General features: G+C 72.1%; 89 protein-coding genes and 1 pseudogene (2 of these 90 cut by a window edge). 46 read left to right on the top strand and 44 right to left on the bottom strand.

The genetic code is table 11. From position 1 onward, the window contains the following. Nucleotides 1-569, bottom strand: the 5' portion of a protein-coding gene (gene mmuM / locus BJ965_RS07695; RefSeq protein ID WP_184907988.1) for a homocysteine S-methyltransferase. Its footprint begins 343 nt before the window's first position; the window shows 569 of its 912 coding nt (coding positions 1-569); it begins with the start codon at nucleotides 567-569; its stop codon lies beyond the left edge, outside the window. A 129-nt stretch (nucleotides 570-698) separates the two neighbouring features. Here mmuM and BJ965_RS07690 point away from each other — a divergent pair, with 129 nt between their 5' ends. From BJ965_RS07690 to BJ965_RS07680, 3 genes are read left to right on the top strand one after another with little or no spacing between them, the layout of a single operon-like run. Continuing rightward, on the top strand, nucleotides 699-2,081 hold the full coding sequence (locus tag BJ965_RS07690; protein WP_184907987.1) for an amino acid permease: 1,383 nt from the start codon (nucleotides 699-701) through the stop codon (nucleotides 2,079-2,081). A 9-nt stretch (nucleotides 2,082-2,090) separates the two neighbouring features. Beyond that, the gene (locus BJ965_RS07685; RefSeq protein WP_184907986.1) at nucleotides 2,091-3,209 is read left to right on the top strand and encodes an aminoglycoside phosphotransferase; all 1,119 of its coding nucleotides are present in this window, start codon (nucleotides 2,091-2,093) and stop codon (nucleotides 3,207-3,209) included. A 31-nt stretch (nucleotides 3,210-3,240) separates the two neighbouring features. Next, complete coding sequence (locus tag BJ965_RS07680) at nucleotides 3,241-4,068, top strand: MOSC domain-containing protein (RefSeq protein WP_184907985.1); 828 nt, start codon at nucleotides 3,241-3,243, stop codon at nucleotides 4,066-4,068. Between the two features lie 12 nt (nucleotides 4,069-4,080). Here the strand turns inward: BJ965_RS07680 and BJ965_RS07675 are convergent, their stop codons facing one another. Continuing rightward, the gene (locus BJ965_RS07675; protein ID WP_184907984.1) at nucleotides 4,081-6,165 is read right to left on the bottom strand and encodes an autotransporter; all 2,085 of its coding nucleotides are present in this window, start codon (nucleotides 6,163-6,165) and stop codon (nucleotides 4,081-4,083) included. A gap of 260 nt (nucleotides 6,166-6,425) precedes the next feature. On the opposite strand from BJ965_RS07675, the gene BJ965_RS07670 reads away from it, so the two are divergent. Both BJ965_RS07670 and BJ965_RS07665 read left to right on the top strand, forming a co-directional pair. Next, entirely contained in the window at nucleotides 6,426-7,547 is a 1,122-nt protein-coding gene (locus tag BJ965_RS07670) for a glycoside hydrolase family 43 protein (RefSeq protein ID WP_184907983.1), read from the top strand. Nucleotide 7,548: 1 nt separating this feature from the next. After that, nucleotides 7,549-8,961, top strand: a complete 1,413-nt coding sequence (locus tag BJ965_RS07665) for an RICIN domain-containing protein (protein ID WP_184907982.1) — start codon at nucleotides 7,549-7,551, stop codon at nucleotides 8,959-8,961. A gap of 24 nt (nucleotides 8,962-8,985) precedes the next feature. Here the strand turns inward: BJ965_RS07665 and BJ965_RS07660 are convergent, their stop codons facing one another. Beyond that, nucleotides 8,986-10,650 carry a rhamnogalacturonan lyase B N-terminal domain-containing protein gene (locus BJ965_RS07660; protein WP_184907981.1) on the bottom strand — a complete coding sequence of 555 codons (1,665 nt, stop codon included), beginning with the start codon at nucleotides 10,648-10,650 and terminating at the stop codon, nucleotides 8,986-8,988. Nucleotides 10,651-10,841: 191 nt separating this feature from the next. Here BJ965_RS07660 and BJ965_RS07655 point away from each other — a divergent pair, with 191 nt between their 5' ends. The 3 genes from BJ965_RS07655 (at nucleotide 10,842) to BJ965_RS07645 (ending at nucleotide 14,594) form a co-directional block, all read left to right on the top strand. After that, nucleotides 10,842-11,885, top strand: a complete 1,044-nt coding sequence (locus BJ965_RS07655) for a rhamnogalacturonan acetylesterase (RefSeq protein ID WP_184907980.1) — start codon at nucleotides 10,842-10,844, stop codon at nucleotides 11,883-11,885. A gap of 79 nt (nucleotides 11,886-11,964) precedes the next feature. After that, nucleotides 11,965-13,647: a DUF2264 domain-containing protein gene (locus tag BJ965_RS07650; protein WP_184907979.1), complete on the top strand. Its 1,683-nt coding sequence runs from the start codon at nucleotides 11,965-11,967 to the stop codon at nucleotides 13,645-13,647. 98 nt (nucleotides 13,648-13,745) lie between these two features. Continuing rightward, nucleotides 13,746-14,594 (top strand): isocitrate lyase/PEP mutase family protein, encoded by an 849-nt coding sequence (locus BJ965_RS07645; RefSeq protein WP_184907978.1) that lies wholly within the window; start codon nucleotides 13,746-13,748, stop codon nucleotides 14,592-14,594. On the opposite strand, the gene BJ965_RS07640 is transcribed toward BJ965_RS07645, so the two are convergent. The 5 genes from BJ965_RS07640 to BJ965_RS07620 all read right to left on the bottom strand — a co-directional run bounded on the left by BJ965_RS07640 (nucleotide 14,591) and on the right by BJ965_RS07620 (nucleotide 22,564). Next, complete coding sequence (locus tag BJ965_RS07640) at nucleotides 14,591-15,586, bottom strand: phosphotransferase enzyme family protein (RefSeq protein WP_184907977.1); 996 nt, start codon at nucleotides 15,584-15,586, stop codon at nucleotides 14,591-14,593. The genes BJ965_RS07645 and BJ965_RS07640 overlap by 4 nt on opposite strands. Further along, nucleotides 15,561-16,169 carry a TetR-like C-terminal domain-containing protein gene (locus BJ965_RS07635; RefSeq protein ID WP_184907976.1) on the bottom strand — a complete coding sequence of 203 codons (609 nt, stop codon included), beginning with the start codon at nucleotides 16,167-16,169 and terminating at the stop codon, nucleotides 15,561-15,563. Before BJ965_RS07635 ends, BJ965_RS07640 begins: the two co-directional genes overlap by 26 nt. A gap of 12 nt (nucleotides 16,170-16,181) precedes the next feature. Beyond that, nucleotides 16,182-20,276: a caspase family protein gene (locus tag BJ965_RS07630; protein ID WP_184907975.1), complete on the bottom strand. Its 4,095-nt coding sequence runs from the start codon at nucleotides 20,274-20,276 to the stop codon at nucleotides 16,182-16,184. Next, nucleotides 20,273-21,133: an alpha/beta hydrolase gene (locus BJ965_RS07625; RefSeq protein ID WP_184907974.1), complete on the bottom strand. Its 861-nt coding sequence runs from the start codon at nucleotides 21,131-21,133 to the stop codon at nucleotides 20,273-20,275. The genes BJ965_RS07630 and BJ965_RS07625 overlap by 4 nt, the downstream gene beginning before the upstream one ends. A 111-nt stretch (nucleotides 21,134-21,244) precedes the next feature. After that, nucleotides 21,245-22,564 carry a jacalin-like lectin gene (locus BJ965_RS07620; protein WP_184907973.1) on the bottom strand — a complete coding sequence of 440 codons (1,320 nt, stop codon included), beginning with the start codon at nucleotides 22,562-22,564 and terminating at the stop codon, nucleotides 21,245-21,247. Nucleotides 22,565-22,734: 170 nt separating this feature from the next. Here BJ965_RS07620 and BJ965_RS39195 point away from each other — a divergent pair, with 170 nt between their 5' ends. Together BJ965_RS39195 and BJ965_RS07610 are read left to right on the top strand one after the other, a co-directional pair. After that, the gene (locus tag BJ965_RS39195; RefSeq protein ID WP_246548639.1) at nucleotides 22,735-23,130 is read left to right on the top strand and encodes a hypothetical protein; all 396 of its coding nucleotides are present in this window, start codon (nucleotides 22,735-22,737) and stop codon (nucleotides 23,128-23,130) included. A 393-nt stretch (nucleotides 23,131-23,523) separates the two neighbouring features. Then, nucleotides 23,524-24,840: an MFS transporter gene (locus BJ965_RS07610; protein ID WP_184907972.1), complete on the top strand. Its 1,317-nt coding sequence runs from the start codon at nucleotides 23,524-23,526 to the stop codon at nucleotides 24,838-24,840. A 12-nt stretch (nucleotides 24,841-24,852) separates the two neighbouring features. On the opposite strand, the gene BJ965_RS07605 is transcribed toward BJ965_RS07610, so the two are convergent. The 10 genes from BJ965_RS07605 to BJ965_RS07560 form a co-directional block, all read right to left on the bottom strand. Further along, nucleotides 24,853-25,416 (bottom strand): hypothetical protein, encoded by a 564-nt coding sequence (locus BJ965_RS07605; RefSeq protein WP_184907971.1) that lies wholly within the window; start codon nucleotides 25,414-25,416, stop codon nucleotides 24,853-24,855. Then, nucleotides 25,413-26,219 carry an ABC transporter permease gene (locus tag BJ965_RS07600; protein WP_184907970.1) on the bottom strand — a complete coding sequence of 269 codons (807 nt, stop codon included), beginning with the start codon at nucleotides 26,217-26,219 and terminating at the stop codon, nucleotides 25,413-25,415. Before BJ965_RS07600 ends, BJ965_RS07605 begins: the two co-directional genes overlap by 4 nt. 1 nt (nucleotide 26,220) lies before the next feature. Continuing rightward, a complete protein-coding gene (locus BJ965_RS07595; RefSeq protein WP_184907969.1) occupies nucleotides 26,221-27,024 on the bottom strand; it encodes an ABC-2 family transporter protein in 804 nt (267 codons plus the stop codon). Nucleotide 27,025: 1 nt separating this feature from the next. Next, a complete protein-coding gene (locus BJ965_RS07590) occupies nucleotides 27,026-28,021 on the bottom strand; it encodes an ABC transporter ATP-binding protein (protein ID WP_184907968.1) in 996 nt (331 codons plus the stop codon). 125 nt (nucleotides 28,022-28,146) lie between these two features. Then, nucleotides 28,147-31,020, bottom strand: coding sequence for a glycoside hydrolase family 2 TIM barrel-domain containing protein (locus BJ965_RS07585; RefSeq protein WP_184907967.1), 2,874 nt, complete (start codon nucleotides 31,018-31,020; stop codon nucleotides 28,147-28,149). A gap of 12 nt (nucleotides 31,021-31,032) precedes the next feature. Continuing rightward, nucleotides 31,033-31,917: a carbohydrate ABC transporter permease gene (locus tag BJ965_RS07580; RefSeq protein ID WP_184907966.1), complete on the bottom strand. Its 885-nt coding sequence runs from the start codon at nucleotides 31,915-31,917 to the stop codon at nucleotides 31,033-31,035. Beyond that, nucleotides 31,914-32,879 carry a carbohydrate ABC transporter permease gene (locus BJ965_RS07575; RefSeq protein ID WP_030839162.1) on the bottom strand — a complete coding sequence of 322 codons (966 nt, stop codon included), beginning with the start codon at nucleotides 32,877-32,879 and terminating at the stop codon, nucleotides 31,914-31,916. The genes BJ965_RS07580 and BJ965_RS07575 overlap by 4 nt, the downstream gene beginning before the upstream one ends. Before the next feature lie 20 nt (nucleotides 32,880-32,899). Then, nucleotides 32,900-34,162: an ABC transporter substrate-binding protein gene (locus BJ965_RS07570; RefSeq protein WP_184907965.1), complete on the bottom strand. Its 1,263-nt coding sequence runs from the start codon at nucleotides 34,160-34,162 to the stop codon at nucleotides 32,900-32,902. Between the two features lie 220 nt (nucleotides 34,163-34,382). Beyond that, nucleotides 34,383-35,627: an ROK family transcriptional regulator gene (locus BJ965_RS07565; RefSeq protein WP_184907964.1), complete on the bottom strand. Its 1,245-nt coding sequence runs from the start codon at nucleotides 35,625-35,627 to the stop codon at nucleotides 34,383-34,385. Nucleotides 35,628-35,811: 184 nt separating this feature from the next. After that, nucleotides 35,812-36,501: an ANTAR domain-containing protein gene (locus tag BJ965_RS07560; protein ID WP_246545859.1), complete on the bottom strand. Its 690-nt coding sequence runs from the start codon at nucleotides 36,499-36,501 to the stop codon at nucleotides 35,812-35,814. 228 nt (nucleotides 36,502-36,729) lie between these two features. On the opposite strand from BJ965_RS07560, the gene BJ965_RS07555 reads away from it, so the two are divergent. Continuing rightward, the gene (locus BJ965_RS07555) at nucleotides 36,730-37,080 is read left to right on the top strand and encodes a helix-turn-helix transcriptional regulator (protein WP_184907962.1); all 351 of its coding nucleotides are present in this window, start codon (nucleotides 36,730-36,732) and stop codon (nucleotides 37,078-37,080) included. Nucleotides 37,081-37,167: 87 nt separating this feature from the next. Here BJ965_RS07555 and BJ965_RS07550 read toward each other — a convergent pair whose 3' ends face one another. Next, a complete protein-coding gene (locus BJ965_RS07550; RefSeq protein WP_184907961.1) occupies nucleotides 37,168-38,430 on the bottom strand; it encodes a D-arabinono-1,4-lactone oxidase in 1,263 nt (420 codons plus the stop codon). 170 nt (nucleotides 38,431-38,600) lie between these two features. On the opposite strand from BJ965_RS07550, the gene BJ965_RS07545 reads away from it, so the two are divergent. The 3 genes from BJ965_RS07545 (at nucleotide 38,601) to BJ965_RS07535 (ending at nucleotide 42,780) form a co-directional block, all read left to right on the top strand. Continuing rightward, nucleotides 38,601-39,608 (top strand): hydroxyacid dehydrogenase, encoded by a 1,008-nt coding sequence (locus BJ965_RS07545; protein ID WP_184907960.1) that lies wholly within the window; start codon nucleotides 38,601-38,603, stop codon nucleotides 39,606-39,608. Between the two features lie 123 nt (nucleotides 39,609-39,731). Then, nucleotides 39,732-41,051: a radical SAM protein gene (locus BJ965_RS07540; RefSeq protein WP_030839182.1), complete on the top strand. Its 1,320-nt coding sequence runs from the start codon at nucleotides 39,732-39,734 to the stop codon at nucleotides 41,049-41,051. A gap of 235 nt (nucleotides 41,052-41,286) precedes the next feature. Further along, on the top strand, nucleotides 41,287-42,780 hold the full coding sequence (locus tag BJ965_RS07535) for a cellulose-binding domain-containing protein (protein ID WP_184907959.1): 1,494 nt from the start codon (nucleotides 41,287-41,289) through the stop codon (nucleotides 42,778-42,780). A 12-nt stretch (nucleotides 42,781-42,792) separates the two neighbouring features. Here BJ965_RS07535 and BJ965_RS07530 read toward each other — a convergent pair whose 3' ends face one another. Next, entirely contained in the window at nucleotides 42,793-43,194 is a 402-nt protein-coding gene (locus BJ965_RS07530; RefSeq protein WP_184907958.1) for a DUF4234 domain-containing protein, read from the bottom strand. A 341-nt stretch (nucleotides 43,195-43,535) separates the two neighbouring features. On the opposite strand from BJ965_RS07530, the gene rsgA reads away from it, so the two are divergent. From rsgA to BJ965_RS07515, 3 genes are all read left to right on the top strand, one after another. Then, nucleotides 43,536-44,654 (top strand): ribosome small subunit-dependent GTPase A, encoded by a 1,119-nt coding sequence (gene rsgA / locus BJ965_RS07525; RefSeq protein WP_184907957.1) that lies wholly within the window; start codon nucleotides 43,536-43,538, stop codon nucleotides 44,652-44,654. 286 nt (nucleotides 44,655-44,940) lie between these two features. Continuing rightward, on the top strand, nucleotides 44,941-46,356 hold the full coding sequence (locus BJ965_RS07520) for a DNA-3-methyladenine glycosylase 2 family protein (protein WP_184907956.1): 1,416 nt from the start codon (nucleotides 44,941-44,943) through the stop codon (nucleotides 46,354-46,356). Further along, nucleotides 46,353-46,847 (top strand): methylated-DNA--[protein]-cysteine S-methyltransferase, encoded by a 495-nt coding sequence (locus tag BJ965_RS07515; protein ID WP_184907955.1) that lies wholly within the window; start codon nucleotides 46,353-46,355, stop codon nucleotides 46,845-46,847. Before BJ965_RS07520 ends, BJ965_RS07515 begins: the two co-directional genes overlap by 4 nt. A gap of 47 nt (nucleotides 46,848-46,894) precedes the next feature. On the opposite strand, the gene BJ965_RS07510 is transcribed toward BJ965_RS07515, so the two are convergent. Next, nucleotides 46,895-47,377: a DUF456 domain-containing protein gene (locus BJ965_RS07510; RefSeq protein WP_184907954.1), complete on the bottom strand. Its 483-nt coding sequence runs from the start codon at nucleotides 47,375-47,377 to the stop codon at nucleotides 46,895-46,897. Between the two features lie 211 nt (nucleotides 47,378-47,588). Here BJ965_RS07510 and BJ965_RS39190 point away from each other — a divergent pair, with 211 nt between their 5' ends. Both BJ965_RS39190 and BJ965_RS07495 read left to right on the top strand, forming a co-directional pair. Further along, on the top strand, nucleotides 47,589-49,712 hold the full coding sequence (locus tag BJ965_RS39190) for a protein phosphatase 2C domain-containing protein (protein WP_246545858.1): 2,124 nt from the start codon (nucleotides 47,589-47,591) through the stop codon (nucleotides 49,710-49,712). A 66-nt stretch (nucleotides 49,713-49,778) separates the two neighbouring features. After that, a complete protein-coding gene (locus BJ965_RS07495) occupies nucleotides 49,779-51,521 on the top strand; it encodes a pyruvate dehydrogenase (RefSeq protein WP_184907952.1) in 1,743 nt (580 codons plus the stop codon). Here the strand turns inward: BJ965_RS07495 and BJ965_RS07490 are convergent. Next, nucleotides 51,518-52,870 (bottom strand): helix-turn-helix domain-containing protein, encoded by a 1,353-nt coding sequence (locus tag BJ965_RS07490; RefSeq protein WP_184907951.1) that lies wholly within the window; start codon nucleotides 52,868-52,870, stop codon nucleotides 51,518-51,520. The genes BJ965_RS07495 and BJ965_RS07490 overlap by 4 nt on opposite strands. 231 nt (nucleotides 52,871-53,101) lie before the next feature. Here BJ965_RS07490 and BJ965_RS07485 point away from each other — a divergent pair, with 231 nt between their 5' ends. Continuing rightward, complete coding sequence (locus tag BJ965_RS07485; protein WP_184907950.1) at nucleotides 53,102-53,722, top strand: hypothetical protein; 621 nt, start codon at nucleotides 53,102-53,104, stop codon at nucleotides 53,720-53,722. A gap of 425 nt (nucleotides 53,723-54,147) precedes the next feature. Continuing rightward, complete coding sequence (locus BJ965_RS07480) at nucleotides 54,148-54,630, top strand: ATP-binding protein (RefSeq protein WP_221513065.1); 483 nt, start codon at nucleotides 54,148-54,150, stop codon at nucleotides 54,628-54,630. A 57-nt stretch (nucleotides 54,631-54,687) separates the two neighbouring features. On the opposite strand, the gene BJ965_RS07475 is transcribed toward BJ965_RS07480, so the two are convergent. Further along, entirely contained in the window at nucleotides 54,688-55,731 is a 1,044-nt protein-coding gene (locus BJ965_RS07475) for a DUF2637 domain-containing protein (protein ID WP_184907949.1), read from the bottom strand. Between the two features lie 305 nt (nucleotides 55,732-56,036). Continuing rightward, nucleotides 56,037-56,888 (bottom strand): (2Fe-2S)-binding protein, encoded by an 852-nt coding sequence (locus BJ965_RS07470; protein ID WP_184907948.1) that lies wholly within the window; start codon nucleotides 56,886-56,888, stop codon nucleotides 56,037-56,039. A gap of 176 nt (nucleotides 56,889-57,064) precedes the next feature. Between BJ965_RS07470 and BJ965_RS07465 the strand changes: the two genes are divergently transcribed. Beyond that, on the top strand, nucleotides 57,065-57,901 hold the full coding sequence (locus BJ965_RS07465) for a GntR family transcriptional regulator (protein ID WP_313666749.1): 837 nt from the start codon (nucleotides 57,065-57,067) through the stop codon (nucleotides 57,899-57,901). Nucleotides 57,902-58,256: 355 nt separating this feature from the next. Here the strand turns inward: BJ965_RS07465 and BJ965_RS07460 are convergent, their stop codons facing one another. Together BJ965_RS07460 and BJ965_RS07455 are read right to left on the bottom strand one after the other, a co-directional pair. Next, nucleotides 58,257-59,024 carry a hypothetical protein gene (locus BJ965_RS07460; protein ID WP_221513064.1) on the bottom strand — a complete coding sequence of 256 codons (768 nt, stop codon included), beginning with the start codon at nucleotides 59,022-59,024 and terminating at the stop codon, nucleotides 58,257-58,259. 165 nt (nucleotides 59,025-59,189) lie between these two features. Next, on the bottom strand, nucleotides 59,190-60,863 hold the full coding sequence (locus BJ965_RS07455; protein WP_184907946.1) for a PucR family transcriptional regulator: 1,674 nt from the start codon (nucleotides 60,861-60,863) through the stop codon (nucleotides 59,190-59,192). Between the two features lie 306 nt (nucleotides 60,864-61,169). Here BJ965_RS07455 and BJ965_RS07450 point away from each other — a divergent pair, with 306 nt between their 5' ends. The 5 genes from BJ965_RS07450 (at nucleotide 61,170) to BJ965_RS07430 (ending at nucleotide 67,800) form a co-directional block, all read left to right on the top strand. Then, complete coding sequence (locus BJ965_RS07450) at nucleotides 61,170-62,060, top strand: FAD binding domain-containing protein (protein ID WP_184907945.1); 891 nt, start codon at nucleotides 61,170-61,172, stop codon at nucleotides 62,058-62,060. Next, nucleotides 62,060-62,641 carry a (2Fe-2S)-binding protein gene (locus BJ965_RS07445; RefSeq protein ID WP_184907944.1) on the top strand — a complete coding sequence of 194 codons (582 nt, stop codon included), beginning with the start codon at nucleotides 62,060-62,062 and terminating at the stop codon, nucleotides 62,639-62,641. Before BJ965_RS07450 ends, BJ965_RS07445 begins: the two co-directional genes overlap by 1 nt. A 2-nt stretch (nucleotides 62,642-62,643) precedes the next feature. Then, nucleotides 62,644-65,043, top strand: coding sequence for a xanthine dehydrogenase family protein molybdopterin-binding subunit (locus BJ965_RS07440; RefSeq protein WP_184907943.1), 2,400 nt, complete (start codon nucleotides 62,644-62,646; stop codon nucleotides 65,041-65,043). A 110-nt stretch (nucleotides 65,044-65,153) separates the two neighbouring features. Then, a complete protein-coding gene (locus tag BJ965_RS07435) occupies nucleotides 65,154-66,611 on the top strand; it encodes an NCS2 family permease (RefSeq protein ID WP_184907942.1) in 1,458 nt (485 codons plus the stop codon). A gap of 37 nt (nucleotides 66,612-66,648) precedes the next feature. Further along, complete coding sequence (locus tag BJ965_RS07430; RefSeq protein WP_184907941.1) at nucleotides 66,649-67,800, top strand: XdhC family protein; 1,152 nt, start codon at nucleotides 66,649-66,651, stop codon at nucleotides 67,798-67,800. A gap of 35 nt (nucleotides 67,801-67,835) precedes the next feature. Here the strand turns inward: BJ965_RS07430 and BJ965_RS07425 are convergent, their stop codons facing one another. Continuing rightward, on the bottom strand, nucleotides 67,836-68,276 hold the full coding sequence (locus BJ965_RS07425; protein WP_184907940.1) for an SRPBCC family protein: 441 nt from the start codon (nucleotides 68,274-68,276) through the stop codon (nucleotides 67,836-67,838). A gap of 28 nt (nucleotides 68,277-68,304) precedes the next feature. Next, nucleotides 68,305-69,093, bottom strand: a complete 789-nt coding sequence (locus BJ965_RS07420) for a polysaccharide deacetylase family protein (RefSeq protein WP_246545857.1) — start codon at nucleotides 69,091-69,093, stop codon at nucleotides 68,305-68,307. A gap of 145 nt (nucleotides 69,094-69,238) precedes the next feature. On the opposite strand from BJ965_RS07420, the gene BJ965_RS07415 reads away from it, so the two are divergent. Together BJ965_RS07415 and BJ965_RS07410 are read left to right on the top strand one after the other, a co-directional pair. Next, nucleotides 69,239-70,240 (top strand): glycosyltransferase family 2 protein, encoded by a 1,002-nt coding sequence (locus BJ965_RS07415; RefSeq protein ID WP_184907939.1) that lies wholly within the window; start codon nucleotides 69,239-69,241, stop codon nucleotides 70,238-70,240. Further along, nucleotides 70,237-70,821 carry an HAD-IIIA family hydrolase gene (locus BJ965_RS07410; RefSeq protein WP_184907938.1) on the top strand — a complete coding sequence of 195 codons (585 nt, stop codon included), beginning with the start codon at nucleotides 70,237-70,239 and terminating at the stop codon, nucleotides 70,819-70,821. Before BJ965_RS07415 ends, BJ965_RS07410 begins: the two co-directional genes overlap by 4 nt. 8 nt (nucleotides 70,822-70,829) lie before the next feature. Here BJ965_RS07410 and BJ965_RS07405 read toward each other — a convergent pair whose 3' ends face one another. The 3 genes from BJ965_RS07405 to BJ965_RS07395 all read right to left on the bottom strand — a co-directional run bounded on the left by BJ965_RS07405 (nucleotide 70,830) and on the right by BJ965_RS07395 (nucleotide 73,676). Further along, nucleotides 70,830-71,150 carry a DUF3040 domain-containing protein gene (locus tag BJ965_RS07405; RefSeq protein ID WP_184907937.1) on the bottom strand — a complete coding sequence of 107 codons (321 nt, stop codon included), beginning with the start codon at nucleotides 71,148-71,150 and terminating at the stop codon, nucleotides 70,830-70,832. A 104-nt stretch (nucleotides 71,151-71,254) separates the two neighbouring features. Continuing rightward, the gene (locus tag BJ965_RS07400) at nucleotides 71,255-72,181 is read right to left on the bottom strand and encodes a polysaccharide pyruvyl transferase family protein (RefSeq protein WP_184907936.1); all 927 of its coding nucleotides are present in this window, start codon (nucleotides 72,179-72,181) and stop codon (nucleotides 71,255-71,257) included. 61 nt (nucleotides 72,182-72,242) lie between these two features. Continuing rightward, nucleotides 72,243-73,676: a family 43 glycosylhydrolase gene (locus tag BJ965_RS07395; protein ID WP_184907935.1), complete on the bottom strand. Its 1,434-nt coding sequence runs from the start codon at nucleotides 73,674-73,676 to the stop codon at nucleotides 72,243-72,245. A gap of 206 nt (nucleotides 73,677-73,882) precedes the next feature. On the opposite strand from BJ965_RS07395, the gene BJ965_RS07390 reads away from it, so the two are divergent. Then, nucleotides 73,883-74,785, top strand: a complete 903-nt coding sequence (locus tag BJ965_RS07390; RefSeq protein WP_184907934.1) for a helix-turn-helix domain-containing protein — start codon at nucleotides 73,883-73,885, stop codon at nucleotides 74,783-74,785. 4 nt (nucleotides 74,786-74,789) lie between these two features. After that, entirely contained in the window at nucleotides 74,790-75,272 is a 483-nt protein-coding gene (locus BJ965_RS07385; RefSeq protein ID WP_184907933.1) for a VOC family protein, read from the top strand. A 9-nt stretch (nucleotides 75,273-75,281) separates the two neighbouring features. Here the strand turns inward: BJ965_RS07385 and BJ965_RS07380 are convergent, their stop codons facing one another. Continuing rightward, on the bottom strand, nucleotides 75,282-76,811 hold the full coding sequence (locus BJ965_RS07380) for an MFS transporter (RefSeq protein ID WP_184916902.1): 1,530 nt from the start codon (nucleotides 76,809-76,811) through the stop codon (nucleotides 75,282-75,284). Nucleotides 76,812-77,111: 300 nt separating this feature from the next. On the opposite strand from BJ965_RS07380, the gene BJ965_RS07375 reads away from it, so the two are divergent. From BJ965_RS07375 to BJ965_RS07365, 3 genes are all read left to right on the top strand, one after another. After that, nucleotides 77,112-78,668 carry a Re/Si-specific NAD(P)(+) transhydrogenase subunit alpha gene (locus BJ965_RS07375; protein ID WP_184907932.1) on the top strand — a complete coding sequence of 519 codons (1,557 nt, stop codon included), beginning with the start codon at nucleotides 77,112-77,114 and terminating at the stop codon, nucleotides 78,666-78,668. A 6-nt stretch (nucleotides 78,669-78,674) separates the two neighbouring features. Continuing rightward, nucleotides 78,675-80,108 (top strand): Re/Si-specific NAD(P)(+) transhydrogenase subunit beta, encoded by a 1,434-nt coding sequence (gene pntB, locus BJ965_RS07370; protein ID WP_184907931.1) that lies wholly within the window; start codon nucleotides 78,675-78,677, stop codon nucleotides 80,106-80,108. A 160-nt stretch (nucleotides 80,109-80,268) separates the two neighbouring features. Then, entirely contained in the window at nucleotides 80,269-80,958 is a 690-nt protein-coding gene (locus tag BJ965_RS07365) for a hypothetical protein (protein ID WP_184907930.1), read from the top strand. A gap of 57 nt (nucleotides 80,959-81,015) precedes the next feature. Here BJ965_RS07365 and argG read toward each other — a convergent pair whose 3' ends face one another. The 4 genes from argG to BJ965_RS07345 all read right to left on the bottom strand — a co-directional run bounded on the left by argG (nucleotide 81,016) and on the right by BJ965_RS07345 (nucleotide 87,582). After that, entirely contained in the window at nucleotides 81,016-82,470 is a 1,455-nt protein-coding gene (gene argG / locus BJ965_RS07360; RefSeq protein WP_030839282.1) for an argininosuccinate synthase, read from the bottom strand. A gap of 137 nt (nucleotides 82,471-82,607) precedes the next feature. Then, nucleotides 82,608-83,600 carry a methylmalonyl Co-A mutase-associated GTPase MeaB gene (gene meaB, locus BJ965_RS07355; protein ID WP_184907929.1) on the bottom strand — a complete coding sequence of 331 codons (993 nt, stop codon included), beginning with the start codon at nucleotides 83,598-83,600 and terminating at the stop codon, nucleotides 82,608-82,610. Further along, on the bottom strand, nucleotides 83,597-85,771 hold the full coding sequence (gene scpA / locus BJ965_RS07350; protein ID WP_184907928.1) for a methylmalonyl-CoA mutase: 2,175 nt from the start codon (nucleotides 85,769-85,771) through the stop codon (nucleotides 83,597-83,599). The genes meaB and scpA overlap by 4 nt, the downstream gene beginning before the upstream one ends. Beyond that, a complete protein-coding gene (locus tag BJ965_RS07345; RefSeq protein ID WP_184907927.1) occupies nucleotides 85,771-87,582 on the bottom strand; it encodes a methylmalonyl-CoA mutase subunit beta in 1,812 nt (603 codons plus the stop codon). The genes scpA and BJ965_RS07345 overlap by 1 nt, the downstream gene beginning before the upstream one ends. A gap of 614 nt (nucleotides 87,583-88,196) precedes the next feature. Between BJ965_RS07345 and BJ965_RS07340 the strand changes: the two genes are divergently transcribed. The 3 genes from BJ965_RS07340 to BJ965_RS07330 all read left to right on the top strand — a co-directional run bounded on the left by BJ965_RS07340 (nucleotide 88,197) and on the right by BJ965_RS07330 (nucleotide 92,936). Further along, nucleotides 88,197-89,333 (top strand): hypothetical protein, encoded by a 1,137-nt coding sequence (locus tag BJ965_RS07340; protein ID WP_184907926.1) that lies wholly within the window; start codon nucleotides 88,197-88,199, stop codon nucleotides 89,331-89,333. Nucleotides 89,334-89,458: 125 nt separating this feature from the next. Then, nucleotides 89,459-90,646: an ATP-binding protein gene (locus BJ965_RS07335; protein ID WP_184907925.1), complete on the top strand. Its 1,188-nt coding sequence runs from the start codon at nucleotides 89,459-89,461 to the stop codon at nucleotides 90,644-90,646. Next, entirely contained in the window at nucleotides 90,636-92,936 is a 2,301-nt protein-coding gene (locus tag BJ965_RS07330; RefSeq protein WP_246545856.1) for a hypothetical protein, read from the top strand. Before BJ965_RS07335 ends, BJ965_RS07330 begins: the two co-directional genes overlap by 11 nt. On the opposite strand, the gene BJ965_RS07325 is transcribed toward BJ965_RS07330, so the two are convergent. The 3 genes from BJ965_RS07325 to BJ965_RS07315 form a co-directional block, all read right to left on the bottom strand. Further along, the gene (locus BJ965_RS07325) at nucleotides 92,908-93,882 is read right to left on the bottom strand and encodes a hypothetical protein (protein ID WP_184907923.1); all 975 of its coding nucleotides are present in this window, start codon (nucleotides 93,880-93,882) and stop codon (nucleotides 92,908-92,910) included. The genes BJ965_RS07330 and BJ965_RS07325 overlap by 29 nt on opposite strands. A 53-nt stretch (nucleotides 93,883-93,935) precedes the next feature. Continuing rightward, nucleotides 93,936-97,610, bottom strand: a complete 3,675-nt coding sequence (gene fxsT / locus BJ965_RS07320) for an FxSxx-COOH system tetratricopeptide repeat protein (protein WP_184907922.1) — start codon at nucleotides 97,608-97,610, stop codon at nucleotides 93,936-93,938. A gap of 68 nt (nucleotides 97,611-97,678) precedes the next feature. Then, nucleotides 97,679-97,885 (bottom strand): hypothetical protein, encoded by a 207-nt coding sequence (locus tag BJ965_RS07315; protein WP_107051578.1) that lies wholly within the window; start codon nucleotides 97,883-97,885, stop codon nucleotides 97,679-97,681. A 354-nt stretch (nucleotides 97,886-98,239) separates the two neighbouring features. Between BJ965_RS07315 and BJ965_RS07310 the strand changes: the two genes are divergently transcribed. The 4 genes and pseudogenes from BJ965_RS07310 to BJ965_RS07295 all read left to right on the top strand — a co-directional run. Then, a complete protein-coding gene (locus tag BJ965_RS07310) occupies nucleotides 98,240-99,595 on the top strand; it encodes an HEXXH motif domain-containing protein (protein ID WP_184907921.1) in 1,356 nt (451 codons plus the stop codon). 124 nt (nucleotides 99,596-99,719) lie between these two features. Then, nucleotides 99,720-100,601: a hypothetical protein gene (locus BJ965_RS07305; RefSeq protein WP_246545855.1), complete on the top strand. Its 882-nt coding sequence runs from the start codon at nucleotides 99,720-99,722 to the stop codon at nucleotides 100,599-100,601. A gap of 56 nt (nucleotides 100,602-100,657) precedes the next feature. Continuing rightward, nucleotides 100,658-105,163: a caspase family protein gene (locus BJ965_RS40100; RefSeq protein ID WP_184907919.1), complete on the top strand. Its 4,506-nt coding sequence runs from the start codon at nucleotides 100,658-100,660 to the stop codon at nucleotides 105,161-105,163. A gap of 55 nt (nucleotides 105,164-105,218) precedes the next feature. Continuing rightward, a pseudogene (locus BJ965_RS07295) lies at nucleotides 105,219-105,656 on the top strand (potassium-transporting ATPase subunit C); the annotation flags it as partial. An 8-nt stretch (nucleotides 105,657-105,664) separates the two neighbouring features. Here BJ965_RS07295 and BJ965_RS07290 read toward each other — a convergent pair. Further along, complete coding sequence (locus BJ965_RS07290) at nucleotides 105,665-106,750, bottom strand: helix-turn-helix domain-containing protein (RefSeq protein WP_184907917.1); 1,086 nt, start codon at nucleotides 106,748-106,750, stop codon at nucleotides 105,665-105,667. Between the two features lie 99 nt (nucleotides 106,751-106,849). Between BJ965_RS07290 and BJ965_RS07285 the strand changes: the two genes are divergently transcribed. Next, on the top strand, nucleotides 106,850-108,064 hold the full coding sequence (locus BJ965_RS07285) for an MFS transporter (RefSeq protein WP_184907916.1): 1,215 nt from the start codon (nucleotides 106,850-106,852) through the stop codon (nucleotides 108,062-108,064). 173 nt (nucleotides 108,065-108,237) lie between these two features. Then, a complete protein-coding gene (locus BJ965_RS07280; protein ID WP_184907915.1) occupies nucleotides 108,238-108,732 on the top strand; it encodes an ATP-binding protein in 495 nt (164 codons plus the stop codon). A gap of 30 nt (nucleotides 108,733-108,762) precedes the next feature. On the opposite strand, the gene BJ965_RS07275 is transcribed toward BJ965_RS07280, so the two are convergent. Next, the gene (locus BJ965_RS07275; protein WP_313667728.1) at nucleotides 108,763-110,136 is read right to left on the bottom strand and encodes a hypothetical protein; all 1,374 of its coding nucleotides are present in this window, start codon (nucleotides 110,134-110,136) and stop codon (nucleotides 108,763-108,765) included. 116 nt (nucleotides 110,137-110,252) lie between these two features. Here BJ965_RS07275 and BJ965_RS07270 point away from each other — a divergent pair, with 116 nt between their 5' ends. Further along, entirely contained in the window at nucleotides 110,253-111,494 is a 1,242-nt protein-coding gene (locus BJ965_RS07270; protein ID WP_184907914.1) for a molybdopterin-dependent oxidoreductase, read from the top strand. A 313-nt stretch (nucleotides 111,495-111,807) separates the two neighbouring features. Here the strand turns inward: BJ965_RS07270 and BJ965_RS07265 are convergent, their stop codons facing one another. From BJ965_RS07265 to BJ965_RS07255, 3 genes are read right to left on the bottom strand one after another with little or no spacing between them, the layout of a single operon-like run. Further along, nucleotides 111,808-112,560, bottom strand: a complete 753-nt coding sequence (locus BJ965_RS07265; protein ID WP_184907913.1) for a class I SAM-dependent methyltransferase — start codon at nucleotides 112,558-112,560, stop codon at nucleotides 111,808-111,810. After that, nucleotides 112,557-113,210: a TIGR04282 family arsenosugar biosynthesis glycosyltransferase gene (locus tag BJ965_RS07260; RefSeq protein WP_184907912.1), complete on the bottom strand. Its 654-nt coding sequence runs from the start codon at nucleotides 113,208-113,210 to the stop codon at nucleotides 112,557-112,559. Before BJ965_RS07260 ends, BJ965_RS07265 begins: the two co-directional genes overlap by 4 nt. Then, nucleotides 113,207-113,902 (bottom strand): glycosyltransferase family 2 protein, encoded by a 696-nt coding sequence (locus BJ965_RS07255; RefSeq protein ID WP_184907911.1) that lies wholly within the window; start codon nucleotides 113,900-113,902, stop codon nucleotides 113,207-113,209. Before BJ965_RS07255 ends, BJ965_RS07260 begins: the two co-directional genes overlap by 4 nt. A 122-nt stretch (nucleotides 113,903-114,024) precedes the next feature. On the opposite strand from BJ965_RS07255, the gene BJ965_RS07250 reads away from it, so the two are divergent. Both BJ965_RS07250 and BJ965_RS07245 read left to right on the top strand, forming a co-directional pair. After that, on the top strand, nucleotides 114,025-114,753 hold the full coding sequence (locus BJ965_RS07250; RefSeq protein ID WP_184907910.1) for a response regulator transcription factor: 729 nt from the start codon (nucleotides 114,025-114,027) through the stop codon (nucleotides 114,751-114,753). A 2-nt stretch (nucleotides 114,754-114,755) separates the two neighbouring features. Beyond that, nucleotides 114,756-115,343: the 5' portion of a sensor histidine kinase gene (locus BJ965_RS07245; protein WP_184907909.1), read on the top strand. It continues 525 nt past the right edge of the window; only the first 588 of its 1,113 coding nucleotides appear in the window; it begins with the start codon at nucleotides 114,756-114,758; its stop codon lies off the right edge, out of view.

Raw genomic sequence — 115,343 nt, 5'->3', positions numbered from 1 at the left:
GAGTACGTCAGCCAGGCCGGCACCCCGAGCCCGCGCACCGCCCGCAGCAGGGCCGCGGCCTCGTCGGCGTCCGGGACCGTCTCCAGCGCCAGGACGTCAGGCCGGGCCGCGGCCAGCACCTCCAGGCGCGGCCGGTGGAAACGCTCCAGCTCGTCCACGCTCAGCCCGTAGCGTCCCCGGTACTCCGAGCCGTCCGCGAGCATCGCCCCGTACGGGCCGGCCGACGCCGCCACCCACAAGGGCCGCGGGACAGCGGCGCGCCGGACCGCCTCCCGGGCCGACTCCACGCTCAGCGCCATGAGTTCGGCCGCCCGGTCACGGCTGATCCCGCGCTTGGCGAACCCCTCGAACGTGGCCTGGTAGCTGGCGGTGATCGCCACGTCCGCCCCGGCCCGGAAGTAGGCGAGATGCGCCTCGGTCACCGCCTCCGGCTGTTCGGCGAGCAGCCGTGCCGACCACAGCTCGTCGCTCAGGTCGTGCCCGTCCGACTCGAGCTGGTTGGACATGCCGCCGTCGAGGACGACCGTTCCGGCGGCGAGGGCTTCGGCGAGGGTGATGGTGCTCGTCATGCGAACGACCGTAGCCGAGATCCGCCCGTGGTCCCCAGCCGATTGTGTCCATCAGATGAACAGATCGACCAGCATATGGGATGACGGTTACGATCAGGACCCTCTCCCTCCGCTTGTACAGGAACCCTCATGACCGTCCCCAGGCCCACCGAGGCCGCCGAACCCGCCGAGTCGGCCACCGCCGCGGCGCCCGCTCCCCGCCGCACCTTCGGCCTCGCCGCCGCCACGGCCCTCGTCATGGGCAACATCATCGGCGGCGGCATCTTCGCCCTGCCCGCCACCGTCGCCCCCTACGGCACGATCAGCCTGCTCGCCTTCCTCGTGCTCTCCGTCGGAGCCGTGCTGCTCGCCCTGCTCTTCGGCAAGCTCGCACGCCGCAGCCCCGTGACCGGCGGCCTGTACGTCTACCCGCGGGACGCCTTCGGCGAGTTCGCCGGATTCCTGTCGGCCTGGTCGTACTGGACGATGTGCTGGGTCAGCATCGCCGCCCTGGCCGTCGCGGTCGTCGGCTACGTCGACGTCCTGATACCCCTGCACGGCAACCACGCCCTCCAGGCCCTCGTCGCGATGGCCGCCCTGTGGCTGCCCGCCGCGGCGAACTTCGCGGGCACGCGCTGGGTCGGCGCGGTGCAGGTCGTCTCCACGATCCTGAAGTTCGTGCCGCTGCTCCTGCTCGCCACGATCGGTCTGTTCTTCGTCGACGCGGACAACTTCGGCCCGTTCAACGCCTCCGGCCAGAGCGTCTCCGGCGCGCTCGCCGCCTCCGCCGCGCTGCTGCTGTACAGCTTCCTCGGCGTCGAGTCGGCCGCGGTCAGCGCGGGCGAGGTCCGCGACCCCGAGCGCACCGTGGGCCGGGCGAGCGTCCTCGGCACCCTGGCCTCCGCCCTCGTCTACGTCCTCGGCACGATCGCCGTCTTCGGACTGGTCCCGCACGACCGGCTCGTCGAGTCGGGCGCCCCCTTCGCCGACGCCGTGAACGCGATCACAGGCGGCGGCTGGGGCGGCACCGCCATCGCCCTGGTCGCCGTCGCCTCGATCACCGGCTGCCTCAACGGGTGGATCCTCATGGCCGCGCAGATGCCGTACGCCGCCGCCCGCGACGGCCTCTTCCCGGCGCCCTTCGCCCGCCTCGGCAAGGGCGGCGTCCCCGGGTTCGGGGTGTGGGCCTGCGCGGTCCTCGGCAGCCTCCTCATCGCCCTCAACTACACGGCCGGCCCGGACACCACGTTCCGTGTCCTCGTCCTGATCACCACGTTCACCGGCTGCGTGCCGTACCTGCTGTCGGCGGCGGCCCAGCTGTACTGGCTGGCCCGCGGCACCCGCGACCGCGTCCGCCCCGCCGGACTCGCCCGGGACCTGACGGTCGCGGCCCTCTCCTTCGGCTTCTCGTTCTGGCTGATCGCCGGTGCCGGGTACGCCGCCGTCTATCAGGGCGTGTTGTTCCTGTTCGCCGGAATCCCGGTGTACGTGTGGCTGCGGGGACGCAAGGACACGGTGGAGGCGGCGGCATAGCATCGGGGGATGCCCGAGGTCGCTGCAGCGCCAGCCGAAGTACGTGAGGTCCTGGGAGTCCCGGCGGACAGGGCGGTGTTCGAGCCGCTCACGCACAACCCGTGCAACGGCGTCACGGCCGGGGTGTGGCGGGTCACCGGCGGCGACCGCTCGGCCGTCCTGAAGGTCCTGACGCGGACGAAGGAGACCGCCGTCAGCTGGGCGGCGTCCAATGATCCGCGCCACTGGAACTTCTGGCGCCGCGAGGCGTACGTCTACGGGGCCGGCCTCGCCCAGGTCTGGCAGCGGTACGGCATCCGCGCACCCCGGCTCCTGGAGTGCGCCGAACGCCCCGACGGCGACGTGGCGTTGTGGCTGGAGGACGTGCCGGGCGCACCGGCGACCGCCTGGTCCCTGACCCGCCACGTCGACCACGCCCACCGCCTGGGAGCCGCACAGGGGACGGTGGGCGCGGGGGAGGACACCCCGTGGCTCTCGCGGCGCTTCCTGCGCGACTACACGGCGGGGAAGACGACGGGCGAGGCCCTGCTCGACACCGACGAGGCGTGGCAACACCCCCTGATCCGACGGCACTTCCCGCCCGGCCTGCGCGAGGACATGGTCCGCCTCCGCCACGACCGCGAGTGGTTCCTCACGGTCATGGAGTCGCTGCCCCGCGCCCTGTGCCACCTCGACCAGTGGCCGGCGAACCTCCGCGCGGACGGTCCCGACGCGGGCGTCCTGCTCGACTGGGCCTTCACCGGCGACGGCGCCCTGGGCGAGGACCTCGGCAACTACCTCCCGGACTGCGTCTTCGACCTGTTCGTCCCCGCCGCCGACCTGCCGGGCCTGGCCAAGGCGGCGTACGACGCCTACGTGCAGGGACTGCGCGGGAGCGGCTGGCGCGGCGACGAAGCCCTCGTCCGACTCGGCGTGTGCGCCTCCGCGGTGAAGTACGACTGGCTCGCCGCAATGATGCTGGCGCGAGCGGACGAGGAGCCGGTGGCCTACGGCGGCGAAGGCACCGTCCCGGCCGAACTCCGCTACCGGGAAAGGGGGCTGGCCCTGGCGTACCTCGCCGAATGGGCCGCCGAGGCGCGGCTGCTGGCGCCCCGGCTCGGGTTCCCCGAAGCCCCCAGCGGCCGCTGACCCGTCGAACCGCCGTACGGAACGGAAGGCCATGGCTCGAGTCGTCGAATTGTCCTACTACCCCGTCAAGGGCTGTGCCGGTACGTCGGTTCCCGAGGCGCTGCTGACCCGGGCGGGACTGGCGCACGACCGCAGCTTCATGGTCGTCAGCGAGGAGGGCGTGTACCGGACGCAGCGCCGGGACCCACTGCTGGCCGTCATCCGCCCCCTCATCACCTCCGACGGCGGCCACCTCACGCTCACCGCACCCGGCGCCGAGCCCCTCCACCTCCGGGTGGACACGTCCGGCACCCGGCAGAAGGTGGACCTGTTCGGAACCGCTTACCAGGGCATCGACCAGGGCGAGGAGGCAGCGGACTGGCTCTCGGACCGGCTCGGCGTACGGAGCCGGCTGGTACGGACCCCACCGGAACACGGCCGGGTGACCGACGGCCTGACACCCGGCACCTCCGGCTACGCCGACAGCTGCGCCCTGCACGTCCTCTCCCGCTCCACCCTCGACCTCCTCAACACCAGGATGACCGCCCGGGGCGCCCGGCCCCTCCCCGTCGACCGCTTCCGCCCCAACCTCGTCGTCGACGGCTGGGACGACCCCCACACCGAGGACCGCGCGCACCGCCTGCGCATCGGCACCACGGAACTGGGATACGCCAAGCTCGCCATCCGCTGCGCGGTCACGCTGGTCGACCAGGACGTCGGCACCCGGGCGGGCCCGGAGCCCCTGCGCACCCTCGCCGGCTACCGCCGAGCCACCGAGGGCGGCGTCGCCTTCGGCACGAAGTACGCGGTCCTCCGGCCCGGCAGGGTGGCGGTGGGGGACGAGGTGGAGGTCACGGTGTGGGGCGAGTCCGAGCTGTGAGGACCGGCCGGATCACTGCCGCGGGCGGCCCGCATGCCGCCCGCCCCGCCTCCGTCGCGTCGCCACCGGTACCGCGAGGCTGATGATCAGGGCGGAGCCGAGGGCGTAGGGCCACCAGCCGAAACCGAGGTGGGGGGACGCACCGGCGCTGCGGGAGGTCACCGCGGGGGGCGCGGAGGGGGCGGGGGAGGGGCGGGGAGCGCGATCGGTGGCGAGGACGACGTCGTTGCCGTCGCCGCCCCGGTAGGTGAGACGGTAGGTGGTGTCGGCCAGTCTGAGGCGGGCGCCCTCCTTCAGGCCGGTGAAGGTTCCCGACGTGCGGGCCTCGCCCCTGTGGTCCAGCACCATGATCTCGGCGGCGTCCCGGGGCGCGGCCGAGACGTCGAGGTCCCCGGCCAGCCGGACCCGGCCCGTCACGGTCAGCGGCTCCTTCCGCAGGACCAGTGAGCCTTTCGGGCTCTGCGTGTAGGGGCCGTTGACGGTGAGGCCCGTCGTGACCGTGCCACCGTTGGTGACCGCGCCGCTCACCGTGCCCTTGCCGGTCAGTGTCGTCGCCACCCGCAGGCCCGTCCGGCCCGCGTCCAGTTCCGCCCCGGCCGAGGTGAGCCGGATCGCCTTGCTGCGGGTGAGGGTGGCCCCGCCGCGCAGCGCCAGCGTGCCCGTGGAGACCGTGGTCGGCCCGGTGTACGTCACCGCCCCGCCCGTCAGGGTCGTGGTGGCGGTGCCCGACTGGGTGAGGGAGCCGCCACCGGCGATGCGGGAGAGGGTGAGGGGCCTGGTCGTGTTGCGCAGGACCAGCGCGCCGTTGTTGACGAGCCGGTAGTGGGCGCCGCCCGTGTACAGGCCGCCGTCGCCGCCCCGTCTGCCGCTGCCCAGGCGCAGGACCGCGCCCTTCTCCACCGTCGTGGAGCCGTCGTAGTGCTGTACGGCCGCGAAGGTCACGTCGTTGCCGGGCGTGCCCGCGATGACGACGTCACCGGCGCCGGGGGCCGACAGGGTGTCGTGGAATCTGCCGCCGCCGATGGGGGCCCCGAGCGTCACCGGGCCGTTGTAGTCGAAGGTGAGTTGGGAGCGCTCGCGGGCCGCCAGCAGGTTGATGTAAACGGTCTCCGCCGTACCCGGCATGAAGATCCGGTCGGTCGTGCCGTCGCCCCACCGGACGTTCGCGCCCTTGATGTTGGTGCCGCGCTTGTTGACGTTCTTGCGGGCGGGAGTCCAGTTGAGGGCCGGGTCGCTGAGCGAGGGGTCGGTGTCGCCGCCCCGGTCCGACCAGCTGTACTGGCCGGTCAGGACCACCTCGCCGCCCGGCCGGGACTGGACGTTGATGTCGCTGCCGTACTCGCGCTGGTAGAAGTCCATGCCCATCGTGACGGTCCGGCCCAGCGGGGTGTCGACCGTCCAGGTGCCCTGGTTGAGGATCTTGCGGACGCGCGGCAGCGAGGTCGCGTACTCGGGGCGCCCGGCGTTCGCCTGCGTGCCGTTGTCGATCACCCCGGAGAAGGAGTGGGTGCCCGGCACGTCCCATGTGCCCCACAGGAACCTGGGCTGTGTGATCAGGCCCGAACCGCTGATGGTGCCCAGGGTGTAGGCGCTCCTGAGGGAGAGGCGGAGGGTGCCGTCGACCCGGATGTTGTCCTGGTTGAGGCGGAACGCCGGGGTGTCGTACGGGAAGTGGCCGATCAGGCCGGTCGTGCCGCCGTCGCCGTACTGGAGCGTCGCCCCGCGCTCGACGGTGACCGCCGGAGGGTCGGGACGGCTGACCGTCACGTAGGGGTGGTTGCCGCCCGCCGTCCGCACCCGTTGCCGCTGTCGGGCCCGGGGGAGCGTGAAGTCGCTGTCCCTGGTCAGGATCAGCGTCCCGCTGCCGCGCACCGTGAGCGTGCCCTCGCCGCGGAACACGCCGTCGTACGTCGTCGTCCCGGGCGGCACGGTGACGACCGTGTCGCCGCCGAGCGTCACGTCCCGGCCGGCCAGCACCTCGGCCGTGACGTCCCGGGCGCCGGCGGCCACCACCGGGGAAGCGGTGACGGTGACCAGGGACGCGACCGCCGCGAGGACGCCCGCGGCCGCTGCTGTGGTGTGGATCAGGCTGCGCACATGACCGGAGACGGCTCATGGCTGCGCCGATAACAGAAAATTGGCGCTCGCTGTTTCCGAAAAAGGGCGAAGCGCAGTCGTCACCGACCCCGGCGGGTTCCTCACCGAGCCGGACGTGTTCGTCCCGTCAGACCCGTTGACCTCCACGTGTCACCCCCTTACCTTTTCGGCGTTCGTAATGACAGATGGTGTTCGAGATATCAGACGTCGTATGCGACGACGACGCCGTGTGTCCCCCAGTGAGAGGCAGGCCCCACCGCATGAGCCGCGACCGCGACCACGCTCTGCCCGAACCCCCCAGCCGCAGAATGCTGTTGAAGGGCGCCGCAGCCGCCGGCGCCCTGGCCGCCGTCCCCGCCCTCCCCGGCGTCGCAGAGGCGGCGCCCCGGGGAGGAGCCGCTGCCGGAACAACCGCCGGGCACCCGAAGCCGGCCCCCTTCGTGAACCCCCTGGTCCGCAACCGTGCCGATCCCCACATCAACCGGCACAAGGACGGTTTCTACTACTTCACCGCCACCGCCCCCGAGTACGACCGCATCATCCTGCGCCGCTCCCGCACCCTGCGCGGCCTCGGCACGGCGGACGAGTCCGTCATCTGGCGCGCCCACGCCACCGGCCCCATGGGCGCCCACATCTGGGCGCCCGAACTGCACCGCATCGGCGGCAAGTGGTACATCTACTTCGCCTCCGCGCCCGCCGAGGACGTCTGGGCGATCCGCATATGGGTGCTGGAGAACGCCCACCCCAACCCGTTCAAGGGCACCTGGGTGGAAAGGGGCCAGGTCAAGACGGCCTGGGAAACCTTCTCCCTGGACGCCACCACCTTCACCCACCGGGGCAAGCGCTACCTCGCCTGGGCCCAGCACGAGCCCGGCCTGGACAACAACACGGGCATCTTCCTCTCGGAGATGGCCGACCCCTGGACCCTGAAGGGCCCGCAGGTGCGGCTCTCCACCCCGGAGTACGACTGGGAGTGCATCGGCTTCAAGGTCAACGAGGGCCCGTACGTCCTCAAGCGCAACGGCCGCCTCTTCATGACGTACTCGGCCAGCGCCACCGACTTCAACTACTGCATGGGCCTGCTGACCGCCGACGCCGACAGCCATCTCCTGGACCCGACGAGCTGGTCCAAGTCGCCGACCCCGGTCTTCACCAGCAACGACACGTCCAAGCAGTACGGCCCCGGCCACAACTGCTTCACGGTCGCCGAGGACGGCCGCACCGACGTCCTCGTCTACCACGCCCGGCAGTACAAGGAGATCAACGGCGACCCGTTGAACGATCCCAACCGCCACACCCGCGTCCAGAAGCTCGGCTGGAAGCGCGACGGCACCCCCGACTTCGGCGTCCCGGTCGCCGACACGGCAACGGCAGGTGGCTGACGTGAGACGTGCCTACGCCGCCCTTCTCGCCCTGTGCCTCGCACTGTTCGGCGCCCTCGCCACCGCCGGCCCCGCCCAGGCCGCGCCCCAGAAGATCACCAACGGCACCCAGTTCACGGACACCTCCGGCAACCCCGTCCACGCGCACGGCGGCGGAGTCCTCAAAGTGGGCTCCTACTACTACTGGTTCGGCGAGCACCGCAACGCCGACAACACCTTCCGGTACGTCGACGCCTACCGTTCGACCGACCTGAAGAACTGGGAGTTCCGCAACCACGTCCTCACCGAGGCCAGTGATCCGGAGCTCGCGACCGCCAACATCGAGCGGCCGAAGGTGATGTACAACGCCTCCACCGGCACGTTCGTGATGTGGATGCACAAGGAGAACGGCACCGACTACAGCGAGGCTCGCGCGGCCGTCGCCGTCTCCGACACCGTCGACGGCGACTACACCTGGAAGGGCAGCTTCCGCCCGCTCGGCCAGCACATGTCCCGCGACATCACGGTCTTCACCGACACGGACGGCGCCGGCTACATGATCTCCGCCGCCCGCGAGAACTACGACCTCCAGATCTACCGCCTCACCGCCGACTACACCGGCATCGCGAGCCTGGTCGCCAACCCCTGGCCCGGCGGCCACCGCGAGGCCCCGGCGCTGTTCAAGCGGGGCGGCGTCTACTTCATGCTGACCTCGGGCGCCACCGGCTGGAACCCCAACCAGCAGCAGTACGCCACCGCCACCAGCATCGCCGGTCCCTGGACGGCCATGAAGAACATCGGCGACTCGACGGCGTACGGCTCACAGACCGCGTTCGTCCTGCCCGTGCAGGGCACCTCGGGCACGTCGTACCTCTACCTGGGCGACCGCTGGGGCAACTCCTTCGGCGGGACGGTCAACGACTCCCGGTACGTGTGGCTGCCGCTGACCTTCGCCAACTCGACCACGATGTCCATGGCCTGGTCACCCGAGGTCACGATCGACACGGCCGCCGGGACCGTCACCGGTACCGCCGCCACGTACAACACCCTGATCGCCCGTCACTCCTCCAAGTGCGCGGACGTCACAAGCCAGTCGCTCTGGCCGGGCGCTCAGATCAAGCAGTACGACTGCAACGGCGGCGCCAACCAGAAGTACTGGTTCAAGTCCGTCGGAAGCGGTTACTACCAGCTGATGGTCAGGAACAGCAGCCAGTGCGTGCAGGAGAACGCGAGCACCGTCACGCAGGAGAACTGCGCCGCCTCCGCGACGAACCAGCAGTGGTCGCTGACCACCACCGGTTCGTACGTGAAGGTCACCTCCCGCGCGAGCGGCGAGTGCCTCGACGTGAACGGCGCGTCCACCGCCAACGGCGCCGCGCTCATCACGTACACGTGCAACGGAGGCACCAACCAGCAGTGGACGCGCGGGACATGACGACGCGGGCGGTCCGGGGGACGCTCAGGCCAGCAGGTCGATCGCGTCGACCGCCGTCCCCGCGCTGAGGAACCCGCTCGCCCCCGACCCGCTCACCACGTCGATCCTGAGCACGTTGTACTGACTCGTGTCCGTCCTCCAGGCGGACGCCGGGATGCTGTACGTGAACGTGTGGTTGTTGCCGCGGTAGGAACCGTTGGTCAGCGACCGGGTGTCCGGCTGGGCGGGCGGGGCGGGGATCGCCGAGGTCCAGGCGTCGTTGACGGTGAGCTGGGGCCGGCCGTTGGCGTACGCCGTCGTCACCCCGATGCGCAGGGTGTGCGCGGCGGCCGCCCGGGCCGCCGTCAGCTTGAAGTACACCAGGATCCCGCTGTTGACGTCCTTCCAGAGGTAGCAGGGGAAGGCCGCCGTCTCGCCGTTGCCGACGACCACGTTCCCGGTCCAGGACGCGGCCCGGGTGTCGGACGGATGCGCGTACGTCATCAGGTCCGCGTTCTTGAACCCGCCCGGCGTGCCGTTCCAGTCGCCGATCCGCCAGATCGCGGCCGCGTTCGACGGGTCGTTGGAGGACGGGATCGCGATCGTGTTCAGGGTCGTCGTGCCGCCCGCCGACACGCTCACCGACGTGGTGTACACCGCGAGCTCGCCCTTGTACACGGTCAGCGTGTACGTCCCGGGCAGCACACCGGAAAGGGAGAACCAGCCGTCCGAGGAACGCGCCGGACCCCAGTACTGCGCCGACGGGTTGGCGAGCCCGACGGTGTACGGGTACGCCGTGTTCCGCCCGGAGATCCCGACGCCCGCCACCTTGCCCCGCCCGCTCGCCGGCACGTACCCCGCGATGCCGAGCGAGTCGGCCCAGGGCGTCGTCAGCGTGCCCGCGTACAGCGCCGAGGAGGGCGCCCCGCCGTCCGTGAAGGCGATGACGTACGGCCCCTGGAGGCCGAAGCGCTGCGACTCGGTCTGGTTCTGGCCGTAGTGGAGGATCTCGTAGAGCCCCCCGCCGTCCGCGCTCTGGTGGCGCAGCAGGGAGCGGTAGAAGGGACCGCCGGCGGCCTTCTCGTGGTTGCTGCGCACCATCCACAGGCCGACGCCGCCGGCGGACCAGCCGATGTGGGCGTAGTCCATGACGCGCAGCTTGGAGTAGTGCTTGGAGCGGGTCTGGCCGTCGGACTTCCGGAAGACGTCCGAGGCCTCGATGGTGGTGGGCGCGTAGGTGTAGGAGTCGGGCTCGTCGTTGAGGAAGGCGCCCTTTCGCACCCGCACGATGTACCGGCTCGCGGTGACGGACGTGTCGGCCTTGTTCGTCCACAGGTAGACGTTGTTCTCGCCGCTGCGGGCCGCGTAGTAGTGCCTCAGCGTGCCGTGCGTGACGGAGATCAGGATCGTCGTACCGGACTGCTTGATGCTCACGGTGGAGGCGCCGAGGCCGGACTCGATGTGCGAGTTCATGCCGCCGTAGCCCTGGTACTCCGTGCCCCGGTAGACCAGGGAGGTCAGGTCGCCGGTGGACTTGGCGACCTTGAAGACGAGCTGGGCGCCGGTGTCGACGACGTAGTTCGCGCCGTCGTCGGTCCAGCCGAAACCCGCCGCGTGCGCCGGGCGGGCGAGGGCCGCGCCGACGGCACCGGCCGTGGCGGCGAGGACGACCGCGCGGCGGCCGACCGGTCTGTTCGTGGCTCCGGGCATGGGGGGTGCCTCCTGCGAAAGGTGGGGGGAGTGCGGTGGGAGCGAGAGTGACAGTTGAATCGATTTCGCGAAAGGGCTTTCACCCGCGCCGGGCCGTAGATCTGGTGAATGCTGTTCGGGGTCTAGAAAGCGCTTGTCCGGAGCGGTACGGTCCCCGTCCAGGTCTTGTCGTGTGCCGGGAGGAGCCTGGAGTGAGACGTTTCAGCATCGCCGTCGTCGCGGCGGTGACCCTGGGGACCGCGTTGTCGTCCGTTCCCGCCCACGCGGGTGCGGGGAGCGGGGGCCGGGGCCTCGCGCACTGCACCGCCGACACCTGCCACTTCGACGTTCCGCCGGGCACGTACGACGTGCGGGTCGTGGTCGGCGGAAAGACAGCGTCCGCCACGAGCATCAGCGGCGAGAGCCGCCGGTCCCTGCTCCCCGAGACAGCCGCACCGGCGGGTGAGCGGATCACCCGCAGTTTCACGGTGAACGTCCGCACTCCCGAGGGCGAGCCCACCGGCCCCGAGGGGACCAACGGCCTCGACCTGAGGATCGGCGGCACCGCCCCAGCCCTGGCCGGGATCGAGGTCAAGCGGGCCCGGCACGCCCGTCAGATCTTCCTGGTCGGCGACTCCACCGTCTGCGACCAGCCCGGCGATCCGTACTCCGGCTGGGGCCAGCAGCTGCCGCAGTACCTCCGCAAGGGCGTCTCCGTCGCCAACTACGCCGATTCCGGGGAGAGTACGGTCACGTATCTGGGGAACCCGCAGCTGTGGGCCACCGTACGGCCCCTGATCCGCCCCGGCGATGCGGTCCTGGTCCAGCTCGCCCACAACGACAAGACCACGGACGAGGCCACCTACCGGGCCAACCTGGAAGCGCTGGTCGCGGGCGTCCGGGAGCGGGGCGGACAGCCGGTCCTTGTCACTCCCATCGTGCGGCGCTGGTTCAACCCCGACGGCACGCTGAACAACGGAACCGCGCTCCTGGTCAACGGCCTCGGTGTCGACCACCCGGCCGTCATCCGCTCGGTCGCCGCCGCGCGGGACGTCCCGCTGATCGACCTCACGGCGAAGACCAAGGCGCTGGTGGAGTCCCTCGGCGTGGAAGGCTCCAAGGCGCTGTACCTCACCAACGAGGCGCGGGACAACACGCACACGTCGGTGCGCGGTGCGACGGCCTACGCGGGCTTGGTCCGCGACGAACTCGTCACCCGGCATCTGGTGCCGAAGGGCACCGTGCGGGTGGGATGAACCCCTGGGGCGCCCCGACCGGAACCGGGGCGCTCCAGGTCTGATCCGTATCCACCGGCCCGAGCACGAAAGACAACCGATGCAGCTGCCTCCCGCTGACCGCACGACGTCCCCGTTCACCGGCTACACCCGCGCCCACTGGGAGGCGGCGGCCGACTCCCTGCTGGCCGCAGTCGAGCCGTACGCGACCGAGGACCGCGCGCTGTACCACCTGCCCGGCGACCGGGCCGGCTGGTCGGGCCGCCTCTCCGACGGCCTGGAAGGCTACGCCCGCACCCTGCTGCTCGCCGCCTTCCGCCGTGACGAGAAGTCCCTGGAACGCTATGCGACCGGCCTGGCCGCCGGCGTCTCGGGCGTCTGGCCCCGCATCGAGGACCGCAGCCAGCCCCTGGTGGAGGCGGCCTCCATCGCCCTGGCCCTGCGCCTCACGCGGGACCTGCTCTGGGACCGCCTGGACGACGGCGTACGCCGGCGGACGGCCGCCTGGCTGGCCGACGCGCTCACGGCCGAGCCCTGGCCCTGCAACTGGGAGCTGTTCCCGGTCATGGTGGGCGGCTTCCTCGCCGAAATCGGTTACGAGCCGGACGCCGCCCGCGCGGCCGTCGACCGCGGCCTGGAACGCATCGAGCAGTGGTACGTCGGCGAGGGCTGGTACACCGACGGCGACGGCCGCAAGTACGACTACTACAACGGCTGGGCGATGCACCTCTACCCGGTGCTGCACGCCTGGCTGGAGCAGGACGAGCGCCTGCTGGCGCTGTACGGCGACCGCCTCTCCCGGCACCTCTCGGACTACGCCCGCCTCTTCGGCGGCGACGGCGCCCCCATGCACCAGGGCCGCTCGCTGACCTACCGCTTCGCCACGACGGCCCCGCTGTGGCTGGGCGCGCTGACCGGCCGTACGCCCCTGCCCTCCGGCGAGACCCGGCGGCTGGCCTCGGGCGCGCTGAAGTACTTCCTGGACCGGGGCGCGGTGGACGACCGGGGCCTGCTGTCCCTCGGCTGGCACGGCCCTGACGAGTCCGTCCTCCAGGGCTATTCGGGCCCGGCCTCCCCGTACTGGGCGAGCAAGGGCTTCCTCGGTCTGCTCCTGCCCCCGGACCACGAGGTCTGGACGGCACCGGAGGAGGCCGCCCCCGCCGAACGCGCGGACCGCGTCACCCCCGTCGGCCCTCCCAACTGGCTCCTGCAGTCCACCCGTTCCGACGGCGTGGTCCGCCTCCACAACCACGGCAGCGAGGACGTCCGCTACGACCCGTACTACACGCGGCTGGCGTACTCCACGGTGACGACACCCTCGGACGCGTACGACAACAGCGTCCTGGTCGACGGCGACCCGAGCCGCACCGGCATCGAACCGCTCGGTGTGGGCGACGGCTGGGCGGCGTCCCGGCACACCGCCGGCGGGGGAGCGCGGGTGACGAGCGTGGTGCTGGTGCGCGGAGCGGTGGAGGTGCGGGCGCATCTGGTCGCGGGGGCGGCGCCGGGCACGGCGGTCCGGGTGACCGGGTGGAGCGCACCGGACGGTGCCCGGGCCGAACTGCTGCCCGCCGTGGGCCTCGACGAGGACCTCACCGGCGTCACCACCGGGGACAGCACCTTGTTCGTCGCCCTGGCCCGGCTCACCGCCGAGGCGGACCCCGATCCGCTGGCGGAAACGGTCGCCGTAACCGCGTCCGGGCAGCGGGAACTGACGGTCCGCTGGAGCGAGGGGCCCGGCGTACGGGTCCGGCTGGACGGGTCCGGCGTGCACGTCGACTGAGGGCTGCGGCCCTCGGGCCCTCCTCACGCCGCCTCCGGTTCGCCGGCGGCCGCCGTACTTCGGTCCGCGCCGAAGCGAGCCGGGCCTAGCGTGGCGGTATGACCGCAGATCCGCAGCAGACACCGTCCGGCCGGGCCGCCACCGCCTTCGCCGGCCTGCACCGAGCCGGGGAGCCCCTGCTCCTGCCCAACGCCTGGGACCACGCGTCCGCCCGGGCCCTCGCGGGGCAGGGGTTCCGGGCGATCGGGACCACGAGCCTGGGCGTCGCCGCGGCCGCCGGTCTCCCCGACGGGGCGGCGGCGACCCGGGCGGAGACGCTGCGGCTGGCCACGGCCCTGGGGTCCGAGCCCATCCTGCTGTCCGTCGACGCGGAGGGCGGGTTCAGCGACGACCCGGACGAAGTGGCGGAGTTCGCGCGGGAGTTGTACGCCGTCGGAGTCATCGGCGTCAACCTCGAGGACGGCCTCGGACCGGCCGCCCGGCACGCGGCGAAGATCGCGGCGGTCAAGCGGGCCGCGCCCGGCCTGTTCGTCAACGCCCGCACCGACACCCACTGGCTGGGCGACGGTGACGGCACGCTCGCACGCCTCGACGTCTACCGACAGGCGGGCGCGGACGGCGTGTTCGTGCCCGGCCTCACCGACCTGCGCGGCATCGAGGCCCTGGTGCGCCGCCTGGACGTGCCCCTCAACGTCCTCTACTCACCCGGCGGCCCGACCGTAGCCCATCTCGCCGACGTCGGCGTACGCCGCGTCAGCCTCGGCTCGCTGCTGTTCCGGCGGGCCCTGGGCGCGGCCCTGGAGGCGGTGGCGGACCTCCGCGCGGGCCGGACACCGGCGGGTCCGACACCGTCGTACGACGAGGTGGCGGGGCTCGCCGCGCCGGGTGGCGCGCCCGGCCACACCCCAGCCGGCCGCGTCACCAAATTGCCGGGACAGGACACCTAGGGAGTGTCGAGCGCGGCGACCAGCAGGGAGACGGCGGCGAGGTCGGGCACGGCGCGCAGGCAGAGCACGGCCTGCCGGGCCGCGAACTCCCGCTGCGCGGCGGTCACGGCGGGGTCGACGGAGGTCTCGGCCTGCACGTGGATGTAGTTCAGGGCCGTGGCGAAGAGCATCGAGAAGGACTCCGGGCCGGTGAGGACGGCTCGGCCGCCGGCCTCGCGGTAGGCCCGGGCCAGACGCCGTGCGGAGGCGATGTCCACGTCGTTGCCGCCGCACCAGACGAAGACGGCGCGGGCGAACTCCCGTTCCGCACAGACGGGGCCGGCATTGTCCCAGTCGAGGAGAACCGGCCCGTCGCGGCCGACCAGGACGTTCTGGGGCTGGAGGTCGAGGTGGGAGGTCACCAGGCCGCCCGGCGCCGACGGGGTCACCCAGTGGGCCAGCGCAGGCGCGGTCGTGGCGATGAACCGGTCCAGCTCCTGCGACCACGGCAGGCCGGCGTCGCGCACCTTCTTGAGGACGGCCTCCCAGCCGGCGTCGTCGGGGCACCGCTCGTACCAGTCGACCGGGGTCTCCACGGCTCCCTCACCGGCCTGGTGGAGCAGGGCCATGGTCCGGCCGAACCAGTCCAGGACGTCAGGATCGCCGGGGTCCGCCCGGTCGCCATCGATCCAGTCGTACAGCTTCACCCAGGTTCCGCCGCCCGGGGAGTCGAGGCGGGAGACGTGCGCGCCGTGCCGGTCGGGGTGAAGACGCGGCGAGGCGATGCCCAGGCCGGCCGCGAGATCCCGTAACGCCGCCTCGCGGGCGACCTGGGCCTCGTCGCAGCCGAAGAGGAGTTCCTTCACGGCGTAGGAGCAACCGTTTCCGGAGAGTTTCCAGATCTGGCCGAGGGCGCCGCGGGTGACGGGCGTCATCGTCCACGGGCCGCTGCCCAGGGAGTGGAGCTCGGCTATGACACCGGCGGTGTCAACGGATCGGGTGGGTTCGGCCATCGGGTGTCCTCTTCTCGCTCGGCCAGTTCCGCAGCAGTACGTGCAGGGCGTCGATCGCCCTGTCCCAGGAGACCTGCACGGCACGGGGCGCGCCGAAGGCGCCGGTGGACTCCAGGGCGCAGTAGCCGTGGAAGGTACTGCGCAGCAGGCGCACGGCGTCGGTGAGGTCGGGTTCCTCCAGGCCGTAGGCGCGGAGCATGCCGTAGGTGACGTCGGCCGTGCGGCGCATCGCGGGGGAATCGGTGACGAGCTCCGGGTCGATCCGCAGCTGTGTCGCCGCGTACCGGCCCGGGTGCTCCAGGGCGTAGGCCCGGTAGGCGGCGGCGAAGGCGGCCAGCGTGTCCCGGCCGGCCGCCCGTCCCTCGACCGCCGCCGCGATCCGGTCGATCATCTCGCCACCGGCGAGGAGGGCCATGCGGATCCGCAGGTCCCGCAGGCCGCGGACGTGGGTGTACAGACTCGCGTCCTTCACCCCGAAGCGACGGGCCAGGGCGGAGAGGGTGACCCCCTCGACCCCGACCTCGTCGGCGAGATCGGCCGCGGCCGCGACGAGGCGCTCGGGGGTGAGACCGGCTCTGGGCATGGGGGCTGGGGGTTACCTCTCGAAGAGGGCCATGTCGTTGGCGAAACAGAGGATGAGCTGGTTGTCGACGACGGTGGCCGCGGTGATGGCCAGGGGAATGCCGACGGTGTGCGTGCACTCGCCGGTACGGAGGTTCCACAGTCGGGCGGTGTGGTCCTCCGCGGCGGTCAGGGCGTGGGGCTTGCCGTCGACGGTGACACTGCGGACCACCTTGACCGGGGCGGTGTGCCCGGTGAGGCGGAGGACGGTCTCTCCGGTGTGGAGATCCCACAGATGCACGGTGTGATCGTAGCTGCCGGTGAGCAGGTGGGGGCGGTTGTCGAGCATGGTGCGGCACATCGCCTCCACGGAGGAGGTGTGCCCCGTGAGAACGCGGACGCACCGTCCGCTTTCGAAGTCCCACATGCGTACTTCGGGGTCGTAGGCGGTCGTGAGAGCGTACGGGCGATCGTCGACGACCACGCCTACGATGGCCTCGATGGCACGGTCTCCGATGTCCAGGTTCCGAGAACACTGTCCCGTGCTCAGATCCCAGAGCTCGACGGATCGTTCGTAGGAGGCCGTGACCAGATGGGGGCGGCAGTCCATAGTGAGGAGGTCCCCGGCGAGCAGTTCGCCGGTTCCTCCGCTGAAGCTGCGGACGCGCTCTCCCGTTCGAACGTCCCAGAGGTGCATGATGCCGTCGGCGTCGAGGGTGAGGGCGTGGGGTCGATCGTCGATGACGACGCAGTCGACGGCATCGCCACGCTCCAGGAGCGGTAACGCGTCGACGCACTCACCGGCGTCGATGTCCCACAGACGGGCGGACCCGTCGTAGCTGCCCGTCAGGACGTGGGGGCGATCGTCCAGCACGACTTCCGTGATGTCGGTGATCCAGTCGGTGTGCCACTCGCAGGACGGGACCGCGTGGGTGCTGGTCAGATCCCAGAGGCGGAGGGTGCCGTCGAACCCGGTCGAGATGGCGTGTGGGTGCCCGTCCAGATCCGAGTCGCAGAGCGAGTGCACGAAGTTGGTGTGCCCGATGAGGACCAGTTTGCATTCCCCGGTCCGGAGGTCCCACAGGCGCACCGATTCGTCGTCACCGCCGGTGAGAGCGTGAGGCTGGCCGTCGATGACGATGCCGCGGACGGCGCGCACGGCAAGGGTGTGTCCCGTGAACGAGCGGACCTGCCGTCCGGTGGTCAGGTCCCAGAGGTGCATGTGTGTGCCGCTCGCGGCGAGGACGTGGGCGCGACCGTCGAGGGTCGAACAGCAGGTCGGGCCGTCGAGTTGGCCGAGCGAGCGGGTGCGCACTCCGGTGTGGAGGTCCCACACCGCCGCGTGCCCGAGGTGGTCACGGACGAAGACGTGAGGCCGGCCGTCGATGGTGACGCCGCGGACCGACGCGGTGGTGTTCGCTGTCTCGATCACCAGCCTGCACTCCCCGGTGCTGAGGTCCCAGAGGCGCACCGTGTGGTCCTCGCCGCCGGTCAGGGCGTGTGGACGGCCGTCGAAGTCCATACTCGCCACCGTCTGGACGGCTGCGGAGTGGCCGGTAAGAGTGCGGACGGGCTCGCCGGTGTGCAGGTCCCAGAGGCCTATGGTCCCCTTCTGGTCGCCGACCAGAGCGTGGGGATGGTTGTCCAGCGTGAGCCCGCAGGCGGCCCTGGGCGCACCCGGTTCCTCCAGCGTGAGGGTGCACTCACCGGTCCGGAGATCCCACAGTTCCACCCTCGTGCCGCCCCGGGTGAGCACGTGAGGACGGTTGCCGATACTAACTCCGTCCAGCGCGAACACGGAGGGTCTGCCCACAGCAACCGTCCGCCGATGGGCCGGATGCACCAGCGCTCCGGTGGCCCAGCGCACCTTCCACTCCCGCCCCAGGGCGAACCGCTGCGACAACTCCCGCCACCTGTACCGCGCCGCGTCCACCGACAGCACGTCCCGCCGGTTGTCGACCGGCAGCCGCGGCAGCAGATGCGCTGACGTCCGATAGACCGACGCGAGCCGCCGCCCCCGCTCACTGTCCGCGGAGTCCAGCGCGCGGAGCAGTGAAGCCGGATGCGCGTGGACCAGATACTCCGTGTCGGTGACCAACCGGTCGAGGTCACCTCCCGCCGCCGCGTGGCTCGCCAGGTGCGTGAGGATGTATGGATGGGCTGTCGCCCAGTCCCGCTCCCCGTTGATGGGATCGGCCGGGACCAGTCCGGCCAACCCCGTCGCGACGGCCCGGTGATGCTCCGCCGCGCGGCTCGGCACCCGCAGATACTCCGCCATCGTCTCGTGGTAGAGCCGGTACACCGACCCGGTACCGTGGTCCGACTCCGTGATGTACGACCCGGCGTTCTCGAACAGCCAGTCGAGGTCGTCGTTGGTGCACGCCGTGCCCGACAGTGCCTCGGCCAGGGGTGCCCAGACTGTCGACCACGGCAGTCCCTCGCCCTGCGCGTACGCCAGCGGCCGCAACAGGCGGACGACCCGCTGTCGTCCCTCCCCGAAACGGTCCAGGTAGGCCGCGAACGCCTCGCGTGCGTCGCCCGGCAGGGACCGCTCCCAGCCGTCCACCGTCGTGTCGACCATCTCCTGCCGGTGCACCAGCGCCCGTGCGTTCATCCGGGCCACGAGGAAGGAGCGGCCGGCCTGGGCGGCGATGCCGGAGGCGACCGCCCGGGCCGCCTCCGGATCACCCCTGTACGGGGACAGGCTGTCCGGGTCGTGCGCGTCCAGCAGGATCGCGTGCGCGTACTCCGTCACCGCCTCGCGCGCGTGCTCGTCGGCGTCCAGGTCGATGACCTCGATCGCGTGACCGAGAGCGGAGATCAGGTTCCGGCGCGTGCCGATCAGCAGGCGCACCGCCGGCATGGCCGACAGCGGCTGGAGCAGCTCGCGCGCGATACGGCGCCCCTCCGACTGGTCGCCCGCGGTGCCGGCCTCGTCGAGGGCATCGATCACGATGGTGACCGGGTCCGAGCGTTCACCCAGAGCCTCGAGGAGTTCGTCACGCCCCGCATCCGGCAGGGCGAGGGCCGCTCCGAGGTCGCGGACCAGGTCCGCACCCGTGACGCGGCGCGCCCACAGGCGTACGACGTCCATGCCGAGCGGGGGCAGCCAGCCAGCGCCCGGATGCGTGGTGCGGGCCGGGTGCTCCGCTTCGGTCAGTTCCAGGAAGCGGCCCAGCAGCGCGGACTTGCCGGAGCCGGGATCGCCGGTGACGACCCTGGCCTTGCGGTCGTGCGGAGCCCCGAGCCAGCCCGCAAGGGAGGACAGCGCGGGCACCCTGCCCGTGAAGTAGCTGCCCCGCTCGCCAGCGTGCTCTAGGCCTCTTCCTCGCGGGCCGTAATGGCCCTCGTGGCGCTTGTGCAACTGCGCAAGAACGGCGAGGTCCAGCCCGTCCCGGTCCGCTGCCGGTATATACAGCCTGTTGTCGAAGAACGGGTCCTGACCGGCGCTGTCGATGACGGAGTGACTCGCATGCTGGGTCGGGGAGTCGAGCAGCTCGTTGATCCGCGCAGTCACCTCACGCACACTCAGGTACCGCTGCGACGGCCCTGCCTGGGGCTTCGCCAGCACCCTGGCCAGGGCATCGACGAACTTGTTCTCCTTCGCCTGCTCCTTCCCCCGGGCCGCCGCGAGCACCGCGCGCTGGGCACTGCCGCGACGCCGGTCGGTGAGCTGGGCCGCGAGGGTCGCGACGCTCTCCGTGCCAGCGCTCGCGAAGCAGGTGTCGAGGACGACCAGCAGATGGCCGACGTCGCTCTGCACCAAGGGCTCGGCGAAGTCGTCGCTCTTGACCGCCGTCGAGGACCACAGGCCGGGCCGGTGGTTCGCACACAGCAGATAGTGCTTCGGGCCGTTCTTCTGTCCGTGGCCCGCGAAGTAGACCACGATGACGTCCTGGGGTCCGAGCCCCGTCTCGAGCGCCCACTCGTCGAGCCCTTCGACCAGCGCGTTGCGGGACGGGTTGCGGGACAGGTCCGCCAAGGCGCGGGTGTAGCCCATGGGGGCGAGCAACGCCGCCACCTGGTCCGCGTCCGCCACCGCCCCCGGCAGGTCCGGAATGCCGGAGTCCTTGTACGTGCCGACCCCGACCGAGATCAGAAACCGCCGTCCGGCCCTCGAGTCGGTCACCCCAACCCCTCCGCGATCACCCGGCCCGTCTTCTGGGCCGTCAGGTAGCGCAGCAGACTGTGGGGCTTCAGGCCGTTGTCGAGCAGTTCGTCGGTCACCGCGCCGAAGCGGGGCGCGAGTTCGTGGACGACCGCCACCATGTCGCCCGGGTCGGTGAGGTTCGTCCAACGTCGGATGCCGCCGGGCCACGCCCCCGTGCCGTTCTCGGGCAGGGGGCTCAGCCGGTTGAAGATCAGGGACAGGCCGAGCGGCGAGCCGACCGTCACGAAGTCGGTGACCGGCCACTCGGGGTGCTCGCACAGGGCCTCGTACGCCACGACCGAGCCCAGCGAGTGCGCGACGACCACGCGTGTGTCGGGGCCGATCTCCTCCGCCACCCGCGCCCGGGCTTCCTGCCAGACGACAGGCTCGTTCATGTACCGTCGCACCTGCTTCAGGGCGAACACCATCATGCGGTCCGAGTACGTGCCGAAGAACCGGGACCCCGACAGCGCGTCCAGCGCGGAGCGGACCCGCTGGGACAGCAGCCGTCCCGTGCCGGGGATCGCGCGGGTGCCCGGCTCGTCCGGGGCCGTCACCGCCGGGTCCGCGCCTGCGGCAGCCTCCCACCAGGCGGTGAGCAACTCCGCCTCGAAACCGTCCTCGACGTCGTGCTCGTCCCAGGGCGGCACACCAAGGTTGCGGGTGCCCTCCTCGAAGAAGACGTTGCCGTAGAACGCGCAGGCGATGTCCTCGTCGAGCCGCAGCCCGGATCCGTGCCGTACGCCGTCGCGCAGGGCCGGGACAACGTCCCGACCCATCAGCGCCGATCCAGACCACTCGTGCCCGATCCCGTGCACCACCACGACACGTGCCATCGCCCGATCCCCCCGGTGTCCATCGGCGCATTTGCGTCAGCGCAGTTCAGAGGGATCGAGCGTAGTACGGGACAGGGGCGGGCGAGGCCGGTTGCTGTCGGTCCGCCCCGCTCAGCGGATCGGCGCGTACACCACCCCCAGCTTGTCCAGCTCGTCACCCGCGCGGCCCGTGAAGCCCACGATCTGCCGGCCGGCCGGGGCCGTGAAGGTCTTCGCGTCGGACGTGACCGTGCCGGCGGACAGGGTGCGGTCGCGGTCCGTCGTGAACGCCGCCGAGAACAGGCGGGTACGGCCGTCCTTCTGGCCCTGGGTCAGCTTGACCGAGGTCAGGTGCTCACCCGCGGCCAGGGTCAGGGAGGCCGCGGTGCCGCCCGTGCCGCCGTGGGTGAGGGTCGTGCCGCCGTCGTGGGTGAGGGACACGGCGTCCAGGCGGGCGCCGCCGCGCAGGGTGAGCGTGCGCGGAGACGGGGTGGACGGCAGGTCGTCCGCGTCGTTGAAGGCCGTGCCGTGCGGGCCGCCGAAGAAGTCGCTCGCGCGCAGCGACGGGTCGAGCGTGTAGGAGAAGTCGACCGCGTGCGGGAAGTGGTCGGAGAGGTTGCCGCCCGCGGGGTCCAGGAAGGACGCCCACGCGTTGCCGTAACGGGTCGCGTTCAGGCTCAGCAGTCTGCTGCCGCGGTAGAGGACCTTGTCCACGACCTCGCAGTCGTCCGGCGGTGCCGTGGTGGGGCAGACGAGCGCGGCACCGCCCTGGGCCGGGGGCGTCCCGCCCTTCACGCGCTGGACCCATGCGTCGGTCAGGCCGTTCTCGCTCACGAGCGTGCGGATGTTGTCGCCGGAGCGCGTGTACCGCGTGTTGGTGTCGCCCATGACGATCACCGCGTTGCCGGACGAGTTCGCCTGGATGAAGTCGGAGAGCTGCTCGACGTTGGCGCGGCGGGCGGCGAGCGCGTCGTCGGTGTCGTCCGCGTTGGTGTGCACGTTGTAGAGGTCAAGGAAGGCACCCTCGGCGAGCCGGACCCGCGCCAGGGAGAAGCCCTTCGGCGTGAGGCAGTTGGTGCCGGTGCACTTGTTCCACTTCACGCGCTGGAAGTCCTCGAAGGGATGGTCCGAGAGGGTGTTGAGGCCGTCTCCGAACGGGACGCCGCCGCTGGTCGCGGTGCGGTGAGGGTGGTCGTCGCCCGCGTACAGGGCGGCGTGGTAGTTGAAGTCCTCCTGCACGTTGACGATGTCGTACGCCCCGAGGCGCGGCGAGATCAGCGGAGTGTTCTTCGCCGGGTTGCCCGAACTCAGGCCCTCGGGGAGGCCCGCGACGTTGTAGGTGAGGACGGTGAAGGAGCCGGAGTCCGCCGCGGCGGCGGGTGTCGCGCTGGTGGTGGCCAGGCCCGTGACGGCCAGGGCGGCGGCCACGACGGTGCCGATCAGTCTCTTCATGGGGGGTGTCTCCGGTCGGAGAGGCGAGGGGGAAAGAAGTTGAACGGTGCTCAGGTTCGAGGGCAACGCCCTTGGTGCGCAAGGGGAACAGCGCGAACAGTGGGAGACGTCCTGGCGTCAGGAGTGACGGAGCAGGTCCAGATCCGTGCCCCAGGAGTCGAGGACTCGCCGTGTCCGGCGTCGCGCGCCGTCCTCTCGACGACCGTCCCGGCCCGGGCCACCTGGCCGCCGCCGAGACCGTCCCGCACGCCCTGGAGGTGCTGTTCGTCCTGCACCGCCGCGTCCGGCCGTACAACAAGTACCTGCGCTGGGAACTGGAACGGCGGCCGCTGGGCGACCCCGCGAGAGCGCGGACCGTCTCCTGCCGGTCCTGCGACGCATCCTGGGCGACGGCGACCCGGCCACCCAGCGCGCGCTCTTCACTGGATCCGGGCCGGCCGGGCATGCCGCGCGTGCGGAACTCCGCCAGCTCGATGACCACGAGGTCGAGGTGGGCGGAGCGGAACCGGTCCAGCCCGGCGAGTTCGGAGGCCTGCCCGTCCCGGAGGATCACGTGCAGGTCGTAGTCGGAGTGGCCGGTCGGCATGTCCTCGTGGACCTGCGAGCCGCCGAGGACCAGCCCGGCGACCGCGGGATCCCCGGCCGCCCGTGCCGTGAAGGCCGCCAGTGTGTCTTCAGGAGAGCTGCCCGAGGTGAGGTGCACGGTGATCTCTCCCTGCGGAAGATGCGATGACGTTCGGAAGACGCGACGACGCTCCGAACCCGCGGGAACGGCAGCCGGGACCGCCGGAGCGTGGGAACGTCCGCGGTGCGGGTTCGTCGCGCAGGGCTGCGGTGTCCGGGACGCCGCGGGAGAGATCAGCTCACGGGGCGGACGCCACCTCGCCCGCGCCTTTGGCCGGTACCGCTTTTCGCCCCCGGCCGTAGGGTTGCCGTGCATCGGCGACGGGGGAGGTTGCATGACGCACGGGGCAGCACGGCGCGCGGACGAACCGGGCGGCGAGCCCGGCAGCGAGCCCGGCGGCGGGCCCTCGGACGCGGCCGTCGAGGCCGGCGGTGGCTTACGCGGCGCCCGCCCGCTGTGGCGGCAGCGCGACTTCGGGATCTTCTGGGCGGCCCAGACCCTCTCCGTTCTCGGTGACTCCTTCGCGCTGATCGCTCTGCCCCTGCTGGTGCTCGAGGCCACCGGCTCGGTCGCCCGGATGGGGCTGCTGACCGCGGTGGGCGGTGCGGCCTCCGTCGTGGCGGCGGTGTTCGCCGGGGCGGTCGTGGACCGGGTGGACCGCCGCCGGCTGCTCATCGCCTGCGATCTGGTGCGCATGGGGCTGTACGGGGTGATCCCGCTGGTGTGGCTGTTCGGGCCGCGGATCTGGCTGCTGTACGCGGTGCTGCCGCTGTGCGAGGCCGTCGGCATGCTGTTCGCGGTCGGCTATGTCACGGTCGTGCGCACCCTGGTCGGTACCGGGCAACTCACGGAGGCCAATGGACGGTTGAACGCGACGGCCGCCGCGGCGGGTGTCCTCGGGCCGCTGTGCGCGGGGCTGGTCGCCGCCTGGTCCGGGCCGGCCGCGGCCGTCGGCGTGGACGCGGCCAGTTTCGGGGTGTCGGCGATGTGCCTGTTCTTCGTACGGTTCCGCGCCCGCACCCCGGACGAACAGCCGGGCGGCCGCACCGGACTGTGGCACGACCTCCGCACCGGAATCGCCTTCCTCTACGGCCACCCCGTGCTGCGCTCGCTCACCGTCCTGCTGTTCGTCTTCAGCTTCCTCACCCTCGGCCTCAACGACCTGGTCATCTACCACCTCAAGTACGACCTCGGGCATGACGACGGCACCGTCGGCACCGTCATGGCGGCCGGTGCACTCGGCACCATCGCCGGCGCCCTGCTCGTGGCCGGGATCCGCCGCCGCCTCGGCTTCGGGCCGACGTGGACCTGCTCGGTCGCGGGCTGCGGCCTGGCGTTCGCCGGTCTCGGCTGGGCGCGTGACGTGCCGGTCGTCGCGGCCCTGAGCGCCGTCTTCCTCGCCTGTGCCGCCATGGGAGGCACCTGCTCGATGTCGCTCCGCCAGGAAGTGACCCCGGAACACCTCCTGGGCCGGGTCACCTCCGCCTTCTGGACCCTTCACTACGCGGCGGCCCCCGTCGGCGCCGCCGTCCTCACCTGGGCCGCCGAGGAACAGGGCACGGCCCCGGTCGCCCTGGCGGCCGGAGCGATGTGCGTCCTGCTCGCGGTGACGGCCCTGCTCACACCGATCCGCGGGGCCGGCAGACCCTGACCCGGCCGCGGCTCACCCGCGGTCGCAGCCGTCCCGCAGCGCTGCCAGCGCGTCCCAGGCCGCCCCGGGCTCCTCCCGGGGGAAGACCACCGGAGCGAAGCCGGGCCCGAACACGACGTATCCCTCCGCCAGGAACGACAGGGCGCCCCACTCCTCTCGCCGGTGGGCCCGGGCCAGCACCCGCTCGCAGGGCGCGCACACGATCCACGGAACGAGCACCGACGCGGCGAGCGGGTGCTCCGGCAGGACGAACCCGGCGGGCCGCGTCTCCTCCGCCCCGTCCTGGAGCACACGCAGCCGACCGGCCTCCTCACCGACATGGGGCAGGGACGTGATCCGTGTGCCGAGCCAGTCCCACTCGCCCCACTGCTCGGCCATCACCGCGAGTTCGGCGCGGGCCGGCTCCTCGATGCGCGTGCCCCGTCCGAGCAGCCGGTCGACCAGCAGCTCCAGACCGGCCTCCTGCTCCCCGATGTCCCAGCAGTCCTGTACCTCCTCGCGGTCCCCGGGCGCCGAGAGCAGCCCGGCCAGCCGGCTCCACACGACGGCCTCGGCGGCGTACTCCTGCGCGCTCATCCGTTGATCCCGCTGTAGTGGCGCAGGCTCCAGTTCCACAGCATCCGCGCCGCCAGGTACGCCAGCAGCCCGAGCAGCGGTGAGGCCGCCGCGAGCCAGTACGGGACTCCCGTCGAGTGGCCGTGGCCCGTCAGGACCGCTGCCGGGAAGTAGGCGACGAACGCGAGCGGCAGGCCGTAGGTCAGGAATCCGCCCACCGCCTTGGGCAGCACGTTCAGGGGGTAGCTGCCGAAGGTGCCGAGGAGTTCCTCCAGCCAGCGGCCCCACATGTCGGCGGCCGGGAAGCGCAGGGACGCACTGGCCACGACCGTGAACAGGGCGGCCTCCAGCAGCATGCCGCCGAGGACGGCCGCGACCAGGTAGGTGATCCGGCCCGTCGTCCAGTCCAGGTCGCTGCGGGCGAGCGCGCCCACCATCAGGCCGGCCGCCACGGTCAGGTCCCCGATGGCGTTGGTCGGGAAGAACGCCAGCTGGATCTGGCGGTGCACGGGCATGGGGCGCATCAGGTAGATGTCGACGCGGCCTTCCTGGATCTGCCGGCCGGCCCAGTGCATGCGTCCCAGGAACAGCACGAACAGCCCGTGCGCCAGCATCCGCGTCGCCGGGATCAGCAGCACGTCGGAGCTGTCCCAGCCGCCCATGCCGGCGAACCGCGACAGCAGCACCGTGGCGAACACGATCACCGACACCTGCCAGATCGCGCCGATCGCGATCATCAGCAGGAACTCGGTGCGGTACTCCAGCTGCGCGCGGAAGTTGAGCGCGGTCACGCGCCACACGATCCGCAGAGCCTTCAACGACATCTCAGCCTCCCTGCGAGATCACGCGCCGGGCGGCCCGCCGCCACAGCAACCGGGTGAACAACGCCAGCGCCACGACCCATACGGCCTGCACGGAGAGCTGGAACGCCGCGTCGGACAGCGGAATCCGGCCCACGTACAGCGACAACGGCACGCTCAGCGTGGCCTGGAAGGGGAGGAACGCGCTCATCGTCACGAACCAGTCCGGGAAGAACCACAGCGGCGCGTACACCCCGGACAGCAGGTTCTGCGCGAACAGCAGGATGAGCATCGCCGCGGTGTTGCGGACCGTCCAGAAGCACAACTGGTCGAGCATGAGCATGACGTAGTACAGGACCCACTGGCCGAGCAGCATGCTGAGCGCGAACACCCCGGCCACCGCGGGCGATCCGGGCGGCTCGACGACACCGGCGGCCAGGCAGATCAGGTACCCCGTCAACGCCCAGGCCAGCCCGTACAGCTGCTCTCCGGCGGCCCGCAGGGCGTAGTAGCGCTGCGGCGGAAGCGGCCGCAGGTACCAGTACACGATGGTGCCGAAGTGCATGTGCTGCAGGACGGTGTCCCGGCCCGCGTACTGGTCCAGCTCCCGCAGCCGGGAGGCAAGTACGGCCAGCACGGCGTACGTGACCGCCTGGTCGCGGCTCAGCCCCGCGGTCGTGCCGGTCTGCGCGTACAGCCCCCTCCACAGCGACCAGACCAGCACCACCTGCACGGCCAGCCGCAGGGCGACGGCGGTCATCCGGGGCGGTGCGTTCAGTTCGCCGAGCGGGGTGACCCGGGCGGCGCGCCAGGCGTGGAGCACGGCCACGTCAGACCTCCCCGGCATGCGCGTACGCGGCCCGCATCACGTCCTCGAGGTCCGCCTCGTCCAGGGCGATGTCCGTCACCTCGAACCGCTCGATCACCGCCTTCAGCGCCTGTTGGACGGTGGGCGCGTCCGGTCCGTCGGGGCCGAGGACGATCTGCCCGCCGGTGTGCCGCAGCAGCGTGGTGCCCGGCGGCGGGACGACCTCGGTGTGCGGATCGGCCAGCGTGGCCCGCACCTGCCAGGTCGAGCCGAACTTCCGGCGGATCTCGTCGAGCGAGCCGTCCAGCATCAGCCGGCCGTGGTTGACCAGCACCACCCGCTCGGCGAGCCGCTCGACCTCCGTCATGTCGTGCGTGGTCAGCAGCACCGTACGGCCGCGCTGCTCCACCTGGTGCCGCAGGAACTCCCGCACCTGCTCCTTCACCACCACGTCCATGCCGATGGTCGGCTCGTCCAGGAACACCACCGGCGGGTCGTGCAGCAGGGCGGCCGCGAGATCGCTGCGCACCCGCTGACCGAGCGAGAGGTGGCGGACCCGGGTGTCCCAGAACGACGACAGCTCCAGGATGTCGTCGAACTCCGCCAGCCGGGCGGCGTGTTCGGCCCTGGGAACCTCGTAGATGTCCCGCAGGATCGCGAACGACTCGCGCACCGGCAGGTCCCACCACAACTGGGTGCGCTGCCCGAACACCGCGCCCACGTTCCGGGCGTTGCGCTCCCGCTCCCGGTACGGCACCACGCCCGCCACCCGGGCCTCGCCCGACGTGGGGGTGAGGATGCCGGTGAGGATCTTGATGGTGGTGGACTTGCCGGCGCCGTTCGGGCCGAGCAGGGCGAGGAGTTCACCCTCGGCCACGTCGAAGGTGATGTCCGAGACGGCGTGCTTGGCCACCCGCTCGGGGTTGACCAGGGAACGGACGGCGCCCGCGAAGCCGGGGCGGCGGACGGTGGTGTGGAAGGTGCGGGACAACCCGCGGACCTCGATGGCGACACTCAACGGACCCACCAACTCCCTTGCGGCGAACACAGCAGCGGCCGGTCGGCACGAGGGCCGACCGGCCACGGATGACATCCCGACACTCTCGGAATGTCGATCAATCGGTCAATCGATTAATCGTCTTCTTACCTGGTGGTCGAGAACACGAACGAGAACTCCGCCGGTTCCGCCTTCAGGAAGTACTGCGGCAGCGGGCCGGGGCCGCAGGACTGTGAGCCGATGCCGTGCTGCCCGTGGTCGAGGTTGACCCACACGGTGTCGCCGGCCGTGAGGTCGGTGCGGTGCCTGGCCGCGTCCAGCTGCTCGGTCGTCCAGCGCCGCGCCGTGAACCAGAACTCCGGGTCGCCCTCGATCCTGAGGCCGCCGAGCTCCACCCAGCGGACGTCGCCCCGGGCACCGTTCTCCTGCGGACGGACGTACGGCGTCTGCAGCCCGTCCACCGTGGACTGCCAGCGGCCGACCATGGACGCCTTGCCGGTGTCCGGGTACGCCTCGCCGGGACCGCCGCCGAACCACTCCACCCGGTCCGCCTCCGCCAGCCCGAAGCGGACTCCGAGCCGGGGCAGCGGCACCGTCCAGTCGCCCTGCGGCGTCACGGACACGGTCAGCCGCAGCCGCTCGCCGTCGGACGTCCAGCGGTACACCGTCTCCAGACCCACCTCGCGGGCGGCCGGTGCCACCCGGGTGCGGACCGTCAGCGCGTCGTCGCCCGCCTCGACCGAGACCAGGCGGTGCCGCATCCGGTGCAGGCCGAGCGTGCGCCACAGCGTCCCGTAGCGGGTGTCGGTCTGCCACTCGGCGCCGTCGTCGTTGTCGGTCGGCGCCCGCCACACGTCCAGCCGCGGCGTCGCACCGACCTCCACTCCGCCGATCGAGAGCAGCGCACCGGTGCGGGCGTCGAACCCGGCCGGGCCGAGCGTGATCCGGTCCCCGTCCGGCACGGGCCGGTCGGTCGCCGGGAAGGACGGCAGTGGCCGTGCCCCCACCGCGAACTGGCCCCAGGCCACCACATGGCCCTTCGCGGCCCAGGACGTGTCGTCCGCGAGCAGCGCGCGCACCGTCCACTGCCGCTCGCCGCCCCGGCCGTCCACGGGCGGCTCCGGCAGCTTCACCTCGGCGCTCTCGCCCGGTGCGAGCACCGGCACCGCGAGCGAACCCGACTCGACGGTCTCGCCGTCCACCTGGCACGACCACTCGAAGGCCAGCGCCGACAGGTCCGCGAAGTCCTGCTTGTTGGTGACCCGCACGATGCCGTTCGCGCCGTCGCCCTCGATGTGGACCGGCTCGATGACCTTCTTGTACTCGATCAGGCCCGGCGACGGCGTCCGGTCCGGGAAGACCAGCCCGTCGCACACGAAGTTGCCGTCGTGCAGCTCCTCGCCGAAGTCCCCGCCGTAGGCGTAACCCAGCTCGGCGTGCCGGACGCCGTGGTCGATCCACTCCCAGACGAAGGCGCCCTGGAGCCGCTCGTACTTCTCGAACAGCTCCTGGTAGTCGGCGAGTCCACCCGGTCCGTTGCCCATCGCGTGCGCGTACTCGCACTGGATGAAGGGCAGCTCACGACGCTTGCGCGTGCCGCCGTCCAGGCCCTGGCCGATCTTCTCGACCTCGTCGTGGAAGGCGTACATCCGCGAGTACACGTCCGTGTCGCGGCAGTTCCAGTCGCCCTCGTAGTGCACCAGCCGCTCGGGGTCGCGGTCGTGGATCCACTCGGCCATGGCGGTGAGCCCGCGGCCGGTGCCGGCCTCGTTGCCCAGCGACCAGAACACGATCGACGGGTGGTTCTTGTCCCGTTCGACCATGCGCGCCGCGCGGTCCAGCAGGGCCGGGGTCCAGCGGTCGTCGTCGACGGGGTTGTCCCGCCAGTCCTGCTCGGTGAAGCCGTGGGTCTCCAGGTCGCACTCGTCGATGACCCACAGGCCGTACTCGTCGCACAGGTCCAGGAAGGCCGGGTGCGGCGGGTAGTGCGAGGTGCGTACGGCGTTGAGGTTGTGCCGCTTCATCAGCAGCACGTCCTCGCGCATGGTCTCCAGGTCGAGCGCGCGGCCGTGCTCGGGGTGCCACTCGTGCCGGTTGACACCCTTGAAGAGCACGGCCTTGCCGTTGACCTTGATCAGCCCGTCCTCGAGGACGACCGTACGGAAACCGATCCGCAGCGGCACCCGCTCCCCGTCCGTGACCAGCACACCGTCGTAGAGCTTCGGCGTCTCGGCGGTCCACGGATCGACCGCGGCCGTCACCGGCTCACCGGTCGCGACATCGATGTCCAGGGCCGGCACGGTCACCCGGCCGTCGACGTCGGAGTCGACGCGCAGGGTGCCCTCACCGGTGGTGTGGTCGTAGGAGGCGTGCACGAAGAAGTCGCCCGCGCTGCCGGACGGGCGGTGCAGCAGCGTCACGTCGCGGAAGATGCCGGGCAGCCACCACTGGTCCTGGTCCTCCAGGTACGACCCCGCCGACCACTGGTGCACGCGCACGGCGAGCACATTGGAGCCCGGCCTCAGCAGCTCACCGACCGCGAACTCGTGCGGCAGCCGGGAGCCCTTGAACTCGCCGAGCTCCGTGCCGTTCAGCCAGACGCGGGCGCAGGACTCGACCCCGTCGAAGCGCAGCACCGCCCCGCCGTCCGACGGCCAGTCGTGCGGCAGGTCGAAGACGCGCAGATGGTCACCGGTGGGGTTCTCCGTCGGGACGTACGGCGGGTCCACCGGGAAGGGGTAGAGATGGTTGGTGTAGATCGGGGAGCCGAACGCCCCGTCGCCCTGGAGGACCCAGTGCCCGGGGACCGTGACCTCGGCCCAGTTCCCGGCGTCGTAGCCCTCCTCGGCGAACGAGTCGTCCTCGGCACCGGCGGAGGCCGAGAGCCGGAAACGCCAGCTGCCGTTCAGCGACAGGGACCGCGCGTCCGAGGACGCGTACCAGGCGCGGGGCGGCAGGGCCCCGCTGCCCGGGGAGACGTCCTCGACGTAGTCGACGGATGGGGTCGTGCGGAAAGACATCGGTCTCCTAGCTCAGCCCTTGATGCCGGTCTGTGCGATCCCCTGCACCAGCCAGCGCTGGAGGAAGAGGAAGACGAAGATCAGGGGCAGGATCGAGATGGCCGTGGCCATGAAGATCAGGTGGTAGTTGACGGTCTGGTTCGTCATATACGACGACAGCGCCACCTGGACTGTCCAGGCACTCGGATCCTGTCCGATGACCAGGGGCCACAGGAAGGCGTTCCAGCCGTTGATGAAGGTGATCGTGGCGATGGCCGCGAAGAAGTTCAGCGAGTTGGGTACGACGATCCGCCAGTACGCGCCCCAGTAGCCGAGCCCGTCCACCCGCGCCGCCTCCTCGAGCTCCTTCGGGAACCCCAGGAAGTACTGCCGGAAGAGGAAGCACGTGAAACCACTGAAGAGGCCCGGGATGATCAGACCCCGGTAACTGTCGACCCAGCCGAGGGACGAGACCAGCACGAAGCTCGGCACGAAGGTGACGGCCGTGGGAACCATCAGGGTCACCAGGACGGCGTAGAACACCTTGTTGGCGTGCTTGTACGGGATCCGGGCCAGTCCGTACCCGGCCATCGAGCAGATCAGCAGGATTCCCGCCGTGTGGAGGACGGCGACGACCACGGAGTTCCACAGGGACTGCGCGAAGTCGACGGTGACGTCGTCGAACGGCTCGGTGATGTTGCCCCACTGGATGGACGTGGGGAACCACTTCCAGGTCTCGCCCGTGATCTCCGGGTCCGTCATCAGCGCGTTGCGGACGATCAGATAGAAGGGGATCAGGAAGAGCAGGGCGGCGATACCGGTCGCGATGTACAGACCGGTGCTGCCCATGACGCCGCCGCCGCGCTTGGCCTTGGCCGGCTTCGCCGCCTTGCCGATGTCGGGTGCCGTGGTGGTCACTTGGACTCCTCACCCCTTCCGAAGCCCATGATCTTGCCCTGGAGCAGTGTGACGACGCAGATGAGCAGGGTCAGCACGACCGCGCCCGCGCTGCCCGCGCCGTAGTTCTGGTTCTGGCCGAGGGCCATCTTGTAGAGCTCGACCAGCGGCGGCTGGCCCCAGGTGGCCTTGCCGAGCAGGTTGAAGAACTCGTCGAAGGCCTGGTAGGCAGCGACCAGCAGCAGCAGGATCACCGCGGTGGACGTGGCCCGCAGCTGCGGCAGCGTGATGTGCCGGAAGGTCTGCCAGCCCGGCTTGGCACCGTCGATCGAGGCGGCCTCGTACAGCTCCCGCGGGATGTTCTGGAGCGCCGCGATGAACAGGATCATGTAGAAGCCCGACTGCAGCCAGAGGCGGACGGTCACGATGACCAGCCAGTACCAGGGCGGGTCCGGGTTGGCCAGCCAGGCGATGTTGTCGACGCCGAACCAGCCGAGGACGGTGTTGGCCAGACCGAAGCGGACGCCGTTGAAGATGGACATCTTCCAGATCAGCGCGGCGGCGACGTAGCTGACCGCGGTCGGCAGGAAGAACACCGACCGGAAGAACGCCCGCATGAACCGCAGCCGGTTGACCAGCAGCGCCAGACCCAGCGAGAGGGCCCAGGTGGCGGGCACGATGAACGCGGCGAACACGGTGAACGTGACCAGCGAGTTCCGGAAGTTCGTGTCCGTCAGGATCTGCTTGTAGTTGTCGAAGCCGACGAACTCGCTCGGCGTGACGGTGAAGCGCGCCTCGAAGAAGCTGAGCCAGATGCTCCAGCCGATCGGCACGAAGACGAAGATCACCAGGCCGATCAGGAACGGCCCGGTGAAGAGCCAGAAGTTGAAGGTGCTGCTCGCCCTCAGGCCCCGCCGCGGCCGAGGCTGGGAGACCTTGGCCGGGGCGGGCTGGGCGACCCCGCGCGTGGTGGTGGTCGACATGTCGAGATCCGTCCGGTGGTCTATCCGAAGAGCTTCTTGAGTTCGGCGTTGACCTTCTTCTCACAGGCGTCGAGCTGGGCCTTCGGGTCACCGTCCTTGCGGATGGTGTTGGCGATCACGTCCCAGAAGGCGGCGATCATGGCCTGGGTCCAGCCGATGTTGTCGAAGTGGCCGAACTCGTTGAAGAGCTTGACGCCCTCGGCAGGCAGGCCGGACTTCAGCTTGCTCGCGGACTGGGCGAGCGAGGTGCGCGGCGGGATGTGGAAGCCGTAGGAGGTGGCGAAGTCCTCCTGGTGCTTCTTCTGGTCGATCCACAGCCACTTCACGTATTCCTTGGCCGCCTCGACGTTCTTGCTCTTGGCGTTGACGAACATCGACCAGCCGCCGTTGTAGACGGACTGCTTGCCGGCCGAACCGACCTTCGGGAAGGGGAAGATGCCGATGTCGTCGCCGAGCGCCTTCTGCATGGCCGGCATGGCCCACATGCCGCACCACTGGATCGCCGTCAGGCCCTGGATGAAGGCCGAGGGATCCCACGAGTCGGCGGGGGCGTCGAGAAGCAGGTTGCCGCTGGTGAACAGGCCACGCAGCTGCTTGAGACCCTCGGCGACGGCGTCGGTGTTGAAGGCGGGCTTGTTGTCCGCGGTGAGCGTGTCGGCGCCGGCCGACCAGATCAGCGGGCGGTCGATCGAGGTCAGGTCGTTGCCGAGGAAGATGCCCTTGACCTTGCTGGTGGTCAGCTTGTCGGCGGCCTCGATCAGCTCTTCCAGCGTGGTCGGCACCTCGACTCCGGCCTTCTTGAACAGCGAGGGCCGGTAGAAGAGGAACTGCGGGTCGTCGATCATCCGGACGCCGTATATCTTGCCGTCGACCGTGTGCGACTTGATGTCGGCCTGGTTGAAGTCGTCCTTGACCGGCTCGATGATGTCGGTCAGGTCCGCCACCTGGCCGCTCTTGACGAGCTGGATCTGCGGGTGGAACTCGAAGACGTCCGGCGCGTTCTTGGTGAGCAGCGCGGCGAAGAGCTTCTGCTCGTAGTTGTTGCCGGTGATCCACTGCGTGGTGACGTTGGCGTCCTTGTAGTCCTTCGCGTACCGCTTCACGGCCTGCTCGACACCGGCCTCGCCGTATGCGTGGAAGTACTGGACCAGGCCGTCGCCCGACCCGCCGCCGCTCCGGCCGGTGTTGCTGCCGCACGCGGCGAGTCCGCCGGCGGCGGCCAGGCCCATCGCGGCCCGCAGTACGTTTCGGCGGTCCCAGTTCATGTTGCTCGATGCCGACATGCTGACGTCCTTGTCTCGAGTGCGGCTGCGGCTCTGCGGCTCACTGCCTGATGGCTCACGGCCCGGAGGCTCGCGCCAGATGGCTCAAAGAGAGGTGCGGTGCGGGACGCTAGAGCTTCGGCTAAGGCTTCGGCAAGGGGTTGGACGAAGTCTGTGCGAAGCGTTGTGTCCGGTTCGCGATTTCGAACGCGTGGAGGGTGCGGAGGAGTTGGTTCCGCCGCTACGAAGGTGTGGTGGTACGGCTCCTCACGGGGGCGGCGCGTTTGCCGTTCTTCTGCCCGACGGTCTGGAGGGCGCCTTCGAGCGCGAACGTGGCCGCGCCCAGGCACACCGGGTCGGTGGGGATCGGGGAGAGGACGACTTCGGTGGCGGCCAGCGGCCGTGGCAGCGCGTGCCGGGTCACGGCCTCGCGCACCTCGTGCAGCAGCGGCTCGCCCAGGGTGCGGGCGACCCAGCTGCTCAGCACGACGATCTCGGGGTTGAACAGGTTGACCAGGTCCGCGACGCCGGCGCCCAGGTAGCGGGCGGTCTCGTGGACGACCCGGCGTGCCACGGGGTCGTCCGCCGCGACCCCGCGGGCCAGGGCGTCGATGGTCGCCGTCTGGTCCTCGGCATGCAGCAGCGGGCTGTCGGGGCTGAGTTCGCGCAGGTTCAGCATGATGCCGCGCGCGCCGACGTACGCCTCCACACAGCCGTGGTCGCCGCACCGGCACAGGCGTCCGTCCAGCACCATCGTGGTGTGGCCCCACTCGCCGGCGCTGTTGCTGACCCCGCGGTGCAGTCCGCCGCCCAGGACGAGACCGGCGCCCACGCCGGTGCCGAGGTTCACCACCACGGCGTTCCCGTGCCCGCGCGCGGCACCGAACCACAGCTCGGCGACCGCGCTGGCGCGCAGCGGGTTGTCCAGGTAAAGGGGGTAGGCGATGTGCTCGGTGAGCAGCTCGAGGAGCGGTACGTCGTGCCAGTCCCAGTTGGGCGCGTACTCCGAGGTGCCGGTCGCGCGGTCCACCTGCCCCGGCACGCTCACGCCGACCCCGAGCACCCGGGCGCCCTCGATGCCGGCCTGGGTGACCACCGAGCCGACGGCGGTGGCCACATGGGCCACCACCTGCTCGGGCAGGCTCTCGCTGGGCCGGACGTCCTCCTCGGCGCGGGCCAGCACGTTCAGCCCGAGGTCGAACAGCTCGACGTGGACGTACGTCTCGGCGATGTCGACGCCGATCAGTGCGCCGCCCGAGCTGTTGACGGCGACCAGGCCCCGGGGGCGGCCACCCGCCGAGTCCTCGAAGCCGACCTCGGTGATCATGCGGAGGTCGAGCAGCTCGCCGACGAGGGTGGCGACCGTGGCGAGGCTGAGGCCGGTGGCGGCCGCCAGCTCCTGCCGGGACGTGGGTGACTCCGCGATGATCTGGCGCAGCACCTCGTAGCGGTTCGCGGTGCGGATGTCACGTGATGTGCGCTTCACCGGGGTGCCCCATTCCTTCCCAGACCGGCCGGGCCGGGTCGACGTCAGCACCGGCGCGGCGCCAGGCTATGGTCTGCCGGGACTTTCGACAAGGGGTTTGGAAAGGGGCTTTATAAAGTGCCCGCCTGCTGAGGGTGGGTACTGGCCGGTGGTGGCCTGCCCATGATGCCTCAGTACGGGTGTGTCAGCCCCCGGTGGTGCGGTCCCCGTCCTCGGCGGACAGGCCCGCGGGGCGCGCCGCCGCCTCGCCCGAGCGGTTCGCGCCGGCGACCGCGGCGGCCAGCTGTTGCTGCACCTGTTCCGGCAGCGTCCTGCCGCCCGCGGTGCCCACCACATCCTGGGCCAGGTGGTGCAGCTTGGTGTTGGTGTTCTGGGAGGTCCTGACCAGGACGCTCCAGGCCTCCTCGGGGCTCAGGCCGAAGGAGGCCATCAGGATGCCGCGGGCCAGGTCGATGGTGGGCCGGGTCTGCATGGCGCGGCGCAGCTGGGTGACTTCGGCGCGGAGGCCCCGGCCGTCCTCCTCCGGCGGGTCCTGGGCCGGCGCGGCCGGGGGTGCGGCGCCTTCCGGCCTGCCGGAGTCCGCGAACAGCTCCCGCATGCCGGTCAGGTCGAGCACGCGCTCGACCGCGATGCCGCAGGACCGTACGGTGACCGTCTTGCCCTCGTCGACCGCGCGGGTACGCAGATCCAGCAGCGCGTTGAGACCGGAGCAGTCGCAGAACCCGACCGCGTCCAGGCGCAGGTCGATGCCGGTGCCGGACAGGGTGAGCATGTCGTACAGCTCGGGGAGCAACCGTCGGCTGCCCAGGTCGAGTTCGCCCCACACCGTCACGGTCATGCGGTCACCGTCCGGGACGACGTCCATGGTCGCCATGCAGGGCGGGATCGCCGCCGGCGCACGGTCGACCGGTGTGGGTGCGGCCTTCTCCGGTGTGTGAGACCACGCAGCGTACGCAGGCTCCGGCATGGCCCGGTTCTCCCTCGTTCTGTTCGCCTTGCCTCCGCTTCCAGCGTTGCCCCTCTACCCCACACCCGTCAATCGATACACGAAATGAAGTACATGTATTTGAGTGCGTGAATGTTCTGTCGTTAGAGTTGCGGCATGGATGGAGTGCCCGAGCCACACACCGGATGGACCTTCTTCACCAACCATGCCCGCGTGCTGGCCGCCATTGCCGACAACCACAGTGCTCGTATCCGGGACATCGCGGCCCACTGCCGGCTCACCGAGCGGGCCGTACAGAAGATCATCGCCGACCTGGAGCAGGACGGATACCTCTCCCACACTCGGGAGGGAAGGACCAACACGTACCGCATCGATCCCGGCAAGGTGCTGCGCCACCCGGCCGAGGCGGGTCTGACCGTGGCCTCCCTGATGTCCCTGCTCGTCAAGGACGAGGCCGACCGCGCCACTACCTCCGTGACCGGGAGGGGCCCGCGCACGGCGACCTGACCCGACGGGCCGCAGCACGCAGGCGCCCCCCGCCTTCGGTGCGGGCAGCCCCCGCCGGTGCAGGCAGCCCCCGCTCCCTGTGTGCGCCTACGCTTCCGTCCGGTCCAGCACGCCTCGCACGAAGGTGTTGGCGAACTTCCCCCGCGGGTCCAGCTCCTGCGTCAGCGCCCGGAAGTCGCCGAGCCTCGGATACAGCCCGCCCAGGGCGGAGGCGGGCAGGGTGAAGACCTTGCCCCAGTGCGGACGGGCCCCGAAGGGCGCCAGTGCCTGCTCGACCCGGCGTACCACCGGCAGTACCGCCTGCGTGTCCTCGACCCACGTGAAGTGCGCCGCGACGGTGTCCCGGCCGTGGGAGGGGCTGAGCCACTGGTCGTCACCGGCGACCGTACGCACCTCGCACGTCTGCAGGACCGGGGCGACGGTCTCCCGGATCGCGTCGAGAGCGTGCAGCATCTCCACCGCGTGCCCGCGCGGCAGCAGGTACTCCGACTGGAGTTCCGCCCCGCTGCTCGGGACGAACTCGGCCCGGAAGTGCGGAAGTCGCTGGTGCCACGGCCCCGGCACGCCGAACTGCTCGGTGCAGTTGACCGCGGGCATGCCCGGCACCGGGTGCATCTTCTCCGTGGCCGGAGCGGCCCAGGGGAAGGCGGGCAGCGGCTGGTCGGTGCGCCGCTTGAGCCACACCTGCCGGAAGCCCGGCTCCCGCCAGTCGGTGAACAGACTGACGCTGTACCCCGTGGCCATCACCGTCTCGAACGCCCCGGAGTCCAGGCCCTCCAGCGGCAGTTCGGTGAACACGTGCTGCTCGACCTCGTAGGCCGGCTCCAGGTCCAGGGTGAGCGCGGTGACGACCCCCAGCGCGCCGAGTGACGTGACGGCCCCGCCGAACCGCTCCTCGCCCCGGCCGATGGTCAGCGCCGAGCCGTCGGCCGTGACCAGCTCCACCTCGCGCACGGACACCGAGAGCGGCCCGTTGAGCACCCCGGAGCCGTGGGTACCGGTCGCGACCGAACCGGCCACCGAGATGTGCGGCAGGGACGCCATGTTGTGCAGCGCGAGCCCCTGCCCGTGCACCCGCCGGGCCAGTTCCGCGTAGCGCACGCCGCCGCCGACCCGGACCGTGCGGGCTGCCGTGTCGACGTCCACCTCCGGGGGCAGACCGGACAGCGACAGCAGGACGCCCTCGGGGCCCGGTTCGGCGATCTCGTTGAACGAGTGCCCGCTGCCCAGCACCCGCACCCGGTCGCCGTCCGCGACGAGCGCCCGCAGCACGGCGAGCGACCCGGGCCGGTGCAGTTCCTTGGCCGCGTAGGTGATGTTGCCCGCCCAGTTGGTCACGGTCCCGTTCATGGCGTCGTCCTTCCCCGAGGCAGCGGGGACCGGGAAGTCCCCGGGCCGGAACCTACCCCGGCCCGGTGTCCATTGCCGCTGCCGCCCGGCTGGGCCTACCGTGGAGAGGTTGTAGAGAGCGGTTTCTACGTTCTGCTCTCCGTGTACCGCCGAGCCGGAAGGTCCCCTCCTTGAGCCAGCGCCCCCAGGCACTGTTCGCCATGGCCGCCGAGAACGTGCCGCAGGTCTTCCCGCCCGAGGTGCTGGCACGGCTGCGCACGTCCGTGGAGATCGATCCGGACCTCGTGGCGCAGGACTTCACCGACCCGCGCGTCCTCGATGTGCTGGCCCGGACCGAGATCCTGGTGACCGGCTGGGGCTGCCCCCGGCTCGACGAGACGGTCCTCGCCGCGGCTCCCCGGCTGCGGGCGGTGCTGCACTCGGCCGGATCCGTGAAGTCCTTCGCCGGCCCCGGTGTCCGGGAGCGCGGCATCACCGTCTCCTCGGCGGCCGTCGCCAACGCGCTGCCGGTCGCCGAGTACACCCTCGCCATGATCCTGCTCGCCGGAAAGGACGTCCTCGCCGCCCGCGACCGGATGCGCACGGCCCGCGCCTCCGCCGGCTGGGGCGTGATCCCCGGCATCGGCAACTACGGCCGCCGGGTCGGCGTCATCGGCGCCTCCCGCATCGGCCGCCGCGTCCTCGAACTGCTGCGCCCCTTCGATCTGCGGCCGGTCCTCACCGACCCGTACGTCGACGAACGGCAGGCCGCGGCGCTCGGCGTCCCCCTGCTGCCCCTGGACGAACTGCTGCGCACGTCCGGCATCGTCACCGTCCACGCCCCCGAGACCCCCGAGACGCACCACATGATCGGCCGCCGCGAGCTGGCCCTGATGCCCGACGGCGCGGTGCTGATCAACACCGCGCGCGGCGCGCTCGTCGACCACGACGCCCTGGTGGAGGAACTGCGTGCCGGGCGCCTCACCGCCATCCTCGACGTCACCGACCCGGAGCCGCTCCCCGCCGACTCCCCCCTCTACGACCTCCCCGGCGCGTTCGTCACGCCGCACCTCGCGGGCTCGCAGGGCAACGAGCTGGCGCGGCTCGGCCTGACCGTCGCCGAGGAGGCGGAGCGGCTGCTGGCCGGGGCGGAGCCGGCGTACGCCGTCGACTGGGCGGCGCTGGCGCGCGAAGCCTGACATCACCCTGGCAAAACATCACGAACGGGGCATTCTCCAGACTCGGGGGGACCCGGTACCCGCCCCGCACACCCATGGGCATACCGTGAGGAGTCGTACGTCCGAACCGGGAGGAGACACGGGATGGGCAGCCGTACCGCGCTGGTCGAGGATCTGATGGAGCGGTTCCCGCACGTGCCGCGGGAAGCCGTCTTCAAGGAGGACCTGCTCCGCGGCGGCGTCGCCTTCGACCCGTCCGCGCTCAGCGACAACGAGGGCGGCGAGGTCAAGCCGAAGTCGTACTTCATCTTCTCCTTCGACCACGGCACCCTGCCCGAGCTGGGCGAGGCGGCGCTGCGCCGGCCGCCCGAGGAGATCATCCTCACCGGCGGCCCCTACGACCTGCGCCGCACCGTCGTCTCGGTCCGGGTGAACCCGTCCTCGCCGTACCGCGTCGCCGCGAACGACGACGGCGTGCTCGGCCTCTACCTCGACGGCAAGCGGATCTCAGACGTCGGTGTGCCACCGATGCCCGAGTACTACCGGCACACCCTCGCCAACGGGAAGTCGGTCATGGAGGTCGCCCCGACCATCCAGTGGGGTTACCTGATCTACCTGACCGCGTTCCGCGTGTGCCAGTACTTCGGTGCCAAGGAGGAGTGCCAGTACTGCGACATCAACCACAACTGGCGCCAGCACAAGGCGGCGGGCCGCCCGTACACGGGTGTGAAGGACGTCGACGAGGTCCTCGAGGCGCTCGAGATCATCAACAGGTACGACACCGCGAAGGTGTCCACCGCGTACACGCTCACCGGTGGAGCGATCACGTCGAAGGTCCAGGGCCTGGACGAGGCGGACTTCTACGGGCGGTACGCCAAGGCCATCGAGGAGCACTTCCCGGGCCGCTGGATCGGCAAGGTCGTCGCCCAGGCCCTCCCGCGCGACGACGTCCAGCGGTTCAAGGACTACGGCGTGCAGATCTACCACCCCAACTACGAGGTGTGGGACGAGTACCTGTTCAAGATGTACTGCCCGGGCAAGGAGCGGTACGTCGGCCGGGACGTGTGGCACAAGCGGATCCTGGACTCGGCGGAGGTGTTCGGGGCGCGCAACGTGATCCCCAACTTCGTCGCGGGCGTCGAGATGGCGGAGCCGTTCGGCTTCAAGACGGTCGACGAGGCGATCGACTCCACCACCGAGGGCCTGCGCTTCTTCATGTCGCACGGCATCACGCCCCGCTTCACCACCTGGTGCCCGGAGCCCACGACGCCGCTCGGCAAGGCCAACCCGCAGGGCGCGCCGCTGGAGTACCACATCCGTCTGCTCCAGGCCTACCGGCAGACCATGGAGGACTTCGGTCTCTCCTCGCCCCCCGGCTACGGCCCGCCCGGCGCCGGCAACGCGGTCTTCTCGGTGAGCTCCTTCATGGACAGCCTCCCGGCCGACGAACCCACCGCCGTCTGATAACAGTTCGATGACGTCGTGCCTTTTCACGGCACGGCATTGAGTCGCCGGGCGGCCGCACCCGTATGACACCTTGAGCGTGGAGTCATGGGGTGCGGCCGTCCTGTCGTGATATCTGAACAGGGCGCTTGTCAGTTGTGTGGGAGGCGTGAAAAGCTCTCCCCCTGCCGCGAGGTTCCCCCCAACTCCAATGCCGATGTGGTGAGTTGACCTCGCTTGTGGATGCAGGAGACTCATGCCCGACCTGCCGACCCCTCAGGACGCCACCGAGGCCGCGCTGTTCTCCGAGTGCTGGGACGCGGTCCTCGCGTACGCGGACCTGTGCACCTCCGGTTCCACGGCCGCCGCACAGCTCGGCCGCGAGGCGTTCGCACACGGCATACGCGAGGCCCGCGCCGCCGAGACCGGCGCGGTCCGCGGCACCGCCCGCCGCCCGGCCCGGCTGCCCCGCATACCTCTGCTGCTGACCTCCGTACGCACCACGGCAGCGGCCTGGGAGGAGGAGGGGCAGGGCCACAAACTCGACCCCGACCTGCGCCTGTGGCTCAACTCGGACAAAGCCGCCCGATACTCCGGCCCGCCCCTGCAGCGCCCGCTCGCGCTGCGCGGCCTGCGCGATCTGCAGCAGGCGGACGCGGAACTGCTGTGGTTCACCGAGGTGGAGGCGCTGCCGCTGTCCGTGGTCGCCCGCCGCCTGGGCCTCGACCCGGACGGCGCCGCCGAGGAACTCCAGCAGGTGCGCACCCTGTTCCGGGACCGCTGCCACCGCAACCACCTCGACACGCCGATGGACGCTCGGTGCCGCAGCTACGCCCGGCTGCTGGACGCCGTCACCCGCTCCTCCGCGGCCGAGACCCCCGGCGACCTCTCACGGCACCTCGCCACCTGCGTGCAGTGCGCCGAGGCCGCCGCCTGCCTGCGCCTGCACGGCGGCGCCCTGCCCGGGGCGCTGGCCGGCGGAGTGATCGGCTGGGGCGGCCTCGCCTATCTGGAGCGCCGCCGCCGCGCCGCAGAGGTGCGGCTCGCTGCGGGACGCCCCGGCTCGGCGGACAAGGCGGCCGGTGAACCGGAGGACGGCGAGCAGAAGGCACGCGTCGCCCGCAACGGCCTCCTCGTCGCGGCGGTCCTGGTCTCCGTGCTGGCTCTCGGCGTCTCCCTGATGCCCTTCGGCGGCGGAGGCGACGACCTCGGCGCATCCGGTGGCGCCGACCGCCAGCCGGTGGCCGACCCCGCTCCGCCCCTGCCGTCCGCCCCGTCCCTGCCGCCCGCCACCTCCAAGCCGGCCGACCGGACCACCCAGGGCACGAAGCAGCCGGAGAAGTCCGGCAAGCCGGAGGGCAGGAACCGCCACACCGAACCGCAGGGCACCTCCTCGTCCACCGAGCGCACCGAACCCGACGAGAGCGGGGACCCCGTCTGCCGGGTCGAGTACGACCTGGTCAACCAGTGGCCCGACGGCTTCCAGGCCACCGTCACCGTCACCAGCGCCGAGGCCCTCGACTCCTGGCGCGTCGCCTGGTCCTTCCGGGACGGCCAGAAGGTCGGCCAGATGTGGGACGCCTCCGTCTCCCAGGACGGCTCCCGCGTCACCGCCACCGCCGCCGACTACAACAAGTCGGTCCCCGCGGGCGGCGACCTGGCCTTCGGCTTCCTCGCCTCCTGGCACGGCAAGAACTCCCCGCCGTACGACTTCGAGGTGAACGGCCACGCCTGCGCGAAGGGCAGTTGACGAACCCTCTCGTCAGGCCGCGAGCGGCACCTGCTCGCCCTCTTCAGCGTTCTGGTACCGAGCCCAGATCTGGTTCAGCTCGTGCTGGTAGTAGAGCGGGAACAGCACGGCCACGATGTAGAGGATGAAGCCGATCCAGGGATTGCAGCTCCGTTCCATCCCGGCCGACTGCTGCATGCGCGCAATGCGCAGACCGGTGTTGTAGACCGAAACGAAGGGCGGAACGATCACCAGCCAGCCGACCGTGACGGCCAGCACCGCCAGCGCCGGATTGACCTCGATGCGTGAATCGAATTCCCGGGCCTCGCGATTCACTTTGTAGTACCAGACCAGGTGGTAGATGCCCAGCGTGATCAGCGGCCAGATCAGCCACACCAGAAAGATATTGCGGGTCTTGCCTGCGCGACCTGACATGCTGCACCTCCCGTGATTCCAGTGCACCACGTCCGGCCATCACGTGCGCGTCGTGCACGGGGGGCTTTGGGGAGCCGTCCCGGACGGCCCCGTGAGGGTGGGTTTAATTCCGTGGCGCCCGAGGGGCGCACGCCTCTAAGGTGGGGGCGAATCGCGCGGCGGCCTGTTGCTGCCGCCGTCGGCTGTGTGACGAGCAGGAGGTGTGATCGATGGCTGTCTCTGAGATGGGCGCTGCCCGCATCCGGAAGTTCATCAAGTCCACCTCCGTGGCCTCCGGCTGACCTCTTTCTCTCAGCGCCTTCGAGCGCAGTGCCGGGGCCACCCTTGTGAAGGGTCACCCCTTGTCTTTCTCTTCTCTCCCGGGTTCGTCCTCCTCTGCCTCGCATCCGCTCGAGCCCTACGGCTGGGACGCGGGCTGGGAGACCGAGTTCGCCCCGTACGAGGCCGAAGGCCTGCTCATCGGCCGGGTCGTGCGGGTCGACCGCGGGCAGTGTGACGTCGTCACCGCCGACGGGCCGCTGCGGGCCGACACCGCGTTCGTCACCCCGCACGACCCCCTGCGGGTCGTGTGCACCGGCGACTGGGTCGCCGTCGAACCCGGCGGGAACCCGCGCTACGTCCGCACCTGCCTGCCGCGCCGCACCGCCTTCGTCCGCTCCACCTCCTCGCAGCGGTCCGAGGGGCAGATCCTCGCGGCCAACGTCGACCACGCCGTGATCGCCGTGTCCCTCGCGGTCGAGCTCGACCTCGGCCGCATCGAGCGGTTCCTCGCGCTCGCCTGGGAATCCGGGGCCCAGCCCGTCGTCGTCCTCACCAAGGCCGACCTCGTGCCGGACGCCGTGACCCGCGCGCACCTCGTCCAGGACGTGGAGACGAGCGCGCCCGGCGTGCCGGTCGTGCCCGTCAGCTCCGTCGACGGGGACGGGCTCGACGTGGTCGCCGCGCTCGTCGGCGGGGGGACGTCCGTGCTGCTCGGGCAGTCCGGCGCGGGCAAGTCGACCCTCGCCAACGCGCTGCTCGGCGAGGACGTCATGACCGTCCAGGCCACCCGTGACGTCGACGGCAAGGGCCGCCACACCACGACCACGCGCAATCTCCTCGTCCTGCCCGGCGGAGGCGTCCTGATCGACACCCCCGGACTGCGCGGCGTCGGACTCTGGGACGCCGGGACCGGTGTCGGGCAGGTGTTCTCCGAGATCGAGGAACTGGCCGAGCGGTGCCGCTTCCACGACTGCGCCCACGAGGCGGAGCCGGGGTGCGCCGTACTGGCCGCGATCGACAGCGGTGAGCTGCCGGTGCGGCGGCTGGAGAGCTACCGCAAGCTGCTGCGGGAGAACCAGCGCATCGTCGCCAAGACCGACGCCCGTCTCCGGGCCGAGATCCGCAAGGACTGGAAGCGGAAGGGAGCGATCGGCAAGGCCGCGTTGGAGGCGAAGCGGGGGGCGCACTGGCGCGCGTAGCCTGACCTGCGGCGCGGGGCGGGCCCGCCCCGCGCCGCAGGTCAGGGCCCGCTCCCGCGCCCTGTCAGGGGCGCGGGGAACCGCGCGAGCGACCACGACGGACCCGCAGCCGGCCGATCACAGAACCCGGCAGACGAGAAGCCTGGGTCATTCGGCCTACGGCGGGCAGACCCTCGTCGGTTCGCGTCGGGGCCTCGGCCCCCGGTCGCCGCCGCCGCGCACCCCCCCCGATCGCGGTGTCCGATTTCCGCCAGCGACCGTCCGGGCGACGGCGGAGACTGGACCTGTGAGAGACCAGGGAACGGACGAGGACACCAGGTACGAGGCCGTGCGCAGTCGTGACGCCCGTTTCGACGGGGTGTTCTTCTTCGCCGTCGAGACGACCGGCATCTACTGTCGGCCGAGCTGCCCCGCGGTCACCCCCAAGCGGGCCAACGTACGGTTCTTCGCCACGGCCGCCGCCGCGCAGGGCTCGGGCTTCCGGGCCTGCCGTCGGTGCCGCCCGGACGCCGTGCCCGGCTCCGCCGAGTGGAACGCCCGCGCGGACGTGGTGGGCCGGGCCGTGCGGCTGATCGCCGACGGCGTCGTCGACCGGGAAGGCGTCGCCGGGCTCGCCGGACGTCTCGGCTACAGCGCACGGCAGGTGCAGCGGCAGCTCACCGCCGAACTCGGCGCCGGCCCGGTCGCCCTCGCCCGGGCCCAGCGGGCCCACACCGCACGCGTCCTCGTCCAGACCACCGGACTTCCGATCACCGAGATCGCCTTCGCGTCGGGCTTCGCCAGCGTGCGGCAGTTCAACGACACGATCCGGGCGGTGTACGCGTCGACCCCGAGCGAGCTGCGCGCCGCCGCGCCGAAGCACGGCCGGAACCGCCGTACGGCCACCCCGAACGCCGGCATCCCGCTCCGGCTCGCCCACCGCGGCCCCTACCTCGCCGGACCCGTCTTCGACCTGCTCGAACACGAGGCCGTACCCGGCATCGAGGAGGTGAGCGGCCCGCCCGGCGCCCGCACCTACCGGCGCACCCTCCGCCTCCCGTACGGCACCGGCATCGTCGCCGTCGACGAACGCCCCGGCGCCCCCCGGACCGGACTCGGCGCCCACCCGGGCGGCTGGCTCGACGCCCGGCTGCACCTCACCGACCCGCGTGACCTGACCACCGCCGTCCAGCGGCTGCGGCGGTTGTTCGACCTCGACGCCGATCCCTACGCCGTCGACGAGCGCCTCGCCGCAGACCCGCGCCTCGCCCCGCTGGTCGCCGCCCGGCCCGGCCTGCGCTCGCCGGGCACCGCCGACCCGGAGGAACTCGCGGTACGCGCCCTGACCGGCCGCACCGAGGCGGAACGGCTCGTACGCCGCTACGGCAAGGCCCTCGACGCCCCCTGCGGCAGCCTCACCCACCTCTTCCCCGAGCCGGCCGTGCTCGCCGGCGCCGAGCCCGGCGGCACCCTCGGCGCGCTCACCGCCGCCCTCGCCGACGGTGCCGTACGCCTGGACCCGGGCGCCGACCGGGACGACGCGCAGGACGCCCTGCGGTCCGTGCCCGGCCTGGACGCCCGTACGGTGGCCGACATCCGCACCCGCGCCCTCGGCGACCCGGACGTCGCCCCGCCCGGCCTCGACGTCCCCGACAGCTGGCGCCCATGGCGCTCGTACGCACTGAACCACCTGCGCGCAGCAGGGGAGTGGGAGTCCCGATGACCTGCCCGACCTACTGGACGAGTGTGCCCGGCCCCCTCGGGCCGCTGCTCCTGACCGCCGCCCCGACCGGCGAGCTGACCTCACTGTCGGTGCCCGGGCAGAAGGGCGGGCGCGAGGTGCGGGAGGACTGGCGACGCGACCCCGGGCCCTTCCGGGAGGCCGAGGAGCAGCTCGCCGCCTACTTCGCCGGGGAGCTGAAGGAGTTCCGCCTGACCTGGCGTACCGAAGGCACCGCCTTCCGCGAGAAGGTCTGGGAAGCGCTGGACGACATCCCCTACGGCTCGACCACGACCTACGGCGAGATCGCCGCGCGCATCGGGGCGCCCCGGGCTGCCGTGCGGGCCGTCGGCGGTGCGATCGGCGCGAATCCGCTGCTGGTGGTCCGCCCGTGCCACCGGGTGATCGGGGCGGACGGCGCACTGACCGGATACGCGGGGGGCCTGGACCGCAAGGTGCGGCTGCTGACGCACGAGGGCGTCCTTCCTGCCTGACTACTCGCCTGAGTTCTCCCCCGACTTCCCGCCTGAGGGGTGCGGGCTCAGCCCCAGACGACCGCGCCCACCCAGGCCGCCGCGATCAGCTGGCAGGTGAACAGTTCGGCCAGAATGCTGGAGCCGCCCGCGCGCATGACCGTGCGCAGGGCGGCGACCGCGTCGGCGTGACGGCCGAGGCGGAACCGTTCGAAGAGGTAGACACCGCCGAGGAACCCCGGGATCGCGCCGAGGACGGGGACCAGGACGAAGCCGAGGACGGACCCGACGCCGGCGCACGCCAGCATGCGGCGGCTGGTGCGGTTCATCCGCAGCCGCCGCGGCGGCAGAGCCCAGCGGACGGCCTGGGAGACCAGCAGCAGGACCGTGGCCCCGACCAGCACCCACCATGTGACGGGCCGCGGATCCTTCAGCGCCCACCACATGACCGCGGCCCACACCAGCAACGATCCCGGCATGGCGGGCAGCAGCACTCCGCACAGCCCGAGCAGGATGACCAGCCCGACCAGCAGGAGGTCCCACACTCCCATCTGACCAGACTGCCGGAACACGGGAGAACACGCAGGTCAGAAGCGTGGCTGAGCCCCAGACCCGCAGGTCAGCCGCCCGCGCCCCGCCGGACCGCGGATTTCGGATGACCGTTCTACGGCTCACCCGACGTGTCGATCACCTGCCCGCGGCCGGCCGGTTTTTTCCACAAGCCCCGTTTTCATCCGGCTCGTGCGGTGGACAATTACGGGCATGAGCCAGCAGGGGGGAAGGCCCACCGGTCACGAGGACGACTGGTGGAGGGAGTTGTACGAGGACTCCACCGACGACACGGGCCCCACACCGGCACGGGATTCGCTGGACGACCGGTTCGCGTCGGCGTCGGGGGCGGTGGGAGACGGGACGGAGGGGCGGACCGGCGGCTCTCCGGACCGGCCGGCGGCGCGGTCCCTCGGCGCGGATCCGGTGGTTCCGGGGCCCCGGACGGGTGCCGACGACGTGCCGGCCCCGACCCGCCCGAACGGCCGGGCGCCGCAACGCGCCCCTTGGGAGCCGCCACCGCCCCGGCCCACCGGGCCCATGAGCTTCCCGACCGCGCCGGAACCGCCGGGTCGCCCCGAGCGGACCCCCGACCGCGCCCCGACGGACGAACCGCCACGCGACGCGACGGCCTCGACCGGGCCTCGTCCCCCCTCGGACGGGCAGCCGGGCAGCGTGTCCTCGGAGACGGCCGGTCCGCCTTCGGACGAGTGGCCGGGCGGCGCATCCTCGGCTGCGACCGGCTCCCGTTCGTCCTCGGGTGAGCGGTCAGGCGGCGCCACCACGCCCGCGGCCGCCCCCCGTCCGCCCTCGGAGAGCCTGGGGCCGCCTGCACCCCCGGCGTTCCCCGCCTCGCGGACGCCCTCGGTGCCGCCGCCTCCCACGGCCCCTCCGGCCTGGCCGAAAGCGGAGGCGTCGTCGGCCACCGAGGCGGGCCCACCCGCCGGCCCCGCTTCTCAGGCCCCTGCCGCCGGCTCCGGTGGCTCCGCGTCCGATCCGCCCGAGCCCGGCGGGTCCACGTCGGCGTCGGCTCCGCCCGAGCCGGGGGGAGCCACGTCCCCCGATGCCGAGCCTCAAGACGCCGCATACCCGACCCCGACTCCGACGCCGGCCGCGTGGCCGCCCGTGCCGCGGCGCCCCGCCGCTTCACCGCCCGTGACGCCCCACCCCGTCACCTCGCCACACGTGACGTCCAGCCCCGACGGTCAGCCGCCCCTGCCGCCGCTCCCCACCGAGCCGCCGTCCGCGGATCCGCGTGCCGCGGTGCCTCGGCCGGTGCCGACGCGCCCCGTCGATCCTCCGCCCTCACCCCCCACGAACCCGCCGCCCGACCAGGACGGCCCCCGGATCGAGCGTCCCACCCCGGCTCCCCGGCCCCGAGGCCACGTGGGCACCCGGCCGCCCACGTACGACGCCGAACCCACCGCTCTCCCGGCCGCCGACCCGGACGACCTCGACGATCTCGTGGCGGACACCGTGCTGGACGGGGCACGGTACGGGGCCTGTACGCTGCGGGCCGTTTCCGTGCGGGGCGACTCCGCGCGCTATCGGGGCGAGCCCCGCAGGGACTCGCTGCTCACCGCCCGGTTCGGGACGGGTGAGCACGCGCTGCTGCTGGTGGCGATGGCGACCGGGGCCCGGGCCGCACCGGGTGCGCACCGGGCCGCCGCCGAGGCCTGTCACTGGATCGGGCGGGCCGTCGGACGCAGCCACGCACGTCTGGCCGAGGACATAAGGGACGGCCGGCGCGGCGACCTGAAGTCCGGGCTGCACCGGCTCACCGACCGCAGCCTCGGCAAGCTCCGGGCCAGCGCCCACGAGCAGGGCGTCGACCCCGAGGAGTACGCGGCCGGCCTGCGCTGCCTGCTGCTGTCCGCCGACCCCGGGTGCCGCACGCGCGTGTTCTTCGGGGTCGGACCGGGCGGACTGTTCCGGTTGCGCGAGGGGGAGTGGCAGGACATCGAGCCGCAGGTCACCGACATCAAGGGCGAACCGGTTCTGGGCTACGGCTCGCCGCCCTCCGAGACCCCCGGGGGCGACCGGCTCACCATGGACCTGGGCATCCCGACCCCGCCCAGCCCGTACGAACCGGCCCCGGAACCGCCCCGGGAGCCCTTCCGCTTCCGGACCTCCGTCGCCCGCCCGGGTGACACGCTCCTGATGTGCAGCGGCGGCCTCGCCGAGCCCCTGCGCGGGGAGCCCGAGCTGGGCGAGTACCTGGCCGAGCGGTGGTCCCGTCCCGAACCGCCCGGCCTCGCCGAGTTCCTCGCCGACTCCCAGGTGCGGGTCAAGGGTTATGCGGACGACCGTACGGCCGCGGCGGTTTGGGAGGCGTGAGCGCGAGCGGTGTGACTTGATGGAACCCGGAGGGATCCCAGGAGACCGAAGGGGCAGACGAGAACCATGGCCAAACAGAACGTCGCTGAACAGTTCGTCGACATCCTGACCCGTGCCGGAGTCAAGCGTCTCTACGGCGTCGTCGGTGACAGTCTCAACCCGGTCGTCGACGCCGTCCGCCGAAACTCCGCCATCGACTGGATCCACGTCCGGCACGAGGAGACCGCCGCCTTCGCCGCCAGTGCCGAGGCACAGATCACCGGCGGGCTCGCCGCCTGCGCCGGCTCCTGCGGCCCGGGCAACCTCCACCTCATCAACGGCCTCTACGACGCCCACCGCTCCATGGCCCCGGTCCTCGCCCTCGCCTCGCACATCCCGTCCAGCGAGATCGGCCTCGGCTTCTTCCAGGAGACCCACCCCGACCGGCTGTTCGCCGAGTGCAGCCACTACAGCGAGATGATCTCCAGCCCGGAGCAGATGCCGCGGCTGCTGCAGACCGCCATCCAGAACGCGGTCGGACGCAGCGGTGTCAGCGTCGTCACCCTGCCCGGCGACATCGCCGACCGGCCCGCCCCGGAGAAGGCGGCCGAGACCGCCCTCGTCACCTCCCGCCCCACGGTCCGGCCCGGTGACGCCGAGATCGACCGGCTCGTCGAGATGATCGACAGCGCCGGCAAGGTCACCCTCTTCTGCGGCAGCGGCACGGCCGGCGCGCACGCCGAGGTCATGGAGTTCGCCGGGAAGATCAAGTCCCCGGTCGGGCACGCCCTGCGCGGCAAGGAATGGATCCAGTACGACAACCCCTTCGACGTGGGCATGAGCGGCCTGCTCGGCTACGGCGCCGCCTACGAGGCCACCCACGAGTGCGACCTGCTGATCCTGCTCGGCACCGACTTCCCTTACAACGCGTTCCTCCCCGACGACGTCCAGATCGCCCAGGTCGACGTCCGGCCCGAACACCTCGGCCGCCGCTCCAAGCTGGACCTCGCGGTGTGGGGCGACGTACGGGAGACGCTGCGCTGTCTGATCCCGCGGGTGAAGGAGAAGAAGAACCGCCGCTTCCTCGACCGCATGCTGAAGAAGCACGCCGACGCGCTGGAGGGGGTGGTGAAGGCGTACACCCGCAAGGTCGAGAAGCACACGCCGATCCACCCCGAGTACGTGGCGTCCGTGCTCGACGAAGTGGCCTCCGACGACGCCGTGTTCACCGTCGACACCGGTATGTGCAACGTCTGGGCCGCCCGCTACATCTCACCCAACGGCCGGCGCCGCGTCATCGGTTCCTTCTCCCACGGCTCGATGGCGAACGCGCTGCCCATGGCGATCGGCGCCCAGTTCACCGACCGCAAACGGCAGGTCGTGTCGATGTCCGGCGACGGCGGCTTCTCCATGCTGATGGGCGACTTCCTGACGCTCGTCCAGTACGACCTGCCCGTGAAGGTCGTGCTGTTCAACAACTCCTCCCTCGGCATGGTCGAGTTGGAGATGCTGGTCGCCGGCCTCCCGTCGTACGGCACCGCGAACAAGAACCCCGACTTCGCCGCCGTCGCCCGCGCCTGTGGTGCGTACGGGGTGCGCGTCGAGAAGCCCAAGGACCTCCCAGGGGCCCTGAAGGACGCCTTCAAGCACAAGGGGCCGGCCCTCGTCGACGTCGTCACCGACCCCAACGCGCTGTCCATCCCGCCGAAGATCAAGGCAGAGATGGTGACCGGCTTCGCCCTGTCCGCCTCGAAGATCGTGCTGGACGGCGGGGTCGGCCGGATGCTGCAGATGGCCCGCTCCAACCTGCGCAACGTGCCCCGGTTCTAGCTGTACGGCATCCACTCGCGGGCCGAGAGGTCGTACACGTAGCGGGACAGCCCCTTGATGGCGCTGGTCCGGAACGGGCGGCCGTCGTCGTCGATCCGGACCGTGCCCGTGCGGCCCTGCGAGGACCAGTCCAGCTCCAGGTACCAGCGGCAGTCGCACCCCTGGGTTCTGGCGTTGACCAGCAGCACCTCGGGGTCCCGCGCGGAGACGCGGTACGGCATGCGCACCGCCGGGATCGGCGTGCCCGTGTCGCTCCCGGCGACCGCGCGGGCGATGGGGCGGTCCTTGTCCAGGTTCACGTCGAAGGAACGAGGGGTGATCGAACCGCCGCAGCCCCGGCCCATGGCGTAGGCGTTGCCCTGCGCCGGGGCCGTCCGCCCCACCACGCGCACGCGCAGTGCCTCCAGTACGACAGCCGTGTCCGTTCGCCCCTGCACGGTCAGCTGTACGAGCGTCTCGCCGCCGTGCACCGCGTTCTGTGATGCGGCCCAGACCCCCGCGTCCTGCGGGACGGGCGGTGGTGGCACCTGCCCGGGCGGCTTGGCGACGACGTAGTCGTGACCGCAGCCGAGTTTCCAGGCCTGGGAATCGGCCGACCAGGTGAGGGGCGGGGCGGGCGCGGAGCCGCCGGTGGGCGGGGTGGTGCGGGGGGAGGGTGTCGGGGAGGGCTTCGGCTGCTCCGGGGTGACGGAGGGAGAGGACCGCCGGGGACTCGGGGAGCCACCGCTCGGAGTGGGGGAGGCGTCGCGCCGGTCCGGTGCCCTGGTCTCCGTCATGGCGGAGGGGGCCGGACCGGCCGAGCCCGCCCGGTCGCCGGCGGGTGCACGCCGCCCGTCCGGCAGCGCCGCGAGGCCCCCGAGTGCCGCGAGCACCACGCAGGCGGCGGTCAGCCCGACCGCGCCACGTCTGCGCCGGTACCAGGGGTGACGGGGGAGCGGTGGTTCTTCCGCAGGGCCCTCCGCCGAGTCGTCGGCCACGTCCGGTGCGTGCTCCGCTTCGTCCGCCGCGGCGGCGACCGCGCCCTCCTGCGCCGTACCGGCCGTGCTCGCCGTGTCGGCCGTGTCGGCCGTGTTCGCCGTCCGGGGCCGCTGCCGCGCGGCCACCGCCAGGAGCCAGCGACGGTGCAGCTCCAGACGTTCCTCCGGGGACGCCCCGCACAGGGCGGCGAAACGCTCCACGGGGGCGAAGTCGAGCGGGACCGCCTCGCCCGCGCAGTAGCGGTGCAGGGTCGAGGTGTTCATCGCCAGGCGCCGGGCCAACGAGCCGTAACTGCGGTCCGTGCGCTCCTTCAGCGTCCTCAGCAGCGCCGCGAACTCCGCGACGTCGTCGACGTCGTCCTGTGCCGACACCGTTCCCCCGTCCTCTCGGTCCGACCCGGCCCGGAACGGCATCCCAGGCACCCCATGTACCTGCACGTCAGACGGGCTGGGATGGTTCCACCGTGCCGGATCGGATGCGGGCTGTTGCTTCCGCCCGGTGTGACCGCTGATGCTTCTGGTGTCGCACCGAGCAGGTCCGGGCCGACCAGCCGGCCTCGCGGCGGCATCGACCATCCACGCATTCACCCACGGGGGACATCCATGCCCAAGCACATCCGAGCGAGCGCGCTCACCGCACTCACCGTCGCCGCCCTCGCGGCCGGCACGGTCCTCACGGCCCCGGCCGCCGGTGCCGCCCCGGCCGCCGCACCGAAGTTCCTGTCGGCGTCCCAGCTGCCGCCGCACCCGACATCGGCCTGGACGGCCGGCCCGGTCACCGAAGGGTTCCCGGAGGGACTCGGCACCTGTGTGAGCACGGAGGGCGTGCCCTCCTACGACTACCGGCACCGGGAGTTCCGGACCGACCTGGACACCAACGCCGTGCAGCTGACCGTCGTGGCGGACACAGCCGCCCTGGCCAAGGCCCTGGCGAAGCACTACGACGACCTGATCCGCACCTGCGCCGACCGCATCGAGAAGAACGACCCCGACGTCGAGGCCGAGGGCCGGGACTACGGCACTCTGCCGGTCGAGGAGGGCGCCCGCGTCCGCGGCCTGCACACCGAGACGTCCTGGGGTGCCACGGACATCTCGCTGATGTCCGTCGGACGGGACGGCAGGACCGTCACCGTCGTGGGATGGGGCCAGATGGGCGACTTCGACGACGCCCCCGTGGCCGCCTTCAAGAAGACCACGACCACCGCCGTCAACAAGCTGTACTGACCGCGCCCGACGGAAGACCGGGGCCGTCCTCCCGCCACGGGGGTGGGGAGGACGGCCCCGTACCGGTCCCGGCGGACGTCAAGACCGTCGTACTTCGGCCAACTTCAGCGGGGCGCCGCGCACGGGCGCCCGCCGCCTCAGCCCTTCACCGCGTACGCAGAGATCGGCAGCCGGCCATCGGCCCATCGTCCGATCTCCGGCGGTCAGGATCCACCCGGGGAGTCCGACCGGCTACCCTCTTGTCCCCTTCCCCCTCACCGCCGCAGCGCTCAGCGGTCCGCCGCACGGACCGCCCGTCCCGTGCCGGTGGCCGAACACCCGGTCGTTGACGATTCGACATGACTGCCGCGTTCCCGTTGGGGCATGGATCCCCGTGAACGTGTTCGAGCAGGAGGGGAACCGACATCGGCGCGCGGGCGGGGGTCATGGAGAGGCAGGCACGACGAGGCGGTCCCATAGCGATCGGGGGCTTCTCGACGAAGACGGTGGAGGACGGGGCCGACGATGTCACGGAGCAGGAATCGGTACCGCAGTTGAGGCGCAGACTCGGGCGGGCGGACCTGCGGGCCGTCCCGGAAGCCCGCAGGGCCCTGCGGGAACTGCTCGGGCAGTGGGGGAAGCACGGGCAGTCGGACGTGGCGGAACTGCTCACCAGCGAACTCGTCACCAACGCGATCGTCCACACCGACCACGACGCGGTCCTCACGGCCACCGTCGGGCCGCACGGACTGCGGGTGGAGGTACGGGACTTCGTGGCCCGCAGGCCCCGGCTGCGCGTACCGGTCGCCGACGACGGTACGAACGGCAGGGGCCTGCTCCTGGTGCAGTCCCTCGCGGACTCCTGGGGGGTCCGGCCGCACGGCGTGGGCAAGGCCGTCTGGTTCGAGCTGGAGGCGGAGGCGGTGTGAACGCCGAGGGGGCGCGGCCCGCAGGCCACGCCCCCTGGCTGCTTCGCCCCGGCTCGGCTAACCGAACTGCTGCTCAAGGTCCTTGAGCTTGCGCTCCAGGGAGTCCAGACGCGGCAGCGCCATGGTGTCGTCCTCCGCGGTGAGGTCGACGGTCACGGGGTCAGTTCCTTTGCGCGCCGGCTGAAGGGAGGGACGCGAGCGCACGGGCAGGGGCTCCGGCGCCGATATGGCAGGCTCCGCGGAGACCTGCGAGGAGCCGCGCTCCACCTGCACCTCCAGCTGCTGCCGTCCGCCACCCCGGCCGAAGTGGCCGCGGTGACCGCGGCTGATCGCCTTCAACTGGGCCCGCTCCACGCGCTGCTGGTCACGCCGCCGCTGCCGGGTCTCTTCCTTCTTGCGCCGGTCGTCGCGCACCTCGTCGACGGCCTCGTCCAGGCTGCGCACATTCTCGAGGAGCATCAGCGACCAGGCGCGGTAGGTCTCCCGGGGGGCCCGCAGCCAGCGCACCATACGGATCTGCGGCAGCGGGCGGGGCACCAGGCCCTGCTCCCGCAGCGCGGCCCGGCGGGTCTGCTTCAGCGCGCGGTCGAACAGGACCGCCGCCGACAGGGACATGCCGGCGAAGAAGTGGGGGGCACCCGCGTGACCGATGCCCCGGGGTGCGTGCACCCAGTTGAACCAGGCCGCGGCGAAGGCGAACGTCCAGACCAGTATCCGGGAGCCGAGCGCCGCGTCACCGTGGCTGGCCTCGCGCACCGCGAGGACGGAGCAGAACATCGCCGCGCCGTCCAGGCCGAACGGGACGAGGTACTGCCAGCCGCCGGAGAGCCCGAGGTTCTGCTCGCCGAAGCCGACCAGGCCGTGGAAGGAGAGCAGGGCGGCGACGGCCGCACAGCAGAAGAGGAGGAGGTAAGAGAGGGTGCCGTAGAGGGCTTCCTTGCGTCTGCGGCGTTCCTCGCTGCGCTCCCAGGAGTCGTCCGCGCTCGTGTCCTTGACCGAGGAGCGCTTGCCGCGCGCGAGCACCGCCACCGCCGCCAGCATGCCCAGGAGAAGCACGGCGCCCGGAAGCAGCCAGTTCAGCGATATGTCGGTCAGTCTCATCTGGGTGGTCCCTTGCATTGGGATAGGGCGTAACGCCCGCCATAGTGGCCCAATCCCATCGGCCCTCAGGGGGTTTCGGGGCAAGAGGCCGCCAAGGAAGTGCAAGGGAATGCCCGGGGCGGCGTTCTGCTCGAACTGCCGCGTGAGGGGCGGGAGTTGAGTTCGAACAAGACTACCCGTACGAGTGGTTCCCCGGAAAGTTCCCGTCACGCGTGAGGATCATGTGAATCGCCTGCGGGCGTGCGGGTGTCCGGTTTCGCGATGATCTTACGGGGCAGCGGGAGGGGATTCGGCCCCGCGGGAGCTCAACTGGCCGTGGCCAGCAGCTTGGTGACGCGTTCCGAGTCGCAGGTGCGGGGGCAGGTGGCGCAGGTGTCCTCGGGGCGGAGTGTGTAGAACATGCAGCAGCTCGCGCGGTCCCGGGTGAGCAGCGGCTCGCCGCCGGGGCCGGTCAGCTCCCGGAATGCCGCCGTGCCGACGTACGGCTTGGTCGCACCCGGCAGCAGTAGCTCCAGCTCGCGCATCGCGCGCCGTTCCTCGATCTCGCCGAGCAGCTGGGCGACGTACCAGACCCCTTCGACGATCTCGTCGGTCGCCATACCCCACAGGGCGCGGCCGCGCCGCCGCATCCGGGGGCCGAAACCGGTCAGTACCGGCTCCAGGTGCTCGGCCACCGCCGCCCGCACCTCCGCGCGCAGGGCCTCCTCGTCGGGGACGACCCGGGCGCCGGGCAGTGCGGCCGCCTCGTCGCCGGGCAGGCAGGCGAAGCCGGCGGGGCGGACGGCCATGCGTCCGAGGGCGTGGTCCGGGGCGGTGCGGTCGTACGAGACGTGCGTCACGGGGTAGCGGGGGACCCGGCGGTGCAGGAACCACGGCACGGTGATCAGGAGGCACGCGGGCCAGGCGTAACGGTGCAGGCCGAAGGTGGCGACGACGTCGGGGCGGGCCTGGCGGCCGTAGTCCCGTTCGATCTGGTCCACGTCCCACGCGAGGAAGCGGTCCAGGGCGGGGCCCGCGGCCGCGAGGTCGGCGGCCGTGGTCCAGCCGCCGCCGTACGGGGTCTCCTCGTGAGCGCTCAGTTCGGTGACCGCCAGTCCCGGGAGAACCTCGGCCAGACGGGTGTAGGCGCCGGAGACGGCCGAAACGGGCGCAGGCATGTGATCACCGATCCGTCGGGTGAAACGGGGCTCTTGAAGGTAAGCCTAACCTTACTCAAGATCTCCGGAAGTTGAACGGGGATTTGAACTGGGGGCCGGGGCGCTTATGGTGCTTGACGGACGAGTAACAACCCGCCGTAATGACCCCAAGTACCGATACGTCCGGAGGAGGACCCGTGAGGCAGGGAGCGCAGGGCTCCGCGGGCACGGGTGATCCGTGGGCGGCGGTGGGTGCGGTGATGGGTGCGGGTGCGGCGGCGGGTGTGCCGTCCGGGCAGGCGTCGGCGCCTGCCCGGGTGCCGCAGCAGGGCGGGGCGGTGCGGGGGGAGCACACGCACAGTGAGCCGCCGCTCCCCGTCGCTCCCCGGCCCCGGCCGGTGGTTCAGCGGGCCTCGGTGCGGGGGCAGATCCTGGACGCGCTGCGGGCCGCGCTGGTGGCGGGGGATCTACGGCCCGGGGAGGTGTACTCGGCGCCGGTGCTGGGCGAGCGGTTCGGGGTCTCGGCGACGCCGGTCCGGGAGGCCATGCAGCAACTGGCCCTCGAGGGGGCCGTCGAGGTCGTGCCGAACCGTGGGTTCCGGGTGGTCGAGCGGGGTGTGCGGGAACTGGCGGAGCTGGCCGAGGTCCGGGCGCTGATCGAGGTCCCGGTGATGCTCCGGCTGGCCCGTACCGTGCCTGCCGAGCGCTGGGCCGAGCTGCGGCCTCTCGCCGAGGCGACGGTCCGCGCGGCGTCCTCCGGCTGCCGCGCGACCTACGCGGAGTCCGACCGGGGGTTCCACCGGGCCGTGCTGTCCCTCTCGGGCAACGAGCAGCTGGTCCAGATCGCGGAGGACCTGCATCGCAGGGCGCAGTGGCCGCTGGTCGGGGGAGGGCCGGGGGGCCGGGGGCGAGCCGATCTGGTGGCGGACGCGCACGAGCACACGGCGTTGCTGGACGCGCTGGTCGCACGGGACCTTGATGTGGTGCGGGCGCTGGTGGGCGAGCACTTCGCGGGGGCGGCTGCGGCGGGCTGAGTGACGCGCCTGCGCCTTCTCGCCGGGTGTGGGTCGGGGCCGCGCCGGGGGGTGTCCGTCCTCGGAACGGCGCGATGGGGTTGCGTACCGACTAACCGTCCGTTGACGCGCCAACCGCTGCGGGCGGACACCCCCCGACACGGCCCCTTGCGTGGTCCGGCGGGTGCGGGCCGGCCCAGCCGCGGGCATGCGCAGCCGCCTAGCTGCGGGCACCCGTGCCGCCAGGGGCGGCACGGGTGGGCGCAGCGGCACCCCGTTCCGCCGGGCTGCGAACCGACCCGGCCTCAGCACCGAGCAGCGGCACCATTCGACGCCGGGTCGCGGACCCACCCGCCCCCAGCCCCGGCGCCGAGTGTCAAGCCGTCGCAGCCGGCGGAACCGGCGGAGCCAACTGGCGGGACAGCCACGTCGGTACGCCCCCGAGCAGCCGGAACAACCGCCGGGCCTCCTCCCGCAACCGGGACGCCTCCGGCTCCGTCTCCGTGTCGGCCAGGGACACCAGGGCCGGGGCCGTGCCGACGAGATAGCCCAGTTCCTCCCGGATCCGCAGCGACTCCGCGAAACCGTGCCGCGCTTCCGCCAACTCCCCTTCCCGCAGAGCGAGTCCAGCGAGATGACGCCACGTGAAGGACAGCAGCAGCGGGTCGGAGTGCGCCGTCGCGCCCGCGTGGGCCCGGCGGTACGCGGCCCGCGCGGCCTGGGGCGCGCTCGTCAGGTTCTCCGCCAGGAGCCCGCGCCGGAAGTCCAGCAGAGCCCGCGCCGGAGCCCCCGGAGGGACCAGCGCCGCCGCCCGCCCGAGCGCGGCCCGCGCCTCGTCGGCCCGGTCCCGCACCGCGAGCAGTGTCGCCGCGTAGGCCAAGTAACCGCGTTCACAAGCGGCCGCGCCGCGTTCGTCGTCGCTGTGGGCCATCGCCTCGGCCGTGCGCAGCGCGTCCTCGGCCTCCTCCCAGCCCTGCTCGGTGTACAGACACCGTTCCACCAGCAACGACGCGCGTTGGAGCGCCGCCGCCGGTGTGGCCGGCAGCAGCAGGGCGGCCGCGTCGGCCCAGCATCCGCGGGAGCGCAGCCGCCATACCGCGGTCTGGAGGGGATCGTCACCGGCGGTCGTTCCGTTACCAGACATGGCGGTATGCGCCACGTTGCCCTCCCCGAGCACGCCATCGAGCTGTTGAGTGGTGGCGGCATCTCAGCACGAATCGGCGGGCCGGGCCAAGGGGGTGGGTGAAGGATTTCACAAAGTCGTGGGACTCGGGGGTGCCCCGGGTTTGCCGCCGGGACACCCCGCGTATCAGCTCATGCGCAGTGCCAGGAAGAAATCCAGCTTGTCCTCGAGCCGCGACAGATCACGACTCGTCAACTGCTCGATCCGGCCGATCCGATAGCGCAGCGTGTTGACGTGCAGGTGCAGACGGGTGGCGCAGCGGGTCCAGGAACCGTCGCAGTCGAGGAAGGCCTCCAGGGTGGGGATCAGCTCGGCGCGGTGGCGGCGGTCGTAGTCGCGCAGGGGGTCCAGGAGGCGGGCCGTGAAGGCCCGGCGGACGTCGTCCGGGACGAAGGGCAGCAGCAGGACGTGCGAGGCCAGCTCCTGGTGGCCGGCCGCGCAGACCCGGCCGGGGCGGGCCGCGGCGACGCGCCGGGCGTGGCGGGCCTCCTCCAGCGCGCCCCGCAGGCCTTCCGCCGAGTGGACGGCCGCACTGACGCCGAGGGTGAGGCGGCCGTCGTCGTTCAGGCCGGCCGTGAGCGGCTCCCGTACCGACGCCAGGAGCGCGTCCGCGAGGACACCCGTCTCCGAGCCGTCGTGCTCGGCGGAGACGGCCGGGAGGGGCATCAGGGCGATGGCCTCGCCGCCCGTGTGGGCCACGGCGATGCGGTCGGAGTGCTCCGGCCCGGCGACCGCGGGGTCGACGAGGACCTCCTCCAGCAGGGCCTGCGCCACCGGGCCGGCCTCGATCTCCTCGCCCTCCCAGTCGACGCGGGCCACCACCACCTGCCAGTGCGGCGCGGCGCCCAGGCCGGGCAGCAGCACCGGTGCGGCCACGCGCAGCCGGGCGGCGATCTCGGCGGGGGCAGCGCCCGTCTGCACCAGTTCCAGGACCTCCTGGGCCAGGCGGCGGCGGACCGTGCGGGCCGCGTCGCGGCGGTCCCGCTCGACCGCGATCAGCTGGGTGACGCCGTAGAGCAGGTCCAGGCGCTCCTCGGGCCAGTCTCCGGCGTCCGCCTCCACGGCCAGCAGCCAGTCCGACAGGACGGTTTCGCGGACGTCCCGGGCCGGCTGCGGGGAGCGGCCCGTGGAGCGCACCGGGAACAGGGAGTACGTCGTGGCGTCCAGGGTGACGCGGTGGGGGCCTCGGCGGCCCGTGCGGGTGGCGGCCAGATGTTCCCCGGCGAGCCGGGCGCAGGCCTCGGCCGGCAGGGCGGGTCCCGCCGTCTTCGAGCCGGCGATCGGGCGACCGGTGGGGGAGAGGACCCAGGCCCGCAGGTCCAGGTCCGTGCCGAGCAGGTCCAGGACCACGTCCGGGCCGCCGCCCGCCGGACCCGAGGTCATCATCCGGCGGTGGCGGTCGACGACCGCCGCGAGATCGCCCGCGCGCTCGCCGGACACCTGCCGTACGACGTGCTCGGTGATGGTCGCGAACGCCACCGACTCGTGCACCGCGAAGAGCGGCAGGTGGTGCCGGGCGCAGGCCACGACCAGGTCCTCGGGGACGTCCCCCAGCTCGGCCTCGCCCGCGGCGAGGGCCGTCACGCCCGCCTGCACCAGGATCCGGACGAAAGGCTCCGAGTCGTCGGCGTCCCGGCGCCAGGCCAGGCCCGTGAGCACCAGTTCGCCGCCGGCGAGGTAGCGGCTGGGGTCGCGCAGGTCGGTGGTCATCACACCCCGAACGGTGCGGTCCAGCTCGTCCTCACCGCCGAGCAGCTTGAGGCCCAGCGCGTCGGTGTCCAGCAGTGCGCGCAGCCGCATTCTCGTCGCCGCCGTTCTTTGTCTCGAAATCAAACCCTGCCCGGGCTGTGTCCCAGGTCACGCGACCGTGTCGCGCGTTTCCACAGGAGAACGAGGAGGTTTCTGAGGACCTCCGTTCATACGAATCTACAAGATGCCTGTCCTGGCCAGCCAACTCCTTCATGGTTTCCGTGACTGACTCGGTCGGCGCAGCGCGCTGTGTACTGAGGCCACTACGCGTAAACAGCACATGAACGAGCCGGGACCGCCGCACACGGATTGGCTCAATCTGAACGCCCCACGAGAAGACGAAGAAGAGAGCCGGTCATGGACTTCCTTCGCCCCGCCAGCTGGGAGGAGGCGCTCGCCGCGAAAGCCGAGCACCCCACAGCTGTGCCGATTGCGGGTGGCACCGACGTGATGGTCGAGATCAACTTCGACCACCGCCGGCCCGAGTACCTCCTGGACCTGAACCGCGTCGGCGACCTCTCCGAGTGGGAGGTCGGCGAGGACAGCGTGCGGCTGGGTGCCTCCGTGCCGTACACGAAGATCATGGAGAACCTGCGCGCCGAGCTGCCGGGTCTCGCCCTCGCCTCGCACACGGTCGCCTCCCCGCAGATCCGCAACCGCGGCGGCGTCGGCGGCAACCTCGGCACCGCCTCCCCGGCCGGTGACGCCCACCCCGCCCTGCTCGCCGCGGGCGCCGAGGTGGAGGTCGAGTCGGTGCGCGGCTCGCGTCGCATCCCGATCGACGCGTTCTACACGGGCGTGAAGCGCAACGCGCTAGCCGCCGACGAGCTGATCCGCGCCGTGCACGTGAAGAAGGCCGACGGACCGCAGCAGTTCTCCAAGGTGGGCACCAGGAACGCGATGGTCATCGCCGTGTGCGCCTTCGGGCTCGCGCTGCACCCCGAGACGCGGACCGTGCGGACGGGGATCGGCTCGGCCGCCCCGACACCCGTCCGGGCCAAGGCCGCCGAGGAGTTCCTGAACGCCGCGCTGGAGGAGGGCGGCTTCTGGGACAACGGGAAGATCATCACTCCGTCGGTCGCCAAGCAGTTCGCGGACCTGTGCTCCGCCGCCTGCAACCCGATCGACGACGTCCGGGGCACCGCGAGCTACCGCCGCCACGCGGTCGGCGTCATGGCCCGCCGCACCCTGACCTGGACCTGGGAGTCCTACCGCGGCACCCGCCGCCTCACCGAGGGAGCTGCGTGATGCGTGTCAACTTCACGGTCAACGGCCGTCCGCAGGAAGCCGACGACGTGTGGGAGGGCGAGTCCCTGCTGTACGTGCTGAGGGAGCGGCTCGGCCTGCCGGGTTCGAAGAACGCCTGCGAGCAGGGCGAATGCGGCTCCTGCACGGTCCGCCTGGACGGTGTGCCGGTGTGCTCGTGCCTGGTCGCCGCCGGGCAGGTGGAGGGCCGCGAGGTCGTCACCGTCGAGGGGCTCGCCGACTTCGCCAAGCAGCGCGCCGAGGGCGGCTGCGCCTCCGGTGCCTGCGGTACGTCCCTGCAGAACGCCCAGCAGTGGGAGGCCAAGGGCAGCGACTCGCACACCGGCGAGGGCACCGAGCTCTCCCCGGTCCAGCAGGCGTTCATCGACGCCGGCGCCGTGCAGTGCGGCTTCTGCACCCCCGGTCTGCTGGTCGCCGCCGACGAGATGCTGGAGCGCAACCCGACCCCGACCGACGCGGACATCCGCGAGGCGCTGTCGGGCAACCTGTGCCGCTGCACCGGCTACGAGAAGATCATGGACGCGGTCCGCCTCGCGGCCGCCCGGCAGGGAGAGGCGGTCTGATCATGGCTTCCCCCAGTGGCACCCCCACGAAGATCACCCAGGGATCCCAGACCAAGGGCGGCATCGGCGAGTCGACGCTCCGCCCCGACGGCACCCTCAAGGTCACCGGCGAGTTCGCGTACTCGTCCGACATGTGGCACGAGGACATGCTGTGGGGGCAGATCCTCCGCTCGACCGTCGCGCACGCCGAGATCGTGTCCATCGACACGGGCGAGGCCCTGGCCATGCCGGGCGTCTACGCCGTGCTGACGTACGACGACCTGCCCACCGACGTGAAGAACTACGGGCTGGAGATCCAGGACACCCCGGTCCTCGCCCACGGCAAGGTCCGCCACCACGGCGAGCCGGTCGCCCTGGTCGCCGCCGACCACCCGGAGACCGCGCGCCGGGCCGCCGCGAAGATCAAGGTCGACTACCGCGAACTGCCCGTCATCACCGACGAGGCCTCCGCGACAGCTCCGGACGCGCTCCTCGTCCACGAGAACCGCGACGACCACCACGCCGGCCACGTCCCGCACCCCAACATCGTGCACCGCCAGCCGATCGTCCGCGGTGACGTGGCGGCCGCCCGCGAGCGGGCCGACGTGATCGTCACGGGCGAGTACACCTTCGGCATGCAGGACCAGGCCTTCCTCGGCCCCGAGTCCGGCCTCGCCGTGCCGGAGGAGGACGGCGGCGTCCACCTCTACATCGCCACTCAGTGGCTGCACAGCGACCTGCGCCAGATCGCCCCCGTGCTCGGCCTGCCCGAGGACAAGGTGCGGATGACGCTCTCCGGCGTCGGCGGCGCCTTCGGCGGCCGCGAGGACCTGTCGATGCAGATCCACGCCTGCCTGCTGGCCCTGCGCACCGGCAAGCCCGTCAAGATCGTCTACAACCGGTTCGAGTCGTTCTTCGGCCACGTCCACCGCCACCCCGCGAAGCTGTACTACGAGCACGGGGCCACCAAGGACGGCAAGCTCACCCACCTGAAGTGCCGGATGGTCCTGGACGGCGGCGCCTACGCCTCCGCCTCCCCGGCGGTCGTCGGCAACGCCTCCTCCCTGTCCGTCGGCCCGTACGTGGTCGAGGACGTGGACATCGAGGCCATCGCCCTCTACACCAACAACCCGCCCTGCGGCGCCATGCGAGGCTTCGGCGCGGTCCAGGCGTGCTTCGCCTACGAGGCGCAGATGGACAAGCTCGCCGCGAAGCTCGGCATGGACCCGGTGGAGTTCCGCCGGCTCAACGCCATGGAGCAGGGCACGCTCCTGCCGACCGGGCAGCCCGTCGACTCCCCGGCCCCCGTCGCCGAACTGCTGCGCCGCGTCAAGGCGATGCCCATGCCGCCGGAGCGCCAGTGGGAGTCCAGCGAGGGCGCCGACGTACGGCAGCTGCCCGGCGGCCTGTCCAACACCACGCACGGCGAAGGCGTCGTACGCGGGGTCGGCTACGCGGTCGGCATCAAGAACGTGGGCTTCTCCGAGGGGTTCGACGACTACTCCACCGCCAAGGTGCGCATGGAGGTCGTCGGCGGCGAGCCCGTCGCCACCGTGCACACCGCCATGGCGGAGGTCGGCCAGGGCGGCGTCACCGTCCACGCGCAGATCGCCCGCACCGAGCTGGGCGTCACGCAGGTGACGATCCACCCGGCCGACACCCAGGTGGGCAGCGCCGGTTCGACGTCGGCCTCCCGGCAGACCTACGTCACCGGCGGCGCGGTGAAGAACTCCTGCGAGCTGGTCCGCGAGAAGGTCCTGGAGATCGGGCGCCGCAAGTTCGGCTCCTACCACCCGGCCTGGGCGACGGCCGAACTGCTCCTGGAGGGCGGCAAGGTCGTCACCGACGGCGGTGAGGTCCTGTCCGACCTGGCCGACGTCCTGGAGGGCGAGACCGTGGAGGTCGAGGCGGAGTGGCGGCACCGGCCGACCGAGCCCTTCGACCTGCGTACCGGCCAGGGCAACGGGCACGTCCAGTACTCCTTCGCCGCGCACCGGGCCGTCGTCGAGGTCGACACCGAGCTCGGCCTGGTCAAGGTCATCGAGCTGGCCTGCGCCCAGGACGTCGGCAAGGCGCTCAACCCGCTGTCGGTGCTCGGCCAGATCCAGGGCGGCACCACCCAGGGCCTGGGCGTGGCGGTCATGGAGGAGATCGTCGTCGACCCGAAGACGGCGAAGGTCAAGAACCCCTCCTTCACCGACTACCTGATCCCGACCATCCTCGACACGCCGACCATCCCGGTCGACGTCCTCGAACTCGCCGACGAGCACGCCCCGTACGGGCTGCGCGGCGTCGGCGAGGCACCGACCCTGTCGTCCACCCCGGCCGTCCTCGCGGCGATCCGGAACGCGACCGGGCTCGAGCTGAACCGGACTCCGGTGAGGCCCGAGCACCTGACGGGCACCCAGCTCACCGAGGGCTGAGCAGTCACGTCCCCCTGGGGGTTTCGTCCCCCAGGGTCCCTTGTTCGTCTCGGGCCGTCCCCCGGGTCGTGAACATCCCAACCCCCTTTGAAACTTGGGAGACGGCACCCATGACCCAGCAGTCCACCGAGCCGAGGACCACAGCCGACGACGCGGGTGAAGGCACCCGCGTCCCGGCCGGGCGGTCCTGGCTCGACCGGTACTTCCACATATCCCACAGAGGGTCCACGGTCGCCCGTGAAGTGCGCGGCGGCATCACGACCTTCATGGCGATGGCGTACATCCTCCTGCTCAACCCCCTGATCCTGTCCGGCAAGGACGCGGCCGGGGCCACCCTCGCCCAGCCGGCCCTCATCACCGCGACCGCGTTCGCGGCGGCCTTCACCACCCTGCTGATGGGCTTCGTCGGCAAGGTCCCCCTGGCCCTCGCCGCCGGCCTGTCCGTCTCCGGAGTCCTCGCCTCCCAGGTCGCACCCGAGATGACCTGGCCGCAGGCGATGGGCATGTGCGTGATGTACGGCGTGATCATCATGCTCCTGGTCGTCACCGGCCTGCGCGAGATGATCATGAACGCGATCCCGCTCGCCCTCAAGCACGGCATCACGATGGGCATCGGCCTGTTCATCGCCCTCATCGGCTTCTACAAGTCGGGCTTCGTCCACCAGGGCAAGGCCACGCCCCTCGCGCTCGGCCCGGCGGGCGAACTGGCCGGCTGGCCCGTGCTGCTGTTCGCCGGGACCCTGCTGCTGATCTTCATGCTCCAGGCCCGGAACATCCCGGGCGCCATCCTCATCGGCATCGTCAGCGGCACGGTCGTCGCGGCGGTCCTGAACGCCGCCGGCGTCGTCGACCCCGAGCAGTGGACGGGCGGCGCACCCGAACTGCACGGCAGTGCCGTCTCCATGCCGGACTTCTCGCTCTTCGGGGACGTGCGGTTCGGCGGCTGGGGCGAGGTCGGCGCGATGACGGTCGGGATGATCGTCTTCACGCTGGTGCTCGCCGGGTTCTTCGACGCGATGGCCACCATCATCGGCGTCGGCACCGAGGCCGAACTCGCCGATGACAAGGGCCGTATGCCGGGCCTTTCCAAGGCGCTGTTCATCGACGGGGCCGGCGGCGCGATCGGAGGCGTGTCCGGCGGTTCCGGCCAGACGGTGTTCATCGAGTCGGCCACGGGGGTCGGCGAGGGCGCCCGCACGGGCCTGGCCTCCGTGGTCACCGGCCTGTTCTTCGCGGCCTGCCTGTTCTTCACCCCGCTCACGGCGATCGTGCCGCAGGAGGTCGCGTCCGCCGCCCTCGTCGTCATCGGCGCCATGATGCTGATGAACGCCCGGCACGTGGACTGGGCCGACCGGGCCACCGCCATCCCGGTGTTCCTCACGGTCGTACTGATGCCGTTCACGTACACCATCACCACCGGTGTCGCCGCGGGCGTCATCTCCTACGTCGCCATCAAGACCGCCCAGGGCAAGTGGCGCGAGATCGGCACCTTCATGTGGATCCTCACGGCGGTGTTCCTCGTCTACTTCGCCCTCAACCCGATCGAGAGCTGGCTGGGCGTCCACTGACGTCCCGCCCGCCGCAACCCCGAGGAGACCGAGACAGATGCTGGACATCGCCGAGGAGCTGAACCGGTGGGTCGAGCAGGGCCGTGACTTCGCCGTGGCCACCGTGGTGGCAGTCGGCGGCAGCGCGCCCCGCCAACCCGGCGCCGCGCTCGCGGTGGACACCGAGGGCACGGCGATCGGCTCGGTCTCCGGCGGCTGCGTGGAGGGCGCCGTCTACGAACTGTGCGAACAGGCGCTGCGCGACGGCGAAACCGTCCTGGAGCGCTTCGGATACAGCGACGACGACGCCTTCGCCGTGGGCCTGACCTGCGGCGGCGTCATCGACATCCTGGTCACGCCGGTACGGGCCGCCGATCCGGTCCGCCCGGTCGTCAGGGCCGCGCTCACCGCCGCCGCACTGGGGGAGGCGGCGGCGGTGGCGCGGATCGTCTCGGGCCCGCGTGAACTGACGGGCCGGGCCCTCGTGGTCCGCCCCGACGGCTCCCGCGAGGGCGGCTTCGGCGCCCATCCGGAACTGGACCGCACCGTCGCCGCCGAGGCCGGCGCCTTCCTCGGCGCCGGCCGCACCGGGACTCTGGAGATCGGCGAGCAGGGTTCTCGCTGCGGAGCGCCCCTCACAGTCCTGGTCGAGTCCTCGGTCCCGGCACCCCGCATGATCGTCTTCGGGGCGATCGACTTCGCCTCCGCCCTGGTCCGCATGGGCAAGTTCCTCGGCTACCACGTCACCGTGTGCGACGCCCGCCCCGTCTTCGCGACCCGGCCGCGCTTCCCGGACGCCGACGAGATCGTCGTCGACTGGCCCCACCGCTACCTGGAAAGCACGGACGTCGACACCCGTACGGTCGTGTGCGTCCTCACCCACGACGCCAAGTTCGACGTGCCCCTGCTGAAGCTGGCACTGCGGCTGCCGGTGGCGTACGTCGGCGCCATGGGTTCCCGGCGCACCCACCTGGACCGCAACACCCGCCTGCGTGAAGTGGGCGTCACCGAGATGGAGTTGAGTCGGCTGCACTCGCCGATCGGCCTGGATCTCGGGGCACGTACGCCCGAGGAGACGGCCCTGTCGATCGCGGCGGAGATCGTCGCCGGGAAGCGGGGCGGCAGCGGGGTCCCGCTGACCGGGGCGCACACGCCGATCCACCACGAGCCGGAGTCGAAGACAGTCGGGCGGATCGGTTCGGTCGCCTGAGGCCCCGTCGGGAACCGTCCCGCCGGGGCGGCTCGTCAGGCCTGTCTGAGCAGGCGGTTCAGGGCCCGGCCGAAAACGTACCGCGACGAGCGCAGCACCAGGCCGTCGAAGAGCGACGGCAGGAACCGGATCCGGATCTCCTCCCGCCAGATCACCCGCGTACGGCCCCCCGGACCCGGCCGCACTTCGAGTTCGGCCCAACCGAGCACCACACGGCCCCGCTTCTCCAGCCGGCACATCCCCGCGGCCCCGTCCTGCGGCGGCTGCCACACCGTGACCTCCATCGGGTCGTCGAAGGCCAGCGGCCCGGCGCCCGAGCGGGCCACGACGAGTGTGCCCTCGCGCGTCGGCCCGGGCGGTACCACCCCGACCGCCGTCAACGGCACCGCATCACCGTGCCGCGGCCACCGTGTGATCCGCCGCCACGCCTCGTCGAGGGGGAGCGGGACGGTGCGTTCGAGCAGGAAGTTCGCCACCCCCCGATCGTAGGGAACCGGCGGGGAGTTATCGGTACACCTCGCCCGGCTCCGCCTTGCCGGGCGCGAGCAGTTGGGGCACCGTCACGAAGACGTAGCCGCGTTCCTTCAGCGCGTCGATGATCCCGGGCACCGCCGGCACCGTTCCGTCGTAGAGGTCGTGGAGGAGGATGATCCCGTCCCGGGAGGACTGGGCGAGGACCCGGCGGGTGATCAGGTCGGAGTCGGTCGTCTGGTAGTCCTTGGCCGTCACGCTCCACAGGACCTCGGAGAGGCCCAGTTCGCGGCTGATGGCGTGCACGGTGTCGTCGGTGCGGCCCTGCGGCGGGCGCATCAGGGTCGGGCGCCGGCCGATGAGGCGCTCTATCTCCTCGTTGGGGCGTTCCAGCTCCTCGCGTATCTCCTCGGGTCCGAGCGTGGTGAGGATCTTGTGGTCCCAGGTGTGGCTGGCCACTTCGTGGCCCTCGTCGGCCATGCGCCGCACCAGCTCCGGGTACTTCTCGATGTGCCGCTTGCCGAGGAGGAAGAAGGTCGCCGGGACCTGCTTCTCCTTCAGGATGTCCAGCAGCCGCGCGGAGTGCTCGCTGGGCCCGGCGTCGAAGGTGAGTGCGATGCACTTGACCTCGCGGCAGTCGACGGCGCCGAAGCGGACCGTCTCGATGTCCGTGGCCGGGCGGGCCCGTACGGCGGCGGGAGCCGTGGTGTCGGCCCCGGTGCAGCCGCTCAGGGCGAGGGTGAGGGCGGCGGTCGCCGCGAGCGTTCCGGCCGTTCGGAACGCGGTCCCCGTTTTCTTCATCTTCTGGGTCAGAGAAGGCATGCCGGGACTATACATCGCGTGTATACGCGTGATTTATAGTCGCCGAAGCGTGCCCCGGCGGCCCGGCCCGGTGTTTGAGGGAGCCGTACCGCGGCACTCGCCAGCACGGTATTTCGCCTGTGCCGCCGGAGGGAGGGCCGCCCGTATGACCCCGTACGCCGTCGTGATCCCCACCCTCGCCTCGGACACCCTCGCCGACTGTCTCGCTGCCCTCGCCGCCGCGACCGGACCGCGCCCCGAGGAGATCGTCCTCGTAGACGACCGGACCGAGCGCGAACCCGGCCCGCTGCAGCACCCGTTGAGCGTCCTCGGCGACCTGCGGGAGCGGACCACCGTGCTGGGCGGCGGCGGTCGTGGGCCCGCCGCCGCCCGCAACACCGGGCTGCGCGCCGTGCACACGCCGTGGACCGTGTTCCTCGACGACGACGTCCAGGTGGGCGCCCGCTGGTGCGAGCAGCTCGCCGAGGACCTCGCCGAGGCCTCCCACGACACCGCCGGCATCCAGGGCGTCCTCGCCGTGCCGCTGCCCGGCGAACGCCGCCCCACCGACTGGGAACGCGGCACCGCGGGACTCGTCCGCGCCCACTGGGTCACCGCCGACATGGCCTACCGCACGGAGGTCCTCAAGCAGGTCGGTGGCTTCGACGAACGCTTCCAGCGCGCCTTCCGGGAGGACGCCGACCTCGCGCTGCGCGTCCTCGACTCGGGCTGGCGCATCCGGCAGGGCCGCCGCACCACCCGGCACCCCGTGCGCTCAGCCTCCCGCTGGGCGTCCGTGCGCCAGCAGCGCGGCAACGCCGACGACGCCCTCATGCGGCATCTGCACGGCCCCGACTGGTGGCACAAGGCCGTCGCACCGCGCGGCCGGATCCGCACCCACGCCGCCATCACGACCGCCGGGGTCGCCGCCTGCGCCCTCGCCGCCACCGGACACGGCCGGGCGGCGACCGCCTGCGCGCTCGGCTGGGCGGCCGGCACCGCGGAGTTCGCCCGCGCCCGGATCGCCCCCGGCCCGCGCACCCGCCACGAGGTCGCGACGATGGTGGCGACCAGCGTGCTCATCCCGCCCACCGCGACCTGGCACCGGCTGGCGGGTGCCTGGCGCCACCGTCACACCCCCGCCTGGCAGGAGGAGGCCACCCCGTGAGCCCGGTGAAAGCCGTGCTGTTCGACCGCGACGGCACGCTCGTCGAGGACGTCCCGAACAACGCCGACCCCGACCGCGTCCGCCCCGTCGAGGGGGCCCGCGAGGCGCTCGACCTGCTGCGCGGGCGCGGCATCCGCACCGGCGTCGTCACCGACCAGCCCGGTGTCGCGGACGGACTGCTCACCGACGCCGACGTTCGCCGCGTCAACCACCGCGTCGACGAACTCCTCGGCCCGTTCGACGTGTTCGCGGTCTGCCCGCACGGCCCCGACGACGGGTGCCACTGCCGCCGGCCCCAGCCCGGCATGCTGCTCTGGGCGGGGGGCCGGATCTGCACCGGGCCCGCCGAACTCGTCGTCATCGGCTCCACCGCCGCCGGCGCGCGGGCCGCGCACCGGGCCGGCGCCCACGGCATCCTCGTCCCGAACGGGCACACCCGCCCCGAGGAGACCGCCCGGGCCGACCACGTCGCCCCGGACCTGCTCACCGCCGTCCGCGCGGTGCTGGACGGACCGCCGAAGGGCCGTGTCCTCGCCGACGAGCGCCCCATCCAGGAGGCGTTCACGGCCGACCCGGAGTGAAGGGTGGCTCAGCTTCCGCACCACCGGCACATCAGCCGGAAGGAGGCGAACATCGTCAGGGGCCATATCGCGGCGAACGCCCAGATCACACCCGGCTCGGACGTGACGATCCCGGCCACCATCAGCCCGGCCGACACCGCGACCAGGAACGCCACGGTCCAGACACGGGGTCGGTAGGCGGCCAGACGGGCCAGGACGCCGGCGGGGTCGGGGCGGCGGCGCACTCGATGGGTGCGCAGCTTGCGGTCCAGACGACGGTCGCGGCGCAGTGCGCGTTCCATCTCGTCGAGGATGCGCTGCTCGTTCTCGGGAAGTCTGCCGATGGACACGCTCTCTCCTTCCGGACAGCCGGACCGTCTCTCCTTCGGGGAGACGTACGGCGGGGGAAGCACGGCGGGGAACGTACAAGCGGGTGCCCCGTGGCACCCCCGGGCTAACCGGGAACCGGCCGCGCCAGCGCCTCGACGAGCCGGTCCGCGCTGTCCGGCACGGTGCCCTCGCGGAACCCGTCGCGGATCTGCCGTGCGGTCACCCGGCCGCCGGTCAGGCACCAGTCCCACCAGCGGTCCAACTGCCGCACGTCCAGCCGCTCGGCGGGCACCAGCGCGGGCCAGCCGCAGGCACGGGCCTGTGCGGTCAGCTTGGCGCCGCCGGCGACCGGGTCGACGGCCAGCACCGGTGTGCCGACCCGCAGCGCGATCACCAGCCCGTGCAGCCGGTCGGTGACGACGAGGTCCAGCCGAGCCAGCACGGACTGCAGCTGCGCGGGCGTCGCGCTCAGATGCCAGTCGTGCGTGTCCAGCCGGGTCTCCAGCTCCAGGCGGCCGCAGTCCTTCGCGGCCAGCCAGCGCGTCACCTCCTCGGCGACCTGCCCGTGCCGCCGCAGCTGCCCGTACTCGTGCTGCCCGTGCGCGAGGATCACCCCGACGACGGGCCGTGCCGGTACGTCCGGGGCGCGGGCCGCGAGGTCCTCCACCGGCTCACTGTCCGGCCCGTCCCGGGGCAGCACCCGATGGAAGCCGGTCACGGCGGGACTGCCGGGGTCGATGACCGAGGTGCCCACGGCGATCCGCACGCAGTGCGCGAACCGCCGGTGCAGCTCCTCCACCTGCGGCCCGTGCAGCGGGCCGCACACGAACACCAGGTGGGTGTAGTCCTCGGGCCACAGCCGGTCCAGATGCAGCGCCTCCGGACGGAAACGGGGACTCCAGGCGACGTCGTAGGGGATGCCCGTCCCCCGCATGACGTCCTCCACCCGGCGCAGGGCCAGCACGTCCCCGGCGGTCGCCTCCCTGTCCCGGAAGCTGAACCACCCGGTGAGCAGCACCCTGCGCGGTCGCTTGCCCTGTTGTGTGTGCACATGCCCTGAGTGCCCGCCCCTGGGAAAGACATTCAGGGCATTACACGCATATACGGTGCCGTCACTGGGTGTAGAAGGTGGCGTCCGCCCGGTCGGTGGCGGTGCTCACCGCCTGCACGTTCAGCAGGTACTCCCAGTGGCGGACGTATCGCCCCGGGTAGTTGGAGGACTCGTACGACACACCGGCCGGGTCCGCGAGTCCGGCGCGCTGCCGGAAGGCCGCGTCGGACGCGAACTGCGTGCTGCCGTCGTTCTTCTCCAGCCACACCTCGAAGTTCTTGTGCCGCAGGTAGTAGCCGGGGAAATTGGCCGACTCCAGGGAGACGGTCCCGCTGCCGGTGAGGCCCGGCACGACGCGGAACTGCGAGTCGGCGAGCTTGGTGACGTCGGCCTCGATCCGCGCCCGGTAGTCGTAGTGGCGCACGAAGCGGTCCGGGACGTTGTACGAGGAGAAGCGCTGCGGGGTGACCCCGTCCGCCACGGGGATCCCGAAGTTCGGGGTGCCGTCGGCGTTCCAGTACACTTTCTGCACGCGGGTGCGGCGGTTGGGGTCGTTGAGCGGGTCGCCGCTGATGTCCTTGTAGCTGCGGTCGTGGTAGACGAGGATGTCGCTCTTGCCGTCCTCGGAGACGGTGAAGGAGTTGTGGCCCGGACCGTATTGACCGGTCGCGGCGCTGCTCGTGAAGACCGGGGTGGCGCTCTTGCTCCACGACGCCTGGCTGAGCAGGTTCGCGCTCGCGGAGGCGGTGAGCATGCCCAGGCAGTAGTTGGCGTCGGTGGCGCTCGCGGAGTACGTCAGGAACACCTTGCCGCCGTGCTGGATGACGGCCGGGCCCTCGTTGACCTTGTAGCCGACGGTCTCCCAGGAGTAGGTGGGCCGCGACAGCAGCACCGGAGCGCCGGTGATCGTCCAGGGATTGGCCATCTTCGCGAGGTAGACGTCGGTGTTGTTGTTCACCGACGGGTCGCGCTGCGCCCAGGCCAGGTAGCGCACGCCGTTCACGGTGAACGTCGTCGCGTCCAGCGAGAAACTCTCCCACTGGGTCTTGATCTGGCCCTTCTCGGTCCAGGTGGCGGTGAGCGGGTTGGCGCCCGTGCCCTCCAGGACGTACATCCGGATCGCCCACACGTCGCCGGTGGCGCCGGCCGCGAAGTACACGTACCACTTGCCGTCGATGAAGTGGATCTCCGGCGCCCAGATGTGGGCGCCCATCACACCGCTGGCGTGCTTGGTCCAGATGGTCGTCTCGGGGGCCGTCTTCAGCCCCTGGATCGTGGTCGCCCGGCGCAGCACGATGCGGTCGTACTCGGGGACGGTCGCGGTGAAGTAGTAGTAGCCGTCGGTGTGTTTGACGATGTGCGGGTCGGCCCGCTTCTCCGCGATCGGGTTGGTGTGGACGGCGGCGGGGGAGTCGGGCACGGCGGCCTGGGCGGGCGCGCCCGCCAGGCAGGGCGCGAGGGTGACGAGGACGGCCAGGAGCAGCCGTACGGCCATGGGTCTCAAGGGAGTTCTCCGGAGGACGGGGTGCGGTGTACGTGCTCGGGCTGTCCGGTATTCCGAACGACGTTCGGGAAACCGGCCATGAAGTCGGTCAGAAGATAAGGGGGGCGCAGACCCCCGTCAACGGATCGCACAGGCCGGACAGGAGGTGAAGCGCGGGGACTTCCTCGGGGATCGGGGTCCGGCCGTAGGGTGGACGTATGGCGCGTACGGCGGAGGAAGCACCCGTCGGGCTGGTGGTCCGGCCGTCGCTGCCCGCGCTCGCGCCCTTGATCGGTGCGATGGGCTACACCGAGGGACGGTTCGCGCACTCCGCCGAGCTGGCCCTGCCGACGGGCGCGGCGCAACTGCTGGTGAACCTCGACGAGGACGCCCTGTCCACGTCGCCGCCGGGGGGTGCGGACCGGCGTACCCGGGGCGCGGCCGTGCACGGGCCCTTCTCGGAGCCGGCCGTGATCGACCCGGCGCAGCAGCGGGCCGTCCTGTGGGTGGCGTTCCGTCCCGCGGGCGCCCGCCCCTTCCTCACCGTCCCGGTCTCCGCCCTCCGCGACGAACTCGTGGACCTCGGCGAACTGTGGGGCACGGACGGTGCGGTGCTGCGCGAGCGGCTGCTGGAAGCCGTCGCCGCACAGGGCCCGCGGGCCGGGCTGCGGGTGCTGGAGACGGCCCTGACGGGGCGCGTGACAGGCCCCCCGGCGCCCGACCCGGGGGTCCGTCTCGCCGCGGCCCTGCTCGACCGGGGCACACCCGTCGGCGAGGTCGCCGACCGGCTCGGCTGGACGACCGGACGGCTGGCGCGCCGATGCACCGAACACCTGGGGTTCACACCCAAGCGGTACGCGCGCATCCGGCGCTTCCAGCGGCTGCTGCACCGTGTGAACGCCGGACACGGGCCAGCGGACTGGGCGGCCCTCGCCGCGGACTGCGGCTACCACGACCAGGCCCATCTGATCCACGAGTTCCGCGCCCTCGCCGGCCTCACCCCGACCGCGTACGCGCCGCGCACGCCCCTCGAACGCAACCACGTACCGCTCGGCGATCGACGGAATCCGCCCGGTCGGCGATTTTCTACAATCCACGCCGCCCGGGACCCGCGATCGTGAAGACATGACGAACGCACCCGGCGAACCCGGCACACCGCACGCCACCGGCCACCCCGCCGTCACCCGCCTCTACGCCCGCCTCGTGGTCTCCGACGGAGCCCGGGCCATCGACTTCTACCGGGCGACCCTCGGCGCCGAGGAGATCGAGCGGTACACCGGCCCCGACGGCACGATCGTGCACGCGATGCTGCGACTCGGCGGCGCCGCGATCGCGGTCAAGGAGGCCGACACCGGCGACCCGGCGCCCACGTCCCTCGGCGGCAGCCCCGTGATCATGGCGCTCGACGTGCCCGACGCCGACGCCGTGGCCGAGGCCATGCTGCGGGGCGGGGCGACGGTGGTGTACCCGGTCGCCGACCAGCACTACGGGCAGCGCGGGGGCCGCCTCGCCGACCCGTTCGGCCATCTCTGGATGATCTCCCAGACCATCGAGGACCTGACGCCCGAGCAGATCCAGGAACGGACGACGGACCTGTTTACGTCCTGACGGGCTTCGTCAGCGGGCCTGCGCCGCCGGTTCCTCCACCTTCGCGTTCGCGTCCACCGTGCCGCCCGGGTGCCGCAGGGCGCACAGGAAGGCGATGCCCAGCGCGATGGCCATGCCGTAGAACACCCACTGGTTGGCCTCCGCGAAGTCCATGCGGATCGCCGACATCGCGTCCCGGGTCGCCTCGGCGGCGGGGCCGGTGCCGGTGGGCGGCCGGGCGTCGCCGTTGCCCGTGACCGATTCGGTGACGTCGCGCGCCGTGCTCTCCGCCGTCCCGGCGGGCACGCCGCGGGACTCCAGGGTGCCCGTGACGTTGTCGGTCGTGACGTGCGTCAGGATCGTGCCGTAGATCGCCATGCCCACGCTGGCCGCGAAGTTGCGCACGGTCTGGGTGATGCCGGTGACCTCGCCGTAGGAGGCGCCGATGGCCCGGTTCACGGCGTCCGTCGACGCCGGCGCCAGGATGAAACCGATACCGGCCCCGGCGAGCGCCGCGTAGAGCCACTGGTCGTGCATGGTCAGGTTGGTGAGTTCGCCCGCCCAGAGCGCGAATCCGACGGCGCCCACCACCCCGCCCATTTTCAGCGCGGGCCTGGCGCCCTTCTTGTCGAGGATCCGGCCGCCCCACTGGGAGGCGATCGCGAAGCCCACGAAGATGTACAGCAGGAACAGCGCCGCCTGGTTCGGCGAGGCGCTCAGCGACACCTGGGCGTAGACGGAGGCGAAGAAGAACAGCGGGACGAACGCGAGCATCGCGAAGAACAACACCAGCGCGTCCACGCTGAACGCCTTGTCGCGGAAGACCCGCAGATCGATCAGCGGATGCTCCACCCCGCGCTCGAAACGCACGAACCCGGCCAGCACCGCCAGGCCGCCCACGATGCACACCCAGGTCGCCCAGCTGTCCCAGCCCCAGGAGAACGCCTGCTGGAAGCCGAGGACGCTCAGGCCCATGCCGATCGCGATGAGGACGGCACCCGGCACGTCCAGCGTGCCGGACCGCCGCCGGTCGGAGATGTGCGCCAGCGCCGTGAGGACCAGCGCGACGATCGCCACGGGCACGTTGACCCAGAAAACGGCGCGCCAGGTCCAGTTCGTCAGCCAGCCGCCCAGCAGCGGGCCGACGGCGGTCAGCGCGCCCGTGACCCCGAAGAACAGGGCGAGGGCACGCCCGCGCCGCTCGACCGGGAACACCGCCACCACCACGGCCAGCGCCGCGGGGAACAGCAGCGCCGCCCCGAGTCCCTGGGTGGCGCGGAAGATGATCAGCCAGGCCTGTGCGGCACCGCCTACGGGGACGCAACCGCACAGCACCGACGAGACGACGAACACCACCGTGCCGATGACGACGACCCGGCGCGGCCCGTAGAGGTCCGCGAGACGGCCGCCGAGGGCGAAGAAGGCGGCGAGGGCCAGCAGGTAGGCGTTGACCACCCACTGCATGCCCGAGGACGACAGCCCCAGTTCGCGGACGATGTCCGGGGCCGCGATCGACACGATGGTCTGGTCGATGAAGGTCATGGCGACGGCGAACATCATCGCCGCCAGCGCGACGGTCTGGTGAGGCGCGGATCGGGAGGGGGTCGCGGCCTGGCCGCGCCCCGGGCGCGTGCTAGTCACGACAACAGTCTGCTCCCGGCAGTGTCGCGTCGCATCACAGGACTCTTTTCGCCCCGCGCGGCACACTGATACCCCCGAACACGTCGTTCGGCAACCCCTCGGCGGTGTGAGGACGACCTCCTCGGCCATGTGACCACGGCCCGCCACGGATGCCGCGTCGAACGTGCAGGATGCGGGCACCAAGGAGGACAGGCAGTCGAACGACGGGAGAAGCAGACGATGGTCCCAGCGGAACCGCAACCCCAGGGGATCGGCATACCGGCCGAATCCACTGCGGGCGAGACCAGGGTGGCGGCGACGCCGGCCACCGTGGGGAGACTCGTCGCGCTCGGGTACGACGTGACGGTCGAACCGGGAGCGGGAGCCTCGTCCCGCTTCTCCGACGCGGCCTACGAGGAGGCGGGAGCCCGGCTCGGCGACCCGTGGCAGGCGGAGATCGTGCTGAAGGTCAACGCCCCCTCGAGCGAGGAGATCGGCCGGCTGCGCGACGGGGCGACACTGATCGCGCTGATCAGCCCCGCCCTCAACCCCGAACTGGTCGAGGAGCTGGCGGGGCGTCCGATCACCGTGCTCGCCATGGACGCCGTACCGCGCATCTCGCGCGCCCAGTCCCTGGACGTGCTCAGCTCGATGGCGAACATCGCCGGATACCGGGCCGTGGTCGAGGCGGCACACGCCTTCGGCCGGTTCTTCACCGGCCAGGTCACCGCCGCCGGCAAGGTGCCGCCCGCCAAGGTGCTGGTGGCCGGGGCCGGAGTGGCCGGGCTCGCGGCGATCGGCGCGGCCCGCAGTCTCGGCGCCGTCGTCCGCGCCACCGACCCGCGGCCCGAAGTGGCCGAGCAGGTGCGCTCCCTGGGCGGGGAGTTCCTGTCCGTGACCGCCGAGCAGGAGGTGAGCACCGACGGCTACGCCAAGGCCACCTCGGACGACTACAACCGGCTCGCCGCGCAGCTGTACGCCGAGCAGGCCGCCGACGTCGACATCATCATCACCACCGCGCTCATCCCGGGCCGCCCGGCGCCGCGGCTGATCACCGCCGAGGACGTCGCGCACATGAAGCCCGGCAGCGTGATCGTCGACATGGCGGCCTCCCAGGGCGGCAACGTCGAGGGCACGGTCGCCGGTAAGGCCGTCGTCACCGACAACGACGTGACGATCATCGGCTACACCGACCTGCCCGGCCGGCTCCCCGCCCAGGCCTCGCAGTTGTACGGCACGAACATCGTCAACCTGCTGAAGCTGCTCACGCCCGGCAAGGACGGCCGGCTCGTCCTCGACTTCGACGACGTGGTGCAGCGCTCGATCACCGTGGTCCGCGAGGGCGAGAAGACCTGGCCGCCGCCCCCCGTCCAGGTGTCCGCCGCACCCGCACCCGTCGCGGCGAAGGAGCCTGAACCCGCCCCCGCCGAGACACCGGCGAAGTCCGCCCGCCCGGCCTGGTCCTCCTACGCCCTGGTGGGCGTGGGAGCGCTCGCGCTGTTCCTGGTGACGGCCCTCTCCCCGAGCGAACTCCTCGGCCACTTCACGGTGTTCGTCCTGGCGATCGTGATCGGCTTCTACGTCATCGGCAATGTGCACCACGCGCTGCACACCCCGCTGATGTCGGTCACCAACGCCATCTCCGGCATCGTCGTGGTCGGTGCGCTGCTGCAGATCGGGCAGGGCGACACCGCCGTCACCGTGCTGTCGTTCGCCGCGATCCTGCTGGCGAGCATCAACATCTTCGGCGGATTCGCCGTGACCCGCCGCATGCTCGGCATGTTCTCGAAGGGCTGATCAGGGATGACCACAGACACGGCCGCCCAGGCCGCCTACGTCGTCGCGGCGCTGCTGTTCATCCTCAGCCTCGCCGGACTCTCCCAGCACAAGACGTCCCGTTCGGGAGTCGTCTGGGGCATCGCGGGCATGGTCGTCGCCCTGGCCGCCACTGTCGGGCTCGCCTCCCGCAGCATCACCGCGAGCGGGCTCGTGCTGATCGTCGTCGCCACCGCTCTCGGCGCGGGCATCGGCCTGTGGCGGGCCCGGGTGGTGGAGATGACCGGCATGCCGGAGCTGATCGCCATCATGCACAGCCTCGTGGGCCTCGCCGCCGCGTTCGTCGGCTGGAACGGCTACCTCGACGTCGACGCCGAGCTGTCCGGTTCGCTGCTGGGCATCCATCACGCCGAGGTGTTCATCGGGGTGTTCATCGGCGCCGTCACCTTCACCGGTTCCGTCGTCGCCTACCTGAAGCTGTCGGCGCGCATCAACTCCCGCCCGCTGACACTGCCGGGCAAGCACATTCTCAACATCGGCGCGCTCGTGGCCTTCGTGGGGCTCACGGTGGCGTTCGTCGTGCGCCCCGGCATGGGCCTGCTCATCGCGGTGACCGTGATCGCGCTCGCTCTCGGCGCGCACCTGGTCGCCTCCATCGGCGGCGGTGACATGCCGGTGGTCGTCTCCATGCTCAACAGCTACTCCGGCTGGGCGGCGGCGGCTTCGGGCTTCCTGCTCGCCAACAACCTGCTGATCGTCACCGGCGCGCTGGTCGGTTCCTCCGGTGCCTACCTGTCGTACATCATGTGCAAGGCGATGAACCGCTCCTTCATCTCGGTGATCGCGGGCGGTTTCGGCACCCCGGCGGCGTCCGCCGACGACGACGAGCAGGGCGAGCACCGGGAGATCAACGCCGAGGAGACCGCGGAACTCCTCGGCAACGCCACCTCGGTCATCATCACGCCGGGCTACGGCATGGCCGTCGCCCAGGCCCAGTACCCCGTCGCCGAACTGGCGCGCAAGCTGCGCGACCGGGGCGTGGAGGTGCGCTTCGGCATCCACCCCGTCGCGGGCCGGCTGCCCGGGCACATGAACGTGCTGCTCGCCGAGGCCAACGTGCCCTACGACATCGTCCTGGAGATGGACGAGATCAACGACGACTTCGCCGCCACCTCGGTCGTCCTGGTCATCGGCGCCAACGACACGGTCAACCCGGCCGCGACCGACAACCCCTCCAGCCCCATCGCCGGGATGCCGGTCCTGCACGTGTGGGAGGCGGCCAACGTGATCGTCTTCAAGCGGTCCATGGCCGCCGGCTACGCGGGCGTGCAGAACCCGCTGTTCTTCCGCGAGAACACGCAGATGCTGTTCGGCGACGCCAGGCAGCGCGTGGAGGACATCCTGCGCGGCCTGGACTCCCTGGACGCACCGGTCCGGGAGATGGCCGGCACGACACGCTGAGCCCGGTGCCCCGCCGGTACGGGCCGGCGGGGCACCGGCCGTCCGGGGGTGCGGTCGGCTCGGTACCGGCGTTGACTGGTAGGAGAGGGATCAGACAACGCCTGGCACGCGGCGGAACGACGCAGCCGCGCTGCGACACCGGCTAGTTGCGGAGTCGACCATGACCCATCAGCTTCGGATGCGCGTGTGCGCAGTGCTCGCCATTGCTGTGCTGGCGGTTTCAGGTGGTTATGCGTATGGGGCCCCCGCGCGTGACGACATGGGCCAGGACATCGAAACGGCCGTGCAGGGCGTCGACGCCTACTGGGACGCCCACTGGTCCGAGTTCTTCACGCAGACGTACGTCCCGCCCACGGTCCTGGGTGAGTACGACGGCGCTTCCGCGGACGTCCCCACCTGCGGCGGGGAACCGCTGGACGACGACAACGCCCAATACTGTGCCACGGCCGAGGACTACGTCGCCTGGGACACCGACCTCATGCGGTTCGGCTACCGGTACGGAGACGCGTTCGTGTATCTGGTCGTCGCGCACGAGTGGGGTCACGCGATACAGAACCGCCTCGACGCCCAACTGCAGACCATGGACGCCGAATTGCAGGCGGACTGCCTGGCGGGCGCGGAACTCGAGGGTGCCGCGCAGGACGGAACGGTCGTCTTCGAGGCGGGGGACGTCGACGAGGTGTACACGGCCCTCGTCCGTGACGCCGACAAGACCCCCTGGACGAAGGAAGGGGACCACGGGAGCGCCTCCGAGCGGGTCGACGCCTTCACCCTGGGGCAGGAGCTGGGGGTCGACGGATGCCTGCCGGACGAGGTGTCCACCGAGGGCGCGGCGGCCCTCGACCGGTAGGACGCCGAGAGGCCGGCCCGACATCCCGTCGGGCCGGCCTCTCGCGGTGCCGTGGGGTCAGTCCGTGCCGGACTCCATCGCGGCCCGGTCCAGCCACGCGTCCTCCTCCGAGACCTCGCCCCGGGAGGCGATGGCCTGGGCGCCGCCCTGCGGCAGCTCGGGCATGGTGCCGATGAGGCCGGTCGCGGCGGCCTGGGAGGCGCCGACGGTGGGGCTGCCGGTGCCGATCAGGCCGATGCCGGCGTACTGCTCCAGCTTGGCGCGGGAGTCGGCGATGTCGAGGTTGCGCATGGTGAGCTGGCCGATCCGGTCCACCGGGCCGAACGCGGAGTCCTCGGTGCGCTCCATGGACAGCTTGTCCGGGTGGTAGCTGAACGCCGGGCCCGTGGTGTCGAGGATCGAGTAGTCCTCACCGCGCCGCAGCCGCAGCGTCACCTCGCCGGTGACGGCCGCGCCGACCCAGCGCTGGAGCGACTCGCGGATCATCAGCGCCTGCGGGTCCAGCCAGCGGCCCTCGTACATCAGCCGGCCCAGGCGCCGGCCCTCGGTGTGGTACTGGGCGAGGGTGTCCTCGTTGTGGATCGCGTTGACGAGGCGCTCGTAGGCGGCGTGCAGCAGGGCCATGCCCGGGGCCTCGTAGATGCCGCGGCTCTTGGCCTCGATGATCCGGTTCTCGATCTGGTCCGACATGCCCAGGCCGTGCCGGCCGCCGATGGCGTTGGCCTCCATCACCAGGTCGACGGGGGAGGCGAACTCCTTGCCGTTGACCGACACCGGACGGCCCTCGGCGAAGCCGATCGTCACGTCCTCGGCGGCGATCTCGACCGACGGGTCCCAGAACCGGACGCCCATGATCGGCTCGACGGTCTCGACGCCGGTGTCCAGGTGCTCCAGGGTCTTGGCCTCGTGGGTGGCGCCCCAGATGTTGGCGTCCGTGGAGTACGCCTTCTCCGTGCTGTCCCGGTAGGGCAGCCCGTGCGCGACCAGCCACTCGGACATTTCCTTGCGGCCGCCGAGCTCCGTCACGAAGGCCGCGTCCAGCCAGGGCTTGTAGATGCGCAGGTGCGGGTTGGCGAGCAGGCCGTAGCGGTAGAACCGCTCGATGTCGTTGCCCTTGAAGGTCGAGCCGTCGCCCCAGATCTGGACGTCGTCCTCGAGCATCGCCCGGACCAGGAGCGTGCCGGTGACGGCACGGCCGATCGGGGTGGTGTTGAAGTACGCCCGCCCGCCCGAGCGGATGTGGAACGCGCCGCAGGTCAGCGCGGCCAGGCCCTCCTCCACGAGCGCGGCACGGCAGTCGACCAGACGCGCGATCTCGGCCCCGTACGTCTTGGCGCGGCCGGGCACCGAGGCGATGTCGGGCTCGTCGTACTGGCCGATGTCGGCGGTGTAGGTGCACGGGACGGCGCCCTTGTCGCGCATCCACGCGACCGCGACGGAGGTGTCGAGACCGCCCGAGAAGGCGATGCCGACGCGTTCGCCGGCGGGCAGGGAGGTGAGGACCTTGGACATAGAAAGAGTATGTATCACTTTGCATAGTCATGCAAGCCGGATATGCGGAATCGTCGTTCCGGAACGCCGCCGTGCCGGAACGCCGCCGTGCCGGGACATCGACGTCCCGGAACATGTCCGGCCCGGTTGCTACCGCTTCAGGAACCCGCTGCCTCGGAGCCGCCGAGCGCCCCGAGGATCCGCTCGGCGGCCAGCGTCGGGGTGAGCTCGCCCTCCCTGACCCGCTGCTCCAGCACCGGCGCCAGCGCCCGTACCGCCGGGTCGGCGTGCAGACGGCCGAGGAGTTCGTCGCGGACCATGGTCCAGGTCCAGTCGACCTGCTGGTCGCGGCGCTTCGCGGTGAGGCGGCCCGTGGAGTCCAGCAGCGTGCGGTGCTGCTCCAGGCGCTCCCACAGCGCGTCCAGGCCGGTCGACTCGCGGGCGCTGCAGTGCAGCACCGGCGGGGTCCAGAACGCGTCCTTGCCGTGCATCAGGCGCAGCGCGCCCGCCAGCTCCCGCGCGGCGGCACGGGCGTCGCGCTCGTGCGGCCCGTCCGCCTTGTTGACGGCGATCACGTCGGCGAGCTCCAGCACGCCCTTCTTGATGCCCTGGAGCTGGTCGCCCGTGCGCGCGAGGGTGAGGAGCAGGAAGGTGTCGACCATGTTCGCCACGGCCGTCTCGGACTGGCCGACACCGACCGTCTCCACCAGGACCACGTCGTAGCCGGCCGCCTCCATCACCACGATCGACTCTCGGGTGGCCTTCGCGACCCCGCCCAGCGTGCCCGCCGTGGGGGAGGGGCGCACGAACGCCGCCGGGTCCACGGCCAGGCGCTCCATCCGGGTCTTGTCACCCAGGATCGAACCGCCCGTACGGCTGGACGACGGGTCGACGGCCAGCACCGCCACCCGGTGCCCGAGCGAGGTCAGCAGCGTGCCGAACGCGTCGATGAACGTCGACTTGCCCACGCCGGGCACCCCGCTGATGCCGATCCGCCGGGCCCGGCCGCTGTGCGGAAGCAGCGCCGTCAGCAGTTCCTGGGCCAGCGCGCGGTGCTGCGGCCGCGTCGACTCGACGAGTGTGATGGCACGGGCGATGATCGCCCGTTTCCCGTCGAGCACGCCCTTCACATACGCGTCGACATCGATCACAGGGCGTGCCCGAGGCCGTCCGACAGGCGCCGCACCAGGTCGTGGGCCGCGTCCGGGATCACCGTCCCGGGCGGGAAGACGGCCGCCGCGCCCATCTCCAGCAGCGTCGGCACGTCCTGCGGCGGGATCACCCCGCCGACCACGACCATGATGTCCTCGCGGCCCTCCTCGGCCAGCGCCTCGCGCAGCGCCGGGACGAGGGTGAGGTGACCGGCCGCCAGCGACGAGACGCCGACGATGTGCACGTCCGCCTCGACGGCCTGCCGGGCCACCTCGGCGGGCGTCTGGAACAGCGGGCCGACGTCCACGTCGAAACCGAGGTCCGCGAAGGCCGTGGCGATCACCTTCTGGCCGCGGTCGTGGCCGTCCTGGCCCATCTTCGCGACCAGGATGCGCGGACGGCGGCCCTCGGCCTCCTCGAAGGCGGACACCAGGGTGCGGGTGCGGTCCACGCTCGGGGACTCTCCGGTTTCGTTGCGGTACACGCCGGAGATCGTACGGATCTGCCCCGCGTGTCGGCCGTACACCTTCTCCAGGGCGTCGGAGATCTCCCCGACGGTGGCCTTCGCGCGGGCCGCGTGCACGGCCAGCTCCAGCAGGTTGCCCTCGCCGCCGGCGGCCCGGGTCAGCGCGTCGAGCGCGTCCTGGCAGGCCCGCTCGTCCCGCTCCGCGCGCAGCCGCCGCAGCTTCTCGATCTGCTGCGCCCGCACCGAGGAGTTGTCGACCTTCAGGACGTCGATCTGCTCGTCGGTCTCCACCCGGTACTTGTTGACGCCGATGACCGGCTGGCGGCCCGAGTCGATCCGGGCCTGCGTACGGGCCGCGGCCTCCTCGATGCGCAGCTTGGGGATGCCCGCGTCGATGGCCTTGGCCATACCGCCCGCGGCCTCGACCTCCTCGATGTGCTGCCAGGCCCGCCGGGCCAGGTCGTACGTCAGCTTCTCCACGTACGCGCTGCCGCCCCACGGGTCGATCACCCGGGTCGTGCCGGACTCCTGCTGGAGCAGCAGCTGCGTGTTGCGGGCGATGCGCGCCGAGAAGTCGGTGGGCAGCGCGAGCGCCTCGTCCAGGGCGTTGGTGTGCAGCGACTGGGTGTGCCCCTGCGTCGCCGCCATCGCCTCGACGCAGGTGCGCGTCACGTTGTTGAAGACGTCCTGCGCGGTCAGCGACCAGCCCGAGGTCTGCGAATGGGTGCGCAGGGAAAGTGACTTGGCGTTCTGCGGGTCGAACTGCTTCACGAGCTTCGCCCACAGCAGGCGCGCCGCCCGCAGCTTGGCGACCTCCATGAAGAAGTTCATGCCGATCGCCCAGAAGAACGACAGCCGCGGCGCGAACGCGTCCACGTCCAGGCCGGCTTCACGGCCCGCCCGGATGTACTCCACCCCGTCCGCGAGCGTGTACGCCAGCTCCAGGTCGGCCGTCGCACCGGCCTCCTGGATGTGGTACCCGGAGATGGAGATGGAGTTGTAGCGCGGCATCCGCTGCGAGGTGAAGGCGAAGATGTCGGAGATGATCCGCATCGACGGCTTCGGCGGATAGATGTAGGTGTTGCGGACCATGAACTCCTTCAGAATGTCGTTCTGAATGGTTCCGGCCAGCTTCTCGGGCGGTACGCCCTGCTCCTCCGCCGCCACGATGTACAGCGCCAGCACCGGCAGCACGGCGCCGTTCATCGTCATCGACACGGTCATCTTGTCCAGCGGGATGCCGTCGAACAGCTGCCGCATGTCGTAGATCGAGTCGATGGCGACACCCGCCATGCCGACGTCACCCGTCACGCGCGGGTGGTCGCTGTCGTAGCCGCGGTGCGTGGGCAGGTCGAAGGCGACCGACAGGCCCTTCTGGCCGGCCGCGAGGTTGCGCCGGTAGAAGGCATTGGACTCCTCGGCCGTCGAGAAGCCCGCGTACTGGCGGATGGTCCAGGGCTGGTTGGCGTACATCGTCGGGTACGGGCCGCGCAGGAACGGCGCCGCCCCCGGGTACGTGTCCAGGAAGTCCAGGCCCTCCAGGTCACGGCCGGTGTAGAGCGGCTTGACGGTGATGCCCTCCGGGGTCTCCCAGAGCAGGTCGTCCCCGCCGGAGGCGTTCTTGACCGCCGTACGCCACTCGTCGGCGCCGCCGTCGGGGGCCGGCGTGCCCAGCTCGATCCCGGAGAAGTCGGGGATTCCCATCAGGACGCAACTCCCATGCGGTCAAGGGTGGCGGACAGCACGGCGACGGCGTCACAGCCCGCGAACACGTAGGCGTCGACACCGGAGTGCTGCCCGGGACGCCCGGCGAGGAACACGTGCGAGGCGCCGGCGGCCCTCAGCCGCGCGGCCTCGGCCTCGGCCTGCTCCTCGTACAGCGCGTCACTGGAGCACAGACAGACCTCCGTGGCGCCGCTGTCCTCGAAGGAGCCCTCGGCGACGGGCTCGACGCCGCCGGCCTGGAACAGGTTCGCGGCGAAGGTCAGCCGCGCGGTGTGCGCGGCGGCAGGGCCCAGCGCGGCCAGATAGACCCGCGGCCGGGCGCCGGTCGCGGCGAGGTGGGCGTCGGAGCGCGCGCGCAGCGCCTCGTAGGCCTCGTCGCGGCGCACCCTCGGCAGCCCGCCGGACCGCGGCTCGGGCGCGCTCTGGCGCACCACCGGCTTCTCGGCCAGGAACGGGAACTCGCTGACACCGGTGATGGGTTCGCGCCGCTTGGCGAGCTTGGCGCTCCGGGCCCGCCACGTGTCGGCCAGGTCCTGGCCGAGGCGCCCCGAGCGCAGGGCGGCGGCCTGTCCGCCCGCACGCTCGATCTCCTGGAAGAACTCCCAGCCCGCGCGGGCGAGTTCGTCCGTCAGCCGCTCCACGTACCAGGAGCCGCCCGCCGGGTCGATCACCCGGGCCAGGTGCGACTCCTCGATGAGGATCGTGGAGGTGTTGCGGGCGATGCGGCGCGCGAAGGCGTCCGGCAGGCCGAGGGCGTGGTCGAAGGGCAGCACGGTGACCGCGTCGGCCCCGCCCGCCCCCGCGGCCAGCGTGGCGATCGTCGAGCGCAGCATGTTCACCCACGGGTCGCGGCGCGTCATCATCACCGGCGACGTCACGACGTGCTGGAGCTGCGCCCCCGCCCGGGGCGCTCCGCAGACCTCGGCCACCCGGGCCCACAGCCGGCGCGCGGCTCGCAGCTTGGCGATCGTCAGGAACTGGTCGGCGGTCGCCGCATACCGGAACTCCAGCTGCGCACAGGCCTGTTCGACGTCCAGCCCGGCTCCGGCCAGCTCCCGCAGATACGCCACCCCGGTGGCCAGCGAGCAGCCCAGCTCCTGGGCGGCCGAACCACCGGCCTCGTGGTAGGGCAGCGCGTCCACGGTCAGCGCCCGCAGCCCCGGGTACTCCCCGGCGCACAGCCGTGCGAGCTCCGCCGCCGGCGCGGTGTCGCACCGCCGGCCGGTACGGGCCTCGTGCCCGAGCGGATCCGCGCCCAGATTGCCGCGCGCCGCGTCCCGGGCGACGCCCCGCTCCTCGTACACCCGCAGCAACTGCCGCGCGGCGGGCTCGGCATCACACCCCGCGTCGAGGACGACGGGTGCCAGGTCGAGGTACACGCCGTCGAGGACCCGGCCGAGGTCCGGCACCGCGATGCCGCCTACCCCGACCGTCAGCCAGAGGGAGGTGACACCGTTCTCCAGGTCCCCGAGCACCGCGTCACGGTCGGCCACCGTGTGCCGTTGCCGTACGTCCCAGCCGCCGACCGTGTTTCCCTCGGCGCGGCCGCCGCGCACAAAGGGCGCGAACCCGGGCAGGCCCGGCTCGGGCGCGGAGTCGTGGGCGGTGTAGAGGGGACGGGTGCGCAACCCGTCCTCCAGCGCGGTGGACAGGGCTTCCTCGGCCTCGGCCCCCTCGACGTCCTTGCCCGATTTGCGCAGCACACCCGCCACAAGGCGCTGCCACTGCTCATGGGGCACGTCAGGGAACTCGCCGGCCAGCTCAAGCCCGTCGTCAGGCAGGACCGTCATGCTCGGATGCTAGGTCACGGACACGAGCGAACAGCAGAGGGGGCGGCTGTGACCTTGCCCTCGCCGGGAATGTGGCCCCGATCTCCCTCTGCCGCTCCTGAATCGGATCTGGTCAGGCACCACCACAGAGTGGTTGCGGCCGACCGTCCACAGTGCTGAGACGACTTTCGAACGAAGCGGCGCATTTCCCTGCCATTCCGGGGCGCCGATCAGATGGAATGTGAACGGGTGCCCGGTGTCAACCCCCGGGCGTCCCCCGTCCGCGTACTGTGCGTGCCTGATCGGCGTCCTTGGGCCCGGTGATCCGTATGAGCAACAAGAGAGGCGTCGATCCCCTGCCCGACGGGCGACTATCCCGATACGCTGAATTGGGTGCGCCTTGTCGAGCGGGCAGCTACGGGGGGTGAGAAGGCGTTGCTTGTCAGCCGATCTTTGACTGCGGTGGTACGCGTGTGGTGCATGATGAACCACCCGCGCTGCCACGACAATGACGAACCTCATGGTTCCCGGACCCACGCCGCGCGACGAAACCCGATATCAGGGCGGACGGAGCAATGGCATTGGGACTGAGCCGGTTACGAGGCAGAACCAGCGCAGGCCTGCCGCGTGTCGTCGTGGGCGCCTGTGTCGCTCTGGCCGGCGGGGCGATCCTGGGGTTGCTGACCGACCCGGAGAACCTCTCGCACGCGGCCGGATACCAGTACGCCGCAGGACTGCTTCTCGCGATCGGACTCTACGGCAGTACGCACGACATCGACTTCGCCGAAGTCAGACGCTCCCTCAAGGTCGTCCTGGTCGCCGTCACCGTCGGCGTCCTCGTCAAAGCCTCACTCATCGCCACCGTCATGGTGCTGGCCTTCGACAGGCCGGAATACCTCGTCCTGGGCATCGCCGTGGCGCAGATCGACCCCTTGTCGGTGGCCGCCACACAGAAGAGCGACCGGGTGTCGCCGCGGGCCAAGGCGATCCTGTCGGTCTGGGCCGCCTTCGACGACCCCATGACGGTCCTGCTCACGCTCTACTTCTCCGCCCTCGCCGTCCGGTACGGCGCCGGACCGGCCGGTGACGGCTCGGTCGTCACGGACACCGCCACGGTGTTCGGCGATCTGCTCCTCAACCTGGGACTGTTCGTCCTGGTGGCGGCCCTCTGGTGGGCGGCCGCCGCCTGGCTCGGGCGCGGGCGGCGGCACGGTACCCGGCGGCCGGCCGCCGACGTCGTGGCGCTGGCGCTGGTGGTCGCGCTGATCCTGTTCGCCGCGCAGGACATGATGGTCCTCGCCGTGGCCCTGACCGGACTGCTGGTGCGCCTGGGCCGCTTCGGCGCGGGCCTCGACACGGCGGTCGCCCTGGCCTTCCTCGCCGCCTCGGCCGTCCTCGGCGTGGTCCTCGCGTCCGGTGAGGTCTTCCTGCGGGAAGGGCTCGTCCTCGGCGTGAGCGCCTTCGCCGCGCAGCTGCTCGTCACCCTGCTCATCAGCCGGCTGGTGCGCCCCCGGCTGACCTGGCCGGATCTCGCCCATCTCGGATTCGGTCAGCAGAACGGCATCACCGCGATCCTCCTCGCCCTCGCCCTGGAACCGAGGTTCCCCGGCACGGTGGGTGTCGTCGGACCCGCGATCGTGACGGTCAACCTCCTCCACCACACCTTCCAGTGGGCCCGCGTCGACAGGTGGCGGCAGGACCTCTCCACCGCACCGGAGCCTCAGCAGGCTCCCGCGGCCATGAGCCAGGAATGGAAACCGGAACCCGGATGAGTCAGGGGGAGGCATGGGTCCGTCGCGCGCCTCGCCGGCACCCCGGCGCCACCGCACACCATGTACGACACCGGGCGATCCAAGGGGACGGGACGCCCGGGAGCACGACCTCGGGGGAACACACCATGCCGTACATCCACTGCAACATGTTCGGAACGCCTCCCGCGGGGGGTGAACCGCCGTGGCTCCCGTACGAGCCACTGGTTCCGTGGTGCATCGAAGGTCACGAGGACCTGTGGGTGGAACTCGAACACGTGCCCGTGGCGGTACACACCTTCCGCAACCAGCTGGTGCAGGTCGCGCGCAACATCACCCCGGACCGGGACGGACGCGGGCACCTGGTCGTGGTGAGCGGACTGCCCGGCACCGGAAAAAGCAGTCTCCTGCACCGCTGCGTCCATGAGTTCGTCTCGGGACTGGAAGAGCCCAAGGACGGCGACGCCGACCGGCCCGACACCGAGCCCCGGGACGAGAGCTCGAAGCCATGGTGCAGGCGTGAGCCGTCCGGTGCGGTCTGCGTCGTGCCGGTCACCGGGGTGCGGAACAACGGGCGCGATCTTGAGTCGTCGCCCAGCGGACACACGGAAGCGCCGGAGCTCAGTACGGTGATCGACCGCATCTTCCGCACCGTCGTCAAGGCGCTGAAGAAGACACCGGGATTCGCGGAAGTCTGCGGCCCGGAGATCGACTCGCCCGACCACTTCGACTCCTGGCACGCCCTCACCGACGCGCTGGCGCAATTGGGCCGAAGACTCGCGGTGATCATTCCGCATATCAAGTGGGAGGACCAGGACTCCCGATGGGCCTTCCTCCGGTTCTGTCACCAGAAGGCCGACCGCGGGGTGGTCTTCTTCGTCGAGACGGAATACACCGGTCTCGAAAAGGAGATCGATCTGATTTTCGATGAAACCCAGTTGCGGGGTGTCACGCACCTCAAGACCGGAAGGCTCGCCCGGGAGGACTGGGGCAGATATCTACGGCTGTGGATGGAGCTTCCGGATATCCCGAGCCCGAAGGTCGATATTCACGAGGACCTGCTCGAGTGCGAGCCGGCGCCCTGGGTGTTCGTCAGCATCGCGAAGCTCCAGACGTTTCTGCGTGAGGCGGCGGACGAGGCACTGCAGGCCGACGAGGCCTACTTGCGGCGAAGTCGCATAGTTCTCCGGTTCGCCGAGGAGGAACCGAAGCCGGACGACTTCCTCAGAGGGGGCCCGTCGGAACCGGACGCCCCCGAGGAAGACCCATCCGAGACGGCCGGTCTTGAACCGAATGAGCTTCCTGACGACGAAGAGGACCGACGAGATGAGCCCTGACGCCTTCCCGGTCGCGGGGGAGAACCCCTTCCGAGGCAGTACGAGCGTCCAGTTGGAGGGATTCGGCGACACCACCCAGGTCGGTACCGGCCCCCCGCGTCCGCCCATCCATGTGCGCAGGCGCATCAACGAACAGCTCATGGAACAGGTACAGCGCTACCTCCGGCACACCGGGGACTCCTCGACCAGGGGCCGTGTCCTCGCCCTGGTCGGCGAGTTCGGCCTCGGCAAGAGCCACCTCGCCGCCCAGGTCACGGACGTCCTGAGGCAGAGCACCCCGACGCCCGCGCTGTGGGTGATCGGTCAGCCCTCGGTGGACATGCGGTCCGTCTTCCAGCACCGCGTCATGAGCCCCCGCGACGACCTCGAAGCCATGGCCGACTTCATGCAGGCCATCACCGACTACTACGCGGACGTCACGGCGGAACTGCTGGAACAGGACGAGACGGGCCGGCTGGGAGGCGCCCGCGACGAGTTTTTGAGCGGCCTCAGGGACCGGCGGCTGGACCCGCACAAGATCGCGCGGGCCTTCGACCTCGACGAGGAGCTCATCCACAGCCACCTCCGCCGGCATCTGCGGGGCGTCACCGACCACCGGGCCTTCGCCACCGCACTCGCCCTGCTCCCCAACCAGGTCTACCAGACGGACATCTTCCGCTGGCTGTCCGGCGAGGCCCCCTCGGCTCCCCTCCAGCAGCGGGGCGTCACCCAGCCGATCCAGGGCATCCAGGGCGTCCTCGAAGCGTTCGCGGTGTTCAGCCTCGTCTACGGCCAGAGCGACCGGCCGTACGCGCTGGTGCTGGACGAGGTCGACAAGATCGCCGAATGGACGGCGCAGGACCGGGCGTTGTTCCTCAACGCCTTCGAGATGCTGGTCAACCGGTATGTCAACCAGGGCGGTCTGCTGGTCTTCTGTGTCCGGCCCGACCTCTGGAGCTCACTTCCCGCATCCCTGCACGAGCGGGTGCTGCCGCTGTGGCTCGACAGCTGGGAGCGCCCCGCGACCGAGGACCTGATCAAACAGCACCTGCTCGGCTCGGGCCGCGTGCCGCAGGACAAGACCTGCGCGCCGTTCACCGACCCCGCCGTGACCCAGGTCGTGACCCTCTCCGACGGGGTCCCCCGGCAGATCCTGCGGATCTGCGAAGGAGCCTGGGACCATGCCGCGCTCGGCGGCGGTCCGAGGATCGACATCGAGGCCGTGCACGAGGCGATCCGGACCACCCACGAGAAGCGGCCGATGAGCGAGGCGGCACGCCGGCTGGAACGCGTACTCGCCGGCGACCAGTGGTGGCACAACGTGCCGCCGCGTGACCTGGGAGACCTGCCGGGGCCACCGGGCTCGGGCGAACCCCGCTGGATCGAGGTCACCCGCACGGCCTGGATCGTCCTGCTGCCGGTGCGTTCGCTGCTGACCCGCTCCGCCGTGGGTGACATCGCGGGCTTCCTCGGCCACGCGCGCGACGTCGCGGGGGCGACGAGTATCGAGATGCTGGTCGTGGTCAACGGCCACGCCTGCAGGCAGATGCGCCGACAGGTCGCCGACGCCACCGGGACCATGCCCCTGGTGCTCGACGACCCCCGCTTCGACATCGCCCTGCGCAGCGGTGTCCAGAGCCTCGCCGAGCGGCTGCGGGCGAGCCAGGACAACACCGTGCTGGAGAAGCTGTCCCACCGGCTGGACGTGATCCAAGGGCAGCAGAAGACCCTCCTGGAACGCGTCGACAGCATCGACCACAGTCTCGACAACCCGCGTGTCGTCGCCCCGCCGCCGACGGCCGGTTCCCTGGGGCAGCGGCTGCCGGAGCCGGTGCGGGCGCCTTTCCGGGAAACCCAGGAGGCGCTGGACCGGCTGCTCGAGGAGGGGGAGGGGCCACGGCTCAGCCTCGTGCCCCTCGCCCGGACCGCCGCCGGCCGCCCCCCACGCCCGCGCCGGCTGCTCGTCGACGACTCCGCCCTGCGGAGCATGGGAGCGGTCGTACTGGCCCGCAGACTGCTCGGGGCGTTCCGCGAGGCGGTCGTCGGCTGGTGGGAGACCGACGCGTCCGGCAGCGACACCGAGCCCGTCGCACGCGACCAGGGCGAACTGTTCGCCATCTGCCGAGGCTTCGAGATCTCGCTGGAGTCGCTGCCCCGCCTGGACCGGGGCGGCGCCGACCCGCTGAGCGGCCTGCCCGCCACGGCGACGGAGCCGGGTGAGAGGGCGCAGGACAGGCTCGCCCAGCTCGCCGACCGGGTGCTGCGCGAGCTGGGCGACGCGGTCAGTGGCGGACGCGCACCTCTGCGATGAGATCGCGCAGGCGTTCCTCCGCCACGCCCACCCGGGGCTGGCGGAACGTGACCCCCACGACGAAGTCGCCCTCCGCGTCGCCCAGCCAGTGCATGTAGAAGGCCCCGTCCACGACGTCGAGGACGAGGCGCCGGATCGGGGCACGGGTGACCGGGGCGAGAATGGCCGAAAGACCCGTCAGTTCCTCACGCAGGCGGCTGACCATGTCGCGGTATATCGCCCGGCGGGCCGCGACCGAGACGACCGCGAAGGAGTCCTCCAGCTCCTGGTGCTCGAAGGCGTCGCCGGAGCACACCAGCGACCAGTCGCGGTAGTAGGCCGCGTAGTGCAGGTCGCCCGGGTTGAGATGGCGGTGCCATATGCTCCGCAGCCGCTGCGCCTCCTGCATGTCGCGGGTGAGGACGTGCATGGACAGCGAACTCCCCTGGACGAACGGCTCCTTCACCTCCCCCGCGCGGCCGCCGGGCAGTTCGTCGACCATGAGCCGCTCGGCCCTGATCTTGGTGACCAGCCGGTTCATCGTGTCGTCCATGGCATCGCAGCCGGGCTCCGACGCGCTGATGCCCACCAGGTACTGGGCGGAATGCAGACGAGAGCACTGCATGCCGCCCTCCGGCGTGACGACGAGGGTCCGCATCAGGTCGCCGACGTCGAGCCGTCGCATCGCCTCCTCCGTCTCCAGGACCCAGCGGACCAGCCGCCGCCCCGGCCGGCCCTCGGCGTCGGCCTCGTCCTCCCAGGACAGCCCTCCGGGGAACGGCTCGGCCTCCGCCTCGCGGACGGCGAAGACGACGGTGTTGCGGACGACGTGGGTCATGGACCGGATCTCCGGGCAGGCCGCGACCGCGGCACGGCACTCCTTGCTCAGGTGCCCGTAGCTCTGGCTGACTTGCGGCACGCTCAGGAGCCGGGGCTCGCTCACCGCCGCGGAGGCGTCCGGGTTCATCGGGGTGCAACTCCTTCTGGCAGACGACGTACGCGGGACACCGCGCCCGTGGTTCACACGAACAGCTCCACGTCGATGTCTCGGCGCACCCGGGGAAGTTCGCCGCTGTCCTGCGCGCCCCGCTGCCCGGCACGGGTCATGGCGAGGTTGCCGGCGGCGATCGCCCTGGCCGGGTGCCGGTTCAGGCCGAGGTGGTCGTAGCCGCGCTGGGCGCTCTCCTCCAGTTCCACCGCCTCCTCCTCGGCTCCACACGCCACCAGCGTGCCCGCCAGGGCGATGGCGGACGCCAGCGTCCAGGGGTGACGGGCGCCGAGGACCGTCTCGAGGCCGCGTCTCGCGGTCCGGCCGGCCTCGCGGGCCTCCTCCGGCCGGCCCGCGCCGCGCAGATGGACGCCGAGGCGCATACGGCACAGGTGGGTCGACGGATGCTCGGGGCCGTAGCGGCCCGCCAGCGTGTGCAGACAGCGCTCGGCGTACTCCACCGCCGGTCCGGACTCGCCCAGCAGATGGTGGTCGATGGCGAGACTGAACCGGCACCGTTGAGTGATCATGTGCTGCTCTCCCAGCACACTGACGGCCATGTCCAGGGCCCGCGTGTCGCGTTCCCAGGCCCGGTCGGGATCGCCCAGACGGCGCTCGCTCACGGCGAGCCCGTTCTCCGCCACGATCGTGATCGGCACCCGGTTGACCGCGGGCCGCGCCGTGCTCCGCGGTGTCCAGCCGTGCTTGAGCAACTGGTACGACTCCGCGTCCTGGCCGAGCAGCCGGTGCATCTCCGCCAGCCCGGGGACCATGTCCCTCACGGCGGGGTCGTCGTCGCCGCCGATGGCCCGGCGCTGTTCGTAGACCTGGCGATACAGCCGCATGCCCTCGGTGTAGTCGCCTGCGGCGGCGTAGCACCAGGCCAGGTTGCGGTGGACCCGCTCGGTGCCGGCGTGCCGCGGGCCGAGCAGCCTCACCATGCCGCGGGCGACGTGCAGGGCCTCGTCGAGCGCGTCGGCGACATGGCCCGCCGAGCCCAGGTTCGCCGCGTAGCTGTCGGCCATCAGCAGGGAACGCGGATGGGTGAGGCCCAGGTTGCCCCGGTACTCCCGCAGCACGCCGAGGGCGAGCTCACCGGATTCCGCGTACGCCCCGCGCAGGTGCTGCGCGTCGGACAGCAGGGCGCGCAGTCGCCGGTGCTCCGGGGAGTCGTGTTCGGTCCAGCTCCGCAGGGCGAGCCGGCCCACGCGCAGACACTCCTTGAGCGCTTCCTCCTCCTGCGTGCGGACGAGGTCGGCCAGGTGGCGCAACAGCGCCTGCTGCACCGAGGGGCGGGTGTCCTCCCACAGCCGCAGCGCCTCGATCTGTCTGCCGCGGCGGGCGACGGTCTCGGAGCCGGGAGGGGCGGGGCCGTCGACCATGCCGAGCAGGTCGGCGCCGAGCGCCGCGCGCAACTGGGTCTCGATGCGCGGCTCCTCGCCCAGTCCCGCCACGATGAGATCCCGCAGCACCCGGTGCTGGCGCACGGGCTGCCCGGGGCGGGCGAAGTCGAAGTCGACCAGACCGTGCTGGTGCAGGACCCACAGCGCGGCGTCGACGAGGAGGACGTCCGCCGGGCGGACCGGTCTGCCGTCCACGGTGTGGTCCGGTCCCGCCTGGGCCAGCGCCGCTCTCATGGGCCGGGAGCGCAGCATCCGCAGGTCGACCCCCGCGCCGGTGATCAGCGCACAGGCGTCGATCAGCCAGTTCAGCGCGGCGACACCGGCCGGTTCGTGGGACCACGCCTCGGCCGCCGCGCTGGAGCGGACGGAGGAGCGGGCCATGCGCAGCAGGATCTGTGTCCCGGCCAGCGCGCCCGGGCCGTAGGACTGCTGCTGGTCGGTGAAGGCGTCGAGGAACGCCTCGACGGCGGCTTGCCGGGCCTGGGTCCCGCTCAGGTTGTCCCTCTCCCCGACCCGGGTGGCCTCGGCCCCGATCCAGCAGGCGGCCAGGTGCAGGGCGAGCGGCAGTGGACCGACCCGGTGGACGACGTCCCGTGCGTGGGACGGCTTGAGCCCGGGCAGCAACGTCAGGAGCAACGCCTCGCTCTCCCCCCGGGAGAAGGGCGGGATCTGAACGGCGCCGGACGGTGCGGGGCCCGGCCCGCTGCGTGTGGCGAACAGGATGTGGCAGTCGGCGGACGGTGTCGGCAGCAGGTCCGACACCTCGTCCAGGGTCGCCGTGTCGTCGAGCTCGTCGCAGACCAGAAGCCAGCGCTTGCCGGTCTCGTCGGCCCGGGCGCGCAACGCCCGGATGTGGCCGCTGAGTTCCTGGGCGGTGGGTTCGCCGAGGGCGTCCCCGAGCGCGGCGAGCGAGGCCCGGACGCTCTCGGGGGCGTCGGCCCGCAGCCACCAGACGACGTCGTAGGAGCCGCCGAAGCGGTGGCAGAACTCGAGCAGCGCTTCGGACTTGCCGACGCCGGGCGCGCCGTGGAGCCGGCAGGGGCGGCCCTGGCCTGCGAGGCCGTTCAACGCGGTGCGGATGTCGTCCAGCAGGGCTTCCCGGCCCACGAACGTGACGCTGCGGGCGGCGATGTTGGTGGAGTTGGGGACGCTGGGGAAGCGATGGGGGGAGCACGGCAGACGGCGCGGCACGGGGAGCGACAGCCCGCGCAGCAGCAGTTCTGCGGCCCGCTGCTCGTCGTGGCGGCGCAGGTCGATCTGCTGATGGTGGGCGAACCCGGGCGGCAACGTCTCGCCGTCGATCAGCACCATCCGGATCCCCGGATCGGACAGGGCCCGCAGTGCCCGCTGTTCGTCCGGGCGCACCGTGGTCGGCTGGAGCAGCAGCACGGCGGCGTCGTCGGCCGGGCGCTCGGGACGCCGGCCGCCGTAGGCCCGCCGTACGACGTTCAGGCCGAGCGCCCGCAGCTGGGCCTCGATCCAGTCGGCCCAGACCGTGTGGCGCGAGGTGTGGACGAGGGTCACATGCGTGGGTGCGACCGGGTGCGGCCGGTCCAGGGCGGCGACGAGGCGTTCGAGAGCCGGCAGGACCCGTTCGTCGAAGCCGTTGCCGCCGTCCAGCTCCGTGCCGAGCCGGGTGCTGCGGGCGGACATCGCGTGGTAGGGGATCTCCAGGTAGCGCACCGGGCGGCCGTAGAGCCGTGCGAAGCTCGGCCCGACGCGGTCGCGGGCGATGCGCAGTTGGTCCTCGTGCGACCAGTCGGTCTGCAGGGCCAGCGCGATGACGTCGAGCCGGCGTTCGGTGTGCCGGAGGATGCCCCAGGCGAGCGCGGCGGCGTCCTCGATGAACGAGGAGTCGGCGGTGAAACAGACCACGAGCAGATCCGGCAACCGCGCCAGCTGTGCGGTCTGTTCCTCGGTCCGGGGCAGCGGCGCGTCGATCAGCACGTCGTCGTAGCCCTGGAAGGCGGGATGATCCGGCCCCGCCCCGGACACCACGGCCAGCGGGTCCGGGCCCTTCAGGGTCGCCAGTCCGATCGGGCGGGCCGCACCGGAGGGGAACCACTCCTCCACGGAGGGGCCGCCCTCCTCGCCCGGCAGCAGCGCGGTGGCCGGGGCGACCGAGCGGACGTAGTGCCGGGTGCGCACATCGGCGTTGCGGCCGTCGAGCACGAGCACCCTGCGGCCCGAACGGGCCAGCAGGACGGCCGTGTTGAGCAGGGTCGTCGTCTGGCCGATGTCCTCCGCCGTGGAACAGAACGCGGTCACACGGGGGCGGGAGACCCGGCCGTCCGCCTCAGACATCTCGGCTCCGCTTCGCTTCGTCGGTGGTGATCGGACGCGGGGGACGGGCGGTGCGCGGGGTCGGGCGGTCACTCCTTCTGCGCTTCACCGCCGCCGGGGTCCTTCTCGTGATTCGTGGTGAACATGGCTTCGGGGTGTGACGCTTCCCGTCGCACACGCCGCAAGGCACTCACTATCACGGATTCGGGCAGTGACCGGATTGCGTCGAAGGGTAAATTCGAAAGATCAACCAGGGGAGAATCCAGCACCTCCCGCGTTTCGGTCTGATCATCCATACGGAGCCCCGCCGTCCCGATTGAGTCGAGAATCCGCCACGAGTGGAGGACTGCCGGACAGTTGTGGTTTGGCCTCTCAACTCGGCTGCCAAACTGATGACTTGCTGTCAGACTCAAATGAGTCTACCGACAAGTGCGGCGCTTCGGGCGGTCCTCGGATCGTCTCGTACGCCGCGGGAAACTTCTGGTCCGGAGCGCAAATTCGTTCGTACACGGGAGCTCCATGGGTACCGAAACGGGTGAGCCGGAAGTGGCGCACGACGCTCCCGCGAAAGGTGACGTGCCCCTTTCCCCCGGACCTGCAATGGACCTCGCGCGGCTCCGGGAGCGGAACCGAGTCCGGAACACGCGACGGTGACACCGTCCGCCTACCGCCTGGACGGCCGGCTGCTCGCCGCACTCGCCCGGGGCGGCGGGGGCGCCGAAACCGTCCGGATGCTCCGGGAGAGCGAGTACAGCCGCCGGCTGCTGCTGCTCCGGGCCATGCTGGACCGGGCCGGGGAGCACGGCGGGGACACCTGGCGCGGCATGAACCGGCTGTTCGGCGTGCTCACCGACGCCTGGCGTACGGCGCCGGACGTGACCCGGCGCATCCTGGGCCACCCTTCGGTGGGGCCGCGGCTGGTGACGACGTGGCGGACGCTGGACGGGAGCGGGCCGGCCGCCGTAGACCCCCTGCCGCTGGCCTCGGTGGCTGCCGCGGCCGCCACCGCCACCGGCCTGGACGTCTCCATCGGGCTGGCCGCCGTCCCCCCGGGCGTCGTGCTGCCCGGGGTGGGGGCGGTCCGCCTCCCGGAAGCGGCCCCCGGTGCCGCTCTGCTGCTGCGCGGCGGGCGCACGGGCGGTGTCCTCGAAACCGGGACGGGCCTGCGGGTGGACCTGCCACCGGCTTCGGCGCTGGGTGCCGAGCGGACCGGCTGGTGGCCGCTGCGGGGCGCCACGTGGGGGCCGGAGGCGTCGTTCCTGGTCGACGACGTCGACCAGGTCGTGGTGTCGGACGCGGAGCGGCCGTACCGGCTGCCCGAGGACGAACTGCGCGTCTGGCGGTCCACGGCCGCCGGCGCGATGAGGCTGCTGCGGGCCCGGCACACCGACTACGCCGCGGAACTGGACGCGGGCCTGCGCACACTGACCCCGCTGCCCCTCGCCGAGGGTTCGGCGGCGCGGCGCAGCGGGAGCACGGCCGAGATGTTCGGCGGAGTGACGCTGTCCCGGCCCCTGCACGCCCGCGATCTGGCCGAGACGCTGGTCCACGAGATGCAGCACAGCAAACTGGCGGCCGTGATGCACCTCGTCGACCTGCTCGCCGAGCCGGGTGCGGCGGAGCCGCGAGCGCGGTACTACGCGCCCTGGCGGGACGACCCGAGGCCCCTGTACGGGCTGCTCCACGGCACGTACGCCTTTCTGTCCGTGGCCCGCTTCTGGTCGCGGGAGGCTGCCTTCGTGTCCGACCCGGCGGAGCGGCACCGGGCGCAGGTGCGGTGTGCCCGGTGGCGTGAGGCGGCGTCGGAGACGAAGGAGGCGATGCTGGCCGACCGGAGCGGACTGACCGGTACCGGCCGCCGGTTCGTCGCCACCATGGGCAAGGCCCTGGCGGAGCTGCGCACCGTACCGCTGCCGGAGTCCGCCGTACGGGAAGCACGGCGGCAGGCGGACCTCCACCGCGCGCGCTGGTCGGAGCGGAACCGGGCCGGGCGCACGGAGAACTAGTGCCGCGAAGGCAACCGGCGTTGCGGTCCGTCTCCTCCCTGGCCGGCCGGTGTTGGGCGGGACCGCGCGCGGGGTACAAGACTCTGCGCATCAGGTCGTCGGCCGGGCCATGGGGGTGGTGGGGATGGGAACCGTGGTGCTCGTGCACGGCATCGGGAACCTCGTGCGGGGCGCGTCCCCGGAGCAGGCCGCGGAACTCAAGGCCGCCGCGGCGGCGGACCGGCTGCGCAAGGGGCTGAGCGCGGCGGGACTCTCCCACGTGCCGTTGCCCGGTCTGGTCATGGCGTACTACGCGCACCAACTCACCGACGACTACCGTCCCGAGCGGCAGTCCGCGGGCAGGGGCGTCCTGGAGGATTTGACGTCCGCCCAGGAGGGCGAGGCGTGGGAGTGGCTGGAGACGGCCGGAGTCGCGCGGCCCCGGGAAGGCCAGGCAGGCATGCTCTCGCCGCTGCGGTGGGCCGTGGACCGGCTCGTGGAACAGCGGGCCGGCGACGCGCAGCCGGCCGCCCGGAAGCGGCTGGCGGAACTGCTGTCGCGCCTGGTGGTGGCCACGCTCCAGGACACCGACGCCTACACCTCACGCCCCGCCCGGCGGGAGGCCGTTCGGGCGACGGTGGCCCAAGCCGTCCGCGAGCACGGCGCACGGGTCGTCGTGGCCCACTCCCTGGGCAGTGTGGTCGCGTACGAGACCCTGCACGCCCATCCGGATGTGGACATCGACCTGTTGCTCACCCTCGGCTCGCCGCTCGGCCTCCCGGCGATCATGCGCAAGCTGGAGCCCGAACCCGTCGACGGCCGCGGGGCGCGGCCCCCCGGCGTGCGGCACTGGGTGAACATCGCCGACGTGGGCGACCTGCTGGCGGTGCCGCGGGAACTGGGCGGAGCCTTCCCGGTCGACGTGCACGCCACCACGGACATCGGCCTCTTCGATCCCCACACCCTCGGCGGCTATCTCGCGGCCGGACTGACGGCGGCCGCGCTCGCACCCCACTGCGCGGACTGATCCCGTACAGCGGACCCGCGCCCGAGAACTCATGCCGTACGGAGGGGAGCACGGCGGTGACGGTGCACGCACTCGTGGTGGGGGCGGGGGACTTCCCCACGCGTGTCCCGACCGAGGAGGAAGAGGCCGCGGGGGTGCTTCCGCTCGAACCCCTGCCCAGCGTGGCCGGGGCCGTGCGCGACGTCGCCCACGCTCTCCTTCGGGCCGGGATCGACGTGACCGAGCCCGTGCTCGACCCGACGCCCGCCGAGTTCCGCGTCGCGTGGGAGACAGCGCGGGAGCGGGCGGGCCAGGACCCCCTCGTGGTCCACTTCAGCGGCCACGCGCAGACTGTCGGGCCCGTGCTCTACCTGGCGATGAGGAACACCACCGCGCTCCCCAACGGCATCCGCAGGACCAGCGTGGACACCGACCAGCTGCTCCGGGACGTCGAACACGAGGACGGTGGGCCGGTGTTGTTCCTGCTCGACGTGTGCGGCGGCGGCACGGCCCTCACGGCCCAGCTCACCCAGCGCCTGCTCGGTGTGAAGAGCCGCGACGCCTGGGTGATCGCGGCCTGCGGCGCCGGGGAGATCACCTACGGAGCGCGCTTCAGCAAGGCGGCCGCGACGGTGATCGACCGCATCGCCCGCGGCACCCTGGACGTCCCCCCGGACCTGGAACACGTACCCGTGGCCCTGCTGGCGGAGGAGATCGACAAGGAACTGCAACGCGTCGACACCGCCGCGGACATGCCGAAACAAGACGTGGTCTGCACCAGGCACGACGAGGCGGCCCTGCCTCCGGCGCCGTTCCTGCGCAACCCCCGCCACTCCGGTGACGCCGAGGAGCAGTTCCGGGCCGAAGCGGTCGCCTCCCTGCGCCGGTACGCCGAGCGGCTGGATCCCCGGCTGGACCTGCACCACTTCGCCGCCCGGGCGGCCGGCACCCCGGACGCGGAGGCGTTCTTCTTCAGCGGGCGCCGCGGCCAGCTCGAACGCATCGAGGAGTGGCTCGGCGCCCCCCGGCCCCCGCGACAGCGCCTGCTGGCCGTCACCGGCAGACCCGGGGCGGGGAAGTCGGCGCTCCTCGGGGTGACGGTGTGCACCGTCCATCCCCGGCTGCGACCCCTGCGCGACCGCCTCGGCCTGCGCGACTTCCGGCCGCCGCCCGACCCGCGGCTGCTGGCCGTGCACGCCCACCACCTGTCCACCCAGGACGTCGTGGACTCGCTGCACCGGCAGGCACAGGCACTGCGCCTGCCCCGGCAGCAGAGCGGACGCGCACAGCCCCGAGCCGGGGCGCCGCACGCGGCCTTCGGGGAACTGGCCGCCGCGCTGGGCGCGGTGGGCGACGTCACCGTCGTCCTCGACGCGCTCGACGAGGCCGACGACCCCGACGGGCTGCTGCGGCAGGTGCTGCTGCCGCTGACGGGCATGGGCGGTGATCCGGTGCCGGGCTGCCGGGTTCTGCTCGGCACCCGGCTGTGGCCGGACAGCCTGCCCGACCTGCACGCGGCCCTCGCCGGCCACCCGGAACGACACCTCGACCTCGACGCTGAGCAGCCCGCGTCGCTGGCAGAGCACCTCGGCACCTATCTGGGCCGGCTGCTGGACACCGACTACTCCACCGACGTGACCGAGATGATCGCCTGTCGCCTGTCGGGCTCCGCCGAGCACGGGGCGTTCCTGACCGCGGCGGTGTACGGCGCGCACCTGCGCAGACTCGCCCGGGCGGGCACGATCCTCACCGGCGCCGAGATCGCCCGGGAACTTCCGTGCGACCTGCCGGGCATGCTCGACCTGGACCTGCGCACCCTCACGGCCGAACTGCCCTGGACCGACGCGGTGCTGGCGGTACTCGCCCGGGCGGCCGGGCAGGGCATGCCGTCCGGCCTCCTGCACGAGGTGGCGCTCGCGCTGCGGCCCGAGGTGCGTGACGGGGCGCTGCCGCCACGGCCGCGGGACACCGTGGAGGTCCTCACCGGGGCCCGGTTCTATCTCCGTACCACCCACGATCCCGGTGCCGACCCGGCCGTGGACGACGGCAAGCTCTACAGCTTCTTCCACCGGGCGCCCGCCGAGCACCTGGCCGGGCGCACGGACAGCCGCGCCGTGCTGGACGCCCTGCTGTCGGCCGTGCCGGCCGAGCGCGGGGTCCGTGACTGGTCCCGGGCGGACCGCTATCTGCGCAGGCACGCCGCCGACCACGCGGCCGACGTCGGCCCGGACCGGCTGGACGCGCTGCTCGAGGACGTGTCGTACCTGCTGCACGCGGACCCCGAGCGGCTCGTACGGCACCTGCACCGGGCCCGCGGCCGCCGGGCCCGGACGCACGCCGACGTCTACCGGCAGAGCACGGCCCACCATCCGCTGCGGCACATCACGGCCGTACGACGGGACCTGCTCAGCCTCGACGCGGCCGTGTGGCGGGACACCGCCCTGTCCGAAGCGCTGGCCTCCGGGCCGGGCCCGCCCCCGGTGTCCACCCGGCCGGTCTGGGCCGTGAGCCGGACCGCCACCACGGCACGGCTGCAGACCCTCGGCCCGCACGCCGGACCGGTCTTCGAGGTGCTCTTCGCCCGGACGCCGGGCGACGACGGAGCGGAAGGGACGCGAAGCCACGGGGAGCGGGTGGTCCTCAGCACCGGGGACACCCACCGCACACGGCTGTCGGACCCGCTCGGCGGTACGGTCCTGCGCACCCTCGGCGGCCTGTCGGGCCCGGCCCGGACGGTCGCGCCGGCCCGGCTCGCCGACGGCCGCCGCGTTCTCCTCTCCGGAGGTGAGGACGGCCGGCTGTACGTCCACGACCCGCGCACCGGCGACCTGGTCCGCCGGCAGGCGGCCGGTGTCGGGCCGGTCCGGATGCTCGTCACGGTCTCCCTCCCCGAGGGGGGCACCCGGGCGGTGGCCGCCGGGCAAGGCCACCGGGCGGTCCTGTGGAACCCCGACGGCGGCACGCCGACGCGGCTGGCCAGCTCGATGGTGCTGCTCTCCGGGCTGGCCGCCGCACTCCTGCCGGACGGCACCCCGGTCGCCGTCGCCGTGGGGGAGGACCGGGACGCCCGCGTCTGGGACGTGCGGACGGGACAGTTGCTCCGCACCCTCGGCCCGCACGTCGACTTCGTCCGGGCGGTGGCCACGGCGACGCTGGGCGACGGCACCGTCGTGGCGGTCACCGGCTGCTACGACGGCCGGGTGCAGGTGTGGAACGCGGCCGACGGGCGCAGGCTGCACTCGCTGACGGGGCACGAGGACCGGGTGACCCGGGTGGCCGCGGGGACGGCCGGAGACCGGCGCGTCGCCGTGAGCGGCGACCGCGCGGGGCGCGTCCTGGTGTGGGACCTGGCCGAGGGCCGACGGCTGCACGAGCTGGTCTCCGCGGGCCACGGGGTGATCACCTGCCTCGCGCTGGGCGGGGACGGCGAGCGCGGGCGAATCGTCACGGGCTGCGCCGACGGACGCGTCGCCGTGTGGGAGCTCGGCACCGGCCGGCCCACCCATGTCTTCGCCGCGCACCCCGGTGGCGTGCACAGCGTCGACGTCGCGCCGATCGACGACCGTCTCGTGGCGGTGAGCGGCGGCGCCGACGGGCACGCCGTGGTCTGGGACGTCACGGACGCCCGTCCGGACGCCCCGGAGACCGGCCGCGAGGAGGTCATGGAGGCGGTGGCCGTCGCCGTGCCGGGGGAGGGGCGGGCGCTGTGCGTCGCCGGAGGCGGCGAGCGGGGCGCGGAGGTGCGGGACCTGGCGACGGGCGACCAACGGCACGTGCTGGAGGACTCGGGGCGACGGTTGCTGGTGCGGGCGCTGGCGACGGCCGAACTGCCGGACGTGGGCCCGGTCGTCGTGGCGGGCGGCCGGGACGGCTCACTGCGGATGTGGGAACTGACCCGCGGCGGCCTGGTCCGCGGGTTCCCCCACTGCACGGGGCGCGTCAGGACGGTGGCGGTGGGCCGCGCCGCGGACGGCCGCCAAGTCCTGCTCGCCGGTGGGGACATGGCCGTCGTGACGGTGTGGGACCTGGCGACGGGGGCACGGCTGCGGACCTTCACCGGGCACCGCGGCTGGGTGCTGGCGGTGGCCCTGACCGACGGCGGTCCTGCCCCCGGTGTCGCGATCAGCGGCGACCGCCGGGGCAACCTGCTGGTGTGGGACGTGTCGACGGGGCGTGAGATGGCGGCACCGGCCCGCCGCGGCGGACGGATCGAGTCGGTGGCCACCGCGGTGCTGCCCGGGGAACGGGCGGTGGCCCTGTCCGGTGGGGACGGGGGAGAGGTCCGTGTGTGGGACCTCGACCGTCCCGAGGCCGCCGAACCTCTTACCGGTCTGCGGCGCCGGGTGACCGCACTGGCCACGGCCCGGCTGCCGGGCGGCCGGGTCCTCGCCGTGGGCGGCGGCGAGGACCGGCGGGTCGTGATCTGGGACCTCGTGACCCGGCAGGAGCTCGCCGGCCCCTTTCACCTCCCCGCCGCCGTCTCCTCGATCGCCGCCTGCGCCACGGGATTCGTCGTCGCGCACGAAGCGGGGACGGCGCGCTTCACCTGGTGCGCGGAACTCCTCGCGCCGTTGCCCGGCTGACGAGGCCGTCCCGAAGGATCAGGGGCGTCGAAAGGATCAAGGGCGGCGGGTGGCAAGCTTCGGCCAACAGGGGTACAGCCTGGACTACTTCCAGCCCCGCCCCGCGAACGGCCTGGGCGAGAACACCGTCAACACGCAGTACAAGCTGATCCTCTCCGGCGCCACCAACCTCTCCGCCGACAACCGGAAGCTGGTCGAGTCGGTGCGGGCGGCCAAGGCCGAGGTGGTGCGGGAGAACTCCACCGCCGCCTACCGGGTGAACCCCGCCGACGCCGTCACCTCCTCCGGCTCCGGCCTCGACCCCGACATCTCCCCGCGCTACGCCGCCCTCCAGGTCCACCGGGTCGCCGCACGCAACCACCTCTCCGTCGCCGAGGTCCGGCGGCTCGTCGACCGCCACACCGAGGGCCGCACCCTGGGCTTCATGGGAGACCTCCGCGTGAACGTCCTCGCGCTCGACATCGCGCTCCGGGAGCTCGTGGCGAAGCACTGAGCAGCAGCTCAGCGCAGCACGGCCGTGAGCAGGTCGGTGCCCAGGGCCGACAGCGCGGGCAGGTCGAGGGTGTTGCGGACGTACCGGCCGTGCCGCCGGGTCGTGAGCAGGCCCGCGCGGCGCAGCACGGCGAGATGGCGGGAGACCTCCGGAGGCGTGAGCTCCCAGGCGTGGGCCAGCTCGCCGGTGGTGTGGGGACCGCGGGCCAGGGTGCGCAGCAGCCGCAGCCGTACCGGATGGGCGAGCGCCTCCAGCCGCAGCGTCACCGTCTCCAGCGCCACCGGCTCCGGCGGACCCGGCTCGGCCACGGGGTACTGCACCACCGGCCGCCAGCCGGGCGCGTGGACCGCCACCAGGTGGGGACGGCCGAAGACACTGGGGATGAAGGTGACCCCGGTGCCGTCGGCGGTGGTCGCCTTGTCCTGCAGCTTGTCCACGACGATGACGTCGCCGTCCGGCGCCAGAGTGACCGCCCCGGACACCGAGGCGAGGGCCGCCCCGATCCCCTGACGCCTCAACAGGTCGTTCTTCAGACGCAGATCGGTGGCGATCTGCACCACGACACCCGCCCACGCGGCGTCGAAGAAGGCCTCGGCGCACTGTTCGAGGGTGTCGCGCACACGCGCCCGCACGGCCGCCGGGTCGGCGAGCAGCCGTTCCGCGAAGGCCTCCTGCCGCGGGCCGCGGGCCTGCGCCAGGTCCAGGGCCCGCTCCCGCGCGGCCGCGTCCGTGAGCGGCGACGGCGCGGTACGGGGGATCCGGCCGCTGCCGCAGGTCGTGACGAGGGCGGCCGTCACATACCGGTCGTCGTCGATCCGGTCCACGTCGTCCAGTTCCTCGGCGAGGGTGGGCCGGGGCCGGGCGGGGATCAGGAAGTCGGCCTGCGAGGACCGCCAGAGGAACTCCGCCTCCCTGAGCCGCTCGGCCCGCTCCGGCCGCAGCCCGGCCCAGACGTCCGCGGCCCAGCCGGCGTGCTGCGGATGGTGACCGGGCTCGGCCAGCACGTGCAGCATCGCGGTCAGCTCGGCCAGCGGCGAGGCCGCGAACCGCAGCCCCCCGGACGGCAGACCGCCGATGTCGATCCTCAGCGTCATGTCCCCATCATCACGGGCGGCCCGCCGACGCCGGCGTCGCTTGACGGTGTCCGTCAAGCGACGTGTCCGGCCGGGCCGGCGCACGCACCGTGTGACGCCATGGCAACCACCACCAAGATCCGGCCCCGTGCCCTCGTCCGCGCCTCAGGAGGCCCCCGCTACGCCGTCGCTCTGGCCGTGGACGCCCTCGGCACCGGTCTGCTGCGGCCCTTCCTGCTGCTCTACGGCGTACTGGTGCTGCGGCTCTCCGCCCCGGTCACCGGCATCGCCATGACGGCCGGCATCGTCGCGGGCCTGGTGTGCATGCCCGCGGTGGGCCGCCGGCTGGACCGGGGCGCCCGCAGCACGGTCGTGGCCGCGTCGATGCTGGTGCGCGTGCTGGGTGTCGCGCTGCTCCTGGTCACTCCGGCGGGGCATGCCTGGCCGTTCGCGACGGCGGCGCTCTTCCTCGGCATCGGCAACCAGGCCTGGCCCGCCGCCCACGCGGCTCTCGTGGCCACGGTCTCCCACGGCAGGGAACGCGACGCCGCCCTCGCCGCGGGCCGCGCCCTGCGCAACGCCGGCCTGGGCGTGGGCGCGCTCATCGCCACCGTGTCCCTAGCCGGCGGCGCCACGGCATTGCGGGCACTCGCGGCCGTCACGGGCCTCGCGTATCTCGCCGCTGCGGCCCTGGCCTGGTCGGTCCGCCTCCGGGCGCACCCCGCCGCCACGCCGGAAGACGACGGGGACGGCGGGCCCGCGCCCCGGATGCGCACCCTGCTCGCCGCCAATGTCGTCTACGTCTTCTGTCTCAACGTCCCGGAGATCGCGCTCCCGCTGATCCTGGTGACGCAGCTGGAGGCGTCCCCGGTCTGGTCGGCGGCCGTCTTCGTGATCAACACGGTCCTGGTGGTGACGTTGCAGGTGCCGGTCACCGTCCTGATGTCCCGCTACTCCCGGCGGAGCGTGCTGGCGCTCGCCGGAGTGATACTCGGCGCGTCCTACGCCGGCTTCCTCGCGGCCGCCTCACTGGGGCCCGGCCGGGGCGCCCCGGCCGTCGCGGCGGTGTCCGTGGTCTGCACCCTCGGCGAGATCGTCTACGCCGGCAGCGCGACCGCGCTCGTCACCCACCTCGCCCCCGCCCACGCCCTGGGACGCACCCTCGCCCGTTTCGAGCTCTCCACGGGCTTCGGCCTCGCCATCTCCCCGACGGTCATCACCGCCCTCGCCCCGTACGGCCCGACGGCCCTGTGGGGCAGCCTCGCCACCGCGACGCTCCTGTCCGCCTCCGCCGTCGCCACCGCTCCGGCCGCCCGGGACACCCCTCGCGGATGAACGTTTCTCCTCCGCGTGCCGTCGGCCCCCGCCGGTCGCGCTGCCCGACCGTGGGCCATGCGGCGCAGAGCACATCACAAGGGAGGGTCGCCGGCAGTATGCGCGCTCCCCGGTGGGGTAGACGACGTCCGAAAGGCCACTCAGCCACACGAACAACAATGAAAGAGCCCCATATGGTCATCCCGCTTATGAAGCAGGCGGCAGATGAGCCGGGCACGGACGAGCAGGGCCCGCTGCGGTGCGGCGCGGTCTGGGACGAAGGCGCAGCCTGCGCCGTCGAGGCGCGCCGGGCGCTGCACGCCTTCCTGGCGCACGTACCGTGTACCGGCCGCACACCCGTGCCGGCCGCGCTGGCGATCGACGCCGAACTGGTCGTCAGCGAACTGGTCACCAACGCGATCCGGCACGCTCCTGGCCCCTGCGGGATGATTCTGCGGCTCTCCGGCGACGAACTGGCCATCACGGTGTGGGACACCTCCACCCGGCATCCGGTGGTCAGGGAGCGCGACGGGCGGCGCTTCGGCGGCCATGGCATGCACGTGGTGCACACGGTCAGCAGCGAGGTCACCGTCACGCCCCTCGGCCACGGCAAGCAGATCACCGCCTGCCTGCGTCCTGCCCCGGGCAACGGCGCCGACGCGATGATCCGAGCCACCTCGACGGTCTGAACACCCATGACAGGGCTCTCCCGGCGGTGGTCACCAGCCCGTGAGCAACAGATGGTTGAGGAGCAGTGCGAGCACCGCCTGGGCGGTGAGCCAGGCGCGGGGGCGGGTGAGGAGCGCGCAGGCCGGGAGCAGCCACAGGGCGAAGGGGAGCCAGATGCGTTCCGTCTCCGCCTTGCTCATGCCCGAGAGATCGGCGATCAGAAGGGCGAGGAGCGCGGCGAACACGAGGAACGCGAGACGGAGTGCCGCCCGGGGCGCGGGGCGGCGCCGGACCAGTGCGGCCCCGGCCCGCCGCAGCCCCGCCGCGGTCGCCAGTCCCGTGACGAGCACCGTGCAGGCCAGGTTGGCCCACACCCAGTACCCGTAGGGGCGGATGCCGCCCGCGCCCTGGGCGTAGCGCGTGACCAGCAGGTGATACGCCTCCCACCAGTCGAAGCCCGCGACCGTGAACACCACGGGGACCACTGACAGACCGGCGAGCAGCGGCAGCAGCAGAGCCGGGCGCTCCCGGACCCCGCGGCGGCCGAGCACCAGGACCGCCGCCGCGATCAGCGCGACGAGGGTCAGGCCGTACGACAGGTAGCAGGTCAGGCCGAACAGCAGCCCCGACGCGCCCGCCCACCCCAGGGAGCCCCGGGTGACGGCCAGAGCGAGCAGGGCGACCGCCCACGCCGCCACCGCCGCGAAGTACGCGTCCGCCGAGGTGCCCATCCACACGGCCGCCGGGGCCAGGACCAGGAACGGGGCCGCCCGGCGGGCCACCGCCTCGTCGGCCAGGGCGCGGATCGTGACCAGCACGGCCACGCAGGCGGTCGCCCCGACGGTGATGCACCACACGCCGGCCCAGCCCCCGCCCCGCAGCCCGATCCGGTCGAGCAGCACGAAGGTGAGCGTGGCGGCGGGCGGATGCCCGGCGATGTGGGCCGGCCAGTTGTCGGGAGAGTCGAGCAGGATGTGCTGGGTGAAGTCCCGCAGCGCTGCCGGGATGTCGTGGAAGCGGTCGATGACCTGGAGATACTCGTAGCGGGTGGTGAGCCTGCGCGCGATGCCCCGGTCCCAGCCGTCGATCAGGGCGAGGGAGAGGATCCAGGCCGTCGAGGTGCCCCAGGCCACCGGCAGCAGGGCCCGCCAGGGGAGGCGGGCCGCGAGGACGGGGCCGTACGCCACGACGGCGACCGCCACCAGCACGGCCGCCGGGGTGCCGGGGCCCACGTGTGGCCCCCAGGAGGCGAGCAGCGGCGGCCAGTCGACGAACAGCGTCCGGCTGGTGTCCTCGATGTGGCGGCCGGCCACCACGGCCACCGTCACGAGCACCGCGGCGGCCCCGGCGGCGTACAGGTCACGGCGCAGACGGCCGGGGGGCTCGGACTCGCGGGTCCGAGCGGGGGAGGGCAGGGTGCGGATCACACCGGCACGCTAGGCCGCGCGACCGGTCGCGGGCCGCCGACCGGGCCCGATGTCAGCGTTTCGTCATGGGTCGCGCACCCCTTCGCGGGGTCCTGGCGGCCTACCGTCGGCCCATGCGAGACGATCCACGCGATCCGCGGCTTCCCACGTCCCCCGGCTTCTGGCGCAGCCCTCTGCGCGGCCCCTGGTTCACCTCCGTGCTGGGCCTCGTCCTCCTGGCCGGCATCACGGTGCTGTTCGTGACGGGACTTCTCTCGTACGCCGCCTACAACCCGAACCTCTCGCCGGTCAACGACAAGACACCGGACAAGGGGATCCTCGGCTTCTACCTCTTCGCCTGGCCGACGAACCCGCACTGGCTGTACCGGCTGAACCAGGGCGTCCACGTCACCCTCGGCATCACGCTGATCCCCGTTCTGCTCGCCAAGCTGTGGTCCGTCGTGCCGAGGCTGTTCGCCCTGCCGCCGGCCCGCTCGCTCGCGCACGCCCTGGAGCGGGTCTCCCTGCTGCTGCTGGTCGGCGGCGCGCTGTTCGAGTTCGTCACCGGCGTCCTCAACGTCCAGCTCGACTACGTCTTCCCCGGCTCGTTCTACCCCCTGCACTTCTACGGCGCCTGGGTGTTCTTCGCGGCCTTCGTGGCCCACGCGCTGCTGAAGACGCCCACGGCTCTGCGCAATCTGCGGCGGCTGCGGGAGGAGAAGGACGACCTGGTCTCCCCGCGCCCCGCCCGGCCGACCGTTTCCCGACGGGGCGCCCTGTGGTTCGTCGGGGGCGGCTCCCTGCTGCTGTTCGCCACGACCGTGGGGCAGAACCTCGGCGGCCCGCTGCGGCGTACCGCCCTCCTCGCCCCGCACGGCGGCGGGGAGCCGGGCAGCGGCCCGAACGGCTTCCAGATCAACAAGACCGCCGCGTACGCCGGGATCGACACGGCGGAAACGGCCGAGGACGCCTGGCGGCTCGTGGTGACGGGGCGCACGGGCACGGTCCGTCTCAGCCGCGCCCAGCTCGCCGAGCTGCCCCTGTACAGCTCGGCGCTGCCCATCGCCTGCGTGGAGGGCTGGTCCACGCCGGACCAGTGGTGGCGCGGGGTGCGGCTGCGCGACCTCGCGGCTCTCGTCGGGTACGAGGACGACCCGCCGGACGTGTTCGTCGAGTCCCTCCAGCGTCACGGCGCCTTCCGGAAGGCCGCCCTGCGCGCCAACCAGGTGGCCGACCCGCGTTCCCTGCTCGCCCTGTACGTCAACGGCGAGGAACTGTCCCCCGACCACGGCCACCCGGCGCGGATCATCGTGCCCGCGGCCCCCGGTGTGCTCAACACCAAGTGGGTGGCCCGGATGACGTTCGGAGACCTGTGATGCGTGGACGCTTCGTCATCGGAAGCCCCCTGCACCTCCTGCTGCTGGCCTGCTCGTTCGCCCTCGCGGTCTACGCGGGGGTGCGCCTGCTCGCCGGTGACTGGCTCGGCGTGGCGCTGTGGGTCGTGGGCGCCGCGGTGCTGCACGACCTGGTGCTGCTGCCGTTGTACGCGGTGGCGGACCGGGCGGTGGTACGGGGGCTCGGCCGGGTCCGCCGCCGGGAGTGGGCGATGTACGTGCGCGTACCGGCAGCGCTCTCCGGGCTGCTGCTCCTCGTGTGGTTCCCGCTGATCAGCGGCATGGTGGAGGAGCGCTACCGGTCCGCCACCGGCCTGCCGCCGGAGGGGTTCCTCACGCGCTGGCTGCTGATCACCGCGGCCCTCTTCGCGGGCTCGGCGCTGGTGCTGGCGCTGCGGCTGCGCAGCGCGGCGAAGCGCCGTCCGCCGGCCGTCCACTGACCGTCCCGCTCCCAGCGGCCCCGTGCGCGGCGGAGCAGCGCGCGGGTGCCGAGCCGGGCCCAGGGGAAGGGATCACCGGCGGTCGTGCGGGCGTCGGTGATGTGGACCCGCACCCGTTCGTCGACCTCCGCGGGGGCCGTCTCGGCGATCAGCAGACCGCCGGGCCGCAGGAGCCCGGCGACCCGCTCCAGCAGGGCGCTCGGGTCGCCGCCGATGCCGATGTTGCCGTCCATGAGCAGGACGGTGTCCCAGCGGCCCTCGCCGGGCAGGGGCTCGAACACCGACCGCCGCAGCGCCTGACCCCCGAGCCGGACGGTGTGCTCCACCGCGGCCTCGCTGACGTCGATCCCGAGGGCGGCCCGGCCCCGGGTGGCCAGTTCGGCCACGAGCCGTCCGGGCCCGCACCCCACGTCCAGCACGGCCCCCTCGCACCGGTCCAGCACGTCCCGGTCGACCGGGTCGGCCCGGGCGCACCAGCGCTCCACCTCCAGCGGCAGCAGCCAGCCGTCGGTGCGCCGCAGGAACAGGGGGCCGCGGCCGGCTCGCAGAGCGGCGTCGTAGGGGTCGGCGGCGGCCCAGGCCAGGGCGGGGGCGGGCGGGGCGCTCATCGGGGGCCGACCGGACGCGACACCGGCTCGGCGGCGGTTTCCGCGGCCACCGGACAGCGGGCCAGCCGGGCCGCGAAGCGCCCTCGCGGAGCCAGCGCGGCGACCGCGTGGGCGTCGGGGGCGGTGTCGACGTCCCGCAGCCTCGGCAGGTCGCGCACACGCAGTCCCGCGGCGACCAGCCGCTCCCGCTGCACGGCGCCCGTCATCGGCGTCGACATGGGCACACCCCGCAGCAGGGCGGGGTCCGGGCAGGCCAGGCCCAGGGCCCAGAAGCCGCCGTCCTCCGCCGGGCCGAACCAGGCGTCGCAGTCGGCGAAGTCGACGGTGAGCAGGTCCGGGGTCACCTGCGGGGTGTCCATGCCGATGAGCAGGGCCGGACCGGCACAGCCCGCGAAGGCCTTCGCCAGCCGCTCGTCCAGGCCGCCCGCGCACTGCGCCACGACGTCGAAGCCGGGCGGCAGCCAGGGGCCGGGGGCACCGTCGAGCACGAGGACGCGCCGGGTGGCGGGCGTGGCGGCCACCGCGTGCAGCGTGTCCGTCAGGGACGCTTCCGCGAGTCCGGCAGCCTCCTCGGGTGTGAACGGCGGCGTGAGCCGCGTCTTCACCCGGCCCGGCCGTGGCTCCTTGGCGATGACGAGGAGCGTGTTCAACGGACGGTTCCCCCTTCGGGTACGGGCGTTTCGGCCAGGACGCGGCTCATGTCCCGAACGGCCTGCCAGGTACCGCGCCACGTGCCCGTCACCTTTGAGGCGCCGGTGCGCGGCAGGTACGGCACGTCGTGCTCGGCGATCCGCCAGCCCGCGTCGGCCGCGCGGACGACCATCTGGAGCGGATAGCCGCTGCGCCGGTCGCTGAGACCGAGGGAGAGCAGCGGCTCCCGGCGGGCGGCGCGCAGGGGGCCGAGGTCGTGCAGGCGCAGCCCGGTGCGGCGGCGCAGCATCCGCGCGAGCGCGAGATTCCCGGCCCGGGCGTGCGGCGGCCATGCGCCCCGCCCCTGCGGACGCCGCCGCCCGAGCACGAGGTCGGCCGCGCCCTCGCGCACCTCGCGCACGAAGGGGACCAGGAGCCCCGGGTCGAGGGAGGCGTCGCAGTCGCAGAAGCACACCACCTCGGCGGTGGCGGCCGTCAGGCCGGCGTGGCAGGCCGCGCCGAAGCCTCGGCGCGGCTCGTGCACCACGGTCGCGCCGCCTGCGCGGGCGACCTCGGCCGAACCATCCGTGGAACCGTTGTCGACGACGAGTGCGCGCCAGCCCGGCGGAATCCGTTCGAGCACCCAGGGAAGGGCGTCGGCCTCGTTCAGGCAGGGCAGCACCACGTCGACGTCCGAAGGTGTCGTCGTCACGGTTTCACCCTACGAACGCGAACCGGGCATACCGGACAGCCGCTCCTTACGAAACGCGGACGTCCGAGGCCGGAGTGGAGCCCGCGCCCCCGCCGGCGCTGGCGCGGTGCCAGGCTGGGGGCATGCACCGACAGCCGTACGAGCCCCCGGGGACCGCGGACGCGTCCCGCAGGATCCTGGTCGTCGACGACGATCCGACCGTCGCCGAGGTCGTCGCCGGATATCTGGACCGCGCCGGTTACGCCGTGGACCGCGCCGACGACGGCCCGACCGCCCTCGCCCGCGCCGCCGCCCGGCGGCCGGACCTGGTCGTGCTCGACCTGATGCTGCCCGGTATGGACGGCCTGGAGGTGTGCCGGCGGATCCGCGGCCGCGGCCCCGTGCCCGTCATCATGCTGACCGCCCGGGGTGACGAGGACGACCGCATCCTGGGCCTGGAGGTCGGCGCGGACGACTACGTCACCAAGCCCTTCAGCCCCCGCGAACTCGTGCTGCGTGTCGAGTCGGTGCTGCGCCGCAGCCGCCCCGCAGCCGCGGGGAACCGGCTGGGAGCGGCGGGTCTGACCGTCGAGCCGGCGGCCCGCCGGGCCACCAAGAACGGCACCGAACTCGCCCTCACCCTCCGCGAGTTCGACCTGCTCGCCTTCTTCCTGCGGCACCCGGGGCAGGCCTTCGGGCGCGAGGATCTGATGCGTGAGGTCTGGGGATGGGACTTCGGCGACCTGTCGACGGTCACGGTCCACGTCCGCCGCCTGCGCGGCAAGGTCGAGGACGATCCCGCCCGGCCCCGCCTGATCCAGACCGTGTGGGGCGTGGGCTACCGCTTCGAACCCGGTGAAGGGGACGACTGACCGTGCGAGACAACCTCCTCATCGCCCTGTACGCCTTCGCCGGTGCCGCCGCGACGGGTCTGACGGGAGCGGGCGTACTGCGTCTGATCCGCCGCCGTTCGCTGACCGTCTCGCTCGCGGTGGTGGCGGCGGTCGGCGTCGTCGCGATGCTCGCCGGCACGCTCGTCGTCGCCTGGGCGATGTTCCTGTCGCCGCACGACCTGACCGTCGTCACGACGGTCGTCGCCATGGCGGCCGTCGTCTCCCTGGCCACCGCGCTGCTGCTGGGCCGCTGGGTCGTGGCCCGCAGCCGTGAACTCGCCGTGGCCGCGCGCTCTTTCGGCGACGGCGGGAACTTCGCCGCGCCCGGCGGTCCCGCCACGGCCGAACTCGCGGCGGTGAGCCGCGAGCTGGCGGCCACCAGCGCCAGGCTCGCCGAGTCCCGGGAGCGGGAACGCGCCCTGGAGACCTCCCGTCGTGAACTCGTCGCCTGGATCTCCCATGACCTGCGCACCCCGCTGGCCGGTCTGCGCGCCATGTCGGAGGCCCTGGAGGACGGCGTCGCCGCCGACCCGAACCGCTACCTCCGGCAGATACGGACCGAGGTCGAA

Origin of the sequence: Streptomyces luteogriseus (genome assembly GCF_014205055.1) — a bacterium.
Lineage (GTDB): Bacteria > Actinomycetota > Actinomycetes > Streptomycetales > Streptomycetaceae > Streptomyces > Streptomyces luteogriseus.
This window is presented reverse-complemented; position numbering and strand designations above follow the sequence as displayed.

Coding starts and splice junctions, on each gene's coding strand:
- BJ965_RS07690 (WP_184907987.1), top strand. CDS start 699: ATGACCGTCCCCAGGCCCACCGAGGCCGCCGAACCCGCCGAGTCGGCC.
- BJ965_RS07685 (WP_184907986.1), top strand. CDS start 2,091: ATGCCCGAGGTCGCTGCAGCGCCAGCCGAAGTACGTGAGGTCCTGGGA.
- BJ965_RS07680 (WP_184907985.1), top strand. CDS start 3,241: ATGGCTCGAGTCGTCGAATTGTCCTACTACCCCGTCAAGGGCTGTGCC.
- BJ965_RS07670 (WP_184907983.1), top strand. CDS start 6,426: ATGAGCCGCGACCGCGACCACGCTCTGCCCGAACCCCCCAGCCGCAGA.
- BJ965_RS07660 (WP_184907981.1), bottom strand. CDS start 10,650: ATGCCCGGAGCCACGAACAGACCGGTCGGCCGCCGCGCGGTCGTCCTC.
- BJ965_RS07650 (WP_184907979.1), top strand. CDS start 11,965: ATGCAGCTGCCTCCCGCTGACCGCACGACGTCCCCGTTCACCGGCTAC.
- BJ965_RS07645 (WP_184907978.1), top strand. CDS start 13,746: ATGACCGCAGATCCGCAGCAGACACCGTCCGGCCGGGCCGCCACCGCC.
- BJ965_RS07640 (WP_184907977.1), bottom strand. CDS start 15,586: ATGGCCGAACCCACCCGATCCGTTGACACCGCCGGTGTCATAGCCGAG.
- BJ965_RS07635 (WP_184907976.1), bottom strand. CDS start 16,169: ATGCCCAGAGCCGGTCTCACCCCCGAGCGCCTCGTCGCGGCCGCGGCC.
- BJ965_RS07625 (WP_184907974.1), bottom strand. CDS start 21,133: ATGGCACGTGTCGTGGTGGTGCACGGGATCGGGCACGAGTGGTCTGGA.
- BJ965_RS07620 (WP_184907973.1), bottom strand. CDS start 22,564: ATGAAGAGACTGATCGGCACCGTCGTGGCCGCCGCCCTGGCCGTCACG.
- BJ965_RS07610 (WP_184907972.1), top strand. CDS start 23,524: ATGACGCACGGGGCAGCACGGCGCGCGGACGAACCGGGCGGCGAGCCC.
- BJ965_RS07605 (WP_184907971.1), bottom strand. CDS start 25,416: ATGAGCGCGCAGGAGTACGCCGCCGAGGCCGTCGTGTGGAGCCGGCTG.
- BJ965_RS07600 (WP_184907970.1), bottom strand. CDS start 26,219: ATGTCGTTGAAGGCTCTGCGGATCGTGTGGCGCGTGACCGCGCTCAAC.
- BJ965_RS07585 (WP_184907967.1), bottom strand. CDS start 31,020: ATGTCTTTCCGCACGACCCCATCCGTCGACTACGTCGAGGACGTCTCC.
- BJ965_RS07575 (WP_030839162.1), bottom strand. CDS start 32,879: ATGTCGACCACCACCACGCGCGGGGTCGCCCAGCCCGCCCCGGCCAAG.
- BJ965_RS07570 (WP_184907965.1), bottom strand. CDS start 34,162: ATGTCGGCATCGAGCAACATGAACTGGGACCGCCGAAACGTACTGCGG.
- BJ965_RS07560 (WP_246545859.1), bottom strand. CDS start 36,501: ATGGCGACCATGGACGTCGTCCCGGACGGTGACCGCATGACCGTGACG.
- BJ965_RS07555 (WP_184907962.1), top strand. CDS start 36,730: ATGGATGGAGTGCCCGAGCCACACACCGGATGGACCTTCTTCACCAAC.
- BJ965_RS07550 (WP_184907961.1), bottom strand. CDS start 38,430: ATGAACGGGACCGTGACCAACTGGGCGGGCAACATCACCTACGCGGCC.
- BJ965_RS07540 (WP_030839182.1), top strand. CDS start 39,732: ATGGGCAGCCGTACCGCGCTGGTCGAGGATCTGATGGAGCGGTTCCCG.
- BJ965_RS07535 (WP_184907959.1), top strand. CDS start 41,287: ATGCCCGACCTGCCGACCCCTCAGGACGCCACCGAGGCCGCGCTGTTC.
- BJ965_RS07530 (WP_184907958.1), bottom strand. CDS start 43,194: ATGTCAGGTCGCGCAGGCAAGACCCGCAATATCTTTCTGGTGTGGCTG.
- BJ965_RS07515 (WP_184907955.1), top strand. CDS start 46,353: ATGACCTGCCCGACCTACTGGACGAGTGTGCCCGGCCCCCTCGGGCCG.
- BJ965_RS07510 (WP_184907954.1), bottom strand. CDS start 47,377: ATGGGAGTGTGGGACCTCCTGCTGGTCGGGCTGGTCATCCTGCTCGGG.
- BJ965_RS39190 (WP_246545858.1), top strand. CDS start 47,589: ATGAGCCAGCAGGGGGGAAGGCCCACCGGTCACGAGGACGACTGGTGG.
- BJ965_RS07495 (WP_184907952.1), top strand. CDS start 49,779: ATGGCCAAACAGAACGTCGCTGAACAGTTCGTCGACATCCTGACCCGT.
- BJ965_RS07485 (WP_184907950.1), top strand. CDS start 53,102: ATGCCCAAGCACATCCGAGCGAGCGCGCTCACCGCACTCACCGTCGCC.
- BJ965_RS07480 (WP_221513065.1), top strand. CDS start 54,148: ATGGAGAGGCAGGCACGACGAGGCGGTCCCATAGCGATCGGGGGCTTC.
- BJ965_RS07475 (WP_184907949.1), bottom strand. CDS start 55,731: ATGAGACTGACCGACATATCGCTGAACTGGCTGCTTCCGGGCGCCGTG.
- BJ965_RS07470 (WP_184907948.1), bottom strand. CDS start 56,888: ATGCCTGCGCCCGTTTCGGCCGTCTCCGGCGCCTACACCCGTCTGGCC.
- BJ965_RS07460 (WP_221513064.1), bottom strand. CDS start 59,024: ATGTCTGGTAACGGAACGACCGCCGGTGACGATCCCCTCCAGACCGCG.
- BJ965_RS07455 (WP_184907946.1), bottom strand. CDS start 60,863: ATGCGGCTGCGCGCACTGCTGGACACCGACGCGCTGGGCCTCAAGCTG.
- BJ965_RS07450 (WP_184907945.1), top strand. CDS start 61,170: ATGGACTTCCTTCGCCCCGCCAGCTGGGAGGAGGCGCTCGCCGCGAAA.
- BJ965_RS07445 (WP_184907944.1), top strand. CDS start 62,060: ATGCGTGTCAACTTCACGGTCAACGGCCGTCCGCAGGAAGCCGACGAC.
- BJ965_RS07440 (WP_184907943.1), top strand. CDS start 62,644: ATGGCTTCCCCCAGTGGCACCCCCACGAAGATCACCCAGGGATCCCAG.
- BJ965_RS07435 (WP_184907942.1), top strand. CDS start 65,154: ATGACCCAGCAGTCCACCGAGCCGAGGACCACAGCCGACGACGCGGGT.
- BJ965_RS07430 (WP_184907941.1), top strand. CDS start 66,649: ATGCTGGACATCGCCGAGGAGCTGAACCGGTGGGTCGAGCAGGGCCGT.
- BJ965_RS07420 (WP_246545857.1), bottom strand. CDS start 69,093: ATGCCTTCTCTGACCCAGAAGATGAAGAAAACGGGGACCGCGTTCCGA.
- BJ965_RS07415 (WP_184907939.1), top strand. CDS start 69,239: ATGACCCCGTACGCCGTCGTGATCCCCACCCTCGCCTCGGACACCCTC.
- BJ965_RS07395 (WP_184907935.1), bottom strand. CDS start 73,676: ATGGCCGTACGGCTGCTCCTGGCCGTCCTCGTCACCCTCGCGCCCTGC.
- BJ965_RS07390 (WP_184907934.1), top strand. CDS start 73,883: ATGGCGCGTACGGCGGAGGAAGCACCCGTCGGGCTGGTGGTCCGGCCG.
- BJ965_RS07385 (WP_184907933.1), top strand. CDS start 74,790: ATGACGAACGCACCCGGCGAACCCGGCACACCGCACGCCACCGGCCAC.
- BJ965_RS07380 (WP_184916902.1), bottom strand. CDS start 76,811: ATGATGTTCGCCGTCGCCATGACCTTCATCGACCAGACCATCGTGTCG.
- BJ965_RS07375 (WP_184907932.1), top strand. CDS start 77,112: ATGGTCCCAGCGGAACCGCAACCCCAGGGGATCGGCATACCGGCCGAA.
- pntB (WP_184907931.1), top strand. CDS start 78,675: ATGACCACAGACACGGCCGCCCAGGCCGCCTACGTCGTCGCGGCGCTG.
- BJ965_RS07365 (WP_184907930.1), top strand. CDS start 80,269: ATGACCCATCAGCTTCGGATGCGCGTGTGCGCAGTGCTCGCCATTGCT.
- argG (WP_030839282.1), bottom strand. CDS start 82,470: ATGTCCAAGGTCCTCACCTCCCTGCCCGCCGGCGAACGCGTCGGCATC.
- scpA (WP_184907928.1), bottom strand. CDS start 85,771: ATGGGAATCCCCGACTTCTCCGGGATCGAGCTGGGCACGCCGGCCCCC.
- BJ965_RS07345 (WP_184907927.1), bottom strand. CDS start 87,582: ATGACGGTCCTGCCTGACGACGGGCTTGAGCTGGCCGGCGAGTTCCCT.
- BJ965_RS07335 (WP_184907925.1), top strand. CDS start 89,459: ATGCCGTACATCCACTGCAACATGTTCGGAACGCCTCCCGCGGGGGGT.
- BJ965_RS07330 (WP_246545856.1), top strand. CDS start 90,636: ATGAGCCCTGACGCCTTCCCGGTCGCGGGGGAGAACCCCTTCCGAGGC.
- BJ965_RS07325 (WP_184907923.1), bottom strand. CDS start 93,882: ATGAACCCGGACGCCTCCGCGGCGGTGAGCGAGCCCCGGCTCCTGAGC.
- fxsT (WP_184907922.1), bottom strand. CDS start 97,610: ATGTCTGAGGCGGACGGCCGGGTCTCCCGCCCCCGTGTGACCGCGTTC.
- BJ965_RS07315 (WP_107051578.1), bottom strand. CDS start 97,885: ATGGATGATCAGACCGAAACGCGGGAGGTGCTGGATTCTCCCCTGGTT.
- BJ965_RS07305 (WP_246545855.1), top strand. CDS start 99,720: ATGGGAACCGTGGTGCTCGTGCACGGCATCGGGAACCTCGTGCGGGGC.
- BJ965_RS07290 (WP_184907917.1), bottom strand. CDS start 106,750: ATGACGCTGAGGATCGACATCGGCGGTCTGCCGTCCGGGGGGCTGCGG.
- BJ965_RS07285 (WP_184907916.1), top strand. CDS start 106,850: ATGGCAACCACCACCAAGATCCGGCCCCGTGCCCTCGTCCGCGCCTCA.
- BJ965_RS07280 (WP_184907915.1), top strand. CDS start 108,238: ATGGTCATCCCGCTTATGAAGCAGGCGGCAGATGAGCCGGGCACGGAC.
- BJ965_RS07270 (WP_184907914.1), top strand. CDS start 110,253: ATGCGAGACGATCCACGCGATCCGCGGCTTCCCACGTCCCCCGGCTTC.
- BJ965_RS07265 (WP_184907913.1), bottom strand. CDS start 112,560: ATGAGCGCCCCGCCCGCCCCCGCCCTGGCCTGGGCCGCCGCCGACCCC.
- BJ965_RS07250 (WP_184907910.1), top strand. CDS start 114,025: ATGCACCGACAGCCGTACGAGCCCCCGGGGACCGCGGACGCGTCCCGC.